This window comes from Alteromonas lipotrueiana (assembly GCF_019249245.1).
GTDB classification, from domain to species: domain Bacteria; phylum Pseudomonadota; class Gammaproteobacteria; order Enterobacterales; family Alteromonadaceae; genus Alteromonas; species Alteromonas lipotrueiana.
In genome coordinates, this window is the sequence record NZ_JAESDK010000015.1 from 1 (window position 1) to 112,006 (window position 112,006).

Below are 112,006 nucleotides of genomic sequence, written 5' to 3' on the forward strand. Positions count from 1 at the left end.
CCTCATTCTAAGAAAAACTGTTTCTCAGCGAGAACCATCCGAAAGGGTGGCCCTTTTTTGTGTCTGTTGTTTACTAACTATATTAGGTGTATTTGGCTATTGCGGATAGCCCTTTTACTCAGCAAAGCACTGGCGTGCTCCATCCCATGGGAAACCTAACCCCTCGGATATTTGAACTACGCATTCGGAAACATTCATGTTGGTTAGTGCCAGGGCGTACGTCCTGTACGGCCGTTCGTTCCTTTTAAGGTGACGTTAAGTCACCTTAAATTTGCGTTGCAAACCGGAGCCTCACCCATCCCTGGTGCAGCCACCAGTCTCGCCCTCCCTGGCGAGCCGCTCCGGTTGCTGCGAATGTCTGTGGACATTCGGTCAACCTACGCCCTCATGTGACAACGTGGTTGCCAGAGATAGCTCTCGTCACGAAATGAATTGTCCCTTGCCGGCCTACGGAGCTCCTGATTCTAAGAAAAACTGTTTCTCAGCGAGAACTATCCGAAAGGGTGGCCCTTTTTTGTGTCTGTTGTTTACTAACTTTATTAGGGTTATTTGGCTATTGCGGATAGCCCTTTTACTCAGAAGAGCACTGGCGTGCTCCATCCCATGGAAAACCTAACCCATCGGGGCTGTTTAAGTTCGATGTTCTGCGTGAGTTCACCTCCGCCAATTCGTCCCTGAAGTAATGTCCAGCTCGGCCAGCAAGCTGGTCCAGCCGCAGAGTTCGGGTCGTTCACACGGCGCAAATGAAACGATTCATCTGCTTCTAACCGTGTTCACCCATGCCTCGCGTTCATCACTTTATTCGCCATATCCTTGTGGTTCACCTGCTGACGCAGGCCAGCTAAAGCTGTTCAAACTGATTCCGGTTCAGTTTGTCGGCGTGCCATAGGCACCCCTCATTCGCTACGCTCACCGCTCTTCACCCAGTGTGGGTCCAACCCCAAGTAACCTTAGCGCGCTGCCCCCATTACACGAAAAAGCCCTTGTTGAAAGACAGAGACTTTGTTATTGACTGTAGAAACCTTGCCAGTTCATGATGAACTTATCTCGTGGGACAAAGTTCGACTGTAAGCCTGGTATTTATTCAGTGAAAGCATCCCTTCGCGAGATCATATTTTCCTCAATGACTCGGAGTTACAGCTCTAGGCATTTCCTTATATCTGGTATGAAAAATTGGCGAGATAGCGCGGTTGCGGCCGGCTCTAAACTTGGTCTATGGGATTCAATTGGGACGAATAAGGCTAAGCCTTTACCGTTCTATTAGTTATTGGCTATAGGCTCAGTGATGTGTTTGCCTGACTATATTGAATAAGCAAAGGCTTTTTTGGGAAGGGGAAACGCTAAGCCAGATGGTGTGGGTAATTGAGCACTACTGATATACAACGACTCTGCCACATACAAAAAAGCACCTGATATTAATCAGGTGCTTTTGGTATGCAAAATAAAATTAAAAGCTACAAAAGAACTTATTCTTCGTCAGCTTGTTCAGATTCACGATATTCCTGGAATTCTGAATGAGTAATCTTATTATCTTCGTTTTGGTCAATTTCGTTAAAAGAGGCTATGACATCAGCTTCTGATGCTTCATCTTCGGTAACATGACCATCACCATTTTTATCCATCATTTCAAATGCTTTATGTGTAGCCATGCCGTCTTCGGACTGACGCATATTGTCATCCATATAGGCTACTTCGGTATCACGGTCTTGCTCAAGCTGATTCATTGAATCTTGACCATGAGATTTTGCAGCGTGTTCCATTGTATTAGATTCACGCATTCCTTGTGTCATTTCAGAGCTACCTTCTTCAACTGTAGCTGAAATGTTTTCCTGTTGATAATCCATATCTTCACGAGACTGCTTGGCAACTTTATCCATATCAGCTTCAACTGTTGCTTTCGTCAGTTGAATATCTTCTTTCACTTGGTCAGAAAACGCTTTTGGATTGTTGTCGTAAAAAGTTACGTATTCGTTTTCAGATAAAGATTGATCGCCATTTTTATCAATTTTTTCAAAGTATTCTGAGATAGGAGCGTCTTTGACTTCTTCCATCGATACCATTTGATCGCCGTTATTGTCCAGGCTATTAAATGTGCTACCAATTTTTTCCATATTGTTATGGGCATAGGCTGCAGTTGATAGTGCACCTGAAATTACAACAGCTAAAGTAAGCTTTTTCATATATATTTCCTTTGTCGTGCCTCCGTAGAAACTACTGACCGGAGGAAAAGTTCAATATAAACCATACACTATCTATGCCTTTCTGGAAAAAACCATAATATTCAATATGGTATAGAGTAATGAGAACAATTTTTCAGAAATAGGTTGGAAGATCTTTACTTACTATTTTGCAAATTATTCGCATTTTATTAACGCCAGAGGTTTAGCAATATTATTGGATACAAAGGGCGGACTGGTTAATGAGAGCTAGGTAATAAACGATAGAAAATGGATAACGTGCTTGTTCTGATTAGTTTGACAAGGCTATCGTGATAGAACGAAATTGGCGGTGCAAGATAGTAATCTATGTGAAGTCAGTGCATGTCAAAATAGCAATAAGTTGGAACTGCCAGCAGATACGTTATTAATGGAAATCTCTGGAGACAACATTAAGGTCTTCCAACCATTGGGTTCTATCCGTAAGCCGCCCGGCAATAACATGAATAACCCCTTCATCGGAACGCTCTAAAATACCGTCTACCTGAAGAATACTGGCTTGCATATAAGCAGCTTGTTGGTGGCGAGCGGTGGCCTGCCACACCACAACATTTGTATTACCCGTATGGTCTTCCAATGTTAAAAAAGTTACACCAGAAGCTGTGCCCGGAGCTTGTCGGCAGGTTACGCAGCCTAAAATCCGAACCACAGTTTTGTTTTTTGCCTGTTTGAGACTACTGGCAAGGGTAATATCAGGCAGGTTTTGCTGTTGATGTATTAAGGCAATGGGATGATGTTTGATAGATAAGCCGGTTGCTGCATAATCTTCAATTAAGCTTTGTACCTTGGTAGGAGAAACGATATAGCTTTGTTCACTCTCAGCGCATTCAAAAAGTGGCAGTTCACTTTGTTTATCCATAATTTGCCAGCGAGCCTGGTATCGATTACCGGCTATAGCTTTAAAAGCATCGGCGCTGGCAAGTGCAGCAATCTCATCATTTTTTAATATCTTTGTGTGTGTCACGCTTTGGATAGAAGCAAAGCCTGTAGATGGCCTGCATTCAATCAAGCGCGCCATAGCCTGTTCATTTAAGCCTTTGACCAAACGAAAACCAAGTTGAATATATTTGTAGGAGCCTTTTATTACCAGAGCATGCTCCCAATGAGATGTATTAATACAAACGGGTATCAATCCAACGTGATGACGTTTTGCATCCTGAACCAACTGGCTGGGTGTGTAGAATCCCATCGGCCAACTGTTTAAAAGGCCAATATAAAATTCAGTAGGAAAATAATGCTTCAACCAACACGACACATAGGTTAATACCGCAAAAGAGGCAGAATGAGACTCAGGAAATCCATAACCACTGAACCCTTTTATTTGATCAAATAACTGATTGGCGAAGTCTGGCTGGTACCCTTTGCTAAGCATGCCGTCTACTAATTTTTGTCGAAACTGAGCCAGGCGACCATCTTTTTTCCAGCTGGCCATAGCTCGCCGTAACTGGTCGGCCTCGCCTCCGGTAAATCCTGCGGCCACCATTGCCAGCTGAATAACCTGCTCCTGAAAAATGGGCACGCCCATAGTTCGCGATAATACCTGTTCAACGTCTGCTGAAGGGTAATGTACAACCTGTTTTTTTTGACGTCGTTTTAAATAGGGATGGACCATTTCGCCTTGAATGGGGCCGGGTCTGACGATCGCTATCTGAACCACCAAATCATAATATTTGCGGGGTTTGAGCCGGGGCAACATGCCCATTTGTGCGCGGGATTCAATTTGAAACACACCCACCGTATCAGCCTTGCAAATCATATCGTACACTTGCGGATCATCGCCCAGCTTGGTGATAAAAGGAATAGAAACAGGATAATTGAGTTGTTTCTCAATCAGCTTAAAGGTTTTTTGAATGGCAGTAAGCATGCCTAATGCCAGCACATCTACTTTAAGTAATCCTAATGTTTCTAAATCATCTTTATCCCACTGAATTACCGTACGTTCAGTCATTGCGGCGTTTTCTATTGGCACCAGCTCGTATAAAGGGCCGGCGCTGATAACAAACCCTCCGACATGCTGAGAAAGGTGACGGGGAAACCCTATAATCTGCTCAACCAGATACACCAGTTGTTTTACCCGAAGCACGTTAGGGTTCAGGCCGAGCTGCTTTAATTGGGATTTCCAGGGTATGGTTTTGTCCCGGCGATTGATATTTTTGATTACGTAATCTAATTGAGATTCGGCAAAGCCCAGAGCTTTTCCTACTTCTCTGAAAGCACTTTTAAATCGAAAAGCGATAACAGTGGCCGCTAACGCAGTACGTTCGCGTCCGTATTTATTATAGATATACTGAATAACTTCTTCTCGTCGGCTATGTTCAAAATCAACATCAATATCGGGGGGCTCGTCGCGCTCTTTAGATATAAAACGTTCAAATAAAACATTAATTTGACGAGGGTCCACAGCGGTTATTTCAAGACAATAACATACCACCGAATTGGCGGCAGACCCGCGCCCCTGATACAAAATATCTTGATGGGCCGCAAACTGAACTACATCATAAATGGTTAAGAAAAAATACTCATAGTGTTGCTCATGAATCAAACGCATTTCTTTTTCGATAAGAGCGCGTATGTCGGCCGGTGGTTCCTGTCCAAAACGTTTTTTTATGCCTTTTTCAACACACTCACGCAGATAAGACTGCGCTGTTTGGCCTTCAGGTATTATCTCGGCCGGATACTGGTAACGCAGCTCAGATAAACAAAAATCACATTGGTTGGCGATATCTAGTGAGGCTTCAAGCCAATTTTTTGGATAAAGCTTTTTTAATTTGTTTAAGGAACGCAAACAACGCTCAGCATTTATCTGGCTAAGTTGGCCCAATGCTTCTACGGTTGTATTTTGTCCGATGGCATGCAATACGTGTTGCACCGGAAGTCTGTCACTATGGTGAAACAATGCCTGTGACGTAGCCACTATCGGTATCGAAAACCTCAGAGCTAACCGTTCAATTGCCGCCCAGGAGGTTTCATCATTACCATTTAAAAGCCGGCTGGCACCTATCCAGCAACGTGAAGGCATATGCTTTGTTAGCCATTTACCCCAGTGATCATTTGTGGGTTCAGACTCGCCAGGTAACCAAATAGCCATACAGTGTTGTATGGATTTTAAATCCCACTCGGCCAATTGGTATTCACCCTTATCAGACCTACGTCGAGCATTAGTAATTATTCGACATAACTCGGTGTAAGCCGGTTTATTGGGGCAAAGCAATACCAGCTCTAGGCCGGCGGCCATAACAAAGCGACTGCCTACAATAATTTTAATGGGTAAGTTGTGACGCTTTTTTTCTGCATAAGCCCTGACAACTCCGGCTACAGAGCACTCATCGGTTATCGCTAACGCTTCATAACCTAAAAATGCTGCAGTAGTCAGTAACTCTTCAGGGTGAGAGGCGCCGGTTAAAAAACTAAAATTAGACTGGCACACAAGCTCAGCAAACATCAGCAGTACCATCCCTGTACAAACCATTCCCCTCCATGTGCTTTGAAAATAGACAATCTTTGTCCGGTCGGGGTACGGGCAATATAGTAATCGCGCTTTTGTATATCATCGTCCCACCAACCAGCATGGATACGTACGGGCCCGTATTCAATATGACACTCTTCGCTTAATAACTTACATGCCAATAAGCAAATTCCGGGTGTAGTGTGTTTTAGGTTTGTCGAAGAATGTGGTTGGTGGGGCAGGTGATGACTAATACGATGATCTTCGCCGGCTACGGGTGTACTGACCGCGGCCTCACCCAGACGGGTTTTGAGTCTGCTAATCAAGTGCTTTTGAGCGAACACATGTTGCCGGTTGCTAAAAAAATCTGAGGTTTGTTCGGTCAGGGCTTCCAGCGCAACCACGTTCAATTGTGTTTGAATAACGGGGGCGACGAGCGTGAGTGTTTCAAGCTTTAGTCGTAATAAACTTTGCCACTGAGAAAACTGACTTAAAGGCATGGCGCTTTGTATATTAAGCAACTGCACCGGATGGTCACGAAAATAGAGTGAAAATTGCAGATGGCTGGTGAGCTTGTTGCGCAACCTGGCATAAGTTAAGAACTCCTCCAGTAAGGTCTCAAGCCAGGGCGTCAGCCGTGAAGCTTCGCTAATTTCATAGGACGGAGTTAGCTGATGACAAAATGTTGTTGGTGGATGGTATGCAATTCGTTTCGGCACAATCTCGGCGCGCAGCGCACATAAATAGCTTATAAGTTTATTATCAAAACGCTTTCCAAGCTCGGTGACGGGTAAGTTAAGTAACTCTGCCAATGAGTTAATACCAACCCGTTTTAGTGCCTGAAGTTGTTTGGGTTCAACCTGAGTGGCCCAAAGAGGACAGCGGGCCAGGGCTGCTTTGATGGCCTGCGGCTGATGAAGAAGTTGGTTAACTTTGTAATTAGTTAATACAATTGCAGCCTCAATACTCCAGGCAGACGCAAAGTGATAATTCACTGCGGCTTCTTGTAGCTCGTTTGATAAAGCAGCCCAAATACAATCTAAACCATCGTAATACTTTACCAGTGTATCCAGCCTGACTGCCAAACCATTGGGTTCATACAATACGATGTCGGCAGCCAGTTGATACAACCTGTTTGCAAGAGCCGTTAATCTTTTTGTTTCATATTCGGCCTGGTAATCAATAATCGTGAGCTGTGCACAAAGAGCGGCAGCCTGAGCCATGCCCATGCCCGGTTTTAAACCAGCCTGTTGTGCTGCTCGATTAACCTGTATCAATTGATTATTGCTCGCATGATACACCACTGTTGCAGTGTCTTGCTGAGCCGGTACCGTAACCTCTATCTGATCAAGCGTTAAGCGATAAAAGTCAAAATAAACCCACAACATACAAATCAGCCCACCTGGGCAGACAAAGCTTGCAATGCCACAGTGTTATTCATGGCCCGATAAATAGCCTGATTGTCGGGGGTGTGTTTAAACGTGATTTGAGTACTTTGACCAGGCCATGAGCCAATATTTTTATGCACCGTAATGCGTAAACCATTGCCTGCAGGCTGTAGCTCAATATCCAGCGCGACTGGCAGCGCGTTGTATTGGTGAGAAAAGGTTTCATAAAGCAGACAAAGCGTGTCGTGTTGGGCCGCCGCCACTTGTAAACGCCGGGCTTGTTTGGGTTCGATAGCCTGATGCCACATGAGTACCAAATAACAAGCTTCACTTTTAATGCATTGCTCTGCAGTCCATAAAGTTTGTTCTGGCGTTGCGCAGTAAACCACATGGACAGTATTTGAAGTTTGCCCCAGACTAGCGAGCCAGCTTTTATGAATCTTACCGGGCGGGTTTATAAATACGAGTAACTTTTGAAGGGGATTATGGCTTATCAACAACTTCAAAGCACTTATTTCGCCAATGCCTAATAAACTGCGAATACGTGTCAGCCCGGCAGCTGGAAAACCACCCGACAAAATAGTATTTAAGGCATCATAGCCCGTATTTAGCCGGGCGATCTCGGTATGTTTTAAGCTATCACTGGCCCGCCAAATAGCGGGGTGTTGTTGTAAAGAAGACGTGGATTGAGTCATAAATCACCTGTATGTATATACAGTATTATAGGCAGGTGTTTACTGATGACAAGACTAAATAAAAAAATCGCCGCTAAGTCTATTACCTGGCAGCGATTTTTTATTATAAAGCGGGGTATTATTTTGGCTTTATTTGTTTTCCCAAAGCCAGTTGGGTTAAAGATTCACAGGCACTAATGAACCCGTCTGGCGTGTTCTTTGACCAGCCAATACGAACCTGGCTGGGCTGCTGTTGCATAAATGCGCGCAGGTCTTCCATGCTTAGCTGGTTGTCAAAGGCAAGCTGACGTTTTAATGCTTCTTCGGTAGTACTGCTGTTTTGCCAGCAATCCAGCACAATGGCAGAAAAGTGACCCGTAAGAAACTGTAATACTGAATGTTGTTGTCCCCCAATAAGCCCCTTAGACGCTGCGGTATCCACATTCTGCGCATAAACCTGTTCTAACCTTGATACAATTTCAGCCAACCCCGCCAAAGCCTCATTGGCCCGATGGGTTTGGCTTTTGGAGCTGCTGCGAAGTAAAACCATCTCGCGTTGTAAGGTTTGTATTCGCATGGCGAAATAAACCAGTAACAGAACTAAAGCGCCAATAACTCCAAATGCCAGCATACTTACTTCCCTGCTTGTTTGTTTTTAATAAATGCATTGATATTTTGTTCTAAAACAAACAGTGGTACCGAACCATGCGCTAATACAGCGGTATGAAACTCGCGTACATCAAACTGTTCGCCTAGTGCCTGTTCTGCTTTTTGACGAAGTGCTTTAATTTTTATCTCGCCAATTTTATAAGACAACGCCTGAGCAGGCCATGAAATATAACGGTCAATTTCTGTTTTAATATTATGTTCAGATAAGGCGGTATTTTTCATCATGTAATCAATGGCCTGTTGACGGGTCCAACCAAACATATGCATACCGGTATCTACCACCAGTCGGCAAGCTCGCCACATTTCATAGCTCAAACGGCCAAAATGATCATAAGGCGTTTGATATATGCCAGCCTCAATACCCAAAAATTCAGAATACAGCCCCCAACCTTCACCAAAGGCTGAAATGTATGTATTTTGTCGTACGGCGGGTAGGTCACTCATTTCTTTGGCCAAAGAGATCTGTAAGTGATGACCTGGTACGGCTTCATGTAAAGTCAGCGCGGGCAGAGCGTATAAAGGGCGTTTATCTAACGCATAGGTATTTACCCAATAATACCCAGGCTCGGTTTCGTTGGCAGCATGAATATAACGCCCGGTAGTGTATTTAGGGGCAATATCTTCTGGTACTGGCGCTACCCCATATGGCGTTCTGGGTAGTTTTTCAAATAAAGCTGGCAAACTGGCATCGGCGCGTTTAGCAATAAAAGAGGCTTGTTTAAGTAAGGCCTCAGGCGTTTTGGCATAAAACTGGGGGTCGGTGCGTAAAAAACGAATAAACGCATCAATATCGCCATCAAAATCTAGCTCGTCCACAATTTTCTGCATAGCATTACGAATACGTTTAACTTCGTTTAAGCCAAGATCATGGACTTGCTGAGCGTTCATATCGGTGGTGGTGTAGTGCTTTATCCGATTGTTGTAATAGGCTTCGCCGTTTGGCCAATCTGATGCAGCAATCGACTCGCGCGCCTGAGGAATATAATGGTCTACCAAGAAATCATGATACTGCTTATAGGCCGAAACAATATCAGAACTGATAATTGCTTTAGCTTGATTGCGCAACTTTTGAGCCTGCTCCTTGCTAATAAAAGAGGGCAGGGTTTTAAACGGCGTATAAAAAACGCTGTCTTGTGCTTTATCAACTAAAAATGGTGTAACCGACGCCTCGTAATCTTTTAACACTGCTTTGGGTTGAGTATACCCTTGCTCTAAACCTTGCTGCATATAGGCTATGTTTTGTTGAATATAGCCTTTTATACGTTTTAGTTGGGTGAGGTAATCGCGGTAATCTTTTAACTTACTGAATCGTGTGGCTTTAGGCAAGGTGGCCAGTGCACTGTGAAACCCATATTCTGAGGTAAGAGGCACTTTGAAAGACTCAAATTTATGCTGGTCGATGTAATTGTTTAGCCGGTATTGCTGCATAAGCAAGGTAATTTTTTGCTCCTGTGACAATTCGGCTGGTTGATACTGTTGAGTCTTTTCTAAAAATGATGAGTAACGCTGGTGTTGTTTACTCAGAGCTTGCGGGGAGATATCGGCTGGCTTTACTTCTCGCAAATTTGACTCGTATTCCCAAATTTCTTCGATTAAAGCATCGAACGATTCATTCGCATTAACCAGCGAACTAAACCCTATCGTTACCGGCAAACACAGCCAGGTGAAACAAAATACAATATTGCGGTAAATTTTCATCATAATAACTTCCGGGCTATGGCCCGGCGTGCAGAAAAACCAGGCTAGTTTTTGTTAGGTGGATAAATTGGGTTAGAAAACGCCGCAACGATATCTGCTAATCGGGATATTTTGCGGCCCTCTGCTTTTTACCGCATCTATTCGTAACACATTATGCATCGGAACATAAGTTGTTGTCACATCGACAAATTCAGATTTTAGCTTTTTATGCGATGGGACAATCTCTATGCGGGTATGTGCGTCCCGCACAAACCTAAACAAACTTGCCTGGCTTAGCTGCCGGATATAACGCTTACCATTGCATTAAACTGGATGCGGTACCGAAGTTCAGAATTATTCAGGGCTAACCTTTCTCATCTTCGTGTAAACACAATATGGGGCGTCTGATAAAGTTTTTTCAACCTCAGGCCTTTCAACGGTTTATGATCGTTGATAGAAAAGGGGAATAAAGTCATAGTATTTTTTTGCAGGTAGTCTCAGGTTTACGACGCCCAACGAAAAGCCTGCCCGGTAATATTTGTTATTACGGCCAGCTGGTATACCATCGGTTATTCACAAAACAACAACATTGCTAACGATTATGATAAAAAAATTACTCTTGGGCGCGATGGTTTCGACTTTAAGTGCGGGTGCAGTAGCACAAACCGATAAGTCTGTGTCATTTGAGCCCGATACAAACCGTATTAAATCTCACCTGTTTTTTCTTGCTGACGACTTACTTGAAGGTCGTGATACGGGCTCGCGAGGCCACGATATTGCTTCACTGTACATTGCGACTGAATTTTCTAAGTACGGTCTTAAACCTATGGGTACCGACGGCTATATGCAGTCGGTTGAGTTTCGTAAAGCCATGCTGGAACAAGAATCGCCGTCTTTTACGTTAAGCACCGATAGCGGTGATGTGTCTTTAGCCTACCCAAAAGACTACCTGACCGGCCCAAGCCTGTTAAATACTGCTAGCCAGGTTAGTGGTGAGCTGGTTTTCGCCGGCTACGGTATTATCGCTGATGAGCTTGAGCACAACGATTATCAGGACTTAGATGTTGAAGGTAAAATTGTGGTGGTTTTATCTGGTAAGCCTAAGTCTTTCCCAAGTGAGATGGGCGCGCACTTAGCGTCAGGCTCACAAAAAGCTCAGTATGCGGTAGATAATGGCGCTATTGGCATGATCTCGGTGACTACCCCTACCGCTGAAAAAGTGCGTCCGTACCAATCTCGTTTAAGCTATATTCATACTCCGCGTATGGCATGGCTGAATGAGAACAACGAACCAGCCAATAGCTTTCCTCAGCTTAAAGGCTCAGCCTTTTTAAGCGAAGGTGCAGCGCGCAAATTGTTTGATAATGCGCCCCTGTCTTTAGACGAAATTTATGCACAGTTAGAAGACGACAAAGCACCTGAAGGGTTTGCGTTATCAGGCTCAGTAAGCATGAGTAAAAAAAGCAAGCATTCACAAATTACCAGCCCTAATGTGGTGGCGGCGCTGGAAGGCTCAGATCCAGAGCTAAAAGACGAGTACGTCGTATTTTCAGCGCACTCTGACCATATTGGCTTTGCCAAAACTGTTAAAAAAGACAACGTTAATAATGGCGCGATGGACAATGCTTCCGGTACGTCAGTCATGCTGGAAACCGCCCGTTTATTCAGTCAAATGAAACAAAAACCGAAGCGTTCTATTTTATTCGTGGCCGTCACTGGCGAAGAAAAAGGGCTGCTGGGCGCTGATTACTTTGCTCATAACCCCACGGTACCAGTAGAGAAAATGGTTGCCGACGTAAACTTGGATATGCCAATACTCACCTACGAGTTTGCCGATGTTATTGCTTTTGGTGCCAGCCATAGTGATATGAAAGCGTCAGTAGAAAAAGCAGCTTCTAATGCGGGCATCGAACTCAGTCCTGATCCGTGGCCAGAACAGGCGCTTTTCACCCGTTCTGATCATTATGCTTTTGTGAAGCAGGGGGTACCTTCGGTATTTTTGGTGCCTGGACTTAAGTCAAAAGATCCAGAAGTTGACGGTAGCAAAGTGTTTGGCGAGTTTTTATCTACGCATTATCACAAGCCAAGCGATGATACGAACCAGAAATTTAACTGGGACGCGGCGCGTACATTTGCTGAAGTCAACGCTCAAATTGGCTATACCCTAGCAACTCAGGAACAAAAGCCTAAGTGGAATAAAGACGACTTCTTCGGCGAAACGTTTGCCAAAGATCGTAAATAAAACATTGGCTTTTAAATAGAAAAAAGAGCGATACAAAAAAGCCCCCGATAACGTGTGTACAAAGTCGGGGGCTTTTTATTATTTGTTGGCGCAAATAACCTACAAAAAGGTGTGTTTGTAACAAGCCCAGTGTTCTAAAAACTGTTCAGTGGGTTTGCGGGTAAAACCGCTGCGTATAAACATATTAATCCGGCCATCGACGTAGCATATAAACATGTTTGCCAAAACGCTTTCATCAGCAGACAAGTCGCGGCCTTCCCGTAATTTACGTTCGCGTAACACCTGTTTAAACTGGGTTTCCAGACGCTCGAATAGCTTTGCAATACGTGCCCGTAACCGCTCTTGTTCGCCTAACAGCGCATCGCCATTTAAAATGCGGGTAATGCCCGGGTTTTTCTCGGCAAAACCTAACAACAAATGCAAAATCATCTGACAGCGATTGCTAGAGTCTTTTTCCTCGTTCAAAATTTTATTAATACGGGAAAATAAGGTTTCTTCGATAAACTCAATAAGCCCTTCAAACATACGAGCTTTGCTTGGGAAGTGGCGATACAACGCCGCCTCTGAAACCCCAACTTTTTCAGCCAGTTTGGCGGTGGTAATTCGTTGACCCGGGCTGGATTCTAACATGCCAGCCAGCGCCTGAAGAATTTGGGCACGGCGATTCGTCTTTTTTACAGCAGGCATAAAGCGAGTAATTCCTATGCTTTGGGCACCACGCCCGTTCCATGTACAAATAACCTAATATAGGCAACTATTGTTGTTTGAACGTCTTTGTATCGACCGGAGTTAGGTTACTTTGACGTTTTCTTTTTAAATTGGGTCGCGACAACCGACAACAGTTCGCCGGCCAGTTGCACTTTAGGTTGTGCAGGCAAATGTTGTTCACCGTCGGGCCAAATAACATGCAGCGCGTTATGGTCGCTGTTAAATCCTAATCCTGCTGTAGATATATTATTCGCCGCAATCATGTTTAATTTTTTATTGTGTAATTTGCTGCGGGCATAATGCTCAACATTTTGGCTTTCTGCGGCAAAACCGACGGTAAAGGGAGGACTCGGCAGGTTTGCTACAGTTTTGAGAATATCAGGGTTTTTGACAAAAGTAAGGGTTAACTCTTCATCCTTTTTCTTAATTTTGTTGTCAGCAACACTTGAAGCCCGGTAATCAGCCACCGCCGCGGTCGCAATAAAAATATCACACTGCTGAATTTGACCCATTACTGCATTATGCATTTGTTCAGCGCTAACAACATCTATTTTGGTTATACCTGGTGATACGTTCAGCGTGGTAGGGCCACTGATCAAGACAACCTCGGCCCCAGCTTGCTGAGCAGCATGGGCAAGTGCATAGCCCATTTTTCCTGAGCTGTGATTTGAAATATAACGCACCGGATCTAATGCTTCTTGAGTAGGGCCGGCGGTGATCAAAACTCGGGTGGCGCTTAAATCCGGCAAAGTTTTAGCGGCTGTGCATTTGCACAAGTGCTCTACAATATCTTCAGGCTCACTCATACGCCCGTAGCCGGTGTCTCCACATGCCTGAGCACCGCTGGCAGGCCCGATAAAATCGATGCCGCGGGCGGTTAGCACTGACATATTTTGCTGGGTGGCTGCCGCCTGCCACATTTGTTGATTCATAGCAGGAGCTATGACCAGCGGGGCGCGGGTGGCTAAGCATAAGGTGGTCAGTAAATCGTCGGCCAGGCCCACGGTTAGCTTTGCCAATAAGTTAGCGGTAGCCGGGGCCAGTAACAAAATGTCGGCCCATTTGGCCAACTCAATATGGCCCATCGCGGCTTCGGCTGCCGGGTCTAACAGACTATCGTGCACAATATGGCCTGACACTGCCTGCAAAGACAACGGGCTAACAAATTCTTTAGCCGAAGCGGTGACAACCACTCTTACCGTTGCTCCCTGAGCGGTAAGTTTGCGGACCAGATCAGGCGTTTTATAGGCAGCAATACCGCCGCTTATACCCAACAGAATTTTTTTGTTTTGAAGTTGCATAGCTCAAAATATAAGCGCTTATGAATAGCACAAGCGTAACATGGTCCCTTTCGTATCGGTAGTTTGATAAACGCGTACAAGGGCCAGTTTTTATCTTTTGAAGCAAGGCGTATAACTATGCCTTAAAATTTCATAAGGTAGTGTTCACATGCGAATTCAAGATCTGCCGGTAACCGAGCAGCCCCGGGAAAAACTGTTGTGCATTGGTCCTGAGGCTATGAATAATACCGAACTGTTAACGGTGTTTTTAGGAAGTGGTTCACAGGGACGCAGCGCACTTCAATTGGCACAACAGCTTTTGGTAAAATTTACCACGATGAGTCACCTTTTTACGGCCTCGGCGGAAGACTTTTGTGATATCAATGGCATTGGCATGGCGCGCTATCTGCAGTTGCAGGCCGCAAAAGAAATGGTACGGCGTATGCTAGAAGAACCATTACAGCGTCAGCATGTTTTTACTGAAGTTGCTCAGGTTAGCCAGTATTTAGTGGCTACCTTTAAAGGCTTAGAACAAGAGGTGTTTGGAATGCTGATGTTAGATAGCCAGCATCAGCTTATTGCTTACCGGCCTATGTTCTTCGGCACCATCAATAGTGCTGCCGTGTACCCAAGAGAATTAGTTAAGCAGGCACTAAAAGAAAATGCGGCTGCGGTTATTTTGGTACATAATCATCCGTCCGGGATACCTGAACCCAGTCATGCCGATATCGCCCTGACCAAACAGGTGGTGGCGGCAATGTCCTTAATGGACATTAATGTACTTGATCACTTTGTGGTAGGAGAAAGTTTAACCGTTTCTCTGTCACAACGGGGATTGATGTAATACTAAAGGCCAGTTATACTGGTAGATAGTCGAATTCTGACCTGCTTTGTTATATTGCTGGGGATGGATTTTTAGTTAATACGACGAAGCTTTGTTTAAAGTATGGTCAATAATGGCTCTATGCTTTAACATGGTGAGTTGGTGGAATTTTGAAAGGACCATTATGAAAAAGTCATTGGTATCATTGATTGTAGGTGCTGGCTTAGCTTTTTCTGCTACAGCTCAGGACCAGTCTGGCTCTACTGAAAGTGCTATGGGTGGTGTAACTACTGGATACATCGCTACTGGCGTAGTTGCTGCTGGTGTTTTGGCCGCTGTTGTTGCTAACAACCGTGGTTCTGCTGATCTGCCAGAGGACGCTCCTGTCGTTGGCAACGGCTGTAACGGCGATGACGAGCTTAACGCTGAGGGTTTCTGTGTAGGTACAACTGACACAGTAACTGGTACTGCTACAGCAACAACTATGACCTCAGTAACATTCACTTACGCACCTGCTGCATAAGTGTTTTGAACCGGTAAGATAAAGCCGCCTGGTGCGGCTTTTTTTGTTTCTGCAAAACCCTTTTTTCAAGCCAAAAGACCGCCAAATTCCTTCATGAATAAATTCAGATTTTTTAAGATAGCTACCGTGGCTTTTTTGGGCCTGTTGTTAGCCTCATGCTCATCAACCAATCAGGCGTACTTTAATACGTTGAAACTTGCTTTTAAGGCAAATCAAAGTCAGCAGGTTACCCTTGAAATGGTAAGACAAAGTCAGGCTGATTTACTGCAAGTTCAAATTGGTGAAAAACCTACCGCATTTATGGCTTTGGGTTTTATTGAAAACAATCTGAATAAATGGGTATCGGCAGACAATGCAATTATAAAGATTCACCATGGCGTTATTGTTGCTACCGAAGGGTTCGAACACGACCTGCTTTACACCAGTAATGTCAAAGAAAACCCTTTAACCGACACCGCGATGGTTAATTTTTCATGGCAACGGCAGGTAGATATTGCCTCGGTAGGTTACGGACTGGTTATTGAAGGGCAGTGGCGAATACAGCAAAATGAAGCCATAAGTATTTTAGAGCAATCGTTCGACACCCAGAAAATTACTGAGCAAGTGACCTTTCCTAAAACAGGCCCATACATTGATACCCAAACCCAATGGCAAAATACCTACTGGGTTAACTCAACCAATGGTGAGCTTCTTAAAGCTTCGGTAAAAATAATGCCTCAAGCACCGCGTATTCAAATGACCTATGTCAGCCGTGCGGCAAGATACATTGCCCAACAGGAGGCCTCACAATGAAGTTTATGGTAGGCGTAATACTTTCGGTGCTGGCGAGTTTCAGCGTAGCTGAAGTTAATATAAAAATTAATAAGCAACAATATCGGTTTCAGCAACCGGTACGGTTATCGCAGGTTCTTTCCATCGTAGCGACAAATCAGGATTGGTATTGGCCGGCAACAGGATTTTACCAACTTGATGAAAGTGTAGAGCCGCAGCGTGATGAAGTACTGAGTCTGATTAATACGCTTATTGTTGAGCTGGAACCCAATAATGAACGCGCCATCGGGTTGCAGGCTTTACGTCAGCAGATAGAAAGCTGGAAACTGGCTAAACGCATCAAACGCCCGGTAAGCTATGATTTAGCCCGTGTGAATATGGCCCACAATCCCAAATTACTTGATGGTGAATATTTACTTTCATTAAGCCCAAGACCTGACCTAGTGTACTTAAGTGGTTTGGTTAAGACCCCGGGGCCCTATCAGCATTTACCCGGTGCCAATGCTCACCAATACACCCAAAATATTACGTTACGCGACGATGCAGACCCCGACTTTGTTTATGTTATTACCCCTTCGGGTGACGTTCAAAAAATAAAAACTGCATACTGGAATCGTGAATATATTCAGCTTATGCCCAAGAGCCAGTTGTATGTACCCATTTTTTCTTATCTTCTCACTCCCTCGTTGTCTGAGCTAAATCAGAAAGTGGCGGAGCTTGCTGTTCATAGGGTGCTGTAATGTTATCAAGCAAACGAACGACTCTTTCATTACTGATTGCCAGTACTTTTGCCACGGCAGCTGGCGCTCAACAAGCAGACAATACGTTAGCGGTTAAGCCTTCACAAATGGTGCAGGGTGGGGCCGGTTTAATACAGACACCCACCTCGCGTATGCGCCCTGAAGGTGAACTGTCACTCAGCTATACCGATAATGACCAGTATCGTTTTTGGACCGTAAGCCTGCAGTTATTTCCGTGGATGGAAGCTACCGCCCGGTACACTGATGTCAGAACCCGGTTGTACAGTAATGTAGAAAGCTTCAGTGGCGATCAAACCCTGAAAGACAAAGGCCTGGATGTAAAATTCAGATTGTTGGAAGAAAGTTTTTATCTGCCTGAAGTTTCGGTTGGTTTTCGCGATATTGGCGGTACCGGCTTTTTTGAAAGTGAGCATATATCAGCCAGTAAAGCCTGGGGGCCGTTCGACTTTCACTTAGGCATGGGCTGGGGCTATCTGGGGACTGCAAACAGCTTTACCAATCCGTTTTGCGAACTGCGGGACAGCTTTTGTAACCGCCCGGGTGGCTTTAGTGGTAATGGCGGTAAGGTTGATTACGATCAGTTTTTCAAAGGGCCGGCAGCCATGTTTGGGGGGGTTGAATATCAAACACCCTGGCAGCCGTTAACCCTTAAAGTCGAGTACGAAGGCAACAACTATACCCAGGACAGAGCGGGGCGATTACAGCAAGACTCGCGCTGGAATGCAGCCGCGGTATACCGTTGGAATAATTTTGATTTTACCCTGAATTATCAGCGCGGAAATACCATCGGTTTTGGGGTGACTTATAACTTCAATATGAACACCTTTGAGCAAATTAAAATCGATGAGTCGCCACGCTCAATTGTACGTTCACAGCCGCCTGCCTCGGCAACTGATATTGATCGGGTAGCGCTGTCACGTGGGTTACGTTCTGAAGCGGGGTTAGTACTGCACGATGTCCGTATTGAAGAAGACAAAATCACCGTGTATGGCCAACAAACTGCCTATCGCGACCTGGTTGAAGCCACCGAGCGTGCCGGGCGGGTATTGGCCGACGAACTCCCCCAGGAAGTAACCCAGTACCGGGTTGTTGAAACCAATGGCGGTCTGCCCATGACCACCACCCAGATTGATGCCAGCGCGTTTAAATCAGCGGCTCGCTATGAAGGTGTAAAAAGCGAAATAACGGATACTTATACTCGCATTAGCCCCTCATCAGAAGATCTTGCCCACTATGAGCCAGACGGTGTGACAGGCTTTGGTTATTCAGCCGATTTCTTTTATACGCAAAGCTTTGGTGGGCCTGAAGACTTTTATCTTTATCAGGGCGGTCTTATTTTAAGTGGCAGCTATACCCTGGACGAAAACTACGGCGTATTCGGGTCGCTTCGTACCACCTTGTTCGATAACTACGATAAATTTAACTATACCATCGACAAAGCTGAATCGACGTTGCCCCGGGTACGAACTTATATTCGTGAATATATCTCTGGTTCAGATGTAGCGCTTGATACGCTTTACGGACGCTGGATAGATAAAGTGGATGACAACTGGTACGCACAAGCCTATGGCGGTTATTTAGAAACCATGTTTGCTGGTGTGGGTGCTGAGGCTTTGTATCGTCCGGTAGACAGCAATTTTGCGTTTGGTGTTGATATCAATTATGTACAGCAACGTTCGTTTGAAAACGACTGGGACCTGTTTGATTACAACGCAGTCACTGGGTTTGCTACCGCGTACTGGCGCCCCGAATTTTTACCAGAAACTCGTATCTCGGTGAGTGCCGGACAGTTTTTGGCAAAAGATAAAGGCGTGAACATCGATTTTGCAAAACGGTTTGATAGCGGCATTGTGGTGGGTGCCTATGCAGCCTTCACCGATGCCTCATCCGAAGATTATGGCGAAGGCAGCTTTACCAAAGGCTTTTATATTTCGGTTCCGCTGGACTTATTTATTATACAGCCAGCCAAAGGCAGTGGTCGTTTTCCGTGGGTGCCCATCTCTCGAGATGGTGGACAAATGCTTAACCGGCCTTCTCAGCTGATTAATATTACTGCGCCGCGTTCACCGTTTATGGAATAATCCAGGTGCCTTGAGGCAGGATACAACAAGGGTATTTGATGAAGATTTTGCACGTACTGGTTTCCCGGGTTTCATTGCCTCCGCTTAAATATGGCGGAACGCAACGTGTTATCTGGGCGCTGGCTCAGGCCCAGCGCGACCATGGCCACGAGGTCCGGTTTTTATGGGGTGATGCCCCTCGTGTACCGGCCGGGACTACGGTAGCAAAAAAAGGGCAGGCGCTTAACCCGCTTATTGGCGACTGGCCCGACATTGTGCATTTTCACCGGGCGCCCGATGAGCCTATTAGTAAGCCCTTTGTGGTCACCGAGCACTTTAATGCCGGTGGGCCACAAACCTATCATCAAAATACCATTTTTTTGTCACGACGCCATGCTGCCATTCACAACGCCCATCGCTTTGTATACAACGGTTTGAACTGGAGCGATTACGGGCAACCTGAGTTTTCGCCACGTGGTAACTATCTGCACTTCCTGGGCAAAGCGCGGGTGGCGACTAAAAACCTGACCGGAGCAATGGACGTGGCCCGCCAGGCTAACAAAAAACTGTCGGTATTAGGTGGCCCACGAATAAAGCTTGGACGCGGTGGCTATATTCATCTGGCTCGCCATGTGTCGTTTAAAGGTATGGTCGGCGGCGAAACCAAAAATAACCTGATACGGCAGTCGCAGGGCCTCTTGTTGCCAGTGCGCTGGCACGAGCCGTTTGGCTTAGCTTATACCGAAAGTTTGTATCTGGGTTGTCCGGTGTTTGCCACCCCCTATGGCGCTATCCCAGAGATAATCAGCGAGCCTGAAGTAGGTTTTTTATCGGCTTCGGGCACCGAACTGGCTCATGCTGTCAGTGATTTGTCAGGGTACGATCGTCGTTTGTGTCATGAGTTAGCGGTTGAGCGTTTTGGTCATTATAAAATGGCGAAAGGGTACGAAGCATGTTATCAGCAGGTGCTCGACGGTCAGCCATTACATGCCAATGCGCCCTATGCAGATACTAACCTTACTGAGTTATTGCCGTTTTCATCACGCTAATTAACGATCATTGCAATGATTTAGGCGATCGTGGATAAAAAAGCGTCAGAGATCTTTTACTGTGGGCGCTGGATAGGGTAGAATCCGCCGCCGGGATCTGAAACAGATCTACAGCTTTTAGGGTCATTTGCCAGCTTTTTTTGCTGGTTGCCTTGTATTTGGAACAGCTTTGCTGTATAAAATGCGCCCTCTTATTTATAGTAATAACGTCATTTGACCCAGTGACTAGTGAGTGGTGGGATCGATTGGCGCGACAGTTATCGTTGTTCTGGAGACAAATACATGTCAAAAGTATGTCAAGTTACAGGTAAGCGTCCTACGGTTGGAAATAACCGTTCGCACGCAAGAAACGCGACCCGTCGTCGCTTCTTACCAAACCTTCATTCTCACCGTTTTTGGGTTGAGAGCGAAAATCGTTTCGTTAAATTGCGTCTGTCTGCAAAAGCCATGCGTATTATCGACAAGCGCGGCATCGATGCAGTATTAACTGACATCCGTGCTCGCGGTGAAAAGATCTAAGGAAGCCTGAAAATGCGTGATAAAATCAAATTAGTTTCATCAGCAGGTACTGGATTTTTCTACACCACTGATAAGAATAAACGTAATATGCCTGGCAAAATGGAGATCAAAAAGTTTGATCCCGTAGTGCGTAAGCATGTGATGTTTAAAGAGGCCAAAATCAAGTAATAAAACTTGCTTTTGTCTCCACGAAAACCCGGCTCTTGCCGGGTTTTTTGCGTTTAAAACCCAGACTTTACAAAAGCTGTAATCCTGATAAGTTTTAGACAACGAAGAAGTTTTAGGACACTCACCATGGCTAAAAAGCGGGTTTCTTCAAAAGCCATGAACAATGTCGTCATTTTTGCCATGTTGTTTATGATTGCATTGTTCAATCTTGATGCATTGTTGCCGGCTACCAACAAGCCTCAGGCTCGTCCTTTGATTGCCCCAAATGAATATCTTTTGCGTATTGAGCAAGACAACTTCAAGCTAGAACGAGCAGGGCAAAGCTGGCGGCAGATTGGTTTGTCTCAACAACCAGCAACAAGCGCAGGGCAGCAAGTGTTGGCCTGGCAACAAGGCTACCTTGAGCCAGTTGAACAAAAGCCCACAACATTAAACACTCAGCTGGCTTATATTGTGGTGGTGTGGTTGGCAGGTAAACCCAATGGGGCAGTGTATGCGTTTTATCCTGACACCAATGCTACCTTTGTGTTGTTTGATGACCAGTGGTTTACCCTTGAGGGAACAACCATAAGCCAGCTACTGCCTTGGAACGCCCCATAATTATTGAGGAAGGTAAGTGATATGCCTGAGTTACCCGAGGTAGAAGTGAGCCGCCGCGGCATAGAGCCCTGGTTAGTTGAACACCAAATCAAACAAATTATTGTGCGTCAGCCAAAACTGCGCTGGCCTGTTCCCGAACAACTTCAAAACGCCGTGGGTCAAACCGTTCGTAGCGTAAAAAGACGAGCTAAATACTTGCTGATAGGAGTTGATAGCGGCACCATTATTATGCACCTGGGTATGTCAGGCAAACTCAGGGTGGTAGACGCCACAACGGCTGTGGTTAAGCACGATCACATTGATATTGTGCTAGACAGTGGCAAATGTCTGCGACTAAATGACGCCCGTCGGTTTGGTGCGTGTTTATGGCTGGCCAAAGGGGACAGCAGCACGCTGTTGGGAAATTTAGGGCCCGAGCCTCTTACTGACGATTTTGACGACCTGCGTTTGTATACCCGCTCCAGAGGGCGCACGCAGGCAGTCAAAACCTTTATCATGGACAACAGCAACGTGGTGGGCGTAGGGAATATCTATGCCAACGAAGCATTGTTTATGGCAGGCATAGACCCGCGCCGCGCGGCGGGTAAGGTCAGTCAAAAGCGGTATGTATTATTAACCCAGGCTATCAAAACGGTATTAGTTAAAGCCATTGAACAGGGCGGTACCACCTTAAAGGACTTTACGCAGTCAGACGGCAACCCTGGGTACTTTAAACAGCATCTGTGTGTGTATGGGCGTAATAACGCCCCTTGTGACGTGTGTACCACACCCATAAAAAGTGTGGTTATCGGGCAGCGCAATACATTTTATTGCCCCACCTGTCAGCGCTAAATCTGCGGGTCGTCGTGAAAACGTGCCAATAGCGCTTTTTCTACCTCAGGATGACAAAACTCGTTTACCCGGCCACGGTGACGAGCTACTTCTTTGACCAGTGTAGAAGAGATAAACGAGTTCTCTTCAGAGGGCGTTAAAAATACGCTTTCAAGCTTGGGGTTTAAGCGCCGATTCATGTTGGCCAGCTGAAACTCATACTCAAAGTCAGATACGGCCCGCAAACCACGAATTAACACCGTAGCATGTTGCTGGTCGGCAAAGTCAGCCAGTAACCCGGTGAACCCCTGTACTTCGACATTTTCGATTCCCCTGGTGACTGTTTTTATCAGCTCAACACGCTCATCTAATGTAAACACCGGCGCTTTACTAGGATTAGAGGCAATCGCCACGATAACATGGGAAAACATCTGTGAAGCGCGCTGAATTAAATCGGCATGTCCATTCGTGATGGGATCGAAGGTACCGGGATAAATCGCTCGTGTATGCATAGTTTATCGTCATATTTACTGTAATTAGCCGCACATTACCGACTAATGCGAAAGGTTGCAATTATCTTACCGCAGATGCCGTCTTCGGTTGTTGCTGATAGCCTTGCAGTAATGCTTCAAAGTCTTCCTGCTGCCAGAAAAAAGAGGGGCATCGGGCACGCTCTTTTTGCAGCGATCGATAGAGACGGTCTAAATTCTTAGCTTTCCAGGACTCTCCTGAACGTTGGTAGCAGCGATCAAAATCAATAATCCATACCGTTTGATTGTCATCAACCATAATATTTCGAATATTCAGGTCGTGATGGTATACCCCTAGGTTGTGCATTTTACGTATGGCCTGGCCCACGTCATACCACAGCAAGTCAGTTGCTGGCTGTTGCGTCAAAACATGATGCAAATCCTGGGCGTTATCGATTTTAAGGGTAATAAGGTCGGCCCGATAAATCATACCGCGACGCGTAACCTGGGCAGCCACCGGGGAGGGAACCTTTAACCCCGCCGCCTGCATGGTATTTAGCAGGCGCATTTCCTGAAACGGACGTGTTTTGGCTAAACCAGTGTATAAAAACTGATCGTCTATCAGCTTTGCGATAACCCCTCCACGCCGATAATGGCGAAGTACCCAACAGGTATCTGGGGCATGCTGCACAAACAAGGTGGTGCCCCGGCCCGTTGCCTGGCCTACAACCGCTTGTTTTTTACGCCAATATTGTTCATCAAAAAAAGAGCCATTGGCATTGCTTAAAAAGTGAGTGTTAACTAACGTATGGCGACCCATACTTATTTTTTGGTGCTTTATGGCCATGAACAGGTTAACTTATGGTAAATTTATTATTGTAATCAGTTTTTTGAGCAGCGCACCCCCGGAGGCTTCGATTGGGAAAAAAAATCTGCTTGGTTCGGCTCTCTGCCATCGGTGATGTTTGCCACGCTGCTGCAATGGTAACCCGAATCCGACAACAATGGCCTGATGCTGAACTTACCTGGGTCATTGGCAAAATTGAATATCAGCTGGTGCGACTTATTCCGCAGGTTCGGTTTGTTGTCTTTGACAAAACTGAGAAAAAACAAGCGGTAAAGAAGCTGCAAAACGCTTTGGGTGATGAGCATTTTGATGCGCTGTTAATGATGCAGGTCGCGCTTCGTGCAAATTTAGCCGCGCGGGTGATTCGTGCTAAACGCAGAATTGGCTTTGACTGGGACCGAAGCAAAGAGTTGCATTGGTTATTTACCAACGAACGCATTGCTGCGCGTAAACATGCCCATGTCATTGAGGGGTTTATGGATTTTGCCGATAAGCTAGGTGTACCGCCGGCTCCGTTGGTCTGGGATATTCCGTTAGAAGACTCAGCCAGGCACTGGGCAAAGCAACAGGCCGCTTCGTTGGGACCTTTTGTGGTGATAAGTCCGGCTGCCAGTAAAGCCGCCCGTAACTGGAGTGTGACGGGTTATGCTGATATTGCTCACCGGCTGGTTAATAAAGGCTATCAGGTGGTGTTGTGCGGAGGGCCTGGTAAATTAGACCGAGAACTGGCTGATGCTATAAAACAGCAGTGCGCGGCACCATTACACGACCGCGTTGGGCAAACCTCGCTACACCAGATGGCCGCCTTGTTAAGCCATGCTAAATTAGTGGTGGCCCCCGACACCGGGCCTGCACATATTGGGGCGGCGATGGGAACTCCCGTAGTAGGCTTGTATGCGCACTCTAATCCGCGGCGTACCGGGCCGGTGAATAACCTACAATATGTGGTGTCGGTGTATGACACAATGATCACCCGGCAAAAGGGTAAGTCATGGGAGTCGTTACCCTGGGGTACACGTGCCAAAGGTGATGACTTAATGCAACACATTAACGTTGATGATGTTTGGGAAAAAGTCAGACAAGTTGTTTGAGTTATAGAGCGCCTCGCCGATACAGCGAGCGCATTTTGTTTAAAATAATTACATAACTATTTATTGATGCTGACTATGAGCCAGACCAGGGAGATAAGCTAGATGACCTTGATTAGGATATCTGGCGGTATAACACAGCCAACACATCTGCTGTTTTCAGTGGTAGTGGTGATGGCGTTTTTGTACACCTGTAATCTACAGGCAAAGGAGATGGATATCAGTGTGATATTTCATCCTGATATTGCTCAGCAGACTATTTCTCAGGCTGAAGCACGTCAAATTTTCTCTGCCCGTCAGCAGCACTGGGAAGATGGCTCAAAAATTCATGTGTTTGTATTGAATACCGATACCGCACTGCATCAACAATTTTGTCAGCAGGTGCTGCAGATCTTTCCGTATCAGTTAGAGCGCATCTGGAATCAAATTACCTACTCAGGCCAGGGCGATCCCCCCCACATTGTTAAATCCCCTCAAGCGTTGGTTCAAGCTGTTTATACCACGCCAGGGGCCATAGGTTACGCCAGCCAAAAAATGTTAGACGATCAGCAAGAAAAGGTTATACCGCAATGAAACGAGTGTTAGTTTTCTCACTTTCTGCATTAAGTGTGGCGGTGCAAGCCGACAATTTTAGCTGGCATGGTTATGTTTCGCAGGGCATAACCCAGTCGATAGACAGCAACTTTATTACCGATAATAACAACATCACCACTGAATTGACTGAAATCGGGGTTAATGCCCGGTTTCAATTGAACCCGTCACTGGCGCTGGTAGGCCAGGCAAATTATCTTGATGGCGGTAACCGTTATGAGAAGGGCGGCCGCATCGACTACCTGTTTTTGGACTGGAAATTACCCAGTGTCTATAAATGGAATACACACTTAAATATTGGCCGTTTTAAAAATCGTCACTGGCTGTACTCAGCCACGCGCGATGTCCCCCATACCCGGGCGACCGCCGTATTGCCACAGTCGGTGTATTTTGACGGTTTCAGAGACATTACCTTAGGCAGCGATGGGGCATTGTTACAGTCTATTCGTAGCGGAGATACCGGTACCTGGGAAGTTAACTGGAGCTATGGCCGCTCGCCATTAAACCAGGGCGAAACCGGCGCTTTTTTAGGTGAAGGGGCTCAGGGCCACGCTCTACAGGATTTTGTGCATCAGTTTAGTGTGTATTATCAACCGCCTTCGCTCAACTGGCGGGTAGGTGCCAGCTGGCTTAATTCTGACTTTAGTTACGAAGCGGCGCCGGTCGATAATTTTGTCGATGGAGACACAAATGTTTCCAGACTCATGCTTTCGGCTATCTATTTTAGCGAGTTCTGGGAAATAAGCTCAGAGCTGCTTCGTGAAGACCGGGTAGACAGCGGTGGCTACGCATTAGGTTTTCGTAACAAACGGGTAAGTGAAGGGGGTTATGTTCAGGCCCGCTATTTATTTACGCCGCGTATTAGCGCCTTGGTAAGCTACGACACCTACACCCTTGACCGTGACGACCCCGATGGTCTGCGTCTTAACCAGATTAGCGAAGGGTTAATACCCGCCCATTATGGTTTTGCTGACACCCTGGCCGTAGGTTTTCGCTGGGACCTTGCCCCAAACTGGCGGCTTCAGGGCGAACACCATTGGGTGGAAGGCGGCGCCCGGGCCACCAGCCTGATATTGCCTCAACATACGACTAAAACAGCTGAGCACTGGCGCATGTGGTCGGTGCAACTTATGTACTGGTTTTAAACTCTATGCGTGTGAAACTTTCATTTTTAACCAAAGTGATGCTGTTGTTAATGTTGATGATGGCCTGTATTACCGCCGTGATTGGCTCGTTGCTTATACAGCAGTCTAATACCGCTATCGACACCCAGCATCAGGTGGTACAACAGCAAAACATGCATCGGTATGCTTTGCTCAATACGTTATTAACCGACCGTATCTTGTTGTGGGCAGAAACATTTACCCAGGATAAAAGCGGATTGCCCGCCTCGGTAAGTGAACTGCAAAGTGCAATTGAAGATGCCCGCAATACCATGCAAATGAGCTTGCAAATAGACAATGTCTGGTTATTTAATGCTCAGGAAGTGCTGGTGTATGGCGATGACCGCGAAATGCCGGGATTTGTTGTAGATTTACGGAGCAAAGCATTAAAAACCTTACGTCCGCAGGTACTGACCTCATGCGCGCATTTGTGCCGTCGCTATATTGCTGCGCCGGTTATGACCCAAAATGCTGAGCCTGCGGTTATGGTATTTGCTACCGGTATGCAGGAATTACTTGCGCTGCTGTCACGTTCGGCCGATGTAGGTCGTATCGCCATTGCAAGAGGCTCTGACAATGCCGAGTCGATGACGGTTATCAGCCGGTTGTCGGCGGCCAACAAAAAAGCGGTGACCGCTATTATTCAGGCATTACCGCCCAATACATCCATCGCCTCTTTAACGACCCAGGGCAGTCGGGTGGTTTACGAAAACAGACTGCTGCTGGTCAGTCTTTTGCCTATTCTTGATGGTCGGGTATCTGATAGTTACATTTTATTTGCCCGCGATATTACCGAGCAGGTGCGTTCGGCCAGCGTTTATCAAAACTGGGTGGTGGGCAGCGCAGTAGGACTAGTCGCCGTTTTTGCGCTGTTGTTGTATTTAATTTTAAATCAGTATCGCAGTCGGCTTATGGCGTTAAGTCAGCGATTGCCGCTGCTTGCCGAACACCGCTATAAAGAATTCAACAAAAGTGCCAGTCGTTCGCGTCCGCTTCAAAACAAACGCCTTACCGATGAGCTTGACGTTTTAGAAGAAGCTGCCAGTAACCTGGCCCACGAGCTTGAGACCATCGACAGCAAAATGGCGCTAACTACGGCGCAGCTTGAAAACATGGCCATGTTTGATGTGCTCACCGGTTTGCCAAATCGCAATATGCTGATGTTTCAGATGGAAAAAGAAGTCTCTCTGGCAACACGGCAAAATGCCCCGTTGGGTTTGCTGTTTCTTGATCTTGACGACTTCAAACGTATTAACGACAGCCATGGTCACGATGTAGGCGATAAACTCATTCAGGCGGCGGCCCAGCGTATTAACGGGCCGCTGCGTGAAAGCGACATGGCAGCACGCTTTGGCGGTGACGAGTTTGTTATATTGCTGCCCAGTCTGGATACTGTGTGTCAGGTAGAACTTGTGGCCAACCGGCTGATTCAGGCATTTGAAGCCCCGATTCAGTTTGATAACCACCAGTTTTATGTTTCGCTGAGTATTGGGCTGGCATTTTGTAACGACAGCGACACCACCGCCATGGAGCTCTTGCGCCATGCCGATATTGCCATGTACGAAGCCAAAGCCGAGCAGGGCTCTGCCTATTGTAAATTCGATGTGTCGATGAATCAGCGTGTAATGCGCCGGGTCGAGCTTGAAAAAGAAGCTCGTATTGGTCTTAACGACAATCAGTTTTCGTTAGCCTTGCAGCCTCAGTTGTGTTTACACACGCGCAAGTTGGTGGGCATGGAAGCACTGATACGTTGGCATCATCCCGAAAAAGGGCCTATTTCACCTGCCGAGTTTATTCCTTTGCTGGAAAATACCTCGCTGATGATGACGATTGATTACTGGGTTATCGAACAAGCCATTAATATGGCTGCCCAAATTAAAGCGCGGGGTTATACCGGGATTAAGATGGCAATTAATATCTCGGCCGCGCATTTTCTGGACCCGGCATTACCCAAGTTTATCGAGCGCCAGTTAAAGCAGTATGCGGTTGAACCGCATATGATCGAGCTTGAATTAACTGAAACCGCGCTGGTGGCAGATATCACCCGGGCCTCAGCAACGTTAGAGACCTTGCGGGCAATGGGGTGTTTAATTGCCATTGATGACTTTGGAACAGGGTACTCATCACTGGGTTATTTAAAAGCCTTACCGGCCGACTTTATTAAAATTGACCGTTCGTTTGTATCTGGCATGCTCGAAAGTGATGATGATCGCAGTATCGTGGCTTCTACCGTATCAATGGTACGAGGGATGGGACTGACTGTCGTTGCCGAAGGCATTGAGACTTTGCAGCAGTTTGCCATGCTTGATCAGTTTGGCTGTCATCAGGGGCAGGGGTATTTATTCAGCCCCCCCATTCCGCAGGCTCAATTGTGGCAGCAACTGAACGAATCCCTGGATGCTGGAGTATGGAAACTACCCGTTCAATAAACATTTTGATGTCAGGGTGTGTTGTTTAATTTACAGCAAATGAGCTCGGTAACGCCGGGCTTTTGTGAAATGGTATACCGCGCAGCCGGTATTCATTAAAATACTCTTTTTAGCTGGTACCGGAGAAAAGCATGTCTGAGGCATTTACCGCTCATCTGCAAGCGCAAATCGAACAGGTTAAAGAAGATGGCCTGTACAAAAAAGAACGTGTTATCACCTCACAACAACAGGCCGACATTGAAGTAGGCAAAGATGGTCACGTGATCAACTTTTGTGCAAATAACTATCTGGGTCTGGCCAACCATCCCGATCTTATCAGCGCCGCTAAAGAAGGTCTGGACAGTCACGGCTTCGGGGTTGCCTCGGTTCGTTTTATTTGCGGTACGCAAGATATTCACAAAGAACTAGAAGGCAAAATCAGTCAGTTTCTGGGCACCGAAGATACCATTTTGTATCCGTCGTGCTTTGATGCTAATGGTGGTTTGTTTGAAACCTTGTTAGGCCCTGAAGATGCGGTTATCTCTGATGCGCTAAATCATGCCAGTATCATTGACGGTGTGCGCCTGTGTAAGGCCAAACGTTATCGTTATGCCAACAACGATATGGCCTCGCTCGAAGATCAGCTTAAACAGGCTCAGGCCGATGGGGCGCGCTTCAAAATTATTGCTACCGACGGTGTGTTTTCAATGGATGGTGTCATTGCCAATTTGAAAGGTATTTGTGATTTAGCCGACAAATACGATGCACTGGTTATGGTTGATGACTGTCATGCCACCGGCTTTTTAGGTGAAAATGGTAAAGGCAGTCACGAATACTGCGGTGTGTTAGATCGTATCGATATTATTACCGGCACCCTGGGCAAAGCCATGGGCGGTGCGTCAGGTGGTTATACCGCCGGTAAAAAAGAAATTGTTGAATGGCTGCGTCAGCGTTCGCGTCCCTATTTGTTTTCAAACTCAGTTGCGCCACCCATTGTGGCAGCCTCATTGAAAGTGTTCGACATGATGGCAGAAGGCCGCGGGCTGCGTGAGCAGTTATGGCGTAACGCTGAGCATTTTCGTAGGCGTATGCAAGAGGCGGGCTTTACGCTGGCGGGTAAAGACCACGCCATTATTCCGGTTATGTTGGGCGATGCTAAAAAGGCCAGCGAAATGGCGGACAAACTGTTGGCAAAAGGCATTTATGTTATTGGGTTTTCGTATCCGGTGGTGCCAAAAGGTGAAGCGCGAATTCGTACTCAAATGTCGGCTGGCCACACCATAGAGCACGTCGATACCGCGGTAGATGCCTTTATTGAAATTGGCCGCGAAATGGGGATTATTGAATGAAATCTTTAGTTAAAGCAAAAGCCGAAAAAGGCATTTGGCTTGAAGATACGCCTAAACCCGAGGTGGGTCATAATGATCTGCTGATTAAAATTCGTAAAACAGCCATTTGCGGCACCGACATGCATATTTACAACTGGGACGAATGGTCACAACAGACCATTCCGGTTCCTATGGTGGTTGGTCATGAATATGTAGGCGAAGTTGTCGAAATGGGTCAGGAAGTGCGCGGTTTCGAGGTTGGCGACCGGGTGTCGGGCGAAGGCCATATTACCTGTGGACACTGCCGAAACTGCCGGGCTGGCCGGCGTCATCTTTGCCGTAATACCACCGGTGTTGGGGTTAACCGCCCGGGCGCGTTTGCTGAGTATCTGAGCATTCCGGCATTTAATGCTTTTAAAATACCGGACAACATCTCAGACGAGCTGGCATCTATCTTCGACCCCTTCGGCAATGCGGTACACACTGCCTTGTCGTTTGATTTAGTCGGTGAAGATGTGCTTATTACCGGCGCGGGTCCAATTGGTATTATGGCAGCGGCGGTAGCGCGTCATGTGGGTGCCAGACATGTGGTGATCACCGACATCAATCCTTTTCGGTTAGAGCTGGCTGAAAAAATGGGCGCGACGCGGACGGTAGATGTCAGCAAAGAGTCGTTAAGCGATGTGATGAAAGAGATTGGCATGTCAGAAGGGTTCGATGTAGGTCTGGAGATGTCAGGCGTGCCGGTGGCGTTTCGTGAAATGCTGGATGTGATGAACCACGGTGGCAAGGTAGCCATGTTAGGCATTCCTCCTTCAGATGTGGCAATAGACTGGAATCAGGTTATTTTCAAAGGTTTGGTAATTAAAGGTATTTACGGCCGCGAAATGTTTGAAACCTGGTATAAAATGGCCAGCTTACTGCAAAGTGGCCTGGACCTTTCACCTATTATCACCCATCAGTTTGATGTTAATGACTTTCAAAAAGGTTTTGACAAAATGGGCTCGGGTGAGTCGGGTAAAGTGATTTTAAACTGGTAGTCTGAATGTCTGATTTTAAACATATTTCTGTACAGGAAGTGGCTGACAATTTGTCAGCCTACACCGTGGTTGATATTCGCGATCCGCAATCATTTGCTACCGGGCACATGCAAAATGCCCAGCATCTGCATAACCATAATTTCGCTAAGTTTATTAGCACCACGCCTAAGCAGCAGCCGGTGGTGGTGGTGTGTTATCACGGTATTAGCAGCCAGCAGGCTGCGCAAATGATTGCGGGCCAGGGATTTGCCGAAGTGTATAGTATGGACGGTGGCTTTGAAGCCTGGCGCGCAAGCCAAAGTTCGGTAACCCCCACATCGTGAATCAGCCTATATTACGAATTCAAAACCAGGCGTATGCCCATACGTTAGCGACCTACCTGACCAGTCAGGGTTACCGGGCTCAGGCACACCAGCTGAATAAAGGCGAATATGAAGTAAGCGTGGCCTCAGACAGTGATTTGACTGAGGTAAAAAACATCTGCGAAACCTTTTTAAAAGAACCGGGGCATCCTCGCTATCAGCAGGCGGCTTGGCAGTCGGGTGAACAGGTGAAAATGTCGTTTGGCAAAGGCAATACCCTGGGCACTATGTTAAACAACGCCCGCTATGCCCCTTTTACTGCGGTAATACTGGTGCTGTGTTCGTTGATTTATTCATTGTCCTGGGTAGGGTTGTTTCCTCAGTTTTACTACACGCTGACCATGCAGCCGTTGCCGCAGCTACTGGAAAGCGGTCAGTGGTGGCGATTAATTGGCCCGGTTTTCCTGCATTTTAGTGCTCTGCACTTTATTTTTAATATGTTGTGGTGGGCGATGCTGGGAGCACAAATTGAACGCAGACTGGGGTTCTTTGCGTTATTTATGGTATTTGTGGTCTCGGCCATGGTATCAAATGTTGCGCAGGCATTGGTGAGCGGCCCCAACTTTGGCGGATTGTCGGGCGTGGTATATGCCGTGCTGGGCTTTGTTTGGTGGTTAGGCTGGCTGCGGCCACAATGGGGGCTAGGTTTGCCACGCTCAATTGTGGGCTTTATGCTCATTTGGCTGGTGATTGGTTATACTGACCTGCTGTGGGTAGAAATGGCCAATACCGCTCACCTGGCCGGACTAATATGCGGCTGCGCTCTGGCGGCACTATTAGCCATAGGAGCCCGGCGCAAGCCGGTATAGACAACTTAACCGGCTAGGCGTCATAAAGGTATTTGGTAAAAATCACATTCTTGATGATTTCTGCGCCGGTTTCTTGTTTCATGTGGGTTTGCAGTGCTTTAAGTACCGCCAAACGTATGTCTTCACGCCCGGTCATCGAGCGTACGTTTTGTTTGGTCTGCTGCCCAAATACTTCAATAGCGGTCGCCCGCAGTAAGGGCATATGATGCTCGGCTATCTCTAGCTGATCGGCATCGGCAATCATCAGTTCAATGGTTACTCTGACAAATCCCAGCTTTTTTGCCGAAGGACCCACAAAATTAGTCACGATGTCGGGCTCTAATCCCAGGTATGCGTAATTGGGTTTGCCTTGAGCCTGAGTTGAAAAACTAACTACAGACACGGTAATTAGTATTAGCGCCGTAAGGTGGCGGAGTAAATAATGCATTTTCATAGTATTAAAAGACTACTGTGCTGGTAAAGAAGCAAGGATAAGTATTTGTATAGTGTAGCAAAGCCTTACCAATAAACCTCTATCTGGTGGTATTTTTTTGGTATGGTGGCCAACACTGTGCGACCTGATTTCATAATGCTAAGATAGCCGATAAAGAATAAAGAGTGTATTAGTCCTTGGAATTAGTTTTTCCTTACGCCCACAATGTTCAGGTGCACTGGCAGCCGGCCAGTGAGGTGCAAATTAACAATGCAACCTTGCGGCACTGGCTACTTGATACCGGTTCGCTGACCGAACGCTTGCAAGAGCAATGCGATGCGCTGACCGTTAACCGGCTGGGGCAGGGAGCCGCGCCCTTATATGCCAACGAGCAGCGTTGGCTGCCTCAGCATTCGGTCCATAGCTGGCAGGTGCGTGAAGTACTGCTGTGCGCCGATACCACGCCATGGGTGTTTGCCCGCTCGGTGTTGCCGCAAAGCTTGGTTGACGGCGAGCTGGCTAATTTAGGCAATGAGCCTTTGGGCAAGCGGTTATTCAACGATGCACGTTTTGTGCGCAGTGACTTTGAGCTATGTCAGGTTCCGGCTCAGGCCTTTTGCTTTGACGGCAAAGCGTCACCGAAAGCGCATTTGTGGGGCCGTCGTTCTCGGTTTCATCTGCACAATGACTATATTATTGTCGCCGAAATCTTTCTGACCGCCTCACCGGCTTATCAGGGCAATTAATCTATGCAAAATCGTTTGTCGTTTTCTAATCTTGACGCCTATATCAAACTTACCCGGCTAGACAAACCGATTGGTATTTATTTGTTGCTGTGGCCCACGCTCTGGGCGTTAATTATTGCCGCAGAAGGTGTGCCGGCATTATCGATAACGGCTATTTTTGTGGCTGGGGTAATTTTAATGCGCTCGGCAGGCTGTGTGATAAACGACTATGCTGACCGAAAGGTAGATGGCGCTGTTGAGCGCACCAAAGCACGACCGCTGGTAAGCGGGCAGGCCAGTGAAAAAGAAGCACTGCAACTGTTTGGCGTATTGGTGGGGCTGTCATTTTTGCTGGTGCTTATGCTTAACCCTATGACCATAGCGTTGTCGGTGGTTGCCGTAGCACTGGCTGCCTGTTATCCGTTTATGAAGCGTTATACCAACATGCCTCAGGCGGTGTTGGGGGCAGCATTTGGCTGGGCGATACCTATGGCTTTTGCGGCCATTAACGAGTCTTTGCCATTAGCATGCTGGTTATTGTTTTTTGCTAACCTATGTTGGACCATTGCCTATGACACCATGTATGCCATGGTCGACAGAGACGACGATTTAAAAGTTGGGGTGAAATCGAGTGCTATTTTATTTGGCCGGTACGACAAAATAAGTATTGGGGTGTTGCAAGTAACCACCCTTATCTTAATGTGGGCTGTGGCAATGCAAATTGGGGCTGGCTGGCCGGTATTTTTGGCCATAATTATATGCGCTGGGCTGTTTGCCCAGCAGCAATATAATATACGGTTTCGGCAACGAGAAGCGTGCTTTACCTCGTTTTTAGACAACCACTACGTTGGACTCGCCTTTGCTGTAGGGTTGCTGACAGACTATCTGCTGGTAAGCTGACTACGAGTTGTCAGCTTGCTGCTGGGCCTCTAACATTGCCAAACGGGCTTCCATCGCATCCAGTTTTTCACGGGTGCGAATTAACACCTGACTCTGAATATCAAATTCTTCACGGCTGACCAGATCCAGCTTAGACAATTGCGACTGTAATACTTGTTTAACCCGGGTCTCAGCACCTTCAGCGGCATTACGCATGCCGGGGGGTACCGCATTAGAAATTTGTTTTGCCAGTTCTTCGAGTTTTTTCGGATCGAGCATAGTTTTCCTCTATAATGCGCCACGACATGGTTTAACCATTTTAATGAGTTGCTGAGCACATGCAACGAAAACCGCCTTCATAACCCTAGCAAGAGCCAATACCAACAGTTATGCGATTAAATGACGCTCAACAATCTGCAGTTACATACGTTTCTGGGCCGTGTCTGGTTCTGGCCGGGGCCGGAAGCGGAAAAACCCGGGTAATTACCAACAAAATTGCGTATCTGGTACGCCAGTGTGATATTCCTGCGCGCTCTATTGCTGCGGTTACATTTACCAACAAGGCGGCCCGGGAGATGAAAGAGCGGGTGGCCCAAACCTTAGGTAAGGTTGAAGCGCGCGGCTTGAAAGTTTCCACATTTCATACCCTTGGGCTAAATATTATCAAAAAGCATGTAAAAGAACTGGGCCTGAAACCCGGGTTTTCGTTGTTTGATGATAAAGACTCAATGGCGCTGCTAAACGATTTAACCGAAGACACATTAGACGGCGATAAAGATCAGCTTAAATTACTGCAAAGCTGCATATCCAACTGGAAAAACGACCTGATTTTACCCGATGCCTTGTTAAATCAGGCGGCCAGTACCGGTGAAAAAGAATTTGCTGAGGCGTACCGGCAATATCAGAATCATTTAAAGGCGTATAACGCCCTGGACTTTGATGATTTGATTTTGCTGCCCACCTTATTGCTCAAATCTAATCTTCAGGTGCGTGAAAAGTGGCAGCGTAAACTACGTTACCTGCTGGTTGATGAATACCAGGACACCAACACCAGTCAGTACGAACTGGTTAAGTTGCTGGTGGGCGAGCGGGCCCGTTTTACGGTGGTGGGCGATGACGATCAGTCTATCTATTCATGGCGCGGTGCGCGGCCACAAAATCTTAATCTACTGAAAGAAGATTTTCCGCGGCTTAACGTGGTGAAACTGCAACAAAATTATCGTTCATCAAAGCGAATTTTGCACTGTGCAAATATCTTGATTCAGAACAATCCGCATTTGTTCGACAAAACGCTGTTTTCAGAGCTGGCTTACGGCGAGCCGCTTAAGGTTATTCAGGCAAAAAATGAAGAGCACGAAGCCGAACGGGTAGTGGCTGAACTTATTGCGCATAAATTTATGAACCGCACTAAATTTAAAGACTACGCCATTTTGTATCGGGGTAATCATCAAAGCCGGTTGTTTGAAAAACTGCTGATGGCTAACCGCATACCTTACAAGATAAGTGGTGGAATGTCGTTTTTTGGGCGAACCGAGGTTAAAGACATCATGGCGTATTTACGCCTGTTGGTGAATCCAGATGATGACAATGCGCTATTGCGTATTATTAACACGCCACATCGAGGCATTGGCCGCGCCACTCTTGAAAAACTGGGGAATTTTGCCAACGAACTGGGTGTGTCTATTTTTGCAGCGGCGGTACACGACGGCCTGCGTCAGGTTTTGCCTGAGGCAGCTTACGGCCGGGTCGCCGGGTTTGGACGCTGGATGGTAGAGTTATCTGACAATGCCATGCGGGGTGAAACCAAAGACGTACTACGCCAAATGATAAAGTCGATGAGCTACGAAGAATGGCTGTATGAACACAGCAATACGCCCAAAGCGGCCGAAATGGCCATGGCCAATGTCAGTACGTTGTTTGGGTGGGTTACCGACATGCTGGAAGGAGGCGAGCTGGACCCGCCAATGACCCTGCCCGAGGTAGTAAACCGACTCATTTTACGCGACATGATGGAGCGCGGCGAAGACGACGCCGAGGCTGATCAGGTGCAGCTAATGACCTTGCACGCCTCGAAAGGACTCGAATTTCCGGTGGTGTTTTTAGTGGGTATGGAAGAAGGTTTATTGCCCCATCAAAGCAGTATTGATGAAGACAACGTAGAAGAAGAGCGCCGCCTGGCCTACGTGGGCATTACCCGGGCCCAGCGCGAACTGATATTTTCGCTGGCCAAAGAACGACGCCAATATGGTGAGGTGCTAAACCCTGAGCCCAGCCGGTTTTTGTTTGAATTGCCCCCTGATGATGTAGATTGGGAGGAAAAAAAGAAAAAGGTCAGCGCTGAAGAGCGTCAGGAAAAAGGCAATAAGAGTATTGCCAACTTGCGCGCTATGCTGGGCAAAGAATGAGCGGTGCTAACCACCCTAAACAGAACCTATAGCGGTTAATCAGAATGCTCCGCCAGAGCATTCAGTACATGCAATTAAACTGACACTGGGCCGACGCGTTGTTACCCTGCTAACGTGCGTATGGCCAGGGCTTCAGGCTCGCTTAGGGCTTTGCCCTGAGCAAAGTTACACTGTATTTCGTGCAGCGCAACAAGTTGTGATGCCGAGTTAACTCCCTCAGCAATCACCTTAAATTTAAGGTGCTCAGAGATAAGCATAACCGACTGAATAAGTTTTCGGTTGCGCTGCGAGCGGGGCAGCGATTTTACAAACCGGTGATCAATCTTTATATAATCAAACGGATAAGCAAATAAATAGCTTAACGAGGCTAACCCGCTACCAAAATTATCCAGTACCAGCGTTACGCCGGCGCGTTTTAATTGTTTAATGGCCGGTAAAATAGATTGTGAGCGTCGGTTTAAATCGTTTTCGTCAAATTCAAACACCAGCTGTTGTGGGGTTACGCCGCTTTGCTCAATAAGCGCGAGGATTTTGTTTACCAGTGAGCCGCGCAGTAAATGGTTAACCGACACATTAACGGCAATCTTAATTGGGCGATCAGCTTGTTGCCGCGCAATCAGTAGATCGCAGGCATGGTTTAGCTGATACAAATCCAAATCTAAGGTGAGGCCGCTTTGTTCAGCCACTTCACGAAACTGCTCGCGTGAAATTTTGCCGTATTGCGGGTGTGACCAGCGCACATACATCTCATGATAAATAGCCTGGTTTGACGTTAAATTAATAACCGGCTGTAAAAAGCAGTCAAACTCTTCTTCACGCAGGGCATGGCGAAATTCGTTTTCTAGCTCCAGCTCTTCTATTAAGCGTTCGCGCATGCTTTTATCAAACATAACAAAGCGGCCACGCCCCAGGGTTTTAGCCTGATACATGGCGGCATCCGCATCGCGCAGCACCTCATCGGCACTACGGTAATACGCATCTAAGTGGGCAATACCAATACTTGCCCCTGAATACATCTCTTTGCCTTCTAACACAAAGGGTTGGGACACGGCATCAATAATGCGCGTGGCGACTTCTTCAACATCTTCTACAGAGTCAAAATTGTCGAGCAGCACCACAAACTCATCGCCGCCCAAACGAGCCAGCAAATCGTGACCGCGAACACATAACGCGATACGCCGGGCCACTTCTACTAAAAATTCGTCGCCCGCGTGGTGGCCCAGGGTATCGTTGATCACTTTAAAGCGGTCTAAATCAATAAACAGCACGGCAAAAAGATTGTCCTGATAGCGCTGCTTGCTGGCGACTGCCAGTTCTAACCGGCTGGTAAACATGGTGCGGTTAGGTAAATCAGTTAGCGCATCATGATGGGCATCATGAATGAGCTTCATTTCCATCTCTTTGCGTTCTTCAATTTGCTCGCGCAGGCTGTCATTGGCTTTGTTAAGCTCTTCCGTGCGCTCTTTAACATGTTCTTCTAGCTGCGCATTGTATCGATGTATGGCTTTGGTACTGCGCTTGCGCTCCATTGCCACGGCAATGTGATGTGACACAAAGCGTAAAAGTTCTAAATCGCGGGGCGTGTATTTGGCGTGTCTGCCATAGGTTTGCACTGCAATAACGCCCGATATTTCGCCCTCGACCACCAGGGGCGAGCCCAACCACGAATTAGAACTGTTGAGCATAGTTTGGGCAACACTTACATCAATTTCACCGGCTTCGGCTAATTGCAAAATACGCGAAGGGTTGATGAGCTCTGCCTGACCCGAGCGTAATACCATTTCAGTAAGACCTAGCCCCAGGGGTCTTTCCAACGCGCCTTCGTTCTCAATATCGCTGTAATAAGGAAACTTCAGGGTTTGGGCTTCTTCATCTAATGTAGCGATATAACAGTTGGGAGCACTGATAAGGCGGGCCAAAATATCGTGTAAGTTGCTGTAGAAGTTGTGCATGTCGCCTTCTACATTGGCTGCCAGTTCTGAAATTTCAAATAATGCCTGTTGCAGTTGTTCTGCCTTTTGGCGTTCAAGAATCTCTTCTTGCAGGTCATCGTTTATCTTGCGCAGCTGCCTGGTACGCTCACGAATAGTACGCTCGGTTAACTCCCGGCTTTTTACCCGGTCTACTGTAGTAACAATGTGTTGCGAAACAAATAATAAAACTTCCAGATCTTCTTGTGTATAAGACACATTTTCATCATAGCTTTGCACCACCATTGCGCCGATAACCTGAGTTCCGCGCTTCAAGGGTACGCCTAAAAGTAAGTTCGGCGGCGCTCCAACCATTTTCACCTGAGTGTTATGGGCAAACTCATCTGTTTCGTCTTTATGCAAAAATACATGCTGGCCGGTACGCAGAATGTAGCCGGTGATGCCGTCCATCATCTCTTCTGCCGGCACCTGCTTAATAGCCTGTTCGTCAAACTCATCAACAAAATAAGCAAAGTTAATAAGATTTACATCGCGTTCGTAAAAGGCCACAAAAAAGTTGTCGGCATTCATAAAGTCGCCGATAATTTCGTGAACCGAGCTATATAGGTGGTTGAGATTACTGATTGAACTCGACAGTTCTGAAATATCAAAGAGCGCTTTTTGAATGCGTTCGGCGCGTTTGTATTTATCAGTGAGTTGTTGCAGTTGAGGTATCAGCTCGCGAAGTTCTTCTTCTGATAACTCATACTGCGTAGACCTTGTCGACATCAAGTTAGCCAGTAATTATTTTTATAATGTTAAAGGGGGCGGTAAAGCTAGCGTATTATTGCAACAAATACCAGATTTGTTTAAAAATACGACAGGCAAAGCTTCGTTTTTAAGGTATGTATATTCGCTGGAAGGTATTGATTATGATGCGAATAGCCGGCATCGTGAAAGAACGCCGGCCAAGATGGGCAGGGTTTAAGTACCTTCAATCATATAATCAATAGCCGCTTGTATCTCATTGTCGCTGCAATCTCCACACGTGCCTTTGGGTGGCATTGCGTTGTAGCCGTTAATAGCATTTTGCAGCAACATGTCCATGCCACGTTCATCAATACGCGGCTGCCAGTCAGCGGCTACCTGAAGTTTAGGTGCGCCCAGCACGCCCGCGCCATGACAGGCAACACAGGCATTGTTGTATACCGTCTCGCCCGACCGGGGGCCGCCGGCACCTGCGCTAGCAGAAGCGTCTTCTGCTCCGGCTATTTTAAGCGAAGCATGGGGCTTAATGCGTTCTGCAATTGCTTCATCGCTCATATCCTGAGCCTGAACTACCGCAACCAGAGCCACAGCTGCTGCGCCAAACCAAAGTTTTATCTTCACATCTGCCTCCAGGCAACGTCAAAAAAATACAATATTGTTGAAAGATTATACTGGTTCCTATTTTACTACAATAGTTTAGGCCTATTTAACCGGTTTTTGGCCCAAGACTCGGGAAAAATATAGTGCATTCAGAATTGTTACACAAAACGGTTGATGCCAAGCCCAGGGATACGTATTATAGCGGCCCTCGACAGGTTAGCGAGAGCAGCAATTGCCCGCCAAAATCTTGTTGAAAAGTTTTAAAGTACGCACCCGTAGCTCAGCTGGATAGAGCGTTGCCCTCCGGAGGCAAAGGTCATAGGTTCGAATCCTATCGGGTGCGCCATTTTTAAAGGGCTGTGGCCCGATTCCTATCCTCTAAAAATTCCCTTTTCAAAATATGTAGCAAATGTGTAGCAAGGCTACAGCTGAATTCGTTGATCCAGAACCAAGTCGGAGACTTCCCAGTTGTAATCATTCATTAATCTGACCATTTCGTTATAGACTGGTTGCTCTGCATCCAAATCCCTTATGGTTAATACTACGGAAAACGGAATAGCTACATCTGGGGCCGAATATCCATCTCTACCTAAAACAGTTAATCTCAGTTTCCACGTGTCAATATCAACACCTTGTGGAAAGCGCGCATGATAAACTTTTACTGGTGACCACTTATCGCCGTTCTTAACTAGTTCATGCTCGTAAAGATTATCCGAAGTTTGTAGAGGGACTTTGGAATTGAATTTTCCTGTTGTTTGGTCATATTTCCCAAGTCCCAACTGTAAATCGACTTGGCAATACTCAAATGCCTTATTGGGATCTAATTCAGGTGTATATACGAGTGTTATAAAAAATTCAGCTCGAACTTTCCCCTCAGGAGTTCGCAAACACGAGGGTATTGGGAAAGGCAGTTTATTTATCTCAAAGCTCTCTTTAGCTTGCCCTTCGAAGACTACCGTTGTCTCGAAGTCACTCACTGACAAAAGTGAACTAGAACTTTGTGGTACGCCCCAACCAAAGTAAGGCCTATATTCGATTGGCGTAGGATAAGAGGTATTAGCGCTATGTACAATCAGAGCTTTTACAAGGTTAACATTTGCTCTATCTCCTAAGGCTTGGAATAGATTTGCAGTTATAGCAGAAATCACTGGAGTTGAAAAACTGGTTCCGATGTCGTTGCGAGAGTAGCCGCTGATATCTACTGAATTAACTCCAAGAACTAAGGGGCGACCGCCGACAATTGTTATGTTCCCACCGTAATGGACGACTTCGGGCTTTTGTACGAAATTAGAAACAGGTCCTTTCCTACTGAAATGAGATGGCTCTTCATTTTTCACGAAACCATCTACATGTGCGAGTGAACCGACAGTAATACTTCGAACTGAATCACCTGGACTTGATATTCCATCATTTAGTATCTTGTTCGGCGGCCATGCTCTAGTCTCATCTTCAAAATTTCCCGCAGCAACAACACAAATACAATCATATCTATCCTGAAATTCGTCTAAAAGTAATGCCATGGCTGATATTTCGCTCATGGATACTGGAGTAGACGCACCCAGTGACAAATTCCAGACTTTTATATCGGGGTTTTGTTCGGCTACTTCATACATGGCATTAATTATTTCATACATATCACCATGTTCATTTCCTAAAACTTCTACGCTAAAAACCTTGGCTTGGCATAAAGGAAACCTGACGTCGCGACCATTGAGATTATGGGAGTCACAGATTAGACCCGCTACAAAGGTACCGTGTGAAGCATCTCTGTAGGGAGCTGCAACATATGAGTTTCGGCCAACTAACCATGGCTCTAGAGGCTTACACGAATCGCTGATTCCAGAGTCAACGACAGCTACAATAGGATATTCAAAGACGTCACTGGGAGGAGTAATTTCAACTTGCTCTTCTGAGTTTACTCCACCAACCATGGGTTTTATTTTAATGCATTTGCTTGAAGTCGCACTTTGCACTCCTAAAAATTGATTGAGCTTTGATACGATTTCAGCAGGATTGCCCTCTACTCTATATAGCCGAATGGAGTTGGATCTGTGTTTATACCACCCAAATTCGTTTGAATTTAGAAAATCTTCAAATTTTGAATCTAGAAAGCTATTATCTTCTTGGGAATTAAAACGAAAGAGTCTTACGCTTAATTGATTTGAATCATCCGATAATTCTATTCTTGGCCTATATGGATGGATCGATTTTATTGCAGAAACTTCCTTTAATGCCTTTTTTGTATTTTTTGCTTGGCTTATTTTAGATTTTAATGATTCCAAGCCTGACTCTGTAACCTTTATAAGGAATTTTGTATGTCCGATATCTCCAAAAAATGGGCATGATTTATCTGAAAAAATGGAATTTGGTCTGTTCGTTTTAGCTATAGCATTTTCTTCTAGCTCAACAACGGCAGCTGTCACGCCTGTAGTTAGTGATTTGTCAATGTTTTCAAGGTTAACTTTCAACTCGTCGATAGAACTAAGCAAACCGATAATAAAGTTGTCAGTAACTTCTTTGTGGGGCTTGCTTGAACCTCCATAGCTTCTATCTGGTTGGATATAGTCAATGTCCGAGAAACGAACGTGTTTAATTTTATTCTTTTTTTCAGTCATGCTTAATTCCCTTTAAAATTTTGCTTACGTAGCTGGGAGATATACCCCAAAGCTGGCTGATTATTTTTCCTGAGAAAAATTCAGTGTCTAACTCTCTTAAAATTTTTATTTCTTCTGGTTTATTTTCATTGTCGAAGGAAATGTTTGGGTTTGCGGCTTGTATGAAACGTCTTAGAATTTTCGTTGTTTCAACCTCTTTATCTTCAACGATGATTTCTCGAAGATAATCATGAATGATTATTTCAATCTCTGCGCCTGACATTCCTTTAGAAACTTGTGCTAACAGATAGTATTCATTTTCATCTAATGGAAAATTCCTTAAAAGGTGCCTTACTAATTTTTCTCTTACACCCATTTCAGGATTTTTCATATGTATTTTGTAGTGAAAACGTCTACCGATAGCCGGATCTAACAGGTGTTCATGATTGGTAGCGGCTACAAGCACTGTATCTTCTAGGTTATCGATATTCTGTAACAAGCTTACTACGACTCTTTTAAGTTCGCCGATTTCATTCCGGTCGTCTCTTGCCTTTGCGATAGCGTCGAATTCATCTAAAAACAACACACACGGTTCTTCCTTAGCATATTCAAGTAAACTGCGAATGTTTTTCGAGGTTGAACCAAGGTATGAAGAAATCAAAGCATCCGCCCGAGCTGTCACGAGTGGCAAGTCGAGACGTTGCGCTATGTTAGCTGCAAGCTTACTCTTCCCCGTGCCTGGTGGGCCATAGAGGAGTAAAGTCGGATTTATGGGTATTTCAGCAAAAGCAAGTTTTTCTTTGTTGTTAATGTAGCGAACAAAAGAGTTTATGAGCTCTTGTTCGTTTTCTGTCATGAAAACCACGTTGCCTCGGGGCTCAGATTTATCGGCCAGTGAAAATCTATTGTCTTTTTCCACAGGGATAGGACGAGTCAGCGAGCTTGGTTGCAGTGCCTTGGAGGGCTTTTTTTGCTTTAACAGTTCTTTTAGTCTATCGGCTGCCTTGATATCACCAGATTGCTCCAGCTTAGTAGATAATAGTTCAGTATATGCGCTAACCGCCTTTTCATCACCTGCTAGTGCCCCTCCTATGATTTTGGACAACTCCACTAAATAGTTCATTTTTTGTCCCTTTAGGGTTTTTATTTCGATAGATTGGCACTTAGTTTACTATTTTTATCATTTTTTTTCCTGTTTTGTGAAGCTAAATTGGGTTAGGTACACTTATTTACAGAACTCCAAGTAAAAGCAGAAGAGCCGCTATGCGGCTCTTTTGAGTTCATGTTCAATGCGCCACTCATGAACGCGGGTAATAACTTCATTATCTGCATATCGCACGCCTTTTAATGCCAGGGTAACTACGCCGTCAAAGTAGCTTTGCTTCACTTCGCCAGTTTCCTCGTTCACCTTTTCCTGGTACAACGGCCTGATAGGCTGGTCGTTTCGCTTGCAGAACACGCCGCCCATTAGCTGAACAAACTTTGCCCAATCGCCACTGTCAGCAGCTTCATAAATTGCGTCGAATGTTTCTGACAAACCAACAAGTTGCTTTAACCGCCTAAGTTCGCGCCATACGGTGACTGAGCCGATACCAATTTGCTGAAATTGGCGAATACCCCAGCAGCTTGCCCAGGCTTCCACCCGTTGAGCTGCGTGTATAGCGTCACCGCCATCAATATCACTATCAAGTTGTTCGCCATTAACATTCTTACTGACGTATTTCGCAATATAGCCAGTAGCACTACCACGGCTATAATCAATATCTTTAAAATCACAACGGTTTTCCTGTGCTCCGGCTTCGTCGCCATCTTCCTGAAGGGCATAATGAGTAATCACTGATTTAAAGGCATCAGCGTGAATAGGCTCGATAAAAAGCAGCATGTGCCAGTGCGGCGTACCGTCATGCTGGGGCTCAGCGATACGAAAGCCATATTGCTGGATTTTACGGCGGTCGAACTCGGCACGTATACGCCGCCATAGCTTGTTTAAGTAGTCCTGAGCATCACGGGGCGTTGAACCATCCCATTTCGGGTTTGGGTCGCCTGATTTTGCGTAGGTATTATGAAAGCGAGAAGGGCAGGTAATGGTGACAAATATCGCTTTGTGTCCGGCTTCCTTTGAAAGCTTTTCAAAACCAGACATACGTGTCATCAGCTCGTTTTTTCTGTTAACGGGATTCGAGACGTTTTTATCTGACAGTTCTGCCAAGGAAAATGATTCGCCTACCTCATTAACGATAACAAGGTTTTCGAGCATTTTACGTTGTAGTTCTTTTTGCGCTAAACGAGATTGAACGGTGAAGTCACTACAGTATTTGCCTTTGCGACTATTTACCTGGCCCAGGTGCATCAGCACCGTCTCACGCTTGCGGATAACAACCTTTCTTAGTTGCCGCAGCCACCAATAAACATCCTGCATTCTGCGTAATGTGCCTATTAGCATCTTGTCTTCTGTAAGTTCTGGTAATTCGATACCGTAGCCGCTTACATACTTTGATGCTTCTGCAAAGGTAGAGAGGAGACCCTGACCAATGTTTGAAGTGTTTTCAGCGCGGTGTTTGTCGCTTTTTACCGCATACAGTTCAAAGCGCTTGCAACGCCTAGCATTGTCTTCTGCTAACTCCCTTAACTCAGCTTCACCCGCGCCAAAATGCGGAATTAACTTGGTAGGTAACAAACCGTTTAGTTTTTCGGTGATTTGCCTCAAATAACTATTCGCATTAAAAGGCTTATCGAATTCCTGATAACGGCCTATTAGGATTTGCTGAACGGCCTGCGGGAAGTGGGAAATTTGCTCTTTAACAAAAATTCGGTCTTCAGTACCCAACGAACGATAGAATTCACCTTTTTTACCAGACATTAAATCCAGCGTTCTAGCGATAGAGGACTCTTTAAACCGTTTCATTGGATGCCTCCAATGCCTGAGTATGTTTGATGCCCCGTTCTGAGACCTCTACACGCGACCAGCGCAAGCCATAAACGCACTGCTCAGTTGATTGCCTGAGCAAGCCTTCTTTTATCAGTGAATACAGTACGGTTCTTGAAAAGCGCACCGGTTGAGTTTTAGGAAAATTGGTTTTGCCAAACTGATTACAGACAGAGGTACACAACTCGACGTAACCGCCGTTGGCAAAGTAGTGAAGCAGCTCTGTTTGACTCGAAGTTAACTTTTTCATTATGCCGCCCTCTCATCTTGATAAAGGTGAGTGCGACGAACAAAGCTTTCCAGCCATGCGTCTAAGTCTTCGCGCAAGTAACGCACAGCACGACCAATTTTGATAAACGGTGGTGCCGGTGTGCGGTTTTCACGGTTGCCGTCCATCCGCGCTTGACGCAGAAAAGAACGGCTCATGCAGATATATTGTGATGCCTCTTTTTCAGATAAAAGGCGTGGTGTGATTAATGAACTCATTGTTGTGCCTCTGAATACTTGTTGTTATTTCAGAGGCAACTTACCTTTCCCTTTTTCCCTGGGAGGTTTTACGGGAAGCCGGGATTACATTTATTTTCGTATTTCCGAGACACGGTTTTGAAAGGTCTTGTAGGAAATCCGATTCTCAGTACCAGAGGCACTAACCCATATCAGAGATCTCTCGTTAACTTCGGAGAGGATAGACTCGGGATCTATATTGTCGTCTTCTTCCCAGGTATTTCTTAATAGCGCCCATAACTCTGATGCTCTTTTTCTTGGATGGCTAGCTATCATGTGCTCTATCAGACGGTGGAAAGCATTTTTTGAGCGCTCTTTATCAGCTTTAGCTCTTTGCTCTTCCTTGAATAAACCAAGCTCCACGAGCGTTTTATGAGTTATTACAAGATCTTTCATTTCATATCTGTGAGAGGGAAAGTCTATATGCATACTTGCGTTTTGGCCTTGTAGTGGGAAGAAGTACCCCGAGTCAGGTTCACCGGTCGCATTTTCTATCCTTGTTGTAGTATTATTTTCTATGGCAAAAAGTCGCTCAAACTCAACTTCCTCTACATCAATGTGAAGCCACTTTGAAATGAAATTATTAGGTGGTTTTATGCTGTTGGGGCAATCAATACTGAGTGTCTCGACCGTGTCCTTCTCGAGCAAATAGCAGTTGCTTGCGTCTGTGTAACCATTTTCGAGCAAAGCGTCATTATGATAATGCTTGAGCTCAACGAGACCAAAGTACGAAACACAACCGTAAGCGTCGAATCTATGAGCATCTTCCTTTCCTGCGATAAATGCACAGTAAGTTCTGAAAAAGCATAGAGGTAATTGGTCCCTTTCCATCAAGTAGCGAATATCGTAAGAACAGATATTGTACTTGTCTTGAAGTTCTTCCAGGCGGTAATAAAGTTTCTTCATTTTTTTATCTCTAAGGCTGTTCGGGTAGTATCTCGAGTCCAAATCATATGGTTACAACTCATCCAGTTTGTTCACTACCATACTTCATCTGTTAATTTTGAATTTAGGGTATAAGTGTGAAGTACAACGCAGAGGCTTACTACGAGGGACTTAAATGCGGACGGTATGGTACCAATACTTACCAAGAATGCTCAGATGGATTTGATAATTATGAAAAAGGTGTGACGCAAAGGTTGAAGTGGGCTTCTAGCGATGAGCTTGATTTACTTCTCAAAAACGAAACAACCTTGATCGGATAGCGTCATTCAACTACCTCTTAAAAGAAAGTTGTCATGAGGTGGACATACCTTACGAATAATGACTATATGCCTGTCAGAATTCTCGTAAAGAGTATAGTCTATTAGGCTCATCGCTGAACGCGCAGCTCTGAATAATCGTTACTGAAACAGAAAAGCGTTTTGTCGACCTGAACTAATAGGTTTATTAGTTAGCCTATTAGACTTGCTATTAGCGCTTATAACTGCGGGCTTAAGCTAAGGGAAATGCGGCCTAGAAGCGTATTTAAGCCTAATAGGCTATGGCGTTTTAAATCGTCGATAAAAGGACAGGTAGCAGTAACTGAAAATTTAAACGCTTGACTAAAGAGAATTATCTCACCAGTCTGATTTATCTTCTCCGAAGATTTGAGCGGCGCTGGGCCACCACACCCAAAAAGAATTACTACGTGCTTGGAAGCTTAATAGCGACAATTATATTCTGTTTCATATTTGAAAGTGCAGCCTGATGCCCCTCAGCTATTTCGGGATTAGGTGCTTTGATCGATAAATGGATACCAAATTGAATAGTTTTAAATAGATTTATGTGGATACACCGTTTAAGCGTTGACTTTTCTCTGAGTGAAAAGCGAGACTGACTGAGAAGTGTCGAGAGAAGCAATAGTACCGACAGTCGTCATCCATGAATAACAAATCTTCGTGCTTAACTTACACACTTAATAAGCAGCGCATTTCTCCTATAAAATTTATGGTTTCAATTTTTTGAATAGCTACTTTCATATGGTTCGCCTAAAAATATCTAAATAGATAAGATGACGCTTTGTATTCTCTAATAAAGCCGTTAGAAATGGACCATATTTTACTGAGGAATGGCAAAAATCTAGAGGTTGCTAAAGGTATATGTCAACTTAACAGATATAACGTAAAATAATCACGTCTTACATAATTTAATTGCCGAAAGCTAAAATAAATATATTACGGAAAAGTAAAGGGTCTATTTATATGGAAGGAATAGAGAGTAAAGTTGCATTAGAAGCAGCAAAGCCAGCTAGTGGACTGATTGCTGCGATTTTAGAGCAAAAAATAAAAAAAATACGCGCTTGGACTGAAGCAAGAGAGCTAAAAAGTAAACTGAAGGAGGATGTATTAGCTAAGTTAATGGAAAATTATCTTTCAAATTTAGCACACAAGGTCTCTGAAATTACCAGTATCGCCTTTCCTCAAATTAAGCTTCCTATAAATGAAACTTATGAGCCGCTTTCTCTCCATGTTTCTTCGCAAGGTTCAGTTGTAAAAAGAGAAGTATCTTTTGAAAGTATTTTAAATGCCTCCAAATCAAATTTATTACTGATTGATAGAGCAGGTATGGGTAAAAGTACGTTTTCTAAGTATGTTGTTTCACAAATACTTCTAAAGTCAGAGAGAATACCTATCTTTTTCGAGCTTAGAAAAATTAACATGCAGGAAAATTTAATTGAAAATTTAGCTAAGCTATTTGATGGAATCGGTGAAGATTTTGATAGAAATTTATTCTACAAACTATTAAGTGCTGGTAAATTTTACGTTGTAGCAGATGGTTTCGATGAGGTTCCTTTAGAGGCACAAGAGAAATTATCCACATACCTTAACGATTTATCTATAGATGGAGGTGATAACTTAATTTTTTTAACCTCCCGGCCGCAAAATAATTTGCCTGATATTGTTAGATGTAAAAAACTAGAGTTCAATTCTTTTTCAAAGGAACAAGCCATATCATTGATTAAACGATATGATAGATTCAGAGGTTTAAATGTCGGTGAAGGATTAATTAAACAGCTTGATAGCGTTCCTGAAAAGCTACTCGAGACCCCGCTTCTCGTTTCTCTATTATATCGCACGTATGGTGTAAATAACTCAATTGCAGACAGAGTCTGCACATTCTATGATGATATTTACAATGCCCTATTCAAGGGTCACGATATAATGAATAAAAACAATTATACAAGGAAAAAAAAGTCTGGCTTAGACTTTGAGGATTTCAGAAGACTTTTAAGATCTGTGTGTTTTTATATGTCTATATCAAGGATGACTTCTTTTGAAAGCTATACCAAGGCTATTGAGCATATACGGGAAGCATCAAAACGCGCCAATATTGCACCTACTACAGCTGATAATTTCCTAGATGACCTACTTGTTTCAGTTCCTTTAATGACTAAGGAAGGCTTAGAAATTAAGTTTCTACATAAGACAATTCTGGAGTACTTTGCAGCTGAATATCTTATATACCATAGCGATAGTAAAAAGAAGGTTCTGCAATTATTTAATAGTAAATACTTTCAGTCCTTTGGGAAAGTTTTTGATTTTATTTATGATATTTCACCAAGCTTATTTGAGTCCACGGTTACTTTCTTTTGGGCAAGTGAAATTGTCAGTTTGGAACCAAAAATGGATCAAGTCGAACTAGTATTTCGTTCTTTAAATCTCACTCATAAATTTGCTTTTGGGTTATGGGATGTTCGTAAATATACTTTAGAAAATACAGAGCGCTTTGATGATTCTAAAACATCAGTTCCGTTTAATTTTATGCAGTTGAGCTACGCTAAATTGGAAATAGATGAAGTTGACTATTACTGTGTTTTTATGGTGAGTACAGGGGATATAAAGTATCATCAATTAGCTTTTAAAGAATTGCTCGTTTCAGGGCAAGAAGAAAGAATAACCCACCCATATGCTGAAGCAAACCATGAAGATGACTTTAAAAAGATAAAAAAGAATTGTTGGATAACTTTCAATGATAGTAATGTAAATATTTTTAAAGAAAACACATGGTTGTATTTCTCGGCTATGGACTTCCTATCTTCTCGAAGTGGTTTAGGTATGGAAGCTGTAAATCCATCTATAGAAAATGCCAAAATATTGGTAGACAGAGTCAATGAAGAGGCCAAATATGATGAAGAAATTGAAGGCTATTTGAGTTAAAATATTTTAATAATCGTAACTTAATTTTCGAGATTGTGGGTAACTTTTATAAATTTTTTTTAAAGTAGACATTAGAGCAAATTTACCGCTGCGGCCTTATGCTCAGGTGCCAAATGTGCGTACCTGAGCGTCATATCTAATGAACCATGCCCAAGTAGCTCACGGGTAGTATTCAAATCTACTCCGGCCATTACTAGTTTGCTAGCAAAGTGGTGGCGAAAGTCATGAAAACGAAAGTCGATAATCTTAGCGCTTTCCAACAAAGCTACCCAGGCTTTCTTGAAGTCCTTAATTGGCTGGCCGTTTTCACCTTCAAAAACCCAGTGCAGGGAACCGCAATCCAGCTTCCAGTTGAGCAGCGCAGACTTGGCTTTTTGATTAAGCGGAATGTGTCGAGCTTTTCCGCTTTTGGCATTAGCCGCTTTCACGGTCACAAATTCCCTTTCAAAGTTAACATCAGCCCAGGTAAGGCTAAGTATCTCACCTTTTCGCATACCGGTATTCATAGCGACTATCACCAGAGGCGCTATATGATCCGCAAACGTGCGATTACTCAAATCAGGTAGTAACGGGTAGCCGCGCTCTGTTCTGTGCTTGTTGCCATTCTCACGGTCTTTTTTAATACGATAGTCTCGGGCGGCGAGGGCGCGTTTCAGTGCTTCTTCTTCCTCAAAACTTAGATAGCGAATATGGGTGTTGTCTTCGCGCAGCATCTTAACCTTTCTCAGGTCGTGCTTTTCTATCACTTCCCACTCGACTGCTCTGCTCATGATAGATTTAAGCGTAGTGAAGCGCCGGTTGATGGTGGCGTTGCTGCGTTTAACTTTCATCATGTCTGTACGGCGGCGCTCGACTACCGCGGCAGTAATATCTTTTAGCTGCATAGGTAGCAGGGTAGGGAAGTTCTTTTTGAGGTTTTTTAACTCCTGTTCACCAGACTTGGGATACTGGGCGCTGTACCAGGGCGCAAACTGTAAATCCAAAAATGCTTCCAGCGTGGTTAACCTGGATTTTCTTTCCTGGGCTTTTAGCTCTTTTTTGTGTTCATGAGGATCAACCCCCTGAACCACAGAAGCACCTGCTGCTTTTGCTGCGTCTCTGGCTTGCGCCGGAGTTATTTCAGGATGAGTGCCCAGCTTCACATTCTGCTGTTTGCCATTGTGCCGATAATACAAAAAATAGGTAATTCTGCCTTTCGGGCTTATTCGCGCATGAAAGCCAGATATCTCTGTATCATTTAGCCGCTTATCATCAATTTTGAGGCTCGAAATCGTCGAGTTTGAGATCTTCTTTTTGATAGTCATTTCAAAATATGTAGCAAATATGTAGCAGATTGAGTGATTTTGGGTGAGTTTACATGAACAAGGGTGAACAAACTATGAATTTCACTACTATAGTAAAAACAAGGGCTTATGTAGTGTTTTTTGTTTTTTCTGTTCACTGAGCGTCACTAAAAAACACTATATTTCTTGGCTCCGGAGGCAAAGGTCATAGGTTCGACAAAATCGTCGGGAGCGATTTTGAACGCGCTTCAGCGCGGCCCGTAAGGGCGAGGGGCAGGGACGCGCCGAGTAATCCTATCTGCGTATTAAACAGAAAGTCTAATTCTGACAAAACACTGTCAGAATACGACGTTTATTGAATTGCCTGACAAGTAAATCACCTGTTTCTCTCAGTAGTCCCATTGTGTCGGCTTGCAGCGATAGCGAGAGTGAGGTTCGGCTTTGCGCTCGCCACCTTGTTGCTCTATTACTTCACATATTTGGGTGGTCTGAACATTATCTCGCGCAGTTGTTCTTCCCCATATTGAAACAATGCCTGAGGCGGTTTCATCACAACTAGGTGCCGCATCAAATGCATGAACGGTATTGCGCTCAAAGTAGGTAAAATAATTGCCATTAGGAGACTTTGGAACAAACCATGCGGGCAAATCGGTGTCTTGGTTAGCGTCAATTATAAACGAGCTATCTTCACTGCTATGCTCAAACAACGCACTGTCAGAATGGGCAGCAAAAAAGCGGTTTTCAGTACCGCATGAAGGCGTTGTCAGCGGGAGGTAGAATTCTTGCGGGTGATGATAGTGATATGGGTAGAAGGTATCGCTAAGCTGGATTGTCATGCCAAGCTCTGCACCAACACTTTCACCATTAATCGATTTTATGCGCAGTAGTCCCCAGGGGCCCATAACCTCTGCATATGTATAGCCACCACGAAATCGATCATTATGCGCTTTTTCAGCATCAGCATAAAAAGGTAACCAGCCTACAGCAGCCCAAAGTTCTGGCAGCGCGTTCGCTGTTATATTTGTTTCCAGATAATCCGGCATGTGGCTTTGAGTCACGATAGACCAGAACTCATTCGCTAGAGTTAAACCCGCCTTTTTCAAATCTCCAGACTTTTTATCATAAAACTCGGTCAGCGTAGGTCGGTCAAGCCAGCCGGCAACTTTCCATGAAACTTTCAGCTCTTCATTGGCAGTATAAAGCGCCAATGCGTCATAATTTTTTTGGCTATCAAAGCAGGCTTTGGCCGCATTTGGATTGGCCAGCACCGCATCTACATGCTTAATCACTTTTTGCACGTCACGATAACCTGTTGTGCAGTCTCGGGCGATATTGGCGCTGCCATTGTTGGTTTCGGTAATCGCTAACGGCCCTGCCTCACATCCTTGTTTTTTGGTCAGAATCTCCTTAACGCCCCTCAGGTACGTTAAGGTTTGTTGCCACAATATCTGCGACTCTTTGGTGTTTTGGGTGGTGGTGTCGATGTTTTCATCGCATACAAAGTCTGTTGCAATACTTAACGACGAAAACATTAGCAATTGGGCCCCGGCAATATACCGCTTAACTTGTTTGTTCATGGCACTTCTCTTGGACGGATAATATAGAAATATTCCTATGTTCTTACGATAAAAATATCCAAAAGATCCTCATGCTAGAATGCTGCAAAGCCGCTACTATTGCACCTGATGCTCTAACCGCCACGTTATGTTCATCGGTTTTTCACTGATATGCTTTTCGTATATTACTTCGCCATGAAACATAAAAGGGGCGGCGGTTTTACCCTGTAATTTATGCTCTCGCACAAACAGGTAGAACTTAGCTCCATCTTTTTCATGGTTGATAATTTGTTGACCCCGTTTATTAGTTGGCGAGGTGCTGTTTTGCGATTGCCAGTGAAAATGGGTTTGGCTTTCGAAGTGATCGTGAAAACGTAAGTTAGTGGCTTTACCTGCTTTATTCAAAGTCACTAACAACACGTGCGCATTATAATTGGGTAAATATATATGCCCTGCGTGCCAATTACCTGGGTTGAAGGTTTCACCAAATAATTCGGGAATGTCTTCGCGCATAAACTCTTTGCCTACAAACAAGTTTAAGGGATCGACTTTGCCTTTTAACCGAGCAAAGGTAGTCATATCTTCGGTGGCTAACATATCTTCGTAGTCAGGGTTGGCGGCTCTCAATAAGTAATTGCCTTGCGTGTCTTTTAAAATTTTACGTAACAAATACTGATTATCACCACTACTATCTTGACGTTCGATGGCGATTGTAGAATTGCTAATCGAGCCAGCATTGGCGGGAGTGATTTGTTCAAACAACAAATAATCGCCATCTTGAATAGGCGACTTTCCGCCGTTCATGGAGTTGCCGGAGGCCCGCGCGATAAAGTGTTTGCCCGCGGTTAAACTGCCATATCCGTCTGGCATCACCACTTGTTCAGACTGTTCAGCGTTACCAGTTTTAAAGTGACCACAGGCAATTTTGATATCCGGGAAAAAGGGTAGCGTTGCCGCTTCAATAGCTGGCTTGGTAAAGGTCGCTATAGTGCTGTCCAAAGCGGGCAGGTTACGCTGTTTGTAATAACCCAAACGCTGCTCGTTAATTTCATTGGTCATTCTAGCCAGGGTTTGCGTGTATTCGACTGGGGCAGGCTGAGTGAAAGTGAAATGCTTATCAGTAAATGAAAACCATGCTCGTTGCGAACCTCGTTCCTCGGTACACCAGAATGTCACTGGGTTTATACGCCAATGCGTCTGCCAGGCTGTATCACTCACATTTTCTAACGGTTGCTTTGATGCAGGTAGATCTGCTTGCCACTTGGGGTGAGTGATGAACCATTGCTTCGCCCATTCGCTTAATGTGGCCAGCGATATTGATTGGTTTAAAGCATCATTGGCTAGCAAGGTTTCCAACAAAACCAACTTATAGGATTTGGCAGTTTTAGTGATGGCCAAATCTTTAAACCACTGCATGTGACTTTCTAGCACTGCCAGTTCGTCAGCCTGCATATCGCCCATCTCATCCACAAACTGCCACCATGAGCCGTAATTATTGCGCAGCTTGGCTTCAGAGTTACCATTTTGCCAAAACTCGTTATAGGTCGGCCGGCGGCCGAGACTGGTTTTTAACTGTTGGTATTGCAAGGGCAACGCATCGTCAGCCAAGCTTTCAAGAAAATCGATAAACGCCAAATCAAAATTGATATAACAACCGTCGGGTAGCAGTTTTTCAGGCGCTTTAGCCAGTTGAATCAGCTTAGTGCGGCTGGGAGTGCCAGCTACTAGGGTTGCCAGCAACAATTCAGGGCGGTTTAAAAAGCTATGGTGGTTGCCTACAAAATCCAATACTACTAATCGTTCTTTTTGCGTATGCTTGCGTAAACCCCTGCCCAGTTGCTGCAAGAATAAAATCTTTGATTCGGTGGGGCGCAGTAACAGCACCGTATCGATGTGGGGCGCGTCGACCCCTTCATTGAACAAATCGACCGAAAACAATACATTGATTTTGCCTTGCTTCAGTTGGTCCAGAGCTTCGGAGCGCGACAGCGTTGAGTCAGAGTGAACACTGGCTGAGGCAATACCATTATTGTTAAAAAACTCGGCCATATAATCAGCATGTTTTTGGGAAACACAAAACGCCAGGGTGTATGTCTGAGCTTTGTCCTGCCATTCCTTTAATGCATGCTTGGCCCGCATGACGGTAGCCAGTTTGGTAGAAAGCTTTTCTGGGTCAAACCGACCGCTACGCCATGGGATATGCTCATAGTCCACGCTGTTATCAAAGATACCGTAATAGCTGAACGGGCAAAGCACCTTTGAGGCAACTCCCTCAAACAGGTTTTTCTGATACACAAAGTTATGGTGACATAACGCTAGAATGTCTGAGCCGTCGGTACGTTGGGGTGTGGCAGTCAGACCGAGCAAAAATGTCGGCTTGAAATGGTTTAGCAGCTGTTGGTAGCTGCCTGCAGCAGCGTGATGAAATTCATCTATCACGATATAGTCAAACGTTTCGGGTGCGAAAGTATCTAAATGTGACTGCCGCCCAATGGTTTGAATTGAGCCAAATAGCATGTCGTATTCAGCATCTTTTTGCTGGCCGGTATAGCGGCCAACTTTTTTGTCTGGCATTACGGCTAGGAAGCTGGATTCGGCCTGCAGCAGAATTTCTTCCCGATGAGCCACAAACAACACTTTACAAGCATGACACTGGGCAGCATCAAAGGCTGCTAGGTAGGTTTTACCCATACCGGTCGCCAGTACCACCAGCCCGCGCTTGTTGCCTTGCTGACGTGTACCTACCAGTGCTTCCAGTGCCTTTTGCTGGTGGCCAGTAGGTGTTGGAGGCACGTGCTCTTTTTCATCCGGCAGGTCAGCTGCAGAAGGCTGAGCGACAACATTTCGGGCATACTCATAGCGCTTTTCGTATTCAGCAATCCAGTCATAAGAAAGCGCCATTACATTGGGGTGGCCAAGTAAACGCCGGAACTCTGTGCGTATATGGTTGAGTTTAGCCAAAGAGGCAGTGTCGGTACTGTCTGGGTGATCGATACGGTAATTCCATTCGATGCCGTCAGTTAACGCAGTTTTACTGATATTGCTAGAGCCAATGAACGCGGCCGCAGAGTGCAGAAGGGTGTCTTCTTCGCGCACAAAAATGTAGGTTTTTAAATGAAAACTGGTGGCCTGACGGCTGTTAAACACCCGGATATCTGCCCCGCGTTCCTGCAACAACATCAAGCGTTTCAATGCCTGGGGCTCGGTGATATTCATGTAATCACTGGTCAATAGGCACAGTTCAACCTGTCGCGATGTGGAGGCCAGCGCCTGCTCAATATCGTCAAATAATAAGTTAAGGCCGGAATTACGTATAAACGACACCGCAATCTCGATGTGGGTGGCAGTGGTCAGTGCGCGGCGAATCTCCTGAACCAAATAAGGTTCATTTTGCCCTGTAATAAGAAATCGTTTGGCTTCCATCACGCTAACTCCTGCTTTAACAACAAGGTTTGCCATGAGACTTCTTGGCGTCCTAATTTATCGGAGGTACTTGCAGGTGAAAGCACTTCTGTACGTAGGTTGCAGGCCGCAGCCAACTGCTGCACTTCGGCGACAGAGACCTCGTACATCGGTCTTTTACTATCGCTTGGCCCGAATCGCAAAGATATCACTATTAACCCATCTGTCGCTAAGCGCTCAGCTATGGTTTGAAATGCTAGCTTTCGCTCGGAAGGAGGAATATGCATCCATACCGCACTCAATAGAATCAGTTGGTAAGTAGTCGGTGTGGTGGGCAACTCGATAAGTTCAGGCAAAGACGCAGCCGACCATAGCACCTCAGGGCCAGAGGATTTTTGGGCTAGTTCTCTTAATGCTTGAGCCGGCTCGGCTGCGACCACCTGCCAACCCTTAGATGCTAGCCAACGTGCATCTCTTCCACTTCCCGCGCCGATGTCTAGAGCAAAGCCTGGCGTTAACCTTTCTATTAAATAGCTCCAGTCCTGATGGATCTGTTGCGCGCTAACAGAGTCATACAACGATTGAAAGTGTTTGGCTTGCTGGTGGTAATGCGTAATAGTCCTTGTCACGGTAGCCTTTTCCCTAGTCTATAAGGCAACGAAATGTAGCTTCTACATCTGAATTTTTGGCCAGGTTACCATTTTACTCAGCCACTGAAAAATTCATTCACCCTTGCTTTTTATACCCGCTATCCTAGGTGCTTGCGCTGTTTAAACAAAACCAGATAAAACCACGTTTCGGGTTAAGAATTTCACTAACGTACAATCAATGTGAATAATCAAAGTGCAGTGTTTAGCAAAAGCCATACTGAAATGTTACTTAACCGTATAAATACAATATACAAACTTTAAATAGCTTGAAGGTATTGGTTGTTCAAAAAATAAAAAGGAATTAACGTACACCGTTAATGCGAAATTCATACTTATCAAGGAAAGATATATGACGGTTTTTATTACCTATGCCTTTTTAATTATTTTAAGTCTCTTAAATGGTTATTGGGTGGCGGCTAAAACACGAGGGGTCGTGCAATCGGGCCTGGCTTTGCTATTGGTGGTGGCAGTTACCACCGTACTTACCGTACTGGTCGCGCAAGCTGGGCATTATTTAGCTAATAGCAATTTAGCTGATAGCATGCCAAAAGCCGGTGGAGCGGATATGGCAGCGGTGGCGTATATTTTATTTTTTGTCGCGTCTTTTATTTTCACTTGTTTATCGTTCATTTTTGTAAAGAACAGCAAGTCTGACGGCAATTTATGAAAATTTTCTGATGCAAAAAGCGGGTGGTTATCGTTACCGCATAATGAACTATTGAGTTGTGAAGGGTTATTACTTTCAAACAGAACAAGTGTCTTCAAGTAGCGCGGAATTAAAGCACTTCTAAAGTGGTACTTTATTGGTATATTCTGGCTCGTGGTTAAAATAAGAAGAACACAGCAACAAATGAAAACAAGTTACTCATTATGTACATTAGGGATGATAGTGCTACTAGGCGCATGTGGCGGCTCAGACGCCTCTGATCCAGAACCTTCGCAGCAAAACAATAGCACCGATAAATCACCGCCCGATGAGTCGGGCAACACCGGTGGTGGGGATAATTCTTCAGGCAGTGATGGGGCTTCAGGCTCTGATGACTCTGGTTCTGATGACTCTGGTTCTGAACCACCCACATCGTCGGTATCGGGCAAGGTTATCGATGGTTATGTGAGTGGGGCCACGGTCTGGATCGACTTTAACAACGATGGCGTGTTTGACCCGAATGAGCCAAGCGCGGTTTCTGCAGAGGCCGGTAATTACACCCTGGAGCTAACCGAGGCCCAGCAGCAGTGCGCTGCCTATGCCCCGGTATATGTGGATGTGCCGGTGGGCGCGATGGATGAAGATTTAGGCGAGGTTACCAAGGCCTATCAGATGGTACGGCCGCCGGTCATGAGCATCTTAGATGATGGCAGCCTGGTGCATATCTCGCCGCTCACCACGGTGTTGTGGCAAAATATTCAGAGCACGCTGAATGGCTCGTCTTTTAGTGATTGCGAAACCCTGCTGGCTGATCAAAGCAAACGTCAGGAGGTTCAGACTCTGGTAGATGACACCATCCGCCATACCCTAAGTCTGTATAACATCAGTGCCGACACCCTTTTTCGTGACTTTATTGCCGATGGAAATGATGAGGCCAAAGCCCTGGCCCAGCAACTTGTAAAAGGGCTTAAACGCAGTTTTGCCTATACCCAGACGGTAAAGGCCGCTTACCCGCAGGCCAGTGAAGTGCGGGTGGTGCATTATAACGGCAAAAATAGCTATTTTACCGATGATGAGGCGTCCCACTGGTTTCGGGAAGTAGTGATTTTCAATGGTGATGAATTTATCTCCCGCGAAGACTTGATGAATGACGACTTAAGCGAAGTGCTAACGCCGGTCTATTATCGGGACGCGCTGGACACCACATGGGGCGAGGGGCTACTAACGGCCACTAAAGATGCCATTTACAACGGCGCCGGGGCCGGCTTTCGATGTAGCCTTAGTGAGCAGGTGACAATTACCGAGGCAGACGTTACCTATGCCTTACACAATTATCTGCCTCAGGGCCAGCAGGTCACCACCGTTGATGGTTGCGACAACCAGTCATTTGACGCCACCACACCGCGGCGAATTTTTTATGTCAGTTACACTAACGCCAACAAATCCTATCTGGCCGATTTACGACAAGAGGAAGGGATGGTGACCGTCTTACCCCATTGGGTGGGCTTTGCCGGGGCCAGTGCTGCGTTTGATTTTGCTGAGCTGGTGGCTGCGCTGAGTGTCTCAGGCTATGAATTTACGGACCCGGTGAGTATTCCTACCAGTTCATGGGCGAAGCGCCAAACCTGGGATGAAGGAAGCACCCGCTACCAGGTTGATTATAATTCGGCCGGGCAGTGGGTAAAAACCACTACTCAGGCCGATGGCACTTATGCCACCGAGTGTTCTTACGATGAAGGTGCCAGCTGGGAGGCCTGCCGCGACGCATAAAATGCGGTAGTCAGAAACTGGCTTTGCCCCGCGTCTACTGCGGCGGCGAAGCCGGTTTTTATATTTTTTTTCATATTGTTATTAGCAAAATCTCCACTATCTTAAATTATTGTCATTCGCCTAATGCTGATCACTCGTAAGCCCGCTAACGTAACCACCCACTGATTTGTCGCAATATTAAAAGGGTTCCGCTTTTGTCGGCTCGTTTGCGGCTGCCACCCGTTCAGCGACACAGGCTTTTTCTATCATGATCCACGCTTTTGTTTTCCCCGACCTTGTTACGCAGCTGCTGCGGGCACCCCGGGCTTTTGTCTTCATACTGCTTGCTACCGGGCTGGCAGCCTGTAGTGATGCGCCTGCAGATAAGTCACAATCTTCGGGCGATAAATCGGGTAACGCACAGCAGCAACAAGCCATGCCCGTGACCTTTGTTGAAGTATCAGCTAAACCTATCGGCTATACCGAAAAATTGCCGGGTAGGGTAGTGGCTTACCGGCAGGCTGAAATACGGCCTCAGGTAAGCGGCATTATTCAGGCTCGTTTGTTTGAAGAGGGCACCTTGGTAGAAAAAGGCCAGCAGCTGTATCAAATAGATCCCGAAACTTATCAGGCTGACGTAGAGGTGGCTCAGGCTAATTTACAAAGTGCAGAGGCTCAGGTAGACAACGCCCAGGCACTGGTGAACCGTTACGACGGGCTGGCAGAAATGAACGCTCTGAGTGAGCAGGATTTAGATGATGCTACCACACGTTTAAAGCAGGCTCGAGCTTCGGTAGGTCAGGCTCAGGCGCAGCTTAAAACCGCCGAAATTAATTTGGCGTACACTCGGGTTTATGCGCCTATCAATGGCTTTATTGGTCCGTCGGAGGTGACCGAAGGTGCGCTGGTTACCCAACAGCAAGATACTCCATTGGCAACTATTCGCCAGCTTGACCCTGTTTATGTGGATTTAGCCCAGTCGGTAGGCGATGCCCAGCAATTAAAATCCAGGCTTATCGAATCGCGAATTCAAAAGCGTGATGACACAAAGTTTGAGGTAAGCCTGTTTTTTTCGCAATCGGGCGACGCTTATGCTCATAAAGGGCAGTTAGAAGCCACTGACCTGGCGGTTAACGAGCAAACCGGGGCGATACGTCTGCGTTCGGTGTTTCCTAATCCTGATAAGCAACTGTTGCCGGGACTATTTGTGCGCGCCTCTATTGAAGGCCTGGCGACCAGTAAGGCGATAACCGTGCCTCAAAAAAGCGTGCAGATAAGCCAGGGCGGTATGCGTCATGTGTGGGTCGTGACCTCTGATAACAAAGCCCAGAAAAGAACAGTACAAACCGGACTGGCTTATGATAATCGCTGGATTATTGAAAGCGGATTAAAAGCGGGCGACAAAGTGGTGGTTGAAGGCACCATGACGCTAAAAGAGGGGGCTTCGGTAAAGCCAAGGGCCCAGGGTAATTCATCGCAAGCTAAGTCGGCAACGGATGAAAAAGCCAATAGCCCGTCATCCACAGACCAGGGGCGTTAATCACTTATGTTTTCACGCTTTTTTATTGCCCGGCCTATTTTTACTACCGTACTTGCGCTTATTGTTATGGGCGCAGGGATATTTTCAGTCTTAAGTCTGCCCCTTGAACAATACCCCAATATTGCGCCGCCCAAGGTGTCAATTTCAGCCTCGTACCCGGGCGCGTCTGCTCAAACGCTTGAAAACACCGTCACTCAGGTTATCGAGAAAAACCTCACGGGTATAGACAACCTGCGTTACATCCAGTCGCAAAGCTCGTCATCGGGCCAGGCGTCTATTACTCTTACCTTTGAACCGGGGACCGATCCTGATATTGCGCAGGTGCAAACTCAGAATAAAGTGTCGCAGGCGCAGTCCTCTCTGCCGCCGATTGTACAGCAACTAGGCGTGGCCGTTGAAAAGGCAGGCAATAGCTATGCATTAATTGTTAGTTTTTCCTCTAAAAGCGGCAATATGGACCGCAACGACATTTCTGACTTTTTGGTGTCAAACTTAGAAGAACCGTTAAGCCGGGTGAACGGGGTGGGGCAAATACAAACCTTTGGCCCTGAGCATGCAATGCGGGTCTGGCTTGATCCCCACAGCATGAACAACTTTAATATCACCACCCTTGATGTGATAAGTGCAATTGAGCAGCAAAATGTACAACTGGCGTCTGGTGAGATAGGCGGCGCACCCTCGGTGGACGGTCAACAGCTTAATGCCACTATTACCGCGCAGGCGCTGTTATCGACCCCGGCCGAATTTGAAAAAATACTGTTGTCGGTAAACTCAGACGGCTCCCATGTTACGTTGGGTGATGTCGCAAACATTGAGATTGGCGCTGAAAACTACAACATTATTGGCCGGTGGAATGGCAAACCTGCTTCAGGAATAGCCATTGAGCTGGCACCTTCGGCTAACGCACTGGCAACTATTGACGCCATAAAAGCTCGCATCAGCGATTTTGACAATATTATCCCCGACGATTTAGAAGTGATGTACCCGGTCGATATTTCGCCCTTTATTGAGGCGTCTATTTTAAACGTGGTTGAAACACTCGGTATCGCCGTGGTGCTGGTTATTTTAGTTATTTACATTTTTTTGCAAACCCTGCGTGCCACGTTAATTCCGGCGGTGGCCATTCCTATTGTCTTGCTGGGTACCTTTGGCTTTTTGCTGGCTCTGGGCTACTCAATTAATGTACTGACTTTGTTTGCGCTGGTGCTGGCTATTGGCATGCTGGTAGACGATGCCATTGTGGTTACCGAAAACGCCGAACGTAAGCTAGAGCAAGATAGCAGCCTGACCCCTGAAGAGGCCTCGAAACAGGCGATGAAAGAGATTTCTTCCGCGTTGTTAGGCACTACGGTGGTTATTTGGGCGGTGTTTTTGCCCATGGCGTTGTTTGATGGCTCGGTAGGGGTCATTTATCGTCAATTCGCTATTACCATATCTGCGGCCATGGGACTGTCTTTATTTGTGGCGCTAACCCTGTCGCCCACCTTGTGTGCAGCCGTACTTAAACAAGGCAAAACAGAAACCCAAACCGGCGTATTTGGGTATTTTAACCGTGGTTTTGCCAAAATGCGTTCTGGCCACAGCCATGTTTTGCAAGCCACCTTAAATAATAAAATCATTCTGCCGGCTATTTTTGTGATTGCTGTAATTGTTAGCGTTCTGGTGTTTTTAAGGGTGCCGTCTTCGTTTTTACCTGAAGAAGATCAAGGGCGTATGTTTACGCTGGTTTCAGGACCGGCAAGTACAACACTGCAACAAACCCGCGAAAAGATGGAGCAGGTAGAAGATTTTTATATGAATGAGGCCGGCGATTCGGTGGAAGGATTATTTACCGCGGCAGGTTTTAGTTTTATGGGGCAGGCGCAAAATGTGGGGATCGCGTTTGTGAAAATGAAACCCTGGGACCAGCGCGATCAGCAAGGCAGTGTTTTCAACATAAAGCAACGGGCGTTTGAGTCGTTATCAGGTATTCCCGATGCCATGGTGATACCGCTTATTCCCCCGCCGGTAAGTGCATTGGGTAATGCCAGCGGATTTCAGTTTCAGCTAATTGATCAGGGGGGGCTGGGCCATGATGCGCTGGTACAGGCTTCTGAACAACTACTGGCCAAAGCCAATCAAAGTAAGCTGCTTACCTCGGTACGTTTTAACGGTCTGGCCGACAACCCTCAGTACAATTTAGATATCGATACCATTAAAGCGCGTGCGTTGGGAGTGCCTATAGCCACTATTAATCAAACCTTGAGCGCAGCATTAGGCGGCACTTATGTAAACGACTTTTTAGAAAATGGCCGGGTTAAACGGGTGTATGTACAAGCCGAAGACCAGTATCGAATGCTGCCTAAAGATATTAACAACTGGTATGTGCGCAATGAAAGCGGCGGCATGGTTCAACTTAAAGAGATTGCCGCAGGAAACTGGAGCTTTGGGCCACCAAAACTAACCCGTTTCAATGGCGCATCGTCACGAGAAATACAAGGTTCAACCACCCCCGGGGTCAGTTCTGGCGAAGCTTTACAAGAAATAGCACGTATTGCCCAAAGCTTGCCGTCGGGCATTAGTATTGCCTGGACCGGGTTGTCGTACGAAGAAAAACAAAGTGGTAACCAAACCCTGTTGCTGTACAGCATTACGATTATTGCTGTATTTATGATTTTGGCAGCTTTGTACGAGAGCTGGGCAATACCGCTGGCCATTATGCTAACCGTCCCCTTTGGGATTATGGGCGCGGTTCTGGCTACCTGGTTAACCGGACAAGCTAATGATGTTTATTTTCAGGTAGGGCTGTTGATGACTATTGGTCTGGCCGCTAAAAATGCGATTTTAATTGTTGAGTTTGCTCAGCGAAATGTAAATGAGGGAATGGATGCATTCGATGCTGCCCTAAATGCGGCAAAGCAGCGCTTGCGGCCCATTCTTATGACCTCGCTCACCTTTATTTTGGGGGTAATGCCCCTGGTATTTGCGACCGGGCCAGGGTCGGGGGCGCAAAATGCGATCAGCATTGGTGTATTGGGGGGTATTGTCAGCACCACGTTGTTTGTGGTTTTCTTTGCGCCTTATTTCTTTGTATGGGTCACCCGGGCTTTTACCAAAAAAACATAACCAAAGCCTGGTGGCCAGAGCCGCATCGCCAGTATTGTGTTTATTTTGTTGAGCGCCGGGTTCAGCGAAACTCGCGACCAACAAAATAAGGTGGGCAATATTGATTGCTCGAAAGGCGGTTTATTACCACAGAACTACGTGGGCAAGCGCGCAATGTGCTTGCCCCACATTTTAATCTTTACCTTTCTTTACACAATTGATGGCAACTATATCAGCGCCTGAGAGTCTGTAATTTATCTGTTTAAGATCTTAATAAACCAATTATGGATGCAATGATGAAAGCCATTTTCCCGGTTATACTTTGTGCACCGCTGCTACTGTCTGCGTGCGCCAAAAAACCGCCCCCCCGACCCGTGGATAACGACAGGTTTGTAACAAATATCAAAGCTTCAGGCGCGAAAATTTTTCGCTTTACGCTTGTCACTGCACCGGCAAAAAAGGCCGATAAAAAAGGCAATGGTCAGCGCGGGCAAGGCCGTGGTAATCCCGAACAGCACGCGCTCAAAAACGCAGCTAACAACTCGGGACAGTCTGACCACTACCGCAAAAAACTCGATAAACTGTATTCAAGGCTAGAGCAAAAGCTGGCTGAAACCCAGTATTGTCGCGAAGGCTTTATTGAAATAGACACCTACGAAGCGCCGCAACATATTTACTTACTAGGCGAATGTAACGAGTCGGCTACCGAGCAGGATATTCAAAACTTTGCTAACACCTATCGCGATGACTAGCCCATTATTAGTATGCGCTACTAATGAGTATCATCAATCCTAATGCACAATAGCTATCATTTTGTTAACAACTTGATTAATGTAGAGTCAGAGCAACAAAAGGCGGTGGAGCTCCCCCGTTTTTTAAACTGTGTTTATGAGGAGATAGTTTGATGACCCCCACTGATGTTCACCAGTACGATTCTACGCTTGTTGATATGTTCGACGAGGCCACACAGCAATACAGTCAGCGGGTATGCTATGTAGAAGGCGACAACACTCTTACTTTTGCGCAGTTAGAAGAACGGTCAGCAAAATTTTGTGCGTATCTACAAGATCATGGCGTTAAAAAAGGCGACCGGGTTGCGTTGATGTGCCCCAATACCCTGGAGTTTATGGTGTGCATGTGGGGTATTATTCGTACCGGTGCGGTGCAGGTAAACACCAACCCTAATTACACCACCCGAGAACTGACTCATCAGCTCACCGATGCCAGTGTTTCGTTGCTGGTCTTTCATCACAGTGCAACCGCAACTGTGCAGCAATCGTTAACCGATATTCCGCAATGTAAACTAGTGTGTATAGACGCTCCTGATACTAATGCTGAACAAATGAGCGAGACCATGGGACGCACAGTAACGTGCTTTTCTCATGCGCTTAAAATGGGTGAAAGCTTACCTGTATTTAGTGTTTCGATTGAACCGTCTGACAAAGTCTTTTTGCAATATACCGGCGGTACCACCGGGTTTTCAAAAGGTGCGGTGCTGCTGCATAGCAACATTGTGGCGAATATCGATCAAAGCCGTGACCGTCTTGGCGATTTATTGGAAGGAGACGATAACGTTATTCTTACCGTGTTGCCGGCGTACCATATATTTGCGCTCACGGTAAACACCATGCTGTATTTTGCTTTAGGTGGCAAAAACATATTGATCACCAACCCTAAAGACGCGCCACTGATTGTAAAACAGTGGGAAGAGCATCAGGTAACAGCGATCACCGGCGTTAATACCCTGTATAACGGGCTAATGAATTTCGAACCCTTCAGAGCCTTATCATTTGACTCATTACGGTTGGCGGTAGGCGGCGGTACCGCGGTGCTGTCATCAACAGCAAAAAGCTGGAAAGAGCTAACCGGTGTCGCGCTTTTTGAAGGGTATGGGTTGTCTGAAACCGCGCCGGTGGCCTCATTAAATTGCGGCGATGAAAACGGCGGCATTGGTAAGCCGGTTAAACACACTACATTTAAACTGATAGATGACACTGACAACGAAGTCGCCAGCGGTGAGCGTGGCGAAATTGCGGTAAAGGGCCCTCAGGTCATGCAGGGCTATTGGCAAAATGAACAGGCCAATAGTCAAAGTTTTACCAGTGACGGTTTTTTCAAGACTGGCGATATAGGCACCCTTGATGAAAACCAGAACTATCATATTGTCGATCGTAAAAAAGACATGATTTTGGTTTCAGGGTTTAATGTGTACCCCAACGAAGTAGAAAATGCGGTTTGTCAGCACCCTGGCGTATTAGAAGCGGCCTGTGTGGGTGGTCGCGACGACAAACAAGGCGAACGTGTCAGAGTATTTGTGGTACTTAAAGACGACAGTGTAACCAAAGAAGCAATTACCGAAGTATGCCGTGAGCATCTTGCGGCTTACAAAGTACCTAAAGAAGTCAACTTTGTTGATGAACTACCTAAATCTGGGGTGGGCAAAATTTTAAGACGTAAACTTAAAGACGATTAAGCTTGTGCTAAGGCAAACGCTAAAGGTTTGAAACCGCGACTATTGGGTAGCACAACTATTCTCCAATAGCGCGGTTAATGGCAGGTGGCGTTGGGGCTTTTGCATTTGATGGTATCGGCCGGCCACATTGACTGGTGGCGCTTTAAACTGAAATTTTAGCGCGGCTCGCAACACTAAAAGATGTCCCGCAAGCCTATCTTGGGTAGGTCAAAAACCATGGGGCAATCCCGGTGCCATTTAACAAACGGATAAGTTATGCAGCTACACACCCTGAATGGGTATATACAAAATATTTTTTTAGTTGAGCACAATCATGGGCTGTTATTGTTAGACGGGTGTAGCCGCGCCGACGTCCATACGGTATGTCGCTATATTACACATACGTTAAAGCGGCCTTTAGCTGACTTAAAGATGATTGTGGTCACCCACATGCACCCCGACCATGCAGGTGGTGCGCATTGGTTACGAAAACGCACAGGGGCGAAATTGGCGGCTCATCCAAAGGCCGCTAAGTGGTACGCCGGTATCGCGGGCCGAACCGCCCATATTATTGATGTTTCGCTAATGTACTGGGTCGCGCAGCGCCTGGGTAAAGGGCGTCGTAAAGCGTGGTATTCGCCTGTTCTCAAGCCTGATATAATTTTAACCGACGAACAAACAGTGCCCGGATTTCCTGACTGGCAGGTATTGTATACGCCCGGCCATACCAACCACGATTTATCGCTGTTTTATATTCCCGGCAACCAGGTGTATATAGCCGACTTGCTGGTGAAAGTGAAAGGACGCCTGCATTCGCCATATCCTATTTGTCATCCAAATCAATATCGGCAGTCGCTACAAAAAATTGCCTCAATAAACGCCGACACCCTTTTTTGCGCTCATATCAAACCCCTACAGGCGGCGCAGATAGACTTCGGGCAAATTATTGCCGATGCCCCGACGCTACCTAAAAATCACTGGCATGCTTCAAAAAACCGCATTATAAAAAAGCTAGGCTTGCTACGTTCGTCGTCGCTTTAACGACGCAGTAGAAAACCGGTGAATTCATAGCAAATACCGTACGTTAGAATAAAAACCTCGGTCTTTGGGAACGCTGACAGCCATTAATCCTCTTTTTAGACCACAAATCACAATACCGACCTTTCAAGCCCCTACCACATTAGTATGAGTTTGTTGCGAAGCGAACCTGCTTTTCACTTACTGCAAACGGAATGCTGCTCTGTGTCTTTTACATCCCGCTTCTGGCTATTAATGTCAGATGCCTGATATGGGTTTGTATTTAAGCTATTGCTTTAAATGGATATTCGGAAAAGTGAATTACTAAAGTTGTGCTTCACCAACATGAAACACTATTGAGTAATGTCACTAAATAAGGATACAAACCGAATGAAAATTACAAACAGCGCATCACTTCAAAACCCTTTTGGCCTGGCCGGTGTTTCTCAGCTTCAGGTGGTAGGCGGGCCTATCTGTGTAGGGATGCTCATTGCTTTAGCGTAAATCTTAACTATTTTTCGCTGGGGGGCGCTGTCTGCCAGCTATTCATTTTTAAGGCTGGTTAGGTACAGATAAAGGGTTGAACATGAAAAGAAATGAAACGATTGAAGCATTTATTGGCAACAAGACATTACGCCATGAAACCGCTACCGCAATGAATGCAGACCGGGTTCAAAACGCATCGTTACCTATCACTGCCAACTTAAAAGCGTTGTTCGACAATACCGATAGCGTGCCATCCACCGCTACGCTTAAAACGGTTATTGCTAAACATGCTGACCACTTACTTCAGCAGGTGGTTAATGGCGCAATAACTCAGATGGGCCAAAACCCTTTTTATGTTTACCCTATGGCGGGTCATTCAACGTACTTTGCACAACGATTAATTGTAGAAAGTACCCCTGACTTTGATCTCAGTCTCGACTTTATCGATCCCTCTTTACTCACCCAATACAAACAAGAAAGCCGAGAAAACCTTCAGCAACGTGGGGTTTCATTTTTTGGACGCGAAACCCTGAGTTATTTTATTCATTCAGGTAATCTGCAGGTTTCACACTGGTCTCACCCTTCATCAGCAGATCAGTTTTTTGGTATGCGATGCACCCGCGAAAACAGCCAGCTTATTCACGATGGCAGTTTTGTTCATTGTCAAAACAACCAAACGTATATGTACGAAAGTTGCGAACAATGCGCTGTAGTCGTCACACTTGAAATTAAACGCAATAAACTACCGGCAAGCTTAATCTTCAGTGCCTCAGATCACACTTTACGGTACCAAAACCCGTCAGATGAAGCCGACTCCCGGTTACAGCTGTGTATGGCTATTTTAGTGAAGCTGGATTATGTTGAAGCCATTCCAACGCTTAAAGCATTTTTGACGCATCCGCATCATTTTGTTCGTTGGTATGCCATGCAGCAAATTCTTGCTCTGGACGCGCTTCAGGTGTTGCAGGAACTTGCAGACATGGCAGTGACCGATCCTCATCCAGAGGTAAAGCTTGCGGCTAAACAAACCCTGTTAATGATTCAAAAGCAGGAATTTGATTATGCCTGTTGAAATAAATTGCGATCAGATTAACGAATCTATTGGCCTGGACGAATGTTACGAACAGCTAATAGACAGCCGGTTTGACTGTAATGATATTGAAAGCTTTAAAAGTGTGGCGCCACTGCTAAAAAGGCTGAACAATAACCGTACTTTTTTGGCCGAAACTCTTATTAACGAACTCAGTACACCGGCAACAGCACAAGCAAAAAATCATTACACACCACAGGTTTTGTTACTTAAAGCACCAGCAAAGCACACCAATTTTTTTATCCGGGCTAATATATGGCTCGCCCAACAAGATCCGATGCTGCAATTAGCGGGAGAAAAGTCTTTTTATTATCATGTGCCTCATGACCATAATTTTCATTTTCTGACCTCAGGCTATTTAGGACCAGGCTATCTTAGCGACTATTACGAGTATGATTATTTTAGCGTTGATGGCTACCCGGGCGAACCGGTAGATATGACATTTGTTAAGCGCTCTGCATTAAGCCCTGGCAAGGTGATGTTGTATAGAGCGCACCGTGATGTTCACAATCAATTACCTGCCGACGAACTGTCGGTATCACTTAACATTATGCCTTCTATGATGTTTGCGCATTTACGACCGCAATATATCTTCAATGCACAATGCACTCATATTGAGCGTACGGTAACCACCTCAAATTCGTCAACTGAGCCAGCGTTGCATTTAATTGCACGCTGCGGGGGTCAAAAAGGTCAGGAGTTTTTAGAACATGTGGCCAAAAATGGCGTTATTGAAGAAGACCGATTTCGGGCAATTAAAGCCATAACCGCAGCCTTGCCCGATAACAGTAGTCGGTTTGAGGTGATTAGAAAATATGGGCTGAATGCGAATTCAACCATGGTACAAAAAATGGCCCAGTACTACGTCGAGCAGTTGTCGTTGTGAACACAAACAAAGCCCACCCATTTTAATTAATATTTAAGTGTATAACCTCCCTTTTGCTTTAAGCAGGGCCCTCAACACGGATAAGTTGCAGGGCTTTTTTATTGATTGACGTTAATCTTGCCATACATCCCTCAATTCCTCCGCTTATCACAATTTGAGGACGAGATTTTATTTTCAGCGCTAATCTTAAAGGGTCATAAAAAGGACTTCATTGTGAAAGCATCCCCCGTTTATTCTTCAGCGCAGGCATTTATCGATACCTTTGTGGCTCCTACAGAGCTGTTTTCTAAATTTTCTATCAGCTTACAATGGGCAAAGTGGTGTGCTGTGCTGGTGTTAAGTGCTTCGCTGTTGAGCACGTATTATTTTTTTCATGTTATATCGGTAAGTCCTGAAACCCCCATTCAACTAAATGGTATTGCTCAACTGTTTGAAGCTTACCGCCCCCAGTTGTTTTCGTCCGCAGGGCTTATCGGTCTTGAGCCTGGTTTGTATGTGGGTGTACTTCGCTCATTAAATGTTTTATTTCTGGTGGCGGCGTTAGGTACAGCTTATTGGACAATGCAATTTACCGTGCGCAGTGAAAACCACATGACCCTTATGCAATGGTACAAAATTATCATGGTGTGCCAGCTACCCTGGGTAGCAAACTATTTAGGCTTAATCTTACTTACTTTCAGCGCCGCTGATACCGCATTACCTTTCAGTATGCTTGATTATGCGTCTGTTAATTATCTGTTTTTTCAGCTTAAGCCGCAGGATTCCTGGTACACCCTCATTGAGGGGATAAATTTGTTCCACTTTTGGAGCCTTGGACTTACCGCAACCGCCATAAATCGCTGTTTAAAAACCACTCTGTCAGCAAGTTTAGGGTATGCATTATTGCCTTATATTGTTTTAGCCAGCTTGTGGACAGTGTCATGAGTGTAAACCGACATATTCCGTTACTTACCTTAAACAATATTGGTCAGCATTGTGTATTTCAAAATGAGTCTATAGAAACTCTTAATAATATACATCTGAATATTGGCCAGGGTGAATTTCTGGCCATCACTGGTCCAGCGGGTTCAGGTAAGTCTGCGCTGCTGCATATTCTAGGGTGTTTGAAAAAACCCCAAGAAGGGCAGTATTTGTTGTTGGGCGAAAGTATTCACAACCAAACAGAAAAACAATTAACTCACACCCGAAGCAAACATATTGGCTGGGTGTTCAGTAATTCAAACTTAATCGACCGATACAGTGTTTTAAAAAACAGTATGCATCCGCTTTCAGTAGGATTGTGGCTAAAGCAGAATGAAAAAAAGCGTGCCAGGTTCTGGCTAAACTTTGTAGGGCTAAACCGGTATGCAGGTCATCGCCCGCCAGAGCTGTCTAAAGTTCAGCAACAGCAACTGGCTATTGCCCGGGCAATGGCGCGTAATCCTACCTTATTATTGGTCGATGACCCCACCGAGAACTTATCTGACAATGACACAGCCCAAATCATGCGGCTTTTTAAAAAGCTGAATCAATATGGCCAAACTATTGTGCTGGCTACCCGTAGCCAAATGCTGGCAAGCCAGTGCCGGCGGCAAATCCACCTTCTTAATTATACTATTCACAAAGATATTGTTCACCGCCCGCTAAACTTTCAGGCTGATTTACGAGCGTACGCATGAACAAGCTATTAAGCGCCGCTATTGAAGGCACAGGTTGCGCCCTTCAGGCCATCATCACCAACCTTTTAAGAAGCCTGCTTATAACTCTGGGCGTGGTGGTAGGGGTGGCATCCGTAGTTGCGGCGGCGACTATTTTACAAAATGTACAAAGTGGGACTTTTTCCCCCACAGAGCCTAACCTTGTAAATGTAGCGCGCCTTCACTTTGCAAATCAACGTCCGGCATACTCAAATGCTAAGGTTGATTTCAGTTACGCTGACTTCCTTATTCTGAAACAAGCAATACCCGATTTGGTCGGTGCGCACTATAAAACTTTACCCTTAGGGGCTAAAACTCAGGTTAACACCGTTTACTCCCAGGCCACTACTCAGGTTGTAGGCGCCCAGTCCCGGTATCAGTATTTACCGGGCACTATGGTACATCGGGGCCGGTTTATCACCGCTCAGGAAACCCGCCAAAAAGAGCCGGTAGCATTTATTGGTCCGCGATTAGCGCAGCTGCTGAACCTAAAGGATAATCCGGTAGGTAGGTTGATTTTTGTAAACAACACCCAGCTCACTGTAGTAGGAGTGGGCTTAGCAAACCAACGATTACCGGGTATAGCCGACAGCAATTATCTTATTGTTCCGCATACTATCGCCACACAATGGTCGTCACCGAGTTCACCCGGTCAGGCAGAAGTATTGTTTACGCTAACAAAAAGCAGTAATCTGGAAAAAATACGTTCCGATATCCAGCATTTTTTTGCACAGTATTTTTTAAGCCCGCCCACGCTGGTGGTAGAACAAATGCCGCGTCAGTCGGCCACATTAGAAAAACTGCGTGATGCGACGATGCTAATTGCAGGGGCTGTGGCGGCAATCAGCCTGATGATAGGCGGGCTGGGAATTACCAATATTATGCTGGTTGCCGTTACCCAACGAACAGTAGAGATCAGTATGGCCCGGGCTATGGGCGCCAGCAAAGGGTTTATTATGACCCGGTTTTTAACCGAAGCAGGCGTACTTGCCCTTTTTGGGGGCGCAATAGGTATTGCGGTGGGGTATCTGCTGAGTGTTCTGGTAATGTTGTTTTTGCCAACTGAAGGATTGTTTTTTATGCCCCTATGGACCATTATTCTTGCTATTACCCTAAGCCTGATGCTGGGAATTATTTTTGGCCTTATACCGGCGATTAAAGCTGCTCAACTGGATCCCGCTGATACGCTGTACTATGAGTAAAAAAGGCTCAGTTGTAGCGTTACTAAGCCGCTTTTGGGCCCAAAGTCGTAATACCAGTAAGTTGTACCGGGCTGTAATGCTACTGATTTTTGGCTTACATTTCATATTGACCTGGGCCGCAATGCAGTCGTTGATACCTGGTGTTGAGCAGTTTGCCAATGCGCTGGTTGCCCGAGCCTTGCTTGAAGCTTCTTTATTTACCGGCATTTGTCATTTTTTAGTGCGTCCTTATCTGCGTCTTAATTTGGTCGGCACCAGTTTAGATCCGGTCTCGATAGCCTTTGGACTGCTGTACCTTATGGGGCTATCGGCTTTCTATTTTTGTACCTCCACGGCACTGGGAAAACTTCAGTTTTTAAATGCTACTGATTTAAGTCAGCTGCAGGTGTTGGCACAGCAAGGACAACAAGGTGGCGAAGTTAGCTTTTTAGCTATGATAGTGATGGGCAGTGCCGAATCTTTTGTTACGTTAAGTTTGTGGTCATTTGTATATCTGGGTTGGCACTTTCAAAAAAACAAACGAGCTCTGCAACAACAGGTTAATCAAAGTCAAATTCAACAGTTAACAAAACAGTTAAGTCCGCACTTTTTATTTAATAGCTTAAACAGTATAAGGGCGCTGATTTTTGCCGACCAGGAGCGCGCCGCAGAAGTACTTACGTTACTATCTGATTTACTTCGAACCCAAATGCAGTCGCAAATGAAGGTTCGCTCGACACTTCAGCAAGAATGGCAGTTAACCAAAAAATACCTCGAAATTGAAAAAGTTCGATTTGATGACCGACTGACCCTGCAGGTAAAACTGGACGAGCAAACACTGCACCAGGAAATTCCTACTTTAACGCTGTTAACCCTGGCCGAAAATGCGATAAAACACGGCATATCGCAAAGTAGCCAACCCGGGTTTATCACCTTACAAAGCTACACTACTGATGAACAGACCTGGTGTCTTGAAGTTATTAACTCGCATGTATCGCCACAAAATACATCTGGTACGCGGGTAGGGCAACTGAATGTAAAAAAACGTCTTGAGCTGGTGCACGGAAAACACAGCCAGTTTGTTACCAGTGATAAAAATCAACAATATCAGGTTTGGATGGAATTACCGTATGTTAAAAGTCTTAATCGTTGATGATGAACGACTGGCTCGAATGGAACTTATTCGACTGCTGGGACGCTATGAAGATGTAACCATAGTGGCTGAGGCCGCGAATGGAAAAGAAGCCTTAGAAGCGGTAAAAGCACATTCGATAGATTTGGTTTTTGTCGATATTAAAATGCCTGAACTGAACGGTCTTGACTTTGCACGGGCAGTCCATGACCAGGTGCACTTTGTGTTTTGTACCGCCTACAGTGAACACGCGGTAGAAGCCTATGAGCTTAACGCTTTCGATTATATCGTAAAGCCTGTGATCCCTGCGCGCTTAGATGCTGTTATCAACAAAGCCCGCATTATTTATGAGACACCAGACAGCGCCTCGGCACCTGTTGATTTTTTGCCCGATGACCACGGCTTATTACTAAAGTTTGGCCACAATTTTAATATTGTCAGAATTGGTGATATTTATCGCTTTGAGTCTATAGGTAATCATGTCGCCATCTACTCACACGCCGGCAAGTCATATTTGCATACCACCCTGTCTAAGGTCGAAAGCCGACTTAACCCCAACTGCTATTTTAAAACAAGCCGCAGCGATATCGTACGTATAGACCATATTAAACGAATTGAAGAAGGTATGGCATCAGGAACTTTCTGCATACATATGAACGATGATAGTCATATAGAGGTGAGTCGCAGACAGGCACAACACTTGCGCAAAGCATTCAGTCTGGAGATATAAGCAGACAGGGTTTTAACATAGCATTATTCAACGCCTGGCATGGCGAAAGCACGGAGGCAGAACAAACTATTTACTCACCAAATCAGTATTTAATGATTATCTTTAAACGTTTACACATAACAGTTTGTATTTTGCCTAAACAATATGACCTGACGAAGGCGAAGTTTCACCTCGGTGTTAAAAAGACTGAATGTACTAACAGGAATAACGTTTTTCATGTCGCCACGTCCGTTACTTAAGCACATTCGCGATCACTCATTTGTATTTACTGAACTAGCTCGTTTGCGCGATAGCACAATTGCGAAAATGGGGCTAAAGGGTTATCAATTTCACAAAACACCTAAGTTTTACGGACCTAACGGCGAACGCCTTACCGTTGAGCCCGAGCGCAGTATTGTGCTACCACAACTCACCATGTTAGAAAATGTTCGGCCTATTCTGCACGAAGCATTGCCTCAGCTTACGGCGGTTGAACATAGCGAAGTAGGGTATCGTTACCCTACTGCAGCGTTAGCGGGTAATGACGCCCCTTTTATAAAACGACTGCGCTCCGAATATTTTCACAAAGTAGACGAAGATCGCAGTATTTGTCGACCGGTTAACCTTTCGTATGGCATCAAAAGCCGGGGTAAAGCCGATAATCGACAAGAATATGAGGTTTGGATGCCTGAAGACAATCCAACTCTTGATCCTCTGCCACTTTTTATTGAGCGTTACGGTGAAGACTTACCTTTTGACGTTCGCCAGTTTATTCAGCAACCCGCCAGAGTATATGGCTGGATGGGGGTCAAGCGAGCGGCTTTTGAAGCAATTTACTATAATCCTTCTGAGTTAGGTGATATCGCCGTATGTGTGGCGTTGTCTGTTGATGCTTATAATATAGGTGCGCGGCCCGATTTGTCTTATTGCGAAGAAGCGCAAAGCTCAATTGCACGTAGTAATGCTGAATTAGAATGGGAAATTGATGGTTATTATGTACCTGATAACGCTTACTTTTCTCATGACGAAATATGGCACGCGATCAATAGTACGTTAACCGCTTTGGCCACCCCTTTAGAGCAACATTATCAAAATGATATTTTGCCGGTAAAAGAAAGCAAAACTGAACGTATTTTATCTACGGTTTCTTCGTTAGGAATGACCGACAGAGATATTGAGCAAATAGATTTGCAGGCGTGGGAGTTTATGCAAACAACCAGTGAACGTCGGGTAAAAGCTCACGATCCGAACCGTAGAGTTAATTTTTTAGGCAGGCTGAATCGCTTGTTTTATCAGCCTGAACATCAATTACCTTCGATTGAGTATATTCACGATCTTATCAGTTAATAAATATACTGGTCAGGCCAGCCTGAAAGCCGTTGTGCTTAAGGGGTGAGGTAAGGTGTAGCTGGCATTGTTTGAATAGCAGATGATTTTGCATGTATTTGTAAGCTATTCTTTAATTAGGTTTTTTCCATTCATCCAGGCTTATGTTTGAAGAAATTGCGTTTGGCGGAATGCTATTCAGCCCGCTTGTAATATTTATGCCTGTGGCTTTTTTACTGTCGGTGATTACCCGGCTGGTATTGTATAAAACGGGTTTGTACCAACACGTCTGGCGTCCGGCCTGGCTTGAGGTGTCTTTGTTTGTTTGTTATTTGGCTGCTGTAGTATTTATTGCAGGGAGATAAGTTTTGATGGGTACTGTACTGCGTATTATTGTTACGTTGCTGGTGGTCGCGCTGGCTGTTTTCGCCGGTCGTTGGGTATGGGATCATTATCTGTATTCACCCTGGACCCGCGACGGTCGCGTTCGGGCCGATATTACCGTGGTGGCCCCTGATGTTTCGGGCTGGGTTACGCAACTTAGCGTACGTGATAACGAATACGTTCAAAAAGGCGAGGTTCTCTTTACTATCGATGATGCACGGTATCAGGCCGCGGTAGATGAACAGCGGGCCATTATTGAACATAAACAGCGTGTTTGGGAACTGGCGCAATCAAAATATAAGCAAGCACTACAAAGCGACAACGGCGAAGATGACAGCTCGCCTAATCACGAAGCTTACCGAATTGCAGCAGAAGTAGCTAAAGCTGATTATAAAGAGGCAGAGTCGAAACTTAAGACCCTGTTGCTGGATTTACAGCGTACCAAGGTTGAAGCGTCTCAGTCAGGTTCGGTAGTAAATTTAGATTTACGTACCGGCAACTATGTTCAACGAGGCAAGCCAGTACTTTCTTTGGTCAACAAAGATTCCTTTTATGTCACAGGATACTTTGAAGAAACCAAGCTTCCGCTGGTACGCATAGGACAAAGTGCTACGGTCAAACTTATGAGCAGTGAGCACACACTTACTGGCAAGGTAGTGAGTATTGGGCAGGCAATTGCTAATACCAGCGTGGGACATAACGAACAAATGCTACCAAAAATTCAGCAAACCTTTAACTGGGTTCGGCTGGCACAAAGAATTCCTGTCGACATTAAACTTGACCCCGTTCCTGATAACGTGCGGTTAGTGGCTGGAACCACTGTGTCTGTGCATCTGAATTAAACCTAACATGCACATCACTCATCCTCTTGCCCGCACCTATCTTAAGCCAACGCGCGAGTCGGTTGTCTTTGCCTGCAAGGGAGTTTTGTCGATGGCGTTGGCATTGTACATCGCCTTGTATTTTAATCTTGATAAGCCGTACTGGGCAGTCGTGTCTGCAGTCTTTTTGCAAATTCGACCCGAAGGCGGCATGGTGGTTGAAAAAACAGTAAGCCAAATATCGGGTACCCTGATTGGGGGGCTCTATGGCATATTTGTTCTGAACTACTTACATACGGTCCCGGTGCCCGCTATGGTTGCGCTGGCTGCCTGGCTAGGCATTAATTCCGGCCTTTCTGCCATGGTTCGGCGGGTTAATTTTATCTACTTTTTTGCCATGGCTTGCGTGACGCCCTGTATTATTGTGTTACTGACCATGGTAACGCCAGAGTCGGTTTCTAGTCAGACCGTTTTTGGTATTGCTCAGGCACGGGTTACCGAAATAATTGTCGGATCTTTGTGTGCCATGGCTGTCAGTATGCTGGTATGGCCTCGACGGATTCATACCGCGTTAAAATCTCAGGCTCGTACCGCTATTAATCAGACCATGGACTATCTGGTATTAGAGCTGGACCCTAAAGGCTCGCATGAAGCCCGGCACCAACGCATTGATACCATTCTGGAGTCCTTGGCCGAGCTAAATGACGATGCCAGTGCCGTGACCTATGAAGGTCCGTTTGGGCCAGGACGTTCACGCGCGGCGACCGTAATTGGTAATAAAATTCTATCGCTGGTGGCGGTGATTCAAATTTTCGGGCGACTTCAGCGTAACCATACTTCCGTAGTTACACCCAAACTCTCAAAACTGTTAGATTCTTTACGCAGCGATTTACAACACATTGCATTGTCACACAGCTCTGAACGCTGTTACGAACTGGCTCAAAAGCAGCGCCGAAGCCTGCTCAAAAACGCACGCCAAACCGACACCCTTACTCCCCTGGAAGCAAGGCTTATTCAGACGGCGCAGCACATGGTGGCAGAATTAGTACTGGTACTGCGTGCTTATAATGCATTAACCAATAACAAGCATTCCTTATTGAAAGCCCCTCAGCACAGACCCTACCGCGACCCGTTGATTGGGCTGGCAACCGGGTTTCGAACCTTCCTGGTATTTAGTATTGGCGCGTTTTTATGGTTACATACGGGCTCACCCGCCGCCGTTATGCTAATGATACTGCCCGTTATTTATTCAATTATGTTCGCTAGACTATCGGCCGCAGCGGTGAAAAGTGCGTTAAAAAAGATGCTGGTGGGCGTAGTCATTTCAATTCCTCTGGCGATATTTTACGCCCTGAATTTGCTGGCGCAAAGTTCCGGTGATTTTGCTGTGTTGGTGCTGGTATTGGCCGGCCCTTATTTTTTAGGGCTAATGGCTATCGCTGATAAAGCAACGTTGGCATACGGTATGGGGCTTTGTATCCCGTTCACCATACTGGTCCAGCCCTCCAACGACATGCGATTACCATTTTCAATAGACTATACCTTAAGCAGTGCAATGGCTATTTTGTTGGGTGTAACCATGCTGTACTGGATATTCCGGATTATCACCGGGCCGGGCATAGCATTGATGCAGACCCGGTTACTGGCCGCCACCCGCCGAGATTTAAAGCGCCTGGTGGGGAAAAAGTCGCCGGAGCACTGGTTTAACGCACGAATGGGCGATCGGTTATTGCGTTTGGCTAACCTAGATAAAGAAGCTATTAATAATGCGCGGGTGATTACCGACTTTGGACTTACCGGGCTAAATTTGGGTCATACGTCTATTAGGTTCAGACCCTATGTACAAAGCCTGACCTCTATTGATATGTCGGCAGAATTAAAAGAGTGGCAATATGCGCTCGCCGATGCCTTTATTGATGCAGCCAAAGGTAGAGATACCCGTCGTTTTGAAACCGCCTGTGATAAGGTGATTTTCACGTTGAAGCAAAATCAGCTTTCAGCGAACAACCTGAAAATGATTGAAGGGGTATTTGAGCGGTTAACGCTTACTTTTCAACGAACTGCACAAATGATGCGCGATAAAAAACTGACATCAAAATAATCGTTTTACGATTTAAGTATGGTAAAACTTGGTGGTTTTGTCGGTAAAAAATAATAAACAACTAAGCAGTGCTCTATGAACATATTTAAATGGAAGTTTTCTTACCCGATAACAGTGTTAATTGTACTGTTGTTGGTGACCGATGCCGGTTTTATTTTTCTACATATCATTAACAAGCTCGGGTTCATCAGTAGCGGTTATTTCAGACTGACCCAGGATATGGGGTATGCAGAGGTATTTCAATATATCAAAGAGTTCTGGATAGCCTGTCTGTTAGGCATCATTGCCCTGCGTCACAAAGCAGCAAGTTATGTAATTTGGTCTCTGATATTTTTGTATTTGCTCGCAGATGACTCTTTAAGTGTGCATGAAACTGGTGGCGGATTACTGGTTGAGGCGTTAAATATACAGCCCGCGCTTAACCTGAGAGCGCAAGACTTTGGCGAGTTACTGGTAACCGCTATCGCCGGTGGCATTTTGTTTTCGATGCTGTTTGTGGCGTATTATTTTGCTACTGCCCCAACCCGACACGTTACACATCAACTATTGTTGTTTGTCGCCGGCCTGGCATTTTTTGGCGTTTTTGTGGATATGGTGCATAGCGCATTGCCATTTGGAAACTTCTTTTTCGGTCTGATTGAAGATGCCGGTGAAATGCTGATAATGAGTGTTATTGTGGGATATTGCTTTGCCCTAATTCACGATCACAAGCCGCAAACCACTCCTCATTGAGTTTGAATTTTACGCAAAAGGTAGCCGGATAATACAAAAACTTCTACCAGTCTGATATGTCCTGTTATTCACGTAATGGTTGTAACTAGCATACTTTAAGCGGCAATAAGGGCTCTGAATTTAATCGTTTCGGAGCCTTGCTATATATTGACGATAAAAAATATCCTGAACACACAGGGCTAAATTAATGCCATTGTTACTGGTAACATGTTATCAGTAACAATTTTGGTGAGGGTATATTGGCGCATTTTATAGGCTTGCGCAAAGGGTTGAGTCTGAAGTTCTCTTTTTAAACAGAGCCGCCTGACTCAATATTGAAGTCTAGCTCAACCGTAAGCTCGTTAACTGTTTCATTGTGAAGACGCGCTAAAAGCAGTTGCGCACTTTTTTTACCCACTTGTTGAGCGAAGGTAGAGACACTGGTAAGAGCCGGGGCCAAAACCTGACCTATATCGAGATGATGATATCCAATAACCCGCAAATCATCAGGTATTTCTAAACCATACTCCTGGGCACACAAAAAAGCGCCGGCAGCTATATTGTCGTGTGTACAAAAAAGCCCATCTATTGTTTCAAACTGAGCCAGAGCGTCGTTTAGCATATCGCGGCCTGCAGAAAAGGGCGTATCTGATGTTGACTCTATTATCATCTCGGGCAGGCCAGCCTGCTTAATAGCCCGGCGATACCCATTTACGCATCTCTGCGTTAATGCCTCAGTGGTGTGAGCTAAACAAACAATATCAGTACAGCCAGCGTTAACAAGCTGATACACCGCCTCAAAAGCAGCGAGCTCATGATTAATGCCCACTGCAATATCAAGAGGCGCGTCAGGTAAGGACAGGCACTCTACCACCGGAACCCCCGAGGCCTTCAAAAGTTGCCGGGTTCGTGCTGTATGGGCGCTTCGGGTGAGCATTATTGCATCAACCTCATACGACAATAGCGAAGTAACCTGGGCCTCTTCGGCCGACTCATCGTCAATACAATACTTAATTAAAATCTCGTACCCATTAGCGCGCAGCTCAGGTTCAATTCCTTTAATAAGGCGCCCTGAGACTTCATCGGGCATGTTAACCATAACCATACCGATGGTTTTATTACCTGTTTTGGAGAGTGCCGAAGGAAGGCGGCTTTTTATATAACCGAGTGATTCTATTGATGCCGCAATTTTAATTCTGGTTTTCTGTGAGACTGTCTCGGGCTCGCGAAGGTAGCGTGACACGGTCATTTTTGTGACACCCACCGCATCTGCGATGTCTTTTAATGTTACGCGAGGTTTGACTTTTTGCATGATAGTTAAACAGGTTTAAATTAACAAAGTGCAATTAATGTTACACGTAACAGCATATAATAACAATGGCTTACAGTGTGTTTGTGTTTGGATTTTTGCTTAAGTAGGTTCATCGATTATGTGGTTAGTTAGCGATGTTACAAATAACAATGTTGACTTAAAATGTTACAGCTAATGGGGCCTGAAGCTAAACGACAGGCACATTGCCTGACCACGAGCGGTAGTTACAGTACCGCTTTTTAAGCCTTTAAATTAAGGTCATAGCACATTTACTTTGTAAGCAGTAAGGTTACACTTTAGTTATCATCGGTTTTGTTGTGCTAAACGGTAATGTCTGTTTCTGAATCTACGCGCCCCCCGTATTGTCGGCTATCTTCCTATTATTTTTTCAGCTGTGCCATTTACGGCGCTATGTTGCCTTACTGGGTTTTATGGATGCGTGATAAAGGTTATAACGCCCTTGAAATTGGTGGAGTAACGTCTGCCCAAATACTAATGACAGTGGCCGGAACATATTTTTTTGGTTTTTTAAGTGACAAAACGGGTAAGCCACTACAGTTGGTACGTGGCGGTATAATCATCGCGCTTACACTGTTTACCGCTATATTCTGGGTTTCAGACAATTACCTGGGTGTCATAATGGTACTGGCAGGAAGCAGCTTTTTTTGGCAAGGCATAAATGCACAATTTGAAGTGATCACCCTGCGCCATTTAGGCCGATTCCAGGATAACTACAGCTTAGTGCGATTAGTAGGTTCAGTAGGATTTGTTTTAAGCGTATGGGCAACCGGTCATTTGCTTGAAATTATCGATATTGATTATCTACCCATTATGCTTTTGGCACTTATGATAATGCTGCTGGTATCGGCCTGGGTCAACTACGGTGGTCATATTGAAACCGACCAGACCCGCACTCAGTCTATTATGGGGCAACTGGCAACACCCGAAGTATTACTTACCGTGGCTATTTTCTTTTTATCTAATCTGAGTCATGGTGGCTACTACGGTTTTTTTAGTTTGTTTCTTGAGGATCGAGGATACTCGCAAGGTCAAATTGGCAATCTGTGGTCTGTAGCTGTGGTCTTCGAGCTTGCTATGTTCGCTGTGATGCCGTGGATACTGCGTCACGTAAGTTATATTCGTATTCTAATAGTCAGCTTAGTGTTAACGGTGGTGCGCTGGACAGTTATGGCAACAGAACCACAAACATGGTGGGCGCTGGCATTTATACAACTACTGCATGGTTTTTCGTTCAGCTGGGTGCACAGCGTGGGCATATTGATTTTCAAGCAATTGTTTTGCGGAGCTTTAGAGGGTAGAGGGCAAGCACTACTGGCAGGCGGTTGCGCCGCAGCCGGACAGGCGATAGGTATTGCCTGTGCTGGTTACCTGTGGGCCTGGGGAGCAAGCCTTACCTTTGCTATTAGTGCGGGGGCCGCCGCACTGGCTTTGTTTCTGGCATTGTTTCTCAATGCCTCGAAGCTTCGCGTTACTTCAGGTAAGTCTGAATAATTTCAGCAAAGCGGCATGTTAAGCAGACTTCAGATGTAACAAATTATGAGCTGCTATTGAATTAAAACAGAATAAAGCCACATCTATATAATCATTTTAAGGGCGAGTCGATTTTGATTCATCAATGGTTTACCCCCGCACAACACAAGCACTGGGCTGACTGGTTTTTAAAGGAGCGTCACCGCTTTACCATTACCGGGTTAAGCCGAAGCGGAAAGTCGATGCTGTTTACCAGCCTGATGACAATGCTTAAGTTTCGAAGCGAAGGCAAATACGACTGTTTGCCGTTGCTTGAGCATTTGCCTATGGAGTTGGTTGAACACATATGGGTTGAGCCTTTAGACGGGTTTAAAATGTTTCCGGTAGAAGCCCACGTAGAGGCCCTTCATCAGGGGCAGTGGCCAAGTCCTACCGAAGATGTCTACGGGTTTAAACTGGTGGTTCGGCTTCAGCAAACCGGCAAGGTGAAAAAATATCTATTACCTTACACCGATATCATGTTCGAATTTATCGACTATCCCGGTGAATGGCTAACCGACCTGCCTTTGCTTAATCGTACTTTCAATCAGTGGTCAGACTCTTCCTGGGCGCAACAAATGAACCGGCCTCAGCGCGACTACGCGCATGAGTGGCATGAAACGGTGGAAAGCTTTGATTTTGACACGGCGCCTGATGAACAGCGTGTCACAACCCTGGTAGGTAGCTATCGGCGCTACCTACAACATGCGAAAAAACATGGTATAACCTTATTACAGCCCGGTAGTTTTTTGTTAGGCGATAATAGCTACGACTGGCAAAGCAAAGGCTTTACGCCGTTGCCGTCATGTATCAGTAGCGATATTACCAACCCCTGGACCAAGCTGTTTACCGAGCACTTTACGCATTTTCAAACCAGTTGGCTGAAGCCTTTGCGTCAGCAAACATTTCGACAGGCCGACAAACAAATCATTCTCATTGATTTGTTCGAAGGGCTTAATCACAGTAAACATCATTTGTATCAGCTAAAAGAAACACTGAGTCATCTGGCTGAAACCTTTAGATACGGCGAGGACTCGTGGGTAGCACGCCATGTTTTGCGCCAAACCACCATCAGCAAAGTGGCCTTTGTTGCTGGCAAGGCTGATTTGATTCCACCAGGGCATCGTGATGCATTACTGAGTTTATTAAAACAGGTGACCGCCGGAGCAGTTGCTCGCTTTGATGATAACACAGTGCAGTTTGAACATTTTTTGGTAAGCGCAATTCAGGCTACCGACCCGGGCAGCAATGCCAACAGTTTGCGCTATTTAACTGCCGACAAGCGCTACTTAGAAGCTGAGTTTGAGCCGCTACCCGAAACCCTGGCTCAAATGTCGGCAGAAGAGCATTTTCCGGTATTACCCGCCCGGGTACCCGACGACTACTTACCCCGAATACTTAATGGTCGGGGTTTAGACAGGCTATTTCAGTTTTTATTAGGTAAAGAGTCATGAATGAATCGACACAAGGTTATCGTGCCCGTGTTCAGCAACGTGAAATTACCGATGCACCGGTAAAGCAGGCAATGCCAGAAAAGGTTGATACTACCGTTTGGGAAGCGCCCACTGCGGCCAGAATATCATTATTTACCGTCACGTTACTGTTAGGCCTGTTCACTTTTGTTGCCTTTTCTGTGGTGCAGTCGGCCAGTTATTTGTTAGCACGCTTTGAGCAGGCACCAACAAGTACTATTGTGCTGGCGGTGTTATTAAGTGCATTTACGCTGTGCTTGCTTTGGCTTTGCGTGCGTGAATGGCGAGGATTTCGCGCGGTTAACCAGCATTTGTCCGCACACCTGAATTTACCGGTGCTGGCCGAGAAAAAGCCCCAAACAATACAAAAGACATTACGCCAGTATGCAGGTACTTTTTCAAAGCATAGTTTTGCGGCCTATCAATATCGTCAGTTTCAGCACACCGTTACAGATGACATGACCAGCGCAGAACTGGTACGTTTGTACGAGCGCATGGTGATGATACCCGTTAATGAAAAAGCACAGGCTGTGGTGAAAAGAGAGTCTTTAACCAGTGGTAGTCTGGTGTTTGTCAGCCCTAATCATTTAATTCAGACCTTTGCCATTGTTTGGATAAGCTTACGAACCATACGCCGAGTGGCTCAGGTGTATGGATTACGGCCTGCGACCGCCGGTAACTGGAAGTTACTGACTATTGTGGCGCAAAATCTGGCTGCGCAAAGTATTTTTGATTTAACGACTGATGAAATTGCCAATCAGATTAGCGGCTCGCTAACAGCCCGGTTTGTTGAAAACTCAGCCGAAGCGGTTGCCGCTGGCGCGCTAAATGTGCGCCTGGGTAAAGCCCTGATACGACTGCTGAACTAAAGCGTCTTTTTGGTTGGCATAACCACATTGGCAAAAATCAGCCCGCCGACCAAAGACATAAAAATCAAAAAAACTTCCTGACCAATATGCTGCGCCTGAACAAAGTTTTTGCCTGAAATAAAGGTGTTCAGGCCAATATAGGTTTTTGACCCCGGCACCAGAACAATAAGTCCGTGCATACTGACAATGGTGGCTGGCTGATTGGCCAGGCGGGTCGACAGATTGGCAAATACGCCCAGTGCAAAGGCCCCGGCAAAGGTAGCCATAGACTGTTCCATAAACAGCGAGGTACCTACAGTGGTGCCATACGAGACAAACGCAGCTGCAATAGCCCAGAGCATGTGTTTAGGCCGGGTTCGGAAAATGGCCAGCAGGGCGATACTCAGTAGTAAAACCGCTAACCAGGTTGCCCAGTAGGGTAACGAGGCTGAAGGTTCATACTGGTTTTCTCCAAGTAAGAAAAAGCCCAGCGAAATGCCCAAAAATGCCCCAAAATACAGTTTAAATAGTTGCATTAAAGCATCCATGACCCGGGCAGTGCCCGACACCATGTTGCGGGAAGACAGCTCGGCCAGCCCCATGGTAATGGCTAAACCCGGTACTAAAATAATAAGCGAAGAAAGCACAATAAGGGGAATGTTAATACCCGGGTCAAAATAGCGACTGATGACACAAGCCAATAAACCAGAAGTAAATGCAGTGGCGGGCTCTAGCATAAGATTGACACGTTTACTGCGTCCCGCCCATAACGTCCACAGGTAAACCACCAGGCCCAACAACCCGGTCCAGACAACTTCGTTGAAACTGGCGCCCATCAACATTCCAAAAGCCCCGGTTGCTAAACCAAAAGCGGCAAGAGTTATGTGCTTAGAGTAGGGGCTTTGCATGACATCAATGGCATCAAGCTGGCGATCGGCTTCGCCCAGCGTTAACTGTCCATCCAACAGCTTTATTGCCAGCTCGTCGGTCAGCGAAAGCGCGTTGAGATCAAGGTCACCTGGCAGCAATCTGGCCGTAGAGTTGTATTCTTCTTCGTGACGATCGCTCCATAATACAAAGGTAAGCGACGTGGGCGTTGAAACAAACGCTGAACGAACCCCAAGGTAAGTGGCGACTTCAGTTAAATAGGCTTCCAGTCGAAATGCCGGCGTTCCATAGCGGTGCAGCATTTTTCCCAGTTTAACTATAAATTTGCGGATTAAAATAAATTCGCGAGCGTCCACAGCCTATCAACCTATGTTTGGCCCCATTATCAGGGTGATTAAAAAACAAACGGAGTGTAGGACTAAACAACACTATCTGCAAAGCACTTTTTCAGACCAGCCAGATAAGAAAAACTAATCTGTTAATCAAGCGTTAACCACTATGATAAATAGTGTCGTAAAGTCTCTTTTTATTGGTGCTTTTCAGGAAGCTGATGGGCGGCTCTTTTTTCGGCCTTATTTAGCATGAGCGGAGCAATAATACCGTGGACGATGATCGACAGTAAGATGGTGAACATAACGGCAGACCACAACGCGGTAGTATCACCAAATTCTCCATGATTTTCACCATACGTCAGGTAATACAAAGAGCCTACCCCGCGAACCCCTAAAAATGCCATCGTGAGTTTTCCAAAAAAGGGCAGCTTGCATCCCGCCATGCCGATTAATCCGGCAATAGGTCGAATTGCAAATACCACCACTATGCCAAGGATTGCCCCAGGCCAGGTTAACGCATCCAGAATACCGTTTGCCAAATACGCGCCCAGGATAAGTAAAAATATAACCAACATGACCCGTTCAATTTGTTCCATAAAATGATGCGAAAAGGCGTGATAATCGTCATTAGGCTGTGCTTGCTTTGCAATAACCGCCGAAACAAATACCGCCAAAAAGCCATAGCCATGGATAATTTCAGCCAGTGCGTAGGCACAAAACAACGCCCCTAATGCCACAACGCCTTCACTGGTATAAGACATAGGGTGTTTGTCAGACAACGACGGCGCTTTTATCTTGGCCAGATAGGTAAATACATACCAGCCCCCTAGCTTACCAATAGCCAGACCTGCGGCTACCCCGGCAAAAACCCGCCATAGCAAGTCTTCAAGGGCCCATTGCATGGTCCACTCGCCCAGCGTACTTACCCCGATAGCGGCAATAGCCAGATGCACAAAAGGAAAAGCCAGACCATCGTTTGCGCCTGCTTCAACGGTCAGATTAAAGCGTATATCGTGACGCTCCTCGGTTTCACCGGGAGGACCCACCTGTACGGTACTGGCTAAAACCGGGTCGGTCGGGCTTAGCACTGCACCTAAAAGCAGTGCCGAGGCTACGGTTAAGCCCATAACGTACCAACCAAACAAAGCGATCAAAGCAATGGTTAAAGGCATAGTAATAAGCAGCAGCGGCCATACCTGGTTCCAGCAGCGCCACGACAACGGGCGGTCAATAGAAATGCCGGCGGCGCTTAATGAGGCAATAACTAAAAATTCGGTAAGGTATTCGGCGCCCTTGGCATGGGCTTCGTTATTAGCTAAATCAATAGCAGGCAGATTTATCGGAAGACTAAAAACACCCCAGCCCACAAAAATAAAGATTAACGGAAATGGAATCAGCGTATCAGCCAGGCGGCGTTGTACGGCTACCGCGGCCACCAAGCTTATACCGATGAGCAGGTATAGATAAATTCTGCTTTCTGCCATATACCTTGCCTCAACTGGTTATTAATTTATTTTCACAATTGTTACCGTGTCTATGTTTACCTGTTGTGCGAACTTATAGTTTACCTTTATTAAAGTTTTTTAGGCCTTTGCTTAGCTTCGAAAACCCTGTAACCAGTCGCTCCATACCGGAGCAATACCCTTAGCAACAAGCGCCTGCGCCACCTCATCTGGCGAACGGGTATCATTGGTATCAAACTGAGCCAGCGCTTTAGTGGTATTGCTGTACCCCCCGGGTTGGGTTGAGGAGCCCGCCGACATACTGGTAATTCCGAAAGCCGATGCGTGATCGCGAAACGCCTGAGACTCGCGAGTCGACAAAGACAGTTCAACATAGGGGTGTAATAAACGATGAGCACAAATTAGCTGCACTAATTGTCGCGAACTAATGAACTGACCTGACGTTGTCGAGTTTTCGCTGCCCTCGCACGGTCGTAACCTTGGAAATCCGATAACATAACGAGAGCGCCAATAGTGCTGTTGTAACAGCTGCACATGCAGCGCTGTCATCACGCTGTCGGTACGCCAGTCGTTTAAACCCAGTAAAGCGGCTACGCCTATTTTGTCCATTTTTGCCTGACCCAGTCGGTCAGGGGTTTGCAAGCGCCAGTCAAAATCTTGTTTGTTGCCGCGCAAGTGATAGCGGGCGTAGGCTCTGCGCTGGTAAGTTTCCTGATAGACCAGCACCGCATTGACACCCGCCTGGTGTAATGTTTCATAGTCGCAGGTTGATAGCGGCTGAACCTCCATCATCACGTAGTCAAACTGGGTTTTAAGATAGGTAACCACTTCGCAAAAGTAATGCATACCCACCTTTGTTTCGTGCTCGCCGGTAACCAGTAATAACTGGTTAAATCCCATGGCTTTGATAGCAGCGGCTTCCTGCTTAATTTGATCAAGTGTTAATGTTGTGCGCTTAATACGATTACTCATCGAAAAACCGCAGTAGGTGCATTCATTGGCACACAGATTAGATAAATACAGCGGTACAAACAGTCCCATGGTATAGCCGAATCGTTGCCGGGTAAGCTGGTCTGCTAAAGCGCTCATTTGAGCTACATAAGGTTCGGCAGCCGGCGATACCAGCGCCATAAAGTCCTCAAGTGTACGTTTGGGTCGCATTAAAGCCTGCTCTACATCTTTGGCAGTTTTGCTGTAAAGCTGCATTGAAAGAGCATCCCAGTCTTGCGCATTAAGTTTATCTGCCACTGGGGTCATAATTGCTCCAGAAAGGTGTCTGCAGGGCTGGTAGGCAGGGCGTTAAAATGTATGCGACCCAGCCCGCTTTCATAGGCTATGCGACCTGTTTCCACCGCCTGTGCAAAGGCGCCTGCCATTGCACATGGATTGCTGGCACTGGCGATGGCCGAATTTATTAATACTGCATCCGCCCCCATTTCCATAATGGCCGTTGCTTCACTGGGTTTACCGATACCTGCATCTACCACCACAGGTATGTGCGCCTGTTCAATAATAATCTGCAAAAACTCGCGGGTAAGCAGACCTCGATTAGACCCTATGGGCGCGGCAAGGGGCATAACCGCCGCGCAGCCTGCTTCTTCTAATCGCTTACATAACACGGGATCGGCATGACAATAAGGCAATACTACAAATCCTTCAGCTACAAGTTGAGTCGCGGCTTTGAGTGTTTCGATAGGGTCGGGCAATAAATAGCGTGTATCTGGATGAATCTCTAGCTTTACCCAGGGGGTACCAAGCAGTTCCTGGCTAAGGTGGGCAGCATATACCGCTTCTTCGGCGGTTTTAGCGCCTGAGGTATTGGGCAAAAGCTGTACATCAAGGGCACGCAACGCTTCTACAGTATTGTCTTTTATCTTTTTTAGTTCGTCATGATGCTCGACGCGTTTCATGGCCAGGGTCACCATTTGACTACGGCTGGCACCAATGGCCTGCTGCATAATATGAGTATTTGCAAACTTACCGGTGCCGGTAAACAGGCGCGACGAAAATTGGGTTTCGGCAATGTTAAGCACAGCTTATCCTCCTGCGACAAGCGTAAACGCATCGACTTTGTCGCCTTCGCTTAATTGAATTTGTGACCATTGCGGGCGATGTATTATGTTTTGATTAACCGCTAATGCCAGGTCGGTATCAGGCCAGTCTAGCTGGTCGGGAAGTTGTGAAAGCGTTGTACCGGCAACGCACTGATAGGCTTTGTTATTAACAAATATCGTAAAACTCGTCATTGGCATAACCTGCATTGAGGGTTGGGGGTAAGTGTAAAAGCTCGCCAGTTAAATTTGGTGGCATCAAAACAATGAAGGGTGCTCCAGGGCACGGGCGCTATGCCCGTAATAAAGTAAACAAGTAGCATTACCTGATACAACGCGATGGTAGACACGACCGGACCGAATATTCCGTTGGCCAGACAGGTTTGCGGTTCGTAGGCGTTCAGAGCAGACAGACACCCGTAGCAGGGCGCTTCAGGATGCGGCGAAATCGCAATTACCTGCCCGCTAAAACCGGCCGCCGAGCCGCTAAATAACGCCTTATTAACCTGGCGGGCGTAAGCGCTAAGCTGAAGTCTGGTGGTAACCGTATCGGTACAATCCAGTAACGCGTCTGCGGTATCACAAACCTCGGCAAGATTGTCGGGTACAGCGCGTTGTTCAAACGGATTAATCGTACAGGCTGAGTTGTTTTGCGCCAGTTGCTGTTGTGCTGCATAAACCTTGGGCTGGCCTATTTGCCGCTGGGTGTAAATGAATTGACGAGGTAAATTGCTAAGACTTACCGTGTCATGGTCGACCAGATTCAGTGTGCCAACTCCCATGGCTGCCAGTTGCTGTGCGGCCATGCTGCCAAGCCCTCCCATACCCACAATGGTAATAGAGGCGCTGGCTAATTTGTGCTGATGTGTTTCATCAAAGTTGTTCAGCAAAAAGTGACGGCTGTAGCGGCTGTACCATTGTTGGTCAGTCATTATAAAGCGCCTTTTGAAAGCCGGAGATAACCTGCGCCGGGTTTTCGGCCTGCGTAATGGCACTGACCACAGCCACGTTGGTAATGCCGGCCGCCTGTACCGAAGGCAGCCGGGTCAGATTAATACCACCAATGGCTACGGTTGGAATATTTTGGCACAAGGCTCGATATTCAGATAACCGCTGAGTGCCCTGGGGCGATGAAGGCATGGCTTTAGTCTTGGTTGCAAACACATGGCCCAGTGCAATGTAGGAGGGACGTAAGGGCAACACTCGGCAAAGCTCTGCATAACCATGGGTTGAGACCCCTAAACGCAGGCCGGCGGTAGCAATAGCCTCCAGGTTAGCCTGGTTCAAATCATCCTGGCCTAAATGTACCCCAAATGCCCCGGCCTCAATAGCCAGTTGCCAGTGATCATTAATAAACAGCTGAATGTTACTGGCATAGCAGAGTTTGACGGCCTGGTGTATTTGCCTGCGCAAGGCAATGTCGCAATCATGTTTAATACGAAGCTGTACAGTGGTAATGCCGGCTTCAATTAACAAAGGTAGCCAGCCGACATCATCAATAACCGGATACAAGCCTATTTTAGGCTTATGCAGCGCAGCAAAACGGCAAGCCGGAACGGTTAAAGGGTTATTGCGTTGTACCTGGGCAAAGTATTCGGGGGCCGGGTGACAGACTGCCGGTCCGGCTAATGCCTGGTGCGACGTGAGTGTGTGTGCATTTGCAATAACATTGTGTATCCAGGCGCGGGCAAGACACATGGCATCTTCAATAGCATAATTTCGGGCAAGTGCTACGGCCAGCGAGGTGGCTAACGTGCATCCGGTGCCCCGGACGTTGGGTACATCGAAGCGTTCGCCAGTATAGCGCCACGTGATGTCACAGGTATATAATGTATCTGTTATGCTTTGCTCACATGCACTATCGCTTTTAACCAACAATGCGCGAGCGCCCATTGTTTGCCAATACTTCACTGCGGTCGAGTAACATCGGGTATCAGCCAGCCGATACAGTTCGTCCAAATTGGGCGTAACCAAAGTACAATGCTGTAAAAGTGCAGCAATTGTGGTATCTGTTAACCGTCCAAAGCTACCCCCACAAGAGGTTTGCATTACCGGGTCCCATACCAGAGGCACCTCAGGAAAATGCCTTTGTTTTAACTCAATAAGTGTCTGTATGTGGGCGTCATCTGCTACTGCGCCTACTTTAATCGCAGCGGGTGGTTGTTTAATGGCGCATAACAGCTGTTGTTTAAACAAATCTGTGTCAATGCTCTCAAATCCATAAGACTGATCGTGGGTTTGTAACGAAATTAAAGTTGGCAAAGGCGTACAATGTGCGCTTAGCTGCGAAGCAACAATGGCGTCGCGCGTAAGGCCAGCGCCACCGCTGGTGTCCCAGCCCCCTATGGCCCAGATATTCTCGGGTACCTGACTCATTTTGCTGACCCGCCGGCATCGACATACAAATTTGCACCATGCTGATTAAAGCGTTCGGCCATATCCTGCATACCTTGCTGCGCCTGCTTTGATGCATGATCTCTTACTTCCTGTGAAATCTTCATCGAACAGAATTTAGGACCACACATAGAGCAAAAATGCGCGACCTTATTTGAAGCCTGGGGCAATGTTTCGTCGTGGTAGGCGCGAGCGGTATGCGGGTCGAGCGCCAAATTAAACTGGTCTTCCCAACGAAACTCAAAGCGGGCTTTAGACATAGCATTATCGCGAATTTGCGCGCCGGGGTGGCCTTTGGCTAAATCAGCGGCATGAGCGGCAATTTTGTAAGTGATCAGGCCTTGCTTAACATCTTCTTTGTTAGGCAGACCCAAATGTTCTTTGGGGGTGACATAACACAGCATGGCACAGCCGTACCAACCAATCAGCGCAGCGCCAATGCCTGAGGTAATATGGTCATAGCCGGGAGCGATGTCGGTGGTCAACGGGCCCAGGGTGTAAAAAGGCGCGCCATGGCAATGAGTCAGCTGCTGCTGCATATTTTCTTTTATCATATGCATCGGCACATGGCCGGGACCTTCAATCATTACCTGAACATCATGTTGCCACGCAATTTTGGTGAGTTCGCCCAACGTCCGCAGTTCGGCAAACTGTGCTTCATCGTTGGCATCAGCCACTGAACCAGGACGCAATCCGTCACCTAACGACAACGACACATCATACTGAGCACAAAGCTGACAAATTTCATCAAAGTGGGTGTACAAAAAGCTTTCCCGATGATGACTTAAACACCACTTTGCCATAATAGCCCCGCCGCGTGACACAATACCGGTAAGACGGTTTGCTGTCATCGGTACAAAGGGCAATCGAACACCGGCGTGTATCGTAAAATAATCCACTCCCTGTTCGGCTTGTTCTATCAAAGTGTCTTTAAAAATCTCCCAGTTAAGATTTTCGGCAACACCGCCCACTTTTTCGAGCGCCTGATAAATGGGGACAGTACCAATAGGCACCGGGCTGTTACGCAATAACCACTCCCGGGTTTCGTGGATATTACGACCCGTGGATAAATCCATAATAGTGTCGGCGCCCCAGCGTGTAGACCACACCAGCTTTTCTACTTCCTCTTCAATTGATGACGTGACCGCAGAGTTGCCTATGTTGGCGTTGATCTTAACTAAAAAATTGCGTCCGATGATCATCGGCTCGGCTTCAGGGTGATTGATATTGGCCGGGATAATGGCCCGGCCGGCGGCAACTTCGCTGCGCACAAACTCAGGGGTGATGGTGTCTGGCAGTTCAGCCTCGAAGCTCTCGCCACTATGCTGCTGGGTTAAAACAGGATCGGTAATCTGAGCCCGGCCCATATTTTCGCGAATGGCAATATATTCCATTTCGGGGGTAATAATACCGCGTCGGGCATAATGAAGCTGGGTTACGCAATGCTTTGGCCGAGCCTGTAACACAACCCGCTGACGTTCAAAACGTAGCTCATCCAGACTAATATCCTGAGACCTGGCTTTGGCATACGTAGAGCTAACGCCGGTTAAGCTATGGGTATCGCCCCGTTCGTTAATCCACGGCTGGCGTACTGGGGCTATTCCAACGTTAACATCAATAGATATCGCAGGGTCGCCATAGGGGCCTGAGGTATCATAAACCGGCACAGCCTGATTTGGTTCGCTCTGATTTTCGTTTATCGGGGTGTCGCTAAGCTGGATGTGTCGCATAGCCACCTGAATATCTGGCCTGGAGCCAGTATGGTATTCGCGGGTAGCATTGGGGTAGGCTTCGCCAGCAAGCTGACTGATAAACTGTTGCGCCTGTTGGCGTTGGTGACGACGATGTGACATGCATTCGGGCCTGTTGTAGTAGGTTTAAAATGCTTGTCAGGAGTGATTGTTGAATAATAAGCCATTAAACCCGGCTGCACTGCTAGTTTAAGCAGGTTATGCAGGCACGTGGTTTAACCGGTCTTGTTCCCTTCGCAGGTATTAGCCTGATCAGGTTCAACGGATCCCGCAAATGCGGTCTCAGCTGTAAAAGTTTCTAATAGTTAACAACTTTTACAGCACTCCGACAAGAAGTGAAGCGCCAGTATAAGAATAAAGCGGACATTACTTCAACCCCGCGAGACTCTCTATTTTGGTTAAATTGCTCCCACCTCAACTTATATCTACTCGAGGGTTTACAAAATAGTAAAGGCTAATCAAGAAGATAGGTTTTACTTAGGCGACATGGATAAATGTCGAAAAATTAGAAAGCAGAAGGCGTGTAATAAAGGAAGCAAGCCGGCTTATAAACCTGATATCGAGACAACGCTTCATCACAAACTGTTGCTAATAAGGTTGGCCAACTAACAAAATCTGCTTATAAAAAAGGCTGCAAAATTATATGCAGCCTTTTAAAAACCACGATAAACAATGGTTGTCATCGGTTATGTTTTTTACCGTATTTTAGCTATGTGCCATCGATTGCTTATAAAATGTCAGCGCTTTAGCATGGTCTTGCTGGCGCTCGCTAATTCGCGCAAGCAACATAAGATCTTCAGGGGTTTCTTTTAATTTAACCGCTTTCAATAATGCCCTTTCGGCCAGGTTTAAATCATTCGCATTAAAAGCCACATGACCTAGCAGTGAGTAGTATTGACGATTGGTCTCATCTTTTTTAATCCAGCTTTCAAGTAGTTTAATCGAAGCCGCCGGATTAGGCATACGTAACGCTTTGAAAAACGGCATAAGCGTGGGCTCAGGGCCATGGCTTTGCCACTCTACCAAGCACTCTTCGGCGTCCTGATGCATGCCTTGCTCAATAAGCTGCTCGACATAAGCCGCCCGAAAAGCTTCATCGTGTCGCTTTTTACGGGGCAATTCTGCCCAGTATTGTTTGAGCGCGTTTGCACCCTGTTTACTCGCCAATTCTGAAAACTTGCCTTTGGCCGCCCGTTGAGCCAGGGGAACCGCATCTTTTTTCAGGATTTTGCGCCATTGAGGTAATTGGGTTTGAATGGTTTGCCACTGCCCAGAGCGGGCTAAACAGTCTGCTTTCAACTGAATTACTGGTTTTTCGGTTGCCTGCTTTTCATCAAGTTTGTCTAAGGCTGCTAAGGCAGCTTCAGGCTTATCGGCGCTAAGCAGCATACGTGCCTGCTGCACTCTGGCCGGCACCGCGCAGCGCTCGTAATCACTGGCATGGTCAAGTAATTCGCTGGCACGACTCTGGTCACCCAGGTCATACGCTACTTGCGCAGCCAACAACAAATTGGCGCCATCAAAGTCGCCCTCTAACGACTGCTCAAAATACTTACGTGCCTGAGCTAACTCGCCCTGGGCATAAGACTGAACACCCCGATAGAAACTGCGTTGACGTTTTTTACGGCTTAAATGGCCAAACCATCGACGCGATCCGGTGAGCCAGCCTTTAATGACCCCCACAATTTTGAGTAGCACCCAGGCCAGCAAAACCGCAATGACCAAAGATATGGCCAGGCTGACCACGGTCATTTCTATGATGAACGTGCCCATAGAAATCAGTACATAACCTTTATCGCCTACCACCTGCGGAGCCACAATTAATGCTGCCAGTAACGCAATAATAAGCGCGATGATAATTAATAAGCGTCTCATGAGTCACGATCTCCGCGACCAAATGCTCCGTCTACTCGTTTATCAAGTAATCGCTGTAATGGGTCGGCACTTTTTAACGACTCAGGTAATTGCTGAGTAACATCGGTTTCAAGCAGACTCTGCACACTGTTAATAAAACCGGTTACCGCAGCATCTTCATTATCATACTTATTTGCAAGTAGTTGCAGAGCGTTTTGAAGGGACTGTTGATAGAGTTCTGGCTGAGCTGCTACTGCAGCCGATTGCGCCTGCATTAATTGCAGTTTTAACTGCTCGCGATTAAGCCATTGTTCCTGCTGACTCATCACTGGTTTAACTGCGGTCTCGGTGCGCTCTACTGAAATAAAGTCATCGACGATATTGTTCCATACCTGTTTAAGGTTTTGCTGCCAGTCTTTGGGTGACTCTGACAAATCTTGTGACTTTTCAGTGCTCGGCTTTTCAAAGGTATCCAAAGCCAGGTTGTCGACCTGACCTAACATGCCCGCCACCGTCAAGGCCACCGAGGTACGTGATACCGGGTTTATTTGACGTAAGGTTTGGATATCGTTGGCAATCAGTTCACGTACCGGTATAACAGAAGGATCAGCCAGCTCGCTAAGACGCGTATCGGCATTTTTTAGCAGCATGATGGCAGTACGTATATCTTTTTCAAGCCAGACCTTGCGTCCCGCCATACGCACCAGGTAGTCGGCTTCCGCTAATAACCAGTCAGCCGGCCGTTTGCCTTCCATGTTACTAATCTCAGCTAATGCCTGTTCGCTTTGACGCTGAATTTGGTCGGTTTTGTCGGCCAGCTGACTCACCATTGTTGCCAATTGCTGCTTATTTTTATCAAGCTGCAACAGTTGCTGCCGCAATTGCTGGTTTTGCTGTTCAACACTGCCCAGTTGCTGAATTTGTTGCTGGCGCTTTGATTCCATATCAGTACGCTCGCTACCTTGCTGCTGCCAGTACCAGTAGCCCACCGCGCCAAGTGCTAACACCAGCAATAATGTTATAACCACCACCACCCATAGCAATGCAGACGACTTACTGCCCTTGCGGGTTTGTCGCTTATCAGAGTGCGTCGTGGTTTTGGCAGTAGCCTTACCCAAACTTTTGTCAGCAGCTTTGCCAGACGGTTTGCCCGCGCGTTCCTGTGGTTCAACTGGTTTAGATGACGCCGACTTACCGGCTGCTTTTTCCGGGGTTTTTTCGCCCTGGGATTTGTTTTCGTTATCCGCCATTGTTTACTCCCAATTATCCTTTATCCACTGGCCCAGCTGTGCATCACTGGCACCTGCAGCAACCTCTACATTCGTTACCCCATAGGCACGAACTACCTCTGCTACCCGAGGGCTAACAGTAAGCCAGCGCTGACCGGTAAGTTCAGTATTATTCAGCCGGCCAAATAATTGCCGGGTCATTTCTTCGCTGGTGGCGATGACTCCTTTTACGTCAGACCACTGCCAATAGTTTGTTTGTCTGAATACTTGCGGAACAACCCGCTGATATACCGGCATTGGCAGAACCGAAGCACCACGTTGGCGAAGTGTCTCTGTTAAAGTGGTTCGACCAGCCTCACCCTTAATAATAACCACTTGGCGCTGATTTGCATCTATTAACTGCGGCAGCGCTAATAATCCTTCAGAGGTATGCTCGTGAGGCACTATGGGTTCGATATTATAGTTTGCCAGCATTTGTGCGGTACCTTTACCTACCGCCAGCACGGGAACCTCCACAGGCTCTGATAAGGCTTCGCTACACGCCTGTACCGCAAACTGGCTGGTAAATATCAAAATATCTGCGCTATGCTGTCTTAGCAGTAAATTCAGCTTATCCGCTGCGCCTTTCATAAAGCGAATATCGTTAAGGCCTAAAACACTGACATTAATACCAAGTTTATCAAAAGCCTGCTGGCTTTTTTCTAAATTAGGGGCCGGACGAGTTAATAGATACATAGTTATTGATACAGCGCCTTTAATATTTCACCTGCACCTTGCTCAAGCAAGGCTTCGGCCACCTCAATTCCTAAGGTTTCGCCGCGGTGCGCTTTACCGGTAGCCGAGGCAAACAATAATTGTGTGCCATCAGGCCTGCCGACCATCCCGGTCAGAGTAAGGGTGTCGTCATCCAGGGTAGCAAAACTGCCAATGGGTACCTGACACCCGCCTTCTAAGCGCTCGTTCATCGCCCGTTCGGCGCTAACCCGTAAATTGGTTGGGGCATCATCTAATGCTGCCAGTAATTCAATTAGCTGTTCGTCATCATTGCGACATTCAATTCCTACGGCGCCCTGGCCTACAGCAGGTAAGCAGATATCAGGGGTGAGCTGTTGGACTATCCGTGCCTGCATCCCCAGCCGAATTAATCCCGCTGCAGCCAGAATGATGGCATCGTAATCACCATTGTCCAGCTTTGCTAAACGGGTATTTACGTTGCCCCGCAGGTCACGAATAATAAGATCGGGGCGGTGTTTTCTAATCTGGCTTTGACGACGCAAACTGGATGTACCTACCACCGCGCCGTGGGGCAGGGCATCAATAGAGTCGACGTGATTAGAGACAAACGCATCAAAAGGATTTTCACGAGGACAAATAGCATGCAAACCAAAGGCATCGGGGAACCTCACCGGTATGTCTTTGATTGAATGTACGGCAATATCAGCGCGGCCTTCCAGCATGGCTATTTCAAGCTCTTTGATAAACAGCCCTTTACCGCCAATTTTTGCCAGTGGGGTATCAAGTATTTTATCGCCCTGGGTACTCATAGGGACCAGCTCTACGGTCAGTTGAGGGTGGTGTTTTAATAGTTCCGCTTTTACGTATTCTGCCTGCCACATTGCTAAGGCACTTTTTCGGGTAGCGATGCGAATGGTTCGATTTTTTGCAGACATGTTTTTCACTGTTCCTGTATAAACAAATAACTACAGCCAAAATTACTTCAGTTCAGGCTGCGCAATATTCAGATTTATGACCAGACTACGCCAGCTGTTGCTGTAACCAGGCGCTGATATCTTCTAACTCTTTCATACAGACATTGTGCTGCATTGGATACTCATGAAACTCTGGCTTGTAACCGGCGTCTTGCAATGTTTTATACGCCATCTCGCCTAAAACAGGCGGGACCACCGGGTCCTGAGTGCCGTGGGCAATAAAAATAGGAACCTGACGATTTTCGCCACTGGCCTGTTCGTTGAGCAAATCCGGTTCGCACATGTAGGTCGACAGCGCCATAATACCGGCAATTTTATGCTGTAACCGCAAACCCAGATGGTAAGCAATAACCCCCCCTTGAGAAAAACCAGCCAGTACAATTTTGTCAGGCGCAATCCCCGCCTTAACTTGTGCATCAAAAATAGCCTTGATGCTGGCTGCACTTTCTTCAACCCCGCTTAAATCGGCACGGCTATTAAAATCCAGCGATTTAATATCGTACCAGGCTGGCATTTTCATATTGTTGTTAATAGTGACGGTGCGGGTAGGAGCATGAGGAAATATAAAACGAATACCCAAAGAGTCGGGTAAATTTAACTCAGGCACAATAGGTGAAAAACCATGACCAGAGTCGCCAAGTCCATGCATCCAGATTACACAGGCTGTGGGGTTGTCGTTAGTATTTACTTCTACAAACGGTAGCAGAGCTTCAGACATAAGCACCTTTTAGTATTTAATAATTAATTCAGTACGCAGACAAATACGTCGGCTTTCAGGTAAAGATTACGGCATGATTGTGTTTATGCTACCATCGCAGGTTCAAATAACCACCATCCAGACAGCTAAAAACAACGACTATGGCAGCTCAATTAGGAAATTTGTTTATTCTGGCCGCGCCTTCAGGTGCTGGCAAATCCAGTTTAATTAAAGCCCTGCTCGAAAAGCACGATACCAATGATGCGTATCCCATGCAGGTATCGGTATCGCACACCACCCGGGACCCACGGCCAGGTGAGATAGACGGCGAACATTATCACTTTGTCAGCCGCGATCAATTTGAAAAACTCATAGAGCTAGGCGTGTTTTTTGAATGGGCTGAAGTATTCGGTAATTACTACGGCACTTCTCGGGTCACCATTGAACAAACCCTGCATCAAGGCGTAGATGTGTTTTTAGATATAGACTGGCAAGGGGCGAGACAGATAAAGAAGTTACTGCCTGATGCCTGTGGTATTTTCATTTTACCGCCCTCCACCGTAGTGCTTAAAGAACGCCTTAACAAGCGCGGCCAAGACTCTGACGATGTTATTGCAGCTCGGATGCAAGAAGCTGTGTCTGAAATGTCGCATTTTGACGAATTTGACTTTGTACTGGTAAACGACGACTTTGCGACCGCGCTGGGCGACTTAGAGTCGGTGGTCAGGGCACATCGGCAACGTACTCTTAAGCAAAAAATGCGATATAAGGATCTGTTGCACGATCTGTTGGGCGATCTTAGCCCTGACGAAGACGAATAAATGGTGTAAAATCGTTCAAAACACTATGACAAATATCGGTTGTAAGCTATACTTCGCGACCGTTTTTTAAAACTCGCTAATTTGATTGTCGGAGATATACATGGCCCGCGTAACCGTAGAAGATGCTGTAGATAAGGTTGGCAACCGTTTTGACCTGGTGCTGATTGCAGCACGTCGTGCCCGTCAGCTAGCAACCGGAGGCAAAGATGCCATGGTTGATGTGGCCAACGACAAACCCACTGTTACAGCGCTTCGCGAAATTGAAGAAGGCCTGGTAACAGCGGCGACGTTAGAGCAAGACGACATGCGCGATCAGGAACAACAGGAACGTACAGATTTTTCTTCTGTTGCGAACATTCTGTCTGATCAGTAGGCTTCGCCCGACTGTAAGAAAATATAAAGCGCCAGTGTGCCCTTAAGGTTCACTGGCGCTTTGCCATTGGCAAGTCTTTTAATTCGCCGTATTCTTATCACTCATCGTATTTACCGGAAGTCTGTATAACACTGTGTATCTATTTGAGGGTTTAAAACAAAAAATTTCAGACTACCTGTCGCCAGAACGTGTTCATCTGGTACAGGAAGCCTTTATTCTTGCCCATGAGGCGCATGATGGCCAAATGCGTTCCAGCGGCGACCCGTATATTACTCATCCTGTAGCGGTAGCCGGCATTCTGGCCGATATGCATCTTGACCACGAAACTTTAATGGCAGCATTGCTACATGATGTCATCGAAGATACGCATTTTAGCGAAAAAGATCTTGCCGACGCGTTTGGAAACACCGTGGCCGAATTGGTTGAAGGGGTCAGCAAACTCGACAAATTGGCATTTTCTAATAAACAGGAAGCCCAGGCAGAAAACTTTCGTAAAATGATGATGGCGATGGTGCAGGATATCCGGGTTATATTGATAAAATTGGCCGATCGTACCCACAATATGCGCACGTTGGGGGCTTTACGCCCTGATAAACGCCGTCGTATTGCCCGTGAAACCCTGGATATTTATGCCCCTATTGCCCATCGGCTGGGTATTCACGATGTCAAGAATGAGCTTGAAGATCTGGGTTTTCAGGCTATGTACCCAATGCGCCATCGCGCCCTTAAGTCAGCAGTAAAACAGGCTCGGGGTAATCGTAAAGAAATTATCGACAATATTCGGTTGGAACTGGACTCCCGGTTAGCCGAATATGCTATTTCGGCCACGGTGATTGGTCGCGAAAAGCATCTTTATTCTATCTATCGTAAAATGTTGAACAAAGAACTGATGTTTAACGAAGTGATGGATATTTATGCGTTTCGTATCGTCGTCGACTCGGTTGATAATTGTTATCGTTCGTTAGGGGCGATGCACAGTTTGTACAAACCCATCGAAACCCGGTTTAAAGACTATATTGCGATTCCGCGCACCAATGGGTATCAGTCGTTGCATACCTCGTTGGTGGGCCCCCATGGTATTCCGGTTGAAGTACAGATTCGTACTCACGCTATGGATCAAATGGCCGACAAAGGCGTGGCAGCGCACTGGCTTTATAAAGAACCCAGCGACAGCGACACAACTGCGCAACTGCGAGCTCGTAAATGGATGCAAAGCTTACTGGAGCTTCAACAGAGCGCCAGTTCATCCTTTGAATTTATCGAGTCGGTAAAAACCGATTTGTTCCCTGATGAAATTTATGTTTTTACGCCCGACGGCCGTATTATTGAGCTGCCAATGGGCGCCACGGCGGTCGATTTTGCCTATGCCGTACACTCTGATATTGGCAATACCTGTGTAGGGGTTCGGGTTGAGCGACGTAACTATAGCTTAAGTAAGCCGTTAGAAAACGGCCAGACTGTTGAGGTTATTACTTCGCCCAAAGCCAAGCCCAATGCTAATTGGCTTAATTTTGTAGTGAGTGCCCGGGCCCGCACCCGAATTCGCCAGTATTTGCGTAAGCAGCATTCTCAGGAGGCGGTAAATATGGGCAACCGCTTGCTACGTCATGCTTTAGGTAATGTGAAGCTGGACAATATTGCTCCAGAAAACATTGAGCGGGTGGTACAGGAAACCAAGCACAGAACCTTTGATGACTTATTGGTTGATATTGGTCTGGGCAATGAACTTAGCGCTATTGTGGCGCGGCGATTATTGGGCCAAAGTGAAGACCTGCCCCAGAAAAAAGGTCATGTAGCTATACGCGGTACAGAAGGTTTACTGGTGCACTACGCACGCTGTTGTCACCCTATTCCTGATGATGAAATAGTGGCAGTGCTTAGCCCGGGCCGCGGCATGACCATTCACCAAACCGGTTGTAACAATATTCGTAAACTGAGCCGCGAAGAACCGCAGCGCGTATTACCTATGCAGTGGGACGATCAGCCTCATGGTGAATTTAAAGCTTCGTTGCGTATTGAACTGTACAATCATCAGGGCACGCTGGCGACACTCACCAATATGATTTCGGGTTGCGACTCTAATATTATTGGTCTGCAGACAGAAGAAAAAGAAAGTAACATTTATTTTATCGATATTGAACTGACCACGCACAACCGTGTGCATCTGGCGCGTATCATGCGAAAAATTCGCACCATGCCAGAAGTACAGAAAGTTTCAAGACACAGTCAGTCTCGGCACTAATTCATTTATTATACAGGACACTTTCATGTCAAAAGCCATTATTCAGACCGATAACGCTCCAGAAGCCATAGGTACTTATAGTCAGGCTGTTAAAGCTGGAACTACTGTTTATTTATCGGGACAAATTCCGTTGGTTCCCAGTACGATGAAACTGGTTTCTCAAGACTTTGCTGAACAGGCCCGCCAGGTTTTTGAAAATGTGAAGGCGGTGTGTGAAGCCGCCGGTGGTACGATAAACGATTTAGCAAAGATAAATATTTATCTAACCGACCTGAGTCATTTTGCCACGGTAAATGAAATTATGAGTGGCTATTTTTCGCAGCCTTACCCGGCCCGTGCCGCAATTGGTGTACGCGCGTTGCCAAAAGATGCGCAAATTGAAATAGACGGCATTATGGAACTCCCCGAGTAATATTGGCCGTCTTTTAAGCACACCGGCAAAAGCTGGCCTTGCAACAGGCCGGCTTTTTTTGTGCCCGCAATTAACAACTCAAAGCCGCGAGACGTTAACCCCTTAAACTACGTCGCCCCGGGATACGGATGCAAAGGCGCATTACTCGCCATTCGCCGATGGGTAGTTTACACTCGCAGACATACACTGTATTTATTTTTCAGGAACCATACATCACTATGCAGGCACTGGCTCAAACACCCATCACCACCTTAAAAGGCGTAGGTGCTAAGGTTGCTGAGAAGCTGGCAAAAATTGGTCTTGCCACCATTCAGGATATTCTGTTTCATTTGCCGTCGCGCTATGAAGACAGAACCAAAGTTTACAGTGTGGATGCATGTCGTCCGTTTACGCATGTCAGTATTCAGGGCGAGGTAAAAAGCGCCGATATTATGTATGGCAAAACCCGTATGCTGGCGGTTAAGGTCAGCGATGGCAGCGGCACTATTACACTGCGCTTTTTCCATTTTGGCGCATTGCAGCGCACCATGCTTTCACCTGGTAATCAGGTACGCTGTTTTGGTGAAATACGTACCGGCAAGTGGGGGCTGGAAATGATGCACCCCGAATTTAAACTTATTGACGATGATCATATTGAAACAGAAGAAGCACTGACCCCCGTTTACCCCACCACCGAGGGCGTAAAGCAGCTTACTTTGCGAAACCTTACCGACCAGGGGTTGGCACTGCTTGATAAAGGCGCGTTGACCGACTTACTTCCTGATGGGATGTACGCTCAGCAAGTTTCGCTGACGGAAGCTTTGCATTTGGTTCACCGGCCACCCCCCGATGCCGGACTGGTTTTGCTTGAAGAGGGCCGCCATCCTTCTCAGCAACGTCTTATTTTAGAAGAATTACTGGCGCATAATTTAAGTGTATTGAAAGTTCGCCAGCAATCAGATCAGCAACCAGGTATCCCTATCGAGGTTAATCAAAAACTGGTCGATAAGTTATTAAGTGCATTGCCGTTTAACCCTACTGGCGCGCAGCAGCGGGTAGTTAATGAAATTCAGACCGATATGCAACGAACCAGACCCATGATGCGTTTGGTGCAAGGTGACGTAGGGTCGGGCAAAACGTTGGTGGCTGCGCTGGCTGCATTATCTGCTATCGGGGCTGGGTATCAGGTAGCTTTAATGGCACCTACCGAGCTATTGGCCGAGCAGCATGCTAATAACTTTCGTGACTGGCTTGCCCCGCTGGGTATAGAGGTGGGGTGGTTAGCGGGCAAGCTTAAAGGCAAAGCTCGCGAACAGGTTCTCACTCAGCTGGCTGCCGGTGATATACAAATGCTGGTAGGCACTCATGCTATTTTTCAGGCTAGTGTTAACTATCAGCACCTGGCATTAGTGATTGTTGATGAGCAACATCGATTTGGCGTGCATCAGCGTTTAGCGCTACGTGAAAAAGGCGAAACTCAGGGCCGGTTCCCTCATCAGTTAATTATGACGGCCACCCCTATTCCGCGTACGCTGGCTATGACCGCCTATGCCGACTTAGATACGTCGATAATTGATGAGCTGCCGCCCGGGCGCTCCCCGGTAACCACCGTTGTCATTCCCGATACCCGCCGTGATGACGTTATTTCCCGGGTTTACGATGCGTGCCATGGGCATGGGCGTCAGGCTTATTGGGTATGTACTTTAATCGATGAGTCTGAGGTATTGGAATGTCAGGCTGCTGAAGATGCGGCGGTGACCCTGCGTACTGCTTTACCAGAATTGAAGGTCGGACTGGTGCATGGGCGGTTAAAGCCAGCTGAAAAGGCGCAGGTTATGGCCCAGTTTAAAGCTGGTGAGCTAGACTTACTGGTTGCCACCACCGTGATTGAAGTGGGCGTAGATGTGCCCAACGCCAGTATTATGATTATTGAAAATCCGGAACGTCTGGGTCTGGCTCAACTGCACCAGCTGCGTGGCCGGGTAGGACGGGGGGCGGTAGAAAGTCAGTGTGTGTTATTGTATTCAAGTCCTTTATCAAAAACAGCCACCCAGCGTTTGGGCGTATTGCGTGAGTCAAGCGATGGCTTTTATATCGCTCAGCGCGATCTTGAAATTCGCGGGCCGGGCGAGCTTATGGGCACCCGGCAAACCGGCATGGCCGAGCTTAAAATTGCGGATTTGGTGCGCGATGCCCAGCTGATTCCTCAGGTTCAGGACATTGCTGAACGCCTTTGGCAGGAATATCCGTCCCATGCCCAGGCCATCATCAATCGCTGGATTGGCTTTAAGGAACAATATGGACATGCCTGAGTATTTTTTGTATACCGAAAAACAGTCACAACAGGCCGATGAAATTGCCAGCCGCTGGGGCTTTGTTTGCTGTGACCAGCCGCCCACTGGTCTGGCGCTGTATCTTGATAGTGCTGGTTTGCAGCTAAAAGATTTTGATGTGCCTCGCCAACAAGGGGTTATGGTCGATTTTTTGTCTGGTGCCAGTGAGTACCGGCGGCTACGTAGCGGTGCTAAAAAAGAGCCTATTGCCAAAGCCATCGGCATGAAGGGTAATCAGGCACGTACGGTAATAGATGCAACGCCCGGGTTGGGCCGCGATGCGTTTGTGTTAGCGGGCCTGGGTTGTTCGGTCTACATGATAGAACGCTCAGCGGTGGTGGCCGCTTTGCTAGACGACGGCATTCAGCGTTTAGCGCAACAAATGCCCGAGCTAGCCGAGCAGTTTAAATTGATACATGGCAATAGTATCGATATTTTACAGCATTGGCCGCACCAGGTTGTTGAAGCCATTTATTTAGATCCAATGTTTCCACATCGTAAAAAATCTGCTTTAGTTAAAAAAGAGATGAGAGTCTTTCAAAACCTTTTAGGAACCGACGCAGATGCAGATAGCCTGTTGTCGCCAGCGTTGAAATTGGCGACCCAGCGGGTGGTAGTGAAGCGCCCTAATAGCGCAGAGGTTTTGGCGGGTCAGTCACCTGACATGGCTATTACCAGTAAGAAGCATCGATTTGATGTTTATCTGACTTAACCAATAAATAGGGAGAATGTTATGATCAATGTAGGTAGTCCACTGCCAGAAGTGTCTTTTGGTGTGCTGGTAAATGGAGAGATAACTAATCCCCATACAAATGCATTGTTTGGTGATAAAAAAGTGGTGTTGTTTGCGGTTCCTGGCGCGTTTACGCCAACTTGTTCGGCGGCTCATTTGCCCGGATATATTACGTTGGCTGACAAACTTAAAGCCAAAGGTATTGATGAAATCATGTGTGTGTCGGTGAACGATGCCTTTGTAATGGATGCCTGGAAACAGTCGGCTAATGCTGATGCTGTAACTATGCTGGCTGACGCCAATGCCACATTTACCAAGCAAATAGGTATGGATATGGACACCGGTGAATTTGGGGGTGTTCGTTCGTTACGTTATTCAATGTTGGTAAACGATGGTATTGTTGAAGCGGTAAATATTGAAGATCCTGGTCGTTTTGTAGTCAGCGATGCGCAATCTATGTTAGATAGCCTATAAAAGCGATCTTACTTAGGGCTTCAATACGTATGACTATTTGGTCAGACAGGTACAATATGTCTGATTTAGCACAGGCTTGGTTAATCTTTTAGAACTGTTCGGTAATATGCCGGATATTGAACTAAAAAGTTAACCTATTATAAGAATAGAGCGGTGAAGATAAGGCAGTACTTCACGTATTATAAATACGTAACCCGACGCGCATTCGAGTCATCTTAACAAGACGGCATTCTTCTTTTCGTCGGGCCATGGAGGGTTGTTCTTATGGCAAAAAGCCAAAAGTTCAATGTATATTTAATTTCCCCATCTTGTTATAGCGATGCTAAACAAGACCCAAATGTGAATTTGTTCAAAAGCCTGCTAGAGACATGCGGGTACGAGGTTAATTTGCTTGGCAGCGCGGCAGCGTTACCAGAAACTTATAACCAGGATCTGGTATTTTATGACGCCGCGGGCAGTACCAACAAACTGGATGACTTTTACGGGAGCGCCGGAAATGCACGCTGGATTCTGTTCAACCTGCAACCAGGCGAATTAGACGAATGTGAAGCGATTATTGCCGGAGTTGAAGGCACGTTTTACGCATCTGATTCACCCGAACTGTTATTAAAAGGTGTTCGCCGTTTAAGCAAAATGGATGTGTGGTTTAAACGAGGTTCAATTAATGAAGCGTTGCGACGTATGCGTCAGTATGCCCGCAGACCTGCATTAAAAGCGAATCGTCCGACGGTTCCCAGAGCCGGTAACAATCATCCTAAGTTGACCAAACGTGAAATGACTATTATTGAGTTAGTGTCTAAAGGAGCGCAAAACCAGGAGATTGCAGACCAGTTACATATTAGCGTTAATACAGTAAAAACCCATATCTACAGTATTTTTCGCAAAACTCAGTCACGCAATCGTATCGAGCTATTGTCGTGGTCGCAAAACTATATGAATGAGCAAGCTTGATACCTCTTATCAAGTGAACCCCTTATATTCCTTTCGTACATTGGCCCGGGTATAATCACCCGGGTTAATTATTTGTGGGGTTATGGGTGAACAAACGCGATGTTATTGTGATTGGAGCAGGAGCTGCAGGGCTGTTTTGTGCAGCGCAGGCGGGTCAACGCGGACGTAAAGTTGAAGTTTTGGATCACGCTAAAAAAGTAGGGCGTAAGATTCTGATGTCCGGGGGAGGACGTTGTAATTTTACCAATATGTATACCGGGCCCGAAAATTTTCTCTCAGCTAACCCCCACTATTGTAAGTCGGCGCTTAATCAATACACCCAGTGGGATTTTATCGCTTTAGTCAATGACTACCATATTGCATATCATGAAAAAGCCCTGGGTCAGCTATTTTGTGACGACAGCGCATCGCAAATTGTTGATTTACTAATGAGCGAGTGCCGTAAAGCCAATGCGACCGTCACCACCCGTTGCGAAATTCTACAGGTAGAAAAGAACGATAAGGGCTACTACTTAAATACCAGTTTGGGTGAATACCAATGTGAATCTTTAGTGATAGCCACCGGGGGGCTAAGTATGCCTAAGCTAGGTGCTACACCCTTTGGTTATAAAGTAGCCGAGCAGTTCGGCTTAAGTGTATTGCCGACCCGCGCGGGTCTGGTGCCATTTACACTTCCTCCCGAGCTTAAAGAACCATTAGCGGCAATTTCTGGCATATCGCAACCGGTGCGCACCGCATGTAATAACACTGACTTTCTGGAAGACCTGTTGATAACCCATCGGGGCTTGTCTGGACCCGCGGTGTTGCAAATCTCTTCTTATTGGGAGGGCGGTGAGGTCAGTATTGATTTAAGCCCGCAGGAAGATATGCACAACAAACTTTGTAGTACGCGAGAAAACCAGCCCAACATTACCTTAAAGACATTTTTAGGTACCTGCTTTGCAAAAAGACTGGCCGAAACCCTTATCGACGTAATGGCTCTGCCAAACGTGCCACTTAAGCAGTTGAACCAAAAACAGCTGAGTGATATTGCCAGCCAGCTGCACCAGTGGCAGGTAAAACCGTCTGGTACAGAAGGCTATCGTACCGCCGAAGTAACTTTGGGCGGAGTCAATACTGATGGGCTATCTTCTAAGACCATGGAAGCCAAGCAAGTACCGGGCTTGTTCTTTATTGGCGAAGTGGTGGATGTGACAGGCTGGCTTGGCGGCTATAATTTTCAGTGGGCATGGAGTTCGGGCTGGGTAGCGGGACAACATGTGTGATGCCCCGCCGTCTGCAATGCTTTGCGCATATTGGTTAAGGAAACTATCGGCTTAGCTGGTATTTGCTCACTTGTTTAACTGCGCGGGTAAGAGCAGTTAACGCCGCTGATTCAAGATCAAACCAGTGCCAGAACAAAGGTACGCTTAGCTGTTTTCCAGGGAACAGGTTCACCAGCTGCCCGGCTTCGGTTTGCTCTTTTACCTGTAGTGCCGGTAATAGCGCCCACACGGCGCCCGAAACCGCCATTTGTGCAAAGCCGTGGGAAGAAGGATACCAATGGCAGTTATTTATCGAGGGAGCGACATTCATACACTGCTGTTGATAGTCACTTAATAAGGCTACATCATACTCATCATAAATTAAGCCGGGGGCCCGGTTTACCGTTTCCGGGCTGATACCTTCAGATAAATGTTGCTGAATAAAAGCAGGCGACGCATACAGTTGATAATCCATAGTACCCAAGCGCACAGATTGGGCCCCAGCCACCGCCAGGCCAGTCTGGCTAATACACGCCATAACCTTGCCTTGTTGTAACAAGCTGCGGGTTTGGGATTGATCAGCATTATAAATATGTACCGGGTTAGACTTTTCCGCTGTAAATTGCGCCATTACCTCACTAAACCAGGTGGCCAGCACATCATTGTTGACTGCTACACTAAGTGCAGACACTTCTTCATCAAGTCCGGTATCACCGGCCAACTGCTCTTCCAGAACACATACCTTTTGATAATGCGCTAGTAGCTGCGCACCTAAATCGGTCGCTTTAAGCGGTTTAGCGCGCACCAGTACCGGCCCATGAACCTTATGTTCAAGCCGTTTAATTTTTTGCGATACCGCCGACTGAGTTAAGTTCAGCGCCTGTGCGCCTCTTTCGAAACTGCCGTAACGAATCACCTCGCTTAAACAGTGTAAACCCGAATAATCAAGCATTAAAATAATTACTTTAAACAAAATAAGATTAATTTAATTTATTCCATTGTACACACTATGATCAAACGAATTCGGAAGTTAAAAGTGCAAATGGGTAGAGAAAGCGATGTTAGCTGCAATAAGTGGATTTCTAATGGGCGGTACGCTGATTATCGCAATAGGCGCGCAAAACAGCTTTTTGATAGAGCAGTCACTAAAGAAACAATGGACCGGATTGTTTGTTGTATTGTTTATTGTCAGTGATGCCGCCGGTATTACACTGGGGGCCCTGGGCTTTGGGTTATTGCTACAGGAATACCCACTACTTATTGCGGTCACGAAGTGGGCGGGTGTTGTATTTTTACTTTTATTCGCTGCACAAAAAATCAAAGCCTCTATGGCCAGCGACGCTATGCTGATCAAACTAAGCAGCCAGGTTATGCCAATAAAACGGGCGATACTGACTGCACTCGCCGTCACCTGGCTAAACCCACACTTTTATTTAGATACATTACTACTAATGGGCAATCTTGCCAGCCAATGGCGTGCTGATAAGTGGTGGTTCGTTGCCGGCGCTATCGTAGCTTCTGTAGTTTGGTTTGTAGGGTTAAGTGTATTAACTACGTTTTGTGCAAAGTGGATGCGTAAACCTAAATTCTGGCGTTGGTTTAACCGGCTCAACGCGCTGGTACTTGGCGCTATCGGGTTACACCTTGCTACTTTATGAGACGCCATTTCGGTTACTTTCATCGCCCCCCCTTTGTATAAACTACTCAGGCCTTGATACAAATAACTGCGTTACCAGAGCTTTTCGGTTACCAAAAAATTAATAATTCCTCTTCATATTAGAAGGAACCAAACGAAATAACCCTGAAACCTCTATTTGTAGGCGTTACAAACAGGGATTCAGTCCTTGAAACAGCTACTAAACATAGCATTACTTTTATCTGTACCCCGCACAAAACGGGCTTTTTAAACAAAAATTGACCTGATCGCGCACATATTGACCGAATAGTCATTAAAATGTCATTTTCTTTAAATTAAGGGTTGATCAAATCTCAGATCAGCGTACTATGCGCATCTCTTCGACGGGACAGGCCAAACGGCAACACTGAAGAAGGGTTATCAGTCAGGCTACAGAGCAACGCTGGTAACGGTTTTTAGCTTCAAACGCTTTTAGAAAAAACTTTCAAAAAAGTGTTGACGCAGAAAACGAAACGCGTAGAATGCGCATCCCGCTTCGGGGAGAAACGAAGCAAAACGTGAAGTAGAAATAAACCTCGGTTTACTTTGAAAAGCGTGCCAGCCGGCATGCCGGCTGTCAAAACGTTCTTTAACAATTTGTAACAAGACAATCTGTGTGGGCACTCGTTAAGAGTGTCAACCGAAGATTCATAAAAAGTTTTCGATATATTTAATTGAAGAGTTTGATCATGGCTCAGATTGAACGCTGGCGGCAGGCCTAACACATGCAAGTCGAACGGTAACATTTCTAGCTTGCTAGAAGATGACGAGTGGCGGACGGGTGAGTAATGCTTGGGAACTTGCCTTTGCGAGGGGGATAACCACTGGAAACGGTGGCTAATACCGCATAATGTCTACGGACCAAACGAGGGCTTAGGCTCTTGCGCAAAGAGAGGCCCAAGTGAGATTAGCTAGTTGGTGGGGTAAAGGCTCACCAAGGCAACGATCTCTAGCTGTTCTGAGAGGAAGATCAGCCACACTGGGACTGAGACACGGCCCAGACTCC

95 protein-coding genes, 1 tRNA gene, 1 rRNA gene and 1 riboswitch are annotated in these 112,006 nt (G+C 46.2%); of the genes, 57 read left to right on the plus strand and 40 right to left on the minus strand.

The window, feature by feature from the left end; all coding sequences use genetic code 11:
* Nucleotides 1-1,466: 1,466 nt before the first annotated feature.
* The 7 genes from JK130_RS10850 to JK130_RS16840 form a co-directional block, all read right to left on the minus strand.
* Nucleotides 1,467-2,180, minus strand: a complete 714-nt coding sequence (locus tag JK130_RS10850; protein WP_218354353.1) for an EF-hand domain-containing protein — start codon at nucleotides 2,178-2,180, stop codon at nucleotides 1,467-1,469.
* Nucleotides 2,181-2,583: 403 nt separating this feature from the next.
* Nucleotides 2,584-5,658, minus strand: coding sequence for an error-prone DNA polymerase (locus JK130_RS10855; protein WP_246587768.1), 3,075 nt, complete (start codon nucleotides 5,656-5,658; stop codon nucleotides 2,584-2,586).
* On the minus strand, nucleotides 5,658-7,049 hold the full coding sequence (locus tag JK130_RS10860; RefSeq protein ID WP_218354355.1) for a Y-family DNA polymerase: 1,392 nt from the start codon (nucleotides 7,047-7,049) through the stop codon (nucleotides 5,658-5,660). The genes JK130_RS10855 and JK130_RS10860 overlap by 1 nt, the downstream gene beginning before the upstream one ends.
* Nucleotides 7,050-7,054: 5 nt before the next feature.
* Nucleotides 7,055-7,744, minus strand: coding sequence for a recombinase RecA (locus tag JK130_RS10865; RefSeq protein ID WP_218354356.1), 690 nt, complete (start codon nucleotides 7,742-7,744; stop codon nucleotides 7,055-7,057).
* Between the two features lie 118 nt (nucleotides 7,745-7,862).
* Nucleotides 7,863-8,354 carry a hypothetical protein gene (locus JK130_RS10870; protein ID WP_218354357.1) on the minus strand — a complete coding sequence of 164 codons (492 nt, stop codon included), beginning with the start codon at nucleotides 8,352-8,354 and terminating at the stop codon, nucleotides 7,863-7,865.
* Nucleotides 8,355-8,356: 2 nt separating this feature from the next.
* Nucleotides 8,357-10,090 (minus strand): DUF885 domain-containing protein, encoded by a 1,734-nt coding sequence (locus tag JK130_RS10875; protein WP_218354439.1) that lies wholly within the window; start codon nucleotides 10,088-10,090, stop codon nucleotides 8,357-8,359.
* A gap of 72 nt (nucleotides 10,091-10,162) precedes the next feature.
* Nucleotides 10,163-10,339 carry a DUF1820 family protein gene (locus JK130_RS16840; protein ID WP_425514606.1) on the minus strand — a complete coding sequence of 59 codons (177 nt, stop codon included), beginning with the start codon at nucleotides 10,337-10,339 and terminating at the stop codon, nucleotides 10,163-10,165.
* Nucleotides 10,340-10,670: 331 nt separating this feature from the next.
* Between JK130_RS16840 and JK130_RS10885 the strand changes: the two genes are divergently transcribed.
* Complete coding sequence (locus JK130_RS10885) at nucleotides 10,671-12,311, plus strand: M28 family metallopeptidase (protein ID WP_218354358.1); 1,641 nt, start codon at nucleotides 10,671-10,673, stop codon at nucleotides 12,309-12,311.
* 99 nt (nucleotides 12,312-12,410) lie between these two features.
* On the opposite strand, the gene slmA is transcribed toward JK130_RS10885, so the two are convergent.
* Together slmA and coaBC are read right to left on the minus strand one after the other, a co-directional pair.
* Nucleotides 12,411-12,998, minus strand: a complete 588-nt coding sequence (gene slmA, locus JK130_RS10890) for a nucleoid occlusion factor SlmA (RefSeq protein WP_218354359.1) — start codon at nucleotides 12,996-12,998, stop codon at nucleotides 12,411-12,413.
* Nucleotides 12,999-13,105: 107 nt separating this feature from the next.
* A complete protein-coding gene (gene coaBC, locus JK130_RS10895) occupies nucleotides 13,106-14,320 on the minus strand; it encodes a bifunctional phosphopantothenoylcysteine decarboxylase/phosphopantothenate--cysteine ligase CoaBC (protein ID WP_218354360.1) in 1,215 nt (404 codons plus the stop codon).
* Between the two features lie 148 nt (nucleotides 14,321-14,468).
* Between coaBC and radC the strand changes: the two genes are divergently transcribed.
* The 10 genes from radC to mutM all read left to right on the plus strand — a co-directional run bounded on the left by radC (nucleotide 14,469) and on the right by mutM (nucleotide 22,404).
* Nucleotides 14,469-15,143: a RadC family protein gene (gene radC, locus JK130_RS10900; RefSeq protein ID WP_218354361.1), complete on the plus strand. Its 675-nt coding sequence runs from the start codon at nucleotides 14,469-14,471 to the stop codon at nucleotides 15,141-15,143.
* 163 nt (nucleotides 15,144-15,306) lie between these two features.
* Nucleotides 15,307-15,645 carry a hypothetical protein gene (locus JK130_RS10905; protein ID WP_218354362.1) on the plus strand — a complete coding sequence of 113 codons (339 nt, stop codon included), beginning with the start codon at nucleotides 15,307-15,309 and terminating at the stop codon, nucleotides 15,643-15,645.
* A gap of 93 nt (nucleotides 15,646-15,738) precedes the next feature.
* Complete coding sequence (locus JK130_RS10910) at nucleotides 15,739-16,437, plus strand: YjbF family lipoprotein (protein ID WP_218354363.1); 699 nt, start codon at nucleotides 15,739-15,741, stop codon at nucleotides 16,435-16,437.
* Nucleotides 16,434-17,156 carry a capsule biosynthesis GfcC family protein gene (locus JK130_RS10915; RefSeq protein ID WP_218354364.1) on the plus strand — a complete coding sequence of 241 codons (723 nt, stop codon included), beginning with the start codon at nucleotides 16,434-16,436 and terminating at the stop codon, nucleotides 17,154-17,156. Before JK130_RS10910 ends, JK130_RS10915 begins: the two co-directional genes overlap by 4 nt.
* Nucleotides 17,156-19,258, plus strand: coding sequence for a YjbH domain-containing protein (locus JK130_RS10920; RefSeq protein ID WP_218354365.1), 2,103 nt, complete (start codon nucleotides 17,156-17,158; stop codon nucleotides 19,256-19,258). Before JK130_RS10915 ends, JK130_RS10920 begins: the two co-directional genes overlap by 1 nt.
* A 38-nt stretch (nucleotides 19,259-19,296) precedes the next feature.
* On the plus strand, nucleotides 19,297-20,286 hold the full coding sequence (locus tag JK130_RS10925; protein ID WP_218354366.1) for a glycosyltransferase: 990 nt from the start codon (nucleotides 19,297-19,299) through the stop codon (nucleotides 20,284-20,286).
* A 282-nt stretch (nucleotides 20,287-20,568) separates the two neighbouring features.
* Nucleotides 20,569-20,805, plus strand: coding sequence for a 50S ribosomal protein L28 (gene rpmB / locus JK130_RS10930; RefSeq protein WP_195810800.1), 237 nt, complete (start codon nucleotides 20,569-20,571; stop codon nucleotides 20,803-20,805).
* Between the two features lie 12 nt (nucleotides 20,806-20,817).
* Nucleotides 20,818-20,973, plus strand: a complete 156-nt coding sequence (rpmG, locus tag JK130_RS10935) for a 50S ribosomal protein L33 (RefSeq protein ID WP_013786148.1) — start codon at nucleotides 20,818-20,820, stop codon at nucleotides 20,971-20,973.
* A gap of 126 nt (nucleotides 20,974-21,099) precedes the next feature.
* Nucleotides 21,100-21,573, plus strand: coding sequence for a hypothetical protein (locus JK130_RS10940; protein WP_218354367.1), 474 nt, complete (start codon nucleotides 21,100-21,102; stop codon nucleotides 21,571-21,573).
* 21 nt (nucleotides 21,574-21,594) lie between these two features.
* Nucleotides 21,595-22,404, plus strand: a complete 810-nt coding sequence (gene mutM / locus JK130_RS10945; protein WP_218354368.1) for a bifunctional DNA-formamidopyrimidine glycosylase/DNA-(apurinic or apyrimidinic site) lyase — start codon at nucleotides 21,595-21,597, stop codon at nucleotides 22,402-22,404.
* Here the strand turns inward: mutM and coaD are convergent.
* Together coaD and JK130_RS10955 are read right to left on the minus strand one after the other, a co-directional pair.
* On the minus strand, nucleotides 22,401-22,895 hold the full coding sequence (gene coaD, locus JK130_RS10950) for a pantetheine-phosphate adenylyltransferase (RefSeq protein WP_218354369.1): 495 nt from the start codon (nucleotides 22,893-22,895) through the stop codon (nucleotides 22,401-22,403). The two genes, mutM and coaD, sit on opposite strands and share 4 nt — an antisense overlap.
* A 61-nt stretch (nucleotides 22,896-22,956) precedes the next feature.
* A complete protein-coding gene (locus JK130_RS10955) occupies nucleotides 22,957-23,700 on the minus strand; it encodes a 3-deoxy-D-manno-octulosonic acid kinase (protein WP_218354370.1) in 744 nt (247 codons plus the stop codon).
* Between the two features lie 134 nt (nucleotides 23,701-23,834).
* On the opposite strand from JK130_RS10955, the gene JK130_RS10960 reads away from it, so the two are divergent.
* The 8 genes from JK130_RS10960 to glpG all read left to right on the plus strand — a co-directional run bounded on the left by JK130_RS10960 (nucleotide 23,835) and on the right by glpG (nucleotide 32,489).
* Nucleotides 23,835-24,791: a glycosyltransferase family 9 protein gene (locus JK130_RS10960; protein WP_218354440.1), complete on the plus strand. Its 957-nt coding sequence runs from the start codon at nucleotides 23,835-23,837 to the stop codon at nucleotides 24,789-24,791.
* Between the two features lie 102 nt (nucleotides 24,792-24,893).
* The gene (locus JK130_RS10965; protein WP_218354371.1) at nucleotides 24,894-25,361 is read left to right on the plus strand and encodes a type 2 periplasmic-binding domain-containing protein; all 468 of its coding nucleotides are present in this window, start codon (nucleotides 24,894-24,896) and stop codon (nucleotides 25,359-25,361) included.
* The gene (locus JK130_RS10970) at nucleotides 25,358-26,524 is read left to right on the plus strand and encodes a hypothetical protein (protein WP_218354372.1); all 1,167 of its coding nucleotides are present in this window, start codon (nucleotides 25,358-25,360) and stop codon (nucleotides 26,522-26,524) included. The genes JK130_RS10965 and JK130_RS10970 overlap by 4 nt, the downstream gene beginning before the upstream one ends.
* Before the next feature lie 5 nt (nucleotides 26,525-26,529).
* Complete coding sequence (locus JK130_RS10975; protein WP_218354373.1) at nucleotides 26,530-28,971, plus strand: putative bifunctional diguanylate cyclase/phosphodiesterase; 2,442 nt, start codon at nucleotides 26,530-26,532, stop codon at nucleotides 28,969-28,971.
* Between the two features lie 131 nt (nucleotides 28,972-29,102).
* Nucleotides 29,103-30,299 (plus strand): glycine C-acetyltransferase, encoded by a 1,197-nt coding sequence (locus JK130_RS10980; RefSeq protein ID WP_218354374.1) that lies wholly within the window; start codon nucleotides 29,103-29,105, stop codon nucleotides 30,297-30,299.
* Complete coding sequence (gene tdh, locus JK130_RS10985) at nucleotides 30,296-31,318, plus strand: L-threonine 3-dehydrogenase (protein ID WP_218354375.1); 1,023 nt, start codon at nucleotides 30,296-30,298, stop codon at nucleotides 31,316-31,318. Before JK130_RS10980 ends, tdh begins: the two co-directional genes overlap by 4 nt.
* Nucleotides 31,319-31,323: 5 nt before the next feature.
* On the plus strand, nucleotides 31,324-31,641 hold the full coding sequence (gene glpE / locus JK130_RS10990) for a thiosulfate sulfurtransferase GlpE (RefSeq protein WP_218354376.1): 318 nt from the start codon (nucleotides 31,324-31,326) through the stop codon (nucleotides 31,639-31,641).
* On the plus strand, nucleotides 31,638-32,489 hold the full coding sequence (glpG, locus tag JK130_RS10995; protein WP_218354377.1) for a rhomboid family intramembrane serine protease GlpG: 852 nt from the start codon (nucleotides 31,638-31,640) through the stop codon (nucleotides 32,487-32,489). The genes glpE and glpG overlap by 4 nt, the downstream gene beginning before the upstream one ends.
* Nucleotides 32,490-32,502: 13 nt before the next feature.
* Here glpG and JK130_RS11000 read toward each other — a convergent pair whose 3' ends face one another.
* Complete coding sequence (locus JK130_RS11000) at nucleotides 32,503-32,916, minus strand: flagellar basal body-associated protein FliL (protein WP_218354441.1); 414 nt, start codon at nucleotides 32,914-32,916, stop codon at nucleotides 32,503-32,505.
* A gap of 182 nt (nucleotides 32,917-33,098) precedes the next feature.
* On the opposite strand from JK130_RS11000, the gene JK130_RS11005 reads away from it, so the two are divergent.
* Nucleotides 33,099-33,647 carry a chorismate--pyruvate lyase family protein gene (locus JK130_RS11005; protein ID WP_218354378.1) on the plus strand — a complete coding sequence of 183 codons (549 nt, stop codon included), beginning with the start codon at nucleotides 33,099-33,101 and terminating at the stop codon, nucleotides 33,645-33,647.
* A 3-nt stretch (nucleotides 33,648-33,650) separates the two neighbouring features.
* On the plus strand, nucleotides 33,651-34,526 hold the full coding sequence (gene ubiA, locus JK130_RS11010) for a 4-hydroxybenzoate octaprenyltransferase (RefSeq protein WP_218354379.1): 876 nt from the start codon (nucleotides 33,651-33,653) through the stop codon (nucleotides 34,524-34,526).
* Here the strand turns inward: ubiA and ubiK are convergent, their stop codons facing one another.
* On the minus strand, nucleotides 34,527-34,784 hold the full coding sequence (gene ubiK, locus JK130_RS11015; protein WP_218354380.1) for a ubiquinone biosynthesis accessory factor UbiK: 258 nt from the start codon (nucleotides 34,782-34,784) through the stop codon (nucleotides 34,527-34,529).
* A gap of 110 nt (nucleotides 34,785-34,894) precedes the next feature.
* On the opposite strand from ubiK, the gene rep reads away from it, so the two are divergent.
* Nucleotides 34,895-36,910 (plus strand): DNA helicase Rep, encoded by a 2,016-nt coding sequence (gene rep, locus JK130_RS11020; RefSeq protein ID WP_218354381.1) that lies wholly within the window; start codon nucleotides 34,895-34,897, stop codon nucleotides 36,908-36,910.
* A 101-nt stretch (nucleotides 36,911-37,011) separates the two neighbouring features.
* Here the strand turns inward: rep and JK130_RS11025 are convergent, their stop codons facing one another.
* Nucleotides 37,012-39,609, minus strand: a complete 2,598-nt coding sequence (locus JK130_RS11025) for a bifunctional diguanylate cyclase/phosphodiesterase (protein WP_218354382.1) — start codon at nucleotides 39,607-39,609, stop codon at nucleotides 37,012-37,014.
* Nucleotides 39,610-39,804: 195 nt separating this feature from the next.
* On the minus strand, nucleotides 39,805-40,209 hold the full coding sequence (locus JK130_RS11030; RefSeq protein WP_218354383.1) for a c-type cytochrome: 405 nt from the start codon (nucleotides 40,207-40,209) through the stop codon (nucleotides 39,805-39,807).
* A 248-nt stretch (nucleotides 40,210-40,457) separates the two neighbouring features.
* Between JK130_RS11030 and JK130_RS11035 the strand changes: the two genes are divergently transcribed.
* Nucleotides 40,458-40,534, plus strand: a tRNA-Arg gene (locus JK130_RS11035).
* A 76-nt stretch (nucleotides 40,535-40,610) separates the two neighbouring features.
* Here the strand turns inward: JK130_RS11035 and JK130_RS11040 are convergent.
* The 6 genes from JK130_RS11040 to JK130_RS11065 form a co-directional block, all read right to left on the minus strand.
* The gene (locus JK130_RS11040; protein WP_218354384.1) at nucleotides 40,611-42,803 is read right to left on the minus strand and encodes a S8 family peptidase; all 2,193 of its coding nucleotides are present in this window, start codon (nucleotides 42,801-42,803) and stop codon (nucleotides 40,611-40,613) included.
* Nucleotides 42,796-43,905: an AAA family ATPase gene (locus tag JK130_RS11045; protein ID WP_218354385.1), complete on the minus strand. Its 1,110-nt coding sequence runs from the start codon at nucleotides 43,903-43,905 to the stop codon at nucleotides 42,796-42,798. The genes JK130_RS11040 and JK130_RS11045 overlap by 8 nt, the downstream gene beginning before the upstream one ends.
* A gap of 138 nt (nucleotides 43,906-44,043) precedes the next feature.
* Complete coding sequence (locus tag JK130_RS11050) at nucleotides 44,044-45,687, minus strand: replication endonuclease (protein WP_218354386.1); 1,644 nt, start codon at nucleotides 45,685-45,687, stop codon at nucleotides 44,044-44,046.
* Nucleotides 45,674-45,958, minus strand: coding sequence for a hypothetical protein (locus JK130_RS11055; protein WP_218354387.1), 285 nt, complete (start codon nucleotides 45,956-45,958; stop codon nucleotides 45,674-45,676). Before JK130_RS11055 ends, JK130_RS11050 begins: the two co-directional genes overlap by 14 nt.
* Complete coding sequence (locus tag JK130_RS11060; RefSeq protein WP_218354388.1) at nucleotides 45,958-46,194, minus strand: helix-turn-helix transcriptional regulator; 237 nt, start codon at nucleotides 46,192-46,194, stop codon at nucleotides 45,958-45,960. The genes JK130_RS11055 and JK130_RS11060 overlap by 1 nt, the downstream gene beginning before the upstream one ends.
* A 90-nt stretch (nucleotides 46,195-46,284) precedes the next feature.
* Complete coding sequence (locus tag JK130_RS11065; protein ID WP_218354389.1) at nucleotides 46,285-47,118, minus strand: hypothetical protein; 834 nt, start codon at nucleotides 47,116-47,118, stop codon at nucleotides 46,285-46,287.
* 1,277 nt (nucleotides 47,119-48,395) lie between these two features.
* Here JK130_RS11065 and JK130_RS11070 point away from each other — a divergent pair.
* Nucleotides 48,396-50,351, plus strand: a complete 1,956-nt coding sequence (locus JK130_RS11070) for an NACHT domain-containing protein (protein WP_218354390.1) — start codon at nucleotides 48,396-48,398, stop codon at nucleotides 50,349-50,351.
* Between the two features lie 71 nt (nucleotides 50,352-50,422).
* Here the strand turns inward: JK130_RS11070 and JK130_RS11075 are convergent, their stop codons facing one another.
* The 4 genes from JK130_RS11075 to JK130_RS11090 all read right to left on the minus strand — a co-directional run bounded on the left by JK130_RS11075 (nucleotide 50,423) and on the right by JK130_RS11090 (nucleotide 57,221).
* Nucleotides 50,423-51,655 (minus strand): site-specific integrase, encoded by a 1,233-nt coding sequence (locus tag JK130_RS11075; protein ID WP_218354391.1) that lies wholly within the window; start codon nucleotides 51,653-51,655, stop codon nucleotides 50,423-50,425.
* Between the two features lie 368 nt (nucleotides 51,656-52,023).
* On the minus strand, nucleotides 52,024-53,211 hold the full coding sequence (locus JK130_RS11080) for a dimethylsulfonioproprionate lyase family protein (protein WP_218354392.1): 1,188 nt from the start codon (nucleotides 53,209-53,211) through the stop codon (nucleotides 52,024-52,026).
* A gap of 96 nt (nucleotides 53,212-53,307) precedes the next feature.
* On the minus strand, nucleotides 53,308-56,649 hold the full coding sequence (locus tag JK130_RS11085) for a DUF3427 domain-containing protein (RefSeq protein ID WP_246587770.1): 3,342 nt from the start codon (nucleotides 56,647-56,649) through the stop codon (nucleotides 53,308-53,310).
* A complete protein-coding gene (locus JK130_RS11090) occupies nucleotides 56,613-57,221 on the minus strand; it encodes a class I SAM-dependent methyltransferase (RefSeq protein ID WP_218354393.1) in 609 nt (202 codons plus the stop codon). Before JK130_RS11090 ends, JK130_RS11085 begins: the two co-directional genes overlap by 37 nt.
* Before the next feature lie 370 nt (nucleotides 57,222-57,591).
* Here JK130_RS11090 and JK130_RS11095 point away from each other — a divergent pair, with 370 nt between their 5' ends.
* The 19 genes from JK130_RS11095 to JK130_RS11185 all read left to right on the plus strand — a co-directional run bounded on the left by JK130_RS11095 (nucleotide 57,592) and on the right by JK130_RS11185 (nucleotide 80,254).
* Nucleotides 57,592-57,909 (plus strand): hypothetical protein, encoded by a 318-nt coding sequence (locus tag JK130_RS11095; RefSeq protein WP_218354394.1) that lies wholly within the window; start codon nucleotides 57,592-57,594, stop codon nucleotides 57,907-57,909.
* A 183-nt stretch (nucleotides 57,910-58,092) separates the two neighbouring features.
* Nucleotides 58,093-59,658: a hypothetical protein gene (locus JK130_RS11100; protein ID WP_218354395.1), complete on the plus strand. Its 1,566-nt coding sequence runs from the start codon at nucleotides 58,093-58,095 to the stop codon at nucleotides 59,656-59,658.
* A gap of 247 nt (nucleotides 59,659-59,905) precedes the next feature.
* Entirely contained in the window at nucleotides 59,906-61,177 is a 1,272-nt protein-coding gene (locus JK130_RS11105; protein WP_218354396.1) for an efflux RND transporter periplasmic adaptor subunit, read from the plus strand.
* Between the two features lie 6 nt (nucleotides 61,178-61,183).
* Nucleotides 61,184-64,282 (plus strand): efflux RND transporter permease subunit, encoded by a 3,099-nt coding sequence (locus tag JK130_RS11110; RefSeq protein ID WP_218354397.1) that lies wholly within the window; start codon nucleotides 61,184-61,186, stop codon nucleotides 64,280-64,282.
* A gap of 272 nt (nucleotides 64,283-64,554) precedes the next feature.
* The gene (locus JK130_RS11115; protein ID WP_218354398.1) at nucleotides 64,555-65,013 is read left to right on the plus strand and encodes a hypothetical protein; all 459 of its coding nucleotides are present in this window, start codon (nucleotides 64,555-64,557) and stop codon (nucleotides 65,011-65,013) included.
* Nucleotides 65,014-65,165: 152 nt separating this feature from the next.
* Nucleotides 65,166-66,734: an AMP-binding protein gene (locus tag JK130_RS11120; protein ID WP_246587778.1), complete on the plus strand. Its 1,569-nt coding sequence runs from the start codon at nucleotides 65,166-65,168 to the stop codon at nucleotides 66,732-66,734.
* Nucleotides 66,735-66,989: 255 nt separating this feature from the next.
* Complete coding sequence (locus tag JK130_RS11125) at nucleotides 66,990-67,754, plus strand: MBL fold metallo-hydrolase (protein WP_218354400.1); 765 nt, start codon at nucleotides 66,990-66,992, stop codon at nucleotides 67,752-67,754.
* A 562-nt stretch (nucleotides 67,755-68,316) separates the two neighbouring features.
* On the plus strand, nucleotides 68,317-69,288 hold the full coding sequence (locus tag JK130_RS11130) for a HEAT repeat domain-containing protein (RefSeq protein WP_218354401.1): 972 nt from the start codon (nucleotides 68,317-68,319) through the stop codon (nucleotides 69,286-69,288).
* Nucleotides 69,278-70,192, plus strand: a complete 915-nt coding sequence (locus JK130_RS11135; protein WP_218354402.1) for a hypothetical protein — start codon at nucleotides 69,278-69,280, stop codon at nucleotides 70,190-70,192. Before JK130_RS11130 ends, JK130_RS11135 begins: the two co-directional genes overlap by 11 nt.
* A gap of 213 nt (nucleotides 70,193-70,405) precedes the next feature.
* Nucleotides 70,406-71,116 (plus strand): hypothetical protein, encoded by a 711-nt coding sequence (locus tag JK130_RS11140; protein ID WP_218354403.1) that lies wholly within the window; start codon nucleotides 70,406-70,408, stop codon nucleotides 71,114-71,116.
* Nucleotides 71,113-71,850: an ABC transporter ATP-binding protein gene (locus JK130_RS11145; RefSeq protein ID WP_218354404.1), complete on the plus strand. Its 738-nt coding sequence runs from the start codon at nucleotides 71,113-71,115 to the stop codon at nucleotides 71,848-71,850. The genes JK130_RS11140 and JK130_RS11145 overlap by 4 nt, the downstream gene beginning before the upstream one ends.
* Nucleotides 71,847-73,070: an ABC transporter permease gene (locus JK130_RS11150; protein ID WP_218354405.1), complete on the plus strand. Its 1,224-nt coding sequence runs from the start codon at nucleotides 71,847-71,849 to the stop codon at nucleotides 73,068-73,070. The genes JK130_RS11145 and JK130_RS11150 overlap by 4 nt, the downstream gene beginning before the upstream one ends.
* Nucleotides 73,063-74,202, plus strand: coding sequence for a sensor histidine kinase (locus tag JK130_RS11155; protein WP_218354406.1), 1,140 nt, complete (start codon nucleotides 73,063-73,065; stop codon nucleotides 74,200-74,202). The genes JK130_RS11150 and JK130_RS11155 overlap by 8 nt, the downstream gene beginning before the upstream one ends.
* Nucleotides 74,180-74,911: a LytR/AlgR family response regulator transcription factor gene (locus JK130_RS11160; RefSeq protein WP_218354407.1), complete on the plus strand. Its 732-nt coding sequence runs from the start codon at nucleotides 74,180-74,182 to the stop codon at nucleotides 74,909-74,911. The genes JK130_RS11155 and JK130_RS11160 overlap by 23 nt, the downstream gene beginning before the upstream one ends.
* A 216-nt stretch (nucleotides 74,912-75,127) precedes the next feature.
* A complete protein-coding gene (locus tag JK130_RS11165; RefSeq protein WP_218354408.1) occupies nucleotides 75,128-76,237 on the plus strand; it encodes a hypothetical protein in 1,110 nt (369 codons plus the stop codon).
* A gap of 143 nt (nucleotides 76,238-76,380) precedes the next feature.
* Entirely contained in the window at nucleotides 76,381-76,581 is a 201-nt protein-coding gene (locus JK130_RS11170; RefSeq protein WP_218354409.1) for a DUF1656 domain-containing protein, read from the plus strand.
* A 6-nt stretch (nucleotides 76,582-76,587) separates the two neighbouring features.
* Complete coding sequence (locus tag JK130_RS11175; protein WP_218354443.1) at nucleotides 76,588-77,442, plus strand: efflux RND transporter periplasmic adaptor subunit; 855 nt, start codon at nucleotides 76,588-76,590, stop codon at nucleotides 77,440-77,442.
* Between the two features lie 7 nt (nucleotides 77,443-77,449).
* Entirely contained in the window at nucleotides 77,450-79,522 is a 2,073-nt protein-coding gene (locus tag JK130_RS11180) for an FUSC family protein (protein ID WP_218354410.1), read from the plus strand.
* Between the two features lie 75 nt (nucleotides 79,523-79,597).
* Nucleotides 79,598-80,254, plus strand: a complete 657-nt coding sequence (locus tag JK130_RS11185) for a hypothetical protein (RefSeq protein WP_218354411.1) — start codon at nucleotides 79,598-79,600, stop codon at nucleotides 80,252-80,254.
* A 289-nt stretch (nucleotides 80,255-80,543) separates the two neighbouring features.
* Here the strand turns inward: JK130_RS11185 and JK130_RS11190 are convergent, their stop codons facing one another.
* Nucleotides 80,544-81,545, minus strand: a complete 1,002-nt coding sequence (locus JK130_RS11190) for a LacI family DNA-binding transcriptional regulator (RefSeq protein ID WP_218354412.1) — start codon at nucleotides 81,543-81,545, stop codon at nucleotides 80,544-80,546.
* Between the two features lie 330 nt (nucleotides 81,546-81,875).
* Here JK130_RS11190 and JK130_RS11195 point away from each other — a divergent pair, with 330 nt between their 5' ends.
* From JK130_RS11195 to JK130_RS11205, 3 genes are all read left to right on the plus strand, one after another.
* On the plus strand, nucleotides 81,876-83,057 hold the full coding sequence (locus JK130_RS11195; protein WP_218354413.1) for an MFS transporter: 1,182 nt from the start codon (nucleotides 81,876-81,878) through the stop codon (nucleotides 83,055-83,057).
* Between the two features lie 113 nt (nucleotides 83,058-83,170).
* Complete coding sequence (locus tag JK130_RS11200) at nucleotides 83,171-84,529, plus strand: YcjX family protein (RefSeq protein WP_218354414.1); 1,359 nt, start codon at nucleotides 83,171-83,173, stop codon at nucleotides 84,527-84,529.
* On the plus strand, nucleotides 84,526-85,416 hold the full coding sequence (locus JK130_RS11205; RefSeq protein ID WP_218354415.1) for a DUF697 domain-containing protein: 891 nt from the start codon (nucleotides 84,526-84,528) through the stop codon (nucleotides 85,414-85,416). The genes JK130_RS11200 and JK130_RS11205 overlap by 4 nt, the downstream gene beginning before the upstream one ends.
* Here the strand turns inward: JK130_RS11205 and JK130_RS11210 are convergent.
* The 13 genes from JK130_RS11210 to JK130_RS11270 form a co-directional block, all read right to left on the minus strand.
* Nucleotides 85,413-86,639 carry a threonine/serine exporter family protein gene (locus JK130_RS11210; RefSeq protein ID WP_218354416.1) on the minus strand — a complete coding sequence of 409 codons (1,227 nt, stop codon included), beginning with the start codon at nucleotides 86,637-86,639 and terminating at the stop codon, nucleotides 85,413-85,415. The two genes, JK130_RS11205 and JK130_RS11210, sit on opposite strands and share 4 nt — an antisense overlap.
* A gap of 170 nt (nucleotides 86,640-86,809) precedes the next feature.
* The gene (locus JK130_RS11215; RefSeq protein ID WP_218354417.1) at nucleotides 86,810-88,099 is read right to left on the minus strand and encodes a cation:proton antiporter; all 1,290 of its coding nucleotides are present in this window, start codon (nucleotides 88,097-88,099) and stop codon (nucleotides 86,810-86,812) included.
* A 111-nt stretch (nucleotides 88,100-88,210) separates the two neighbouring features.
* Nucleotides 88,211-89,335 carry a 2-iminoacetate synthase ThiH gene (gene thiH, locus JK130_RS11220; protein WP_218354418.1) on the minus strand — a complete coding sequence of 375 codons (1,125 nt, stop codon included), beginning with the start codon at nucleotides 89,333-89,335 and terminating at the stop codon, nucleotides 88,211-88,213.
* On the minus strand, nucleotides 89,332-90,111 hold the full coding sequence (locus JK130_RS11225) for a thiazole synthase (protein WP_218354419.1): 780 nt from the start codon (nucleotides 90,109-90,111) through the stop codon (nucleotides 89,332-89,334). The genes thiH and JK130_RS11225 overlap by 4 nt, the downstream gene beginning before the upstream one ends.
* A gap of 3 nt (nucleotides 90,112-90,114) precedes the next feature.
* On the minus strand, nucleotides 90,115-90,324 hold the full coding sequence (gene thiS, locus JK130_RS11230) for a sulfur carrier protein ThiS (protein WP_218354420.1): 210 nt from the start codon (nucleotides 90,322-90,324) through the stop codon (nucleotides 90,115-90,117).
* Nucleotides 90,321-91,061, minus strand: coding sequence for a HesA/MoeB/ThiF family protein (locus tag JK130_RS11235; RefSeq protein ID WP_218354421.1), 741 nt, complete (start codon nucleotides 91,059-91,061; stop codon nucleotides 90,321-90,323). Before JK130_RS11235 ends, thiS begins: the two co-directional genes overlap by 4 nt.
* The gene (gene thiE, locus JK130_RS11240; RefSeq protein ID WP_218354422.1) at nucleotides 91,054-92,505 is read right to left on the minus strand and encodes a thiamine phosphate synthase; all 1,452 of its coding nucleotides are present in this window, start codon (nucleotides 92,503-92,505) and stop codon (nucleotides 91,054-91,056) included. The genes JK130_RS11235 and thiE overlap by 8 nt, the downstream gene beginning before the upstream one ends.
* On the minus strand, nucleotides 92,502-94,376 hold the full coding sequence (gene thiC, locus JK130_RS11245) for a phosphomethylpyrimidine synthase ThiC (RefSeq protein WP_218354423.1): 1,875 nt from the start codon (nucleotides 94,374-94,376) through the stop codon (nucleotides 92,502-92,504). Before thiC ends, thiE begins: the two co-directional genes overlap by 4 nt.
* A 110-nt stretch (nucleotides 94,377-94,486) precedes the next feature.
* A riboswitch (TPP riboswitch) is annotated at nucleotides 94,487-94,612 on the minus strand.
* Between the two features lie 367 nt (nucleotides 94,613-94,979).
* The gene (locus JK130_RS11250; protein ID WP_218354424.1) at nucleotides 94,980-96,149 is read right to left on the minus strand and encodes a heme biosynthesis HemY N-terminal domain-containing protein; all 1,170 of its coding nucleotides are present in this window, start codon (nucleotides 96,147-96,149) and stop codon (nucleotides 94,980-94,982) included.
* Nucleotides 96,146-97,378 carry a uroporphyrinogen-III C-methyltransferase gene (locus tag JK130_RS11255; RefSeq protein WP_218354425.1) on the minus strand — a complete coding sequence of 411 codons (1,233 nt, stop codon included), beginning with the start codon at nucleotides 97,376-97,378 and terminating at the stop codon, nucleotides 96,146-96,148. Before JK130_RS11255 ends, JK130_RS11250 begins: the two co-directional genes overlap by 4 nt.
* Before the next feature lie 3 nt (nucleotides 97,379-97,381).
* Nucleotides 97,382-98,092, minus strand: a complete 711-nt coding sequence (locus JK130_RS11260) for a uroporphyrinogen-III synthase (RefSeq protein WP_218354426.1) — start codon at nucleotides 98,090-98,092, stop codon at nucleotides 97,382-97,384.
* Between the two features lie 2 nt (nucleotides 98,093-98,094).
* Nucleotides 98,095-99,027 carry a hydroxymethylbilane synthase gene (gene hemC / locus JK130_RS11265; RefSeq protein WP_218354427.1) on the minus strand — a complete coding sequence of 311 codons (933 nt, stop codon included), beginning with the start codon at nucleotides 99,025-99,027 and terminating at the stop codon, nucleotides 98,095-98,097.
* Between the two features lie 85 nt (nucleotides 99,028-99,112).
* The gene (locus JK130_RS11270; protein ID WP_218354428.1) at nucleotides 99,113-99,784 is read right to left on the minus strand and encodes an alpha/beta hydrolase; all 672 of its coding nucleotides are present in this window, start codon (nucleotides 99,782-99,784) and stop codon (nucleotides 99,113-99,115) included.
* Nucleotides 99,785-99,924: 140 nt separating this feature from the next.
* Here JK130_RS11270 and gmk point away from each other — a divergent pair, with 140 nt between their 5' ends.
* The 9 genes from gmk (at nucleotide 99,925) to JK130_RS11315 (ending at nucleotide 109,346) form a co-directional block, all read left to right on the plus strand.
* Nucleotides 99,925-100,584, plus strand: coding sequence for a guanylate kinase (gene gmk / locus JK130_RS11275; protein WP_218354429.1), 660 nt, complete (start codon nucleotides 99,925-99,927; stop codon nucleotides 100,582-100,584).
* 100 nt (nucleotides 100,585-100,684) lie between these two features.
* Nucleotides 100,685-100,957 (plus strand): DNA-directed RNA polymerase subunit omega, encoded by a 273-nt coding sequence (gene rpoZ / locus JK130_RS11280; protein WP_218354430.1) that lies wholly within the window; start codon nucleotides 100,685-100,687, stop codon nucleotides 100,955-100,957.
* 133 nt (nucleotides 100,958-101,090) lie between these two features.
* Complete coding sequence (gene spoT, locus JK130_RS11285) at nucleotides 101,091-103,199, plus strand: bifunctional GTP diphosphokinase/guanosine-3',5'-bis pyrophosphate 3'-pyrophosphohydrolase (protein ID WP_218354431.1); 2,109 nt, start codon at nucleotides 101,091-101,093, stop codon at nucleotides 103,197-103,199.
* A gap of 25 nt (nucleotides 103,200-103,224) precedes the next feature.
* Nucleotides 103,225-103,611, plus strand: a complete 387-nt coding sequence (locus tag JK130_RS11290; protein ID WP_218354432.1) for a RidA family protein — start codon at nucleotides 103,225-103,227, stop codon at nucleotides 103,609-103,611.
* A 218-nt stretch (nucleotides 103,612-103,829) separates the two neighbouring features.
* On the plus strand, nucleotides 103,830-105,902 hold the full coding sequence (gene recG / locus JK130_RS11295; RefSeq protein WP_218354433.1) for an ATP-dependent DNA helicase RecG: 2,073 nt from the start codon (nucleotides 103,830-103,832) through the stop codon (nucleotides 105,900-105,902).
* A complete protein-coding gene (locus tag JK130_RS11300) occupies nucleotides 105,895-106,635 on the plus strand; it encodes a class I SAM-dependent methyltransferase (RefSeq protein WP_246587772.1) in 741 nt (246 codons plus the stop codon). Before recG ends, JK130_RS11300 begins: the two co-directional genes overlap by 8 nt.
* A 21-nt stretch (nucleotides 106,636-106,656) precedes the next feature.
* Nucleotides 106,657-107,130, plus strand: coding sequence for a peroxiredoxin (locus JK130_RS11305; protein WP_218354435.1), 474 nt, complete (start codon nucleotides 106,657-106,659; stop codon nucleotides 107,128-107,130).
* A gap of 339 nt (nucleotides 107,131-107,469) precedes the next feature.
* Nucleotides 107,470-108,081 carry a helix-turn-helix transcriptional regulator gene (locus tag JK130_RS11310; protein ID WP_218354436.1) on the plus strand — a complete coding sequence of 204 codons (612 nt, stop codon included), beginning with the start codon at nucleotides 107,470-107,472 and terminating at the stop codon, nucleotides 108,079-108,081.
* An 86-nt stretch (nucleotides 108,082-108,167) separates the two neighbouring features.
* The gene (locus tag JK130_RS11315) at nucleotides 108,168-109,346 is read left to right on the plus strand and encodes a BaiN/RdsA family NAD(P)/FAD-dependent oxidoreductase (protein ID WP_218354437.1); all 1,179 of its coding nucleotides are present in this window, start codon (nucleotides 108,168-108,170) and stop codon (nucleotides 109,344-109,346) included.
* Nucleotides 109,347-109,389: 43 nt separating this feature from the next.
* Here JK130_RS11315 and JK130_RS11320 read toward each other — a convergent pair whose 3' ends face one another.
* On the minus strand, nucleotides 109,390-110,277 hold the full coding sequence (locus tag JK130_RS11320; RefSeq protein ID WP_218354438.1) for an ArgP/LysG family DNA-binding transcriptional regulator: 888 nt from the start codon (nucleotides 110,275-110,277) through the stop codon (nucleotides 109,390-109,392).
* A 106-nt stretch (nucleotides 110,278-110,383) separates the two neighbouring features.
* On the opposite strand from JK130_RS11320, the gene JK130_RS11325 reads away from it, so the two are divergent.
* Nucleotides 110,384-110,983, plus strand: coding sequence for a LysE/ArgO family amino acid transporter (locus JK130_RS11325; protein ID WP_246587773.1), 600 nt, complete (start codon nucleotides 110,384-110,386; stop codon nucleotides 110,981-110,983).
* A gap of 688 nt (nucleotides 110,984-111,671) precedes the next feature.
* Nucleotides 111,672-112,006 (plus strand): 16S ribosomal RNA (locus JK130_RS11330); the annotation flags it as partial.

Excerpts from the sequence above, each read along its gene's own strand:
- JK130_RS10850 (WP_218354353.1), bottom strand. The coding sequence starts at position 2,180 with ATGAAAAAGCTTACTTTAGCTGTTGTAATTTCAGGTGCACTATCAACT.
- JK130_RS10855 (WP_246587768.1), bottom strand. The coding sequence starts at position 5,658 with ATGTTTGCTGAGCTTGTGTGCCAGTCTAATTTTAGTTTTTTAACCGGC.
- JK130_RS10860 (WP_218354355.1), bottom strand. The coding sequence starts at position 7,049 with ATGTTGTGGGTTTATTTTGACTTTTATCGCTTAACGCTTGATCAGATA.
- JK130_RS10865 (WP_218354356.1), bottom strand. The coding sequence starts at position 7,744 with ATGACTCAATCCACGTCTTCTTTACAACAACACCCCGCTATTTGGCGG.
- JK130_RS10870 (WP_218354357.1), bottom strand. The coding sequence starts at position 8,354 with ATGCTGGCATTTGGAGTTATTGGCGCTTTAGTTCTGTTACTGGTTTAT.
- JK130_RS10875 (WP_218354439.1), bottom strand. The coding sequence starts at position 10,090 with ATGAAAATTTACCGCAATATTGTATTTTGTTTCACCTGGCTGTGTTTG.
- JK130_RS10885 (WP_218354358.1), top strand. The coding sequence starts at position 10,671 with ATGATAAAAAAATTACTCTTGGGCGCGATGGTTTCGACTTTAAGTGCG.
- slmA (WP_218354359.1), bottom strand. The coding sequence starts at position 12,998 with ATGCCTGCTGTAAAAAAGACGAATCGCCGTGCCCAAATTCTTCAGGCG.
- coaBC (WP_218354360.1), bottom strand. The coding sequence starts at position 14,320 with ATGCAACTTCAAAACAAAAAAATTCTGTTGGGTATAAGCGGCGGTATT.
- radC (WP_218354361.1), top strand. The coding sequence starts at position 14,469 with ATGCGAATTCAAGATCTGCCGGTAACCGAGCAGCCCCGGGAAAAACTG.
- JK130_RS10905 (WP_218354362.1), top strand. The coding sequence starts at position 15,307 with ATGAAAAAGTCATTGGTATCATTGATTGTAGGTGCTGGCTTAGCTTTT.
- JK130_RS10910 (WP_218354363.1), top strand. The coding sequence starts at position 15,739 with ATGAATAAATTCAGATTTTTTAAGATAGCTACCGTGGCTTTTTTGGGC.
- JK130_RS10915 (WP_218354364.1), top strand. The coding sequence starts at position 16,434 with ATGAAGTTTATGGTAGGCGTAATACTTTCGGTGCTGGCGAGTTTCAGC.
- JK130_RS10920 (WP_218354365.1), top strand. The coding sequence starts at position 17,156 with ATGTTATCAAGCAAACGAACGACTCTTTCATTACTGATTGCCAGTACT.
- JK130_RS10925 (WP_218354366.1), top strand. The coding sequence starts at position 19,297 with ATGAAGATTTTGCACGTACTGGTTTCCCGGGTTTCATTGCCTCCGCTT.
- rpmB (WP_195810800.1), top strand. The coding sequence starts at position 20,569 with ATGTCAAAAGTATGTCAAGTTACAGGTAAGCGTCCTACGGTTGGAAAT.
- rpmG (WP_013786148.1), top strand. The coding sequence starts at position 20,818 with ATGCGTGATAAAATCAAATTAGTTTCATCAGCAGGTACTGGATTTTTC.
- JK130_RS10940 (WP_218354367.1), top strand. The coding sequence starts at position 21,100 with ATGGCTAAAAAGCGGGTTTCTTCAAAAGCCATGAACAATGTCGTCATT.
- mutM (WP_218354368.1), top strand. The coding sequence starts at position 21,595 with ATGCCTGAGTTACCCGAGGTAGAAGTGAGCCGCCGCGGCATAGAGCCC.
- coaD (WP_218354369.1), bottom strand. The coding sequence starts at position 22,895 with ATGCATACACGAGCGATTTATCCCGGTACCTTCGATCCCATCACGAAT.
- JK130_RS10955 (WP_218354370.1), bottom strand. The coding sequence starts at position 23,700 with ATGGCCATAAAGCACCAAAAAATAAGTATGGGTCGCCATACGTTAGTT.
- JK130_RS10960 (WP_218354440.1), top strand. The coding sequence starts at position 23,835 with ATGGTAACCCGAATCCGACAACAATGGCCTGATGCTGAACTTACCTGG.
- JK130_RS10965 (WP_218354371.1), top strand. The coding sequence starts at position 24,894 with ATGACCTTGATTAGGATATCTGGCGGTATAACACAGCCAACACATCTG.
- JK130_RS10970 (WP_218354372.1), top strand. The coding sequence starts at position 25,358 with ATGAAACGAGTGTTAGTTTTCTCACTTTCTGCATTAAGTGTGGCGGTG.
- JK130_RS10975 (WP_218354373.1), top strand. The coding sequence starts at position 26,530 with ATGCGTGTGAAACTTTCATTTTTAACCAAAGTGATGCTGTTGTTAATG.
- JK130_RS10980 (WP_218354374.1), top strand. The coding sequence starts at position 29,103 with ATGTCTGAGGCATTTACCGCTCATCTGCAAGCGCAAATCGAACAGGTT.
- tdh (WP_218354375.1), top strand. The coding sequence starts at position 30,296 with ATGAAATCTTTAGTTAAAGCAAAAGCCGAAAAAGGCATTTGGCTTGAA.
- glpE (WP_218354376.1), top strand. The coding sequence starts at position 31,324 with ATGTCTGATTTTAAACATATTTCTGTACAGGAAGTGGCTGACAATTTG.
- JK130_RS11000 (WP_218354441.1), bottom strand. The coding sequence starts at position 32,916 with ATGCATTATTTACTCCGCCACCTTACGGCGCTAATACTAATTACCGTG.
- ubiA (WP_218354379.1), top strand. The coding sequence starts at position 33,651 with ATGCAAAATCGTTTGTCGTTTTCTAATCTTGACGCCTATATCAAACTT.
- ubiK (WP_218354380.1), bottom strand. The coding sequence starts at position 34,784 with ATGCTCGATCCGAAAAAACTCGAAGAACTGGCAAAACAAATTTCTAAT.
- rep (WP_218354381.1), top strand. The coding sequence starts at position 34,895 with ATGCGATTAAATGACGCTCAACAATCTGCAGTTACATACGTTTCTGGG.
- JK130_RS11025 (WP_218354382.1), bottom strand. The coding sequence starts at position 39,609 with ATGTCGACAAGGTCTACGCAGTATGAGTTATCAGAAGAAGAACTTCGC.
- JK130_RS11040 (WP_218354384.1), bottom strand. The coding sequence starts at position 42,803 with ATGACTGAAAAAAAGAATAAAATTAAACACGTTCGTTTCTCGGACATT.
- JK130_RS11045 (WP_218354385.1), bottom strand. The coding sequence starts at position 43,905 with ATGAACTATTTAGTGGAGTTGTCCAAAATCATAGGAGGGGCACTAGCA.
- JK130_RS11050 (WP_218354386.1), bottom strand. The coding sequence starts at position 45,687 with ATGAAACGGTTTAAAGAGTCCTCTATCGCTAGAACGCTGGATTTAATG.
- JK130_RS11055 (WP_218354387.1), bottom strand. The coding sequence starts at position 45,958 with ATGAAAAAGTTAACTTCGAGTCAAACAGAGCTGCTTCACTACTTTGCC.
- JK130_RS11060 (WP_218354388.1), bottom strand. The coding sequence starts at position 46,194 with ATGAGTTCATTAATCACACCACGCCTTTTATCTGAAAAAGAGGCATCA.
- JK130_RS11065 (WP_218354389.1), bottom strand. The coding sequence starts at position 47,118 with ATGAAGAAACTTTATTACCGCCTGGAAGAACTTCAAGACAAGTACAAT.
- JK130_RS11070 (WP_218354390.1), top strand. The coding sequence starts at position 48,396 with ATGGAAGGAATAGAGAGTAAAGTTGCATTAGAAGCAGCAAAGCCAGCT.
- JK130_RS11075 (WP_218354391.1), bottom strand. The coding sequence starts at position 51,655 with ATGACTATCAAAAAGAAGATCTCAAACTCGACGATTTCGAGCCTCAAA.
- JK130_RS11080 (WP_218354392.1), bottom strand. The coding sequence starts at position 53,211 with ATGAACAAACAAGTTAAGCGGTATATTGCCGGGGCCCAATTGCTAATG.
- JK130_RS11085 (WP_246587770.1), bottom strand. The coding sequence starts at position 56,649 with ATGGCAAACCTTGTTGTTAAAGCAGGAGTTAGCGTGATGGAAGCCAAA.
- JK130_RS11095 (WP_218354394.1), top strand. The coding sequence starts at position 57,592 with ATGACGGTTTTTATTACCTATGCCTTTTTAATTATTTTAAGTCTCTTA.
- JK130_RS11100 (WP_218354395.1), top strand. The coding sequence starts at position 58,093 with ATGAAAACAAGTTACTCATTATGTACATTAGGGATGATAGTGCTACTA.
- JK130_RS11105 (WP_218354396.1), top strand. The coding sequence starts at position 59,906 with ATGATCCACGCTTTTGTTTTCCCCGACCTTGTTACGCAGCTGCTGCGG.
- JK130_RS11110 (WP_218354397.1), top strand. The coding sequence starts at position 61,184 with ATGTTTTCACGCTTTTTTATTGCCCGGCCTATTTTTACTACCGTACTT.
- JK130_RS11115 (WP_218354398.1), top strand. The coding sequence starts at position 64,555 with ATGATGAAAGCCATTTTCCCGGTTATACTTTGTGCACCGCTGCTACTG.
- JK130_RS11120 (WP_246587778.1), top strand. The coding sequence starts at position 65,166 with ATGACCCCCACTGATGTTCACCAGTACGATTCTACGCTTGTTGATATG.
- JK130_RS11125 (WP_218354400.1), top strand. The coding sequence starts at position 66,990 with ATGCAGCTACACACCCTGAATGGGTATATACAAAATATTTTTTTAGTT.
- JK130_RS11130 (WP_218354401.1), top strand. The coding sequence starts at position 68,317 with ATGAAAAGAAATGAAACGATTGAAGCATTTATTGGCAACAAGACATTA.
- JK130_RS11135 (WP_218354402.1), top strand. The coding sequence starts at position 69,278 with ATGCCTGTTGAAATAAATTGCGATCAGATTAACGAATCTATTGGCCTG.
- JK130_RS11145 (WP_218354404.1), top strand. The coding sequence starts at position 71,113 with ATGAGTGTAAACCGACATATTCCGTTACTTACCTTAAACAATATTGGT.
- JK130_RS11150 (WP_218354405.1), top strand. The coding sequence starts at position 71,847 with ATGAACAAGCTATTAAGCGCCGCTATTGAAGGCACAGGTTGCGCCCTT.
- JK130_RS11155 (WP_218354406.1), top strand. The coding sequence starts at position 73,063 with ATGAGTAAAAAAGGCTCAGTTGTAGCGTTACTAAGCCGCTTTTGGGCC.
- JK130_RS11160 (WP_218354407.1), top strand. The coding sequence starts at position 74,180 with ATGTTAAAAGTCTTAATCGTTGATGATGAACGACTGGCTCGAATGGAA.
- JK130_RS11165 (WP_218354408.1), top strand. The coding sequence starts at position 75,128 with ATGTCGCCACGTCCGTTACTTAAGCACATTCGCGATCACTCATTTGTA.
- JK130_RS11170 (WP_218354409.1), top strand. The coding sequence starts at position 76,381 with ATGTTTGAAGAAATTGCGTTTGGCGGAATGCTATTCAGCCCGCTTGTA.
- JK130_RS11175 (WP_218354443.1), top strand. The coding sequence starts at position 76,588 with ATGGGTACTGTACTGCGTATTATTGTTACGTTGCTGGTGGTCGCGCTG.
- JK130_RS11180 (WP_218354410.1), top strand. The coding sequence starts at position 77,450 with ATGCACATCACTCATCCTCTTGCCCGCACCTATCTTAAGCCAACGCGC.
- JK130_RS11185 (WP_218354411.1), top strand. The coding sequence starts at position 79,598 with ATGAACATATTTAAATGGAAGTTTTCTTACCCGATAACAGTGTTAATT.
- JK130_RS11190 (WP_218354412.1), bottom strand. The coding sequence starts at position 81,545 with ATGCAAAAAGTCAAACCTCGCGTAACATTAAAAGACATCGCAGATGCG.
- JK130_RS11195 (WP_218354413.1), top strand. The coding sequence starts at position 81,876 with ATGTCTGTTTCTGAATCTACGCGCCCCCCGTATTGTCGGCTATCTTCC.
- JK130_RS11205 (WP_218354415.1), top strand. The coding sequence starts at position 84,526 with ATGAATGAATCGACACAAGGTTATCGTGCCCGTGTTCAGCAACGTGAA.
- JK130_RS11215 (WP_218354417.1), bottom strand. The coding sequence starts at position 88,099 with ATGGCAGAAAGCAGAATTTATCTATACCTGCTCATCGGTATAAGCTTG.
- thiH (WP_218354418.1), bottom strand. The coding sequence starts at position 89,335 with ATGACCCCAGTGGCAGATAAACTTAATGCGCAAGACTGGGATGCTCTT.
- thiS (WP_218354420.1), bottom strand. The coding sequence starts at position 90,324 with ATGACGAGTTTTACGATATTTGTTAATAACAAAGCCTATCAGTGCGTT.
- JK130_RS11235 (WP_218354421.1), bottom strand. The coding sequence starts at position 91,061 with ATGACTGACCAACAATGGTACAGCCGCTACAGCCGTCACTTTTTGCTG.
- thiE (WP_218354422.1), bottom strand. The coding sequence starts at position 92,505 with ATGAGTCAGGTACCCGAGAATATCTGGGCCATAGGGGGCTGGGACACC.
- thiC (WP_218354423.1), bottom strand. The coding sequence starts at position 94,376 with ATGTCACATCGTCGTCACCAACGCCAACAGGCGCAACAGTTTATCAGT.
- JK130_RS11250 (WP_218354424.1), bottom strand. The coding sequence starts at position 96,149 with ATGAGACGCTTATTAATTATCATCGCGCTTATTATTGCGTTACTGGCA.
- JK130_RS11255 (WP_218354425.1), bottom strand. The coding sequence starts at position 97,378 with ATGGCGGATAACGAAAACAAATCCCAGGGCGAAAAAACCCCGGAAAAA.
- JK130_RS11260 (WP_218354426.1), bottom strand. The coding sequence starts at position 98,092 with ATGTATCTATTAACTCGTCCGGCCCCTAATTTAGAAAAAAGCCAGCAG.
- hemC (WP_218354427.1), bottom strand. The coding sequence starts at position 99,027 with ATGTCTGCAAAAAATCGAACCATTCGCATCGCTACCCGAAAAAGTGCC.
- JK130_RS11270 (WP_218354428.1), bottom strand. The coding sequence starts at position 99,784 with ATGTCTGAAGCTCTGCTACCGTTTGTAGAAGTAAATACTAACGACAAC.
- gmk (WP_218354429.1), top strand. The coding sequence starts at position 99,925 with ATGGCAGCTCAATTAGGAAATTTGTTTATTCTGGCCGCGCCTTCAGGT.
- rpoZ (WP_218354430.1), top strand. The coding sequence starts at position 100,685 with ATGGCCCGCGTAACCGTAGAAGATGCTGTAGATAAGGTTGGCAACCGT.
- JK130_RS11290 (WP_218354432.1), top strand. The coding sequence starts at position 103,225 with ATGTCAAAAGCCATTATTCAGACCGATAACGCTCCAGAAGCCATAGGT.
- recG (WP_218354433.1), top strand. The coding sequence starts at position 103,830 with ATGCAGGCACTGGCTCAAACACCCATCACCACCTTAAAAGGCGTAGGT.
- JK130_RS11300 (WP_246587772.1), top strand. The coding sequence starts at position 105,895 with ATGCCTGAGTATTTTTTGTATACCGAAAAACAGTCACAACAGGCCGAT.
- JK130_RS11305 (WP_218354435.1), top strand. The coding sequence starts at position 106,657 with ATGATCAATGTAGGTAGTCCACTGCCAGAAGTGTCTTTTGGTGTGCTG.
- JK130_RS11320 (WP_218354438.1), bottom strand. The coding sequence starts at position 110,277 with ATGCTTGATTATTCGGGTTTACACTGTTTAAGCGAGGTGATTCGTTAC.
- JK130_RS11325 (WP_246587773.1), top strand. The coding sequence starts at position 110,384 with ATGTTAGCTGCAATAAGTGGATTTCTAATGGGCGGTACGCTGATTATC.